This window comes from Corynebacterium sp. LK2510 (assembly GCF_040946405.1).
Classification (GTDB): domain Bacteria; phylum Actinomycetota; class Actinomycetes; order Mycobacteriales; family Mycobacteriaceae; genus Corynebacterium.
Map to the genome: position 1 here is coordinate 1 of NZ_JAYWLR010000003.1, position 115,343 is coordinate 115,343.

The 115,343-nt window shown below is 65.7% G+C and carries 98 protein-coding genes, 1 tRNA gene, 2 pseudogenes and 1 riboswitch (1 of these 102 running past the window's edge); of the genes and pseudogenes, 52 read left to right on the plus strand and 49 right to left on the minus strand.

Annotation, left to right across the window (positions count from 1 at the left end):
- Positions 1-99 precede the first annotated feature (99 nt).
- Complete coding sequence (locus VVR41_RS02885) at positions 100-1,074, minus strand: pseudouridine synthase (protein WP_368523518.1); 975 nt, start codon at positions 1,072-1,074, stop codon at positions 100-102.
- Between the two features lie 20 nt (positions 1,075-1,094).
- On the opposite strand from VVR41_RS02885, the gene VVR41_RS02890 reads away from it, so the two are divergent.
- From VVR41_RS02890 to VVR41_RS02905, 4 genes are all read left to right on the plus strand, one after another.
- Positions 1,095-1,241, plus strand: a complete 147-nt coding sequence (locus VVR41_RS02890) for a hypothetical protein (protein ID WP_321101540.1) — start codon at positions 1,095-1,097, stop codon at positions 1,239-1,241.
- 119 nt (positions 1,242-1,360) lie between these two features.
- Positions 1,361-2,254, plus strand: a complete 894-nt coding sequence (locus VVR41_RS02895) for a universal stress protein (RefSeq protein ID WP_368523519.1) — start codon at positions 1,361-1,363, stop codon at positions 2,252-2,254.
- 115 nt (positions 2,255-2,369) lie between these two features.
- Complete coding sequence (locus tag VVR41_RS02900; protein WP_321101544.1) at positions 2,370-2,639, plus strand: GlsB/YeaQ/YmgE family stress response membrane protein; 270 nt, start codon at positions 2,370-2,372, stop codon at positions 2,637-2,639.
- Positions 2,640-2,805: 166 nt separating this feature from the next.
- Positions 2,806-3,444 (plus strand): TetR/AcrR family transcriptional regulator, encoded by a 639-nt coding sequence (locus VVR41_RS02905; RefSeq protein WP_368523520.1) that lies wholly within the window; start codon positions 2,806-2,808, stop codon positions 3,442-3,444.
- Here VVR41_RS02905 and yidC read toward each other — a convergent pair.
- Positions 3,441-4,586, minus strand: coding sequence for a membrane protein insertase YidC (yidC, locus tag VVR41_RS02910; RefSeq protein ID WP_368523521.1), 1,146 nt, complete (start codon positions 4,584-4,586; stop codon positions 3,441-3,443). The genes VVR41_RS02905 and yidC overlap by 4 nt on opposite strands.
- A 63-nt stretch (positions 4,587-4,649) precedes the next feature.
- Here yidC and VVR41_RS02915 point away from each other — a divergent pair, with 63 nt between their 5' ends.
- Positions 4,650-5,453: a class E sortase gene (locus tag VVR41_RS02915; RefSeq protein WP_368523522.1), complete on the plus strand. Its 804-nt coding sequence runs from the start codon at positions 4,650-4,652 to the stop codon at positions 5,451-5,453.
- Positions 5,454-5,606, plus strand: a complete 153-nt coding sequence (locus tag VVR41_RS02920) for a hypothetical protein (RefSeq protein WP_321101550.1) — start codon at positions 5,454-5,456, stop codon at positions 5,604-5,606.
- Positions 5,607-5,625: 19 nt separating this feature from the next.
- On the opposite strand, the gene VVR41_RS02925 is transcribed toward VVR41_RS02920, so the two are convergent.
- Both VVR41_RS02925 and VVR41_RS02930 read right to left on the minus strand, forming a co-directional pair.
- Positions 5,626-6,612, minus strand: coding sequence for a TIGR00730 family Rossman fold protein (locus VVR41_RS02925; protein WP_368523523.1), 987 nt, complete (start codon positions 6,610-6,612; stop codon positions 5,626-5,628).
- Positions 6,609-7,193, minus strand: coding sequence for a DUF2020 domain-containing protein (locus VVR41_RS02930; protein ID WP_368523524.1), 585 nt, complete (start codon positions 7,191-7,193; stop codon positions 6,609-6,611). The genes VVR41_RS02925 and VVR41_RS02930 overlap by 4 nt, the downstream gene beginning before the upstream one ends.
- On the opposite strand from VVR41_RS02930, the gene VVR41_RS02935 reads away from it, so the two are divergent.
- Entirely contained in the window at positions 7,192-8,430 is a 1,239-nt protein-coding gene (locus VVR41_RS02935; RefSeq protein WP_368523525.1) for a sensor histidine kinase, read from the plus strand. The two genes, VVR41_RS02930 and VVR41_RS02935, sit on opposite strands and share 2 nt — an antisense overlap.
- Positions 8,427-9,065 (plus strand): response regulator transcription factor, encoded by a 639-nt coding sequence (locus VVR41_RS02940; RefSeq protein WP_321101558.1) that lies wholly within the window; start codon positions 8,427-8,429, stop codon positions 9,063-9,065. The genes VVR41_RS02935 and VVR41_RS02940 overlap by 4 nt, the downstream gene beginning before the upstream one ends.
- 9 nt (positions 9,066-9,074) lie before the next feature.
- On the opposite strand, the gene VVR41_RS02945 is transcribed toward VVR41_RS02940, so the two are convergent.
- Positions 9,075-9,707, minus strand: coding sequence for a DUF6474 family protein (locus tag VVR41_RS02945; RefSeq protein WP_368523526.1), 633 nt, complete (start codon positions 9,705-9,707; stop codon positions 9,075-9,077).
- A gap of 123 nt (positions 9,708-9,830) precedes the next feature.
- On the opposite strand from VVR41_RS02945, the gene VVR41_RS02950 reads away from it, so the two are divergent.
- On the plus strand, positions 9,831-11,327 hold the full coding sequence (locus VVR41_RS02950) for a TM0106 family RecB-like putative nuclease (protein WP_368523527.1): 1,497 nt from the start codon (positions 9,831-9,833) through the stop codon (positions 11,325-11,327).
- A gap of 24 nt (positions 11,328-11,351) precedes the next feature.
- On the opposite strand, the gene VVR41_RS02955 is transcribed toward VVR41_RS02950, so the two are convergent.
- Together VVR41_RS02955 and VVR41_RS02960 are read right to left on the minus strand one after the other, a co-directional pair.
- The gene (locus tag VVR41_RS02955; protein ID WP_409338264.1) at positions 11,352-12,491 is read right to left on the minus strand and encodes an MFS transporter; all 1,140 of its coding nucleotides are present in this window, start codon (positions 12,489-12,491) and stop codon (positions 11,352-11,354) included.
- A 239-nt stretch (positions 12,492-12,730) separates the two neighbouring features.
- Positions 12,731-13,333 (minus strand): superoxide dismutase, encoded by a 603-nt coding sequence (locus tag VVR41_RS02960; protein WP_368523529.1) that lies wholly within the window; start codon positions 13,331-13,333, stop codon positions 12,731-12,733.
- 103 nt (positions 13,334-13,436) lie between these two features.
- Here VVR41_RS02960 and msrA point away from each other — a divergent pair, with 103 nt between their 5' ends.
- Positions 13,437-14,078, plus strand: coding sequence for a peptide-methionine (S)-S-oxide reductase MsrA (gene msrA, locus VVR41_RS02965; RefSeq protein WP_321101566.1), 642 nt, complete (start codon positions 13,437-13,439; stop codon positions 14,076-14,078).
- Here msrA and VVR41_RS02970 read toward each other — a convergent pair.
- Positions 14,075-16,045, minus strand: coding sequence for an alpha/beta-hydrolase family protein (locus tag VVR41_RS02970; RefSeq protein ID WP_368523530.1), 1,971 nt, complete (start codon positions 16,043-16,045; stop codon positions 14,075-14,077). The genes msrA and VVR41_RS02970 overlap by 4 nt on opposite strands.
- A 110-nt stretch (positions 16,046-16,155) precedes the next feature.
- On the opposite strand from VVR41_RS02970, the gene VVR41_RS02975 reads away from it, so the two are divergent.
- The 4 genes from VVR41_RS02975 to VVR41_RS02990 all read left to right on the plus strand — a co-directional run bounded on the left by VVR41_RS02975 (position 16,156) and on the right by VVR41_RS02990 (position 21,359).
- Entirely contained in the window at positions 16,156-16,962 is an 807-nt protein-coding gene (locus VVR41_RS02975) for a glycerophosphodiester phosphodiesterase family protein (protein WP_368523531.1), read from the plus strand.
- A 50-nt stretch (positions 16,963-17,012) separates the two neighbouring features.
- On the plus strand, positions 17,013-17,927 hold the full coding sequence (locus tag VVR41_RS02980) for a DUF5926 family protein (RefSeq protein WP_368523532.1): 915 nt from the start codon (positions 17,013-17,015) through the stop codon (positions 17,925-17,927).
- Positions 17,928-18,129: 202 nt separating this feature from the next.
- Positions 18,130-19,587: an amino acid permease gene (locus VVR41_RS02985; protein WP_368523533.1), complete on the plus strand. Its 1,458-nt coding sequence runs from the start codon at positions 18,130-18,132 to the stop codon at positions 19,585-19,587.
- Between the two features lie 170 nt (positions 19,588-19,757).
- Entirely contained in the window at positions 19,758-21,359 is a 1,602-nt protein-coding gene (locus VVR41_RS02990) for an alanine/glycine:cation symporter family protein (RefSeq protein ID WP_368523534.1), read from the plus strand.
- Positions 21,360-21,447: 88 nt separating this feature from the next.
- On the opposite strand, the gene VVR41_RS02995 is transcribed toward VVR41_RS02990, so the two are convergent.
- The gene (locus VVR41_RS02995) at positions 21,448-22,863 is read right to left on the minus strand and encodes an LCP family protein (RefSeq protein WP_368523535.1); all 1,416 of its coding nucleotides are present in this window, start codon (positions 22,861-22,863) and stop codon (positions 21,448-21,450) included.
- Positions 22,864-22,913: 50 nt separating this feature from the next.
- Positions 22,914-23,630: a CPBP family intramembrane glutamic endopeptidase gene (locus VVR41_RS03000; protein ID WP_368523536.1), complete on the minus strand. Its 717-nt coding sequence runs from the start codon at positions 23,628-23,630 to the stop codon at positions 22,914-22,916.
- Positions 23,631-23,646: 16 nt separating this feature from the next.
- Between VVR41_RS03000 and pheA the strand changes: the two genes are divergently transcribed.
- On the plus strand, positions 23,647-24,561 hold the full coding sequence (gene pheA, locus VVR41_RS03005; RefSeq protein WP_321101580.1) for a prephenate dehydratase: 915 nt from the start codon (positions 23,647-23,649) through the stop codon (positions 24,559-24,561).
- 3 nt (positions 24,562-24,564) lie between these two features.
- Positions 24,565-25,167, plus strand: a complete 603-nt coding sequence (locus tag VVR41_RS03010; protein WP_368523537.1) for a histidine phosphatase family protein — start codon at positions 24,565-24,567, stop codon at positions 25,165-25,167.
- Positions 25,168-25,293: 126 nt separating this feature from the next.
- Here the strand turns inward: VVR41_RS03010 and VVR41_RS03015 are convergent, their stop codons facing one another.
- From VVR41_RS03015 to VVR41_RS03030, 4 genes are all read right to left on the minus strand, one after another.
- Entirely contained in the window at positions 25,294-26,733 is a 1,440-nt protein-coding gene (locus VVR41_RS03015; protein WP_368523538.1) for a DUF222 domain-containing protein, read from the minus strand.
- An 85-nt stretch (positions 26,734-26,818) separates the two neighbouring features.
- Entirely contained in the window at positions 26,819-27,166 is a 348-nt protein-coding gene (locus VVR41_RS03020; RefSeq protein WP_321101587.1) for a metallopeptidase family protein, read from the minus strand.
- Positions 27,167-27,184: 18 nt separating this feature from the next.
- Complete coding sequence (locus VVR41_RS03025) at positions 27,185-28,207, minus strand: septum formation family protein (protein ID WP_368523539.1); 1,023 nt, start codon at positions 28,205-28,207, stop codon at positions 27,185-27,187.
- A gap of 40 nt (positions 28,208-28,247) precedes the next feature.
- Complete coding sequence (locus VVR41_RS03030) at positions 28,248-28,970, minus strand: GntR family transcriptional regulator (RefSeq protein ID WP_321101590.1); 723 nt, start codon at positions 28,968-28,970, stop codon at positions 28,248-28,250.
- Between the two features lie 104 nt (positions 28,971-29,074).
- On the opposite strand from VVR41_RS03030, the gene serS reads away from it, so the two are divergent.
- The 3 genes from serS to VVR41_RS03045 are packed head-to-tail and all read left to right on the plus strand — an operon-like array spanning position 29,075 to position 31,996.
- Entirely contained in the window at positions 29,075-30,328 is a 1,254-nt protein-coding gene (gene serS / locus VVR41_RS03035; RefSeq protein WP_368523540.1) for a serine--tRNA ligase, read from the plus strand.
- Positions 30,328-31,161: a lysophospholipid acyltransferase family protein gene (locus tag VVR41_RS03040; protein WP_368523541.1), complete on the plus strand. Its 834-nt coding sequence runs from the start codon at positions 30,328-30,330 to the stop codon at positions 31,159-31,161. Before serS ends, VVR41_RS03040 begins: the two co-directional genes overlap by 1 nt.
- Positions 31,162-31,171: 10 nt before the next feature.
- Positions 31,172-31,996 (plus strand): HAD family hydrolase, encoded by an 825-nt coding sequence (locus VVR41_RS03045; RefSeq protein WP_368523542.1) that lies wholly within the window; start codon positions 31,172-31,174, stop codon positions 31,994-31,996.
- A gap of 603 nt (positions 31,997-32,599) precedes the next feature.
- On the opposite strand, the gene VVR41_RS03050 is transcribed toward VVR41_RS03045, so the two are convergent.
- Positions 32,600-33,124 (minus strand): hypothetical protein, encoded by a 525-nt coding sequence (locus VVR41_RS03050; RefSeq protein WP_368523543.1) that lies wholly within the window; start codon positions 33,122-33,124, stop codon positions 32,600-32,602.
- Positions 33,125-33,253: 129 nt separating this feature from the next.
- Positions 33,254-35,119 (minus strand): hypothetical protein, encoded by a 1,866-nt coding sequence (locus VVR41_RS03055; RefSeq protein ID WP_368523544.1) that lies wholly within the window; start codon positions 35,117-35,119, stop codon positions 33,254-33,256.
- Positions 35,120-35,264: 145 nt separating this feature from the next.
- On the opposite strand from VVR41_RS03055, the gene VVR41_RS03060 reads away from it, so the two are divergent.
- Together VVR41_RS03060 and glpK are read left to right on the plus strand one after the other, a co-directional pair.
- On the plus strand, positions 35,265-36,152 hold the full coding sequence (locus VVR41_RS03060) for a trypsin-like serine protease (protein ID WP_368523545.1): 888 nt from the start codon (positions 35,265-35,267) through the stop codon (positions 36,150-36,152).
- A 437-nt stretch (positions 36,153-36,589) separates the two neighbouring features.
- Positions 36,590-38,062, plus strand: coding sequence for a glycerol kinase GlpK (gene glpK, locus VVR41_RS03065; protein ID WP_368523546.1), 1,473 nt, complete (start codon positions 36,590-36,592; stop codon positions 38,060-38,062).
- A 21-nt stretch (positions 38,063-38,083) separates the two neighbouring features.
- Here glpK and VVR41_RS03070 read toward each other — a convergent pair whose 3' ends face one another.
- Positions 38,084-39,910: a peptidoglycan recognition protein gene (locus VVR41_RS03070; protein WP_368523547.1), complete on the minus strand. Its 1,827-nt coding sequence runs from the start codon at positions 39,908-39,910 to the stop codon at positions 38,084-38,086.
- 186 nt (positions 39,911-40,096) lie between these two features.
- Here VVR41_RS03070 and glf point away from each other — a divergent pair, with 186 nt between their 5' ends.
- Complete coding sequence (gene glf, locus VVR41_RS03075) at positions 40,097-41,275, plus strand: UDP-galactopyranose mutase (protein WP_368523548.1); 1,179 nt, start codon at positions 40,097-40,099, stop codon at positions 41,273-41,275.
- A 121-nt stretch (positions 41,276-41,396) separates the two neighbouring features.
- On the opposite strand, the gene VVR41_RS03080 is transcribed toward glf, so the two are convergent.
- The 3 genes from VVR41_RS03080 to VVR41_RS03090 form a co-directional block, all read right to left on the minus strand.
- Positions 41,397-42,152, minus strand: coding sequence for a type IV toxin-antitoxin system AbiEi family antitoxin domain-containing protein (locus tag VVR41_RS03080; RefSeq protein ID WP_368523549.1), 756 nt, complete (start codon positions 42,150-42,152; stop codon positions 41,397-41,399).
- Between the two features lie 120 nt (positions 42,153-42,272).
- Positions 42,273-43,328, minus strand: coding sequence for a biotin/lipoate A/B protein ligase family protein (locus VVR41_RS03085; RefSeq protein WP_368523624.1), 1,056 nt, complete (start codon positions 43,326-43,328; stop codon positions 42,273-42,275).
- An 80-nt stretch (positions 43,329-43,408) separates the two neighbouring features.
- The gene (locus VVR41_RS03090; RefSeq protein ID WP_368523550.1) at positions 43,409-44,029 is read right to left on the minus strand and encodes a TetR/AcrR family transcriptional regulator; all 621 of its coding nucleotides are present in this window, start codon (positions 44,027-44,029) and stop codon (positions 43,409-43,411) included.
- A 63-nt stretch (positions 44,030-44,092) separates the two neighbouring features.
- Here VVR41_RS03090 and VVR41_RS03095 point away from each other — a divergent pair, with 63 nt between their 5' ends.
- Positions 44,093-44,854, plus strand: coding sequence for an ABC transporter ATP-binding protein (locus VVR41_RS03095; RefSeq protein ID WP_368523551.1), 762 nt, complete (start codon positions 44,093-44,095; stop codon positions 44,852-44,854).
- Complete coding sequence (locus VVR41_RS03100; RefSeq protein WP_368523552.1) at positions 44,854-45,966, plus strand: ABC transporter permease; 1,113 nt, start codon at positions 44,854-44,856, stop codon at positions 45,964-45,966. The genes VVR41_RS03095 and VVR41_RS03100 overlap by 1 nt, the downstream gene beginning before the upstream one ends.
- Before the next feature lie 72 nt (positions 45,967-46,038).
- On the opposite strand, the gene VVR41_RS03105 is transcribed toward VVR41_RS03100, so the two are convergent.
- Complete coding sequence (locus tag VVR41_RS03105) at positions 46,039-46,452, minus strand: hypothetical protein (RefSeq protein ID WP_368523553.1); 414 nt, start codon at positions 46,450-46,452, stop codon at positions 46,039-46,041.
- Positions 46,453-46,604: 152 nt separating this feature from the next.
- Here VVR41_RS03105 and VVR41_RS03110 point away from each other — a divergent pair, with 152 nt between their 5' ends.
- The 12 genes from VVR41_RS03110 (at position 46,605) to VVR41_RS03165 (ending at position 65,677) form a co-directional block, all read left to right on the plus strand.
- A complete protein-coding gene (locus VVR41_RS03110) occupies positions 46,605-48,557 on the plus strand; it encodes a glycosyltransferase (protein WP_368523554.1) in 1,953 nt (650 codons plus the stop codon).
- Entirely contained in the window at positions 48,544-49,047 is a 504-nt protein-coding gene (locus tag VVR41_RS03115) for a phosphatase PAP2 family protein (RefSeq protein ID WP_368523625.1), read from the plus strand. Before VVR41_RS03110 ends, VVR41_RS03115 begins: the two co-directional genes overlap by 14 nt.
- The gene (locus VVR41_RS03120; RefSeq protein WP_321101614.1) at positions 49,044-50,027 is read left to right on the plus strand and encodes a decaprenyl-phosphate phosphoribosyltransferase; all 984 of its coding nucleotides are present in this window, start codon (positions 49,044-49,046) and stop codon (positions 50,025-50,027) included. The genes VVR41_RS03115 and VVR41_RS03120 overlap by 4 nt, the downstream gene beginning before the upstream one ends.
- Positions 50,028-50,037: 10 nt before the next feature.
- Positions 50,038-51,861, plus strand: coding sequence for a hypothetical protein (locus tag VVR41_RS03125; protein ID WP_368523555.1), 1,824 nt, complete (start codon positions 50,038-50,040; stop codon positions 51,859-51,861).
- A gap of 67 nt (positions 51,862-51,928) precedes the next feature.
- Positions 51,929-52,942 (plus strand): alpha/beta hydrolase, encoded by a 1,014-nt coding sequence (locus VVR41_RS03130; RefSeq protein WP_368523556.1) that lies wholly within the window; start codon positions 51,929-51,931, stop codon positions 52,940-52,942.
- 8 nt (positions 52,943-52,950) lie between these two features.
- On the plus strand, positions 52,951-53,751 hold the full coding sequence (locus VVR41_RS03135) for an SDR family oxidoreductase (protein ID WP_368523557.1): 801 nt from the start codon (positions 52,951-52,953) through the stop codon (positions 53,749-53,751).
- A gap of 181 nt (positions 53,752-53,932) precedes the next feature.
- Positions 53,933-55,864 carry an alpha/beta hydrolase-fold protein gene (locus VVR41_RS03140; protein WP_368523558.1) on the plus strand — a complete coding sequence of 644 codons (1,932 nt, stop codon included), beginning with the start codon at positions 53,933-53,935 and terminating at the stop codon, positions 55,862-55,864.
- On the plus strand, positions 55,864-56,361 hold the full coding sequence (locus tag VVR41_RS03145) for a hypothetical protein (RefSeq protein WP_368523559.1): 498 nt from the start codon (positions 55,864-55,866) through the stop codon (positions 56,359-56,361). The genes VVR41_RS03140 and VVR41_RS03145 overlap by 1 nt, the downstream gene beginning before the upstream one ends.
- 8 nt (positions 56,362-56,369) lie before the next feature.
- On the plus strand, positions 56,370-57,305 hold the full coding sequence (locus VVR41_RS03150) for a cutinase family protein (RefSeq protein WP_368523560.1): 936 nt from the start codon (positions 56,370-56,372) through the stop codon (positions 57,303-57,305).
- A gap of 133 nt (positions 57,306-57,438) precedes the next feature.
- On the plus strand, positions 57,439-59,256 hold the full coding sequence (locus tag VVR41_RS03155) for a FadD32-like long-chain-fatty-acid--AMP ligase (RefSeq protein ID WP_368523561.1): 1,818 nt from the start codon (positions 57,439-57,441) through the stop codon (positions 59,254-59,256).
- Between the two features lie 114 nt (positions 59,257-59,370).
- Positions 59,371-64,152 carry a polyketide synthase Pks13 gene (gene pks13 / locus VVR41_RS03160; protein WP_368523562.1) on the plus strand — a complete coding sequence of 1,594 codons (4,782 nt, stop codon included), beginning with the start codon at positions 59,371-59,373 and terminating at the stop codon, positions 64,150-64,152.
- Positions 64,136-65,677: an acyl-CoA carboxylase subunit beta gene (locus VVR41_RS03165; RefSeq protein ID WP_321101629.1), complete on the plus strand. Its 1,542-nt coding sequence runs from the start codon at positions 64,136-64,138 to the stop codon at positions 65,675-65,677. Before pks13 ends, VVR41_RS03165 begins: the two co-directional genes overlap by 17 nt.
- Before the next feature lie 317 nt (positions 65,678-65,994).
- On the opposite strand, the gene VVR41_RS03170 is transcribed toward VVR41_RS03165, so the two are convergent.
- The 5 genes from VVR41_RS03170 to trmB are packed head-to-tail and all read right to left on the minus strand — an operon-like array spanning position 65,995 to position 71,138.
- Complete coding sequence (locus VVR41_RS03170) at positions 65,995-66,333, minus strand: DUF3054 domain-containing protein (RefSeq protein WP_368523563.1); 339 nt, start codon at positions 66,331-66,333, stop codon at positions 65,995-65,997.
- A 10-nt stretch (positions 66,334-66,343) separates the two neighbouring features.
- Positions 66,344-67,318, minus strand: a complete 975-nt coding sequence (locus tag VVR41_RS03175) for a YbhN family protein (protein WP_368523564.1) — start codon at positions 67,316-67,318, stop codon at positions 66,344-66,346.
- Positions 67,318-69,648 carry an MMPL family transporter gene (locus VVR41_RS03180; protein ID WP_368523565.1) on the minus strand — a complete coding sequence of 777 codons (2,331 nt, stop codon included), beginning with the start codon at positions 69,646-69,648 and terminating at the stop codon, positions 67,318-67,320. The genes VVR41_RS03175 and VVR41_RS03180 overlap by 1 nt, the downstream gene beginning before the upstream one ends.
- Before the next feature lie 10 nt (positions 69,649-69,658).
- Positions 69,659-70,348: an NYN domain-containing protein gene (locus VVR41_RS03185; RefSeq protein WP_321101637.1), complete on the minus strand. Its 690-nt coding sequence runs from the start codon at positions 70,346-70,348 to the stop codon at positions 69,659-69,661.
- A gap of 1 nt (position 70,349) precedes the next feature.
- Positions 70,350-71,138 carry a tRNA (guanosine(46)-N7)-methyltransferase TrmB gene (trmB, locus tag VVR41_RS03190; protein WP_368523566.1) on the minus strand — a complete coding sequence of 263 codons (789 nt, stop codon included), beginning with the start codon at positions 71,136-71,138 and terminating at the stop codon, positions 70,350-70,352.
- 396 nt (positions 71,139-71,534) lie between these two features.
- On the opposite strand from trmB, the gene VVR41_RS03195 reads away from it, so the two are divergent.
- On the plus strand, positions 71,535-73,361 hold the full coding sequence (locus VVR41_RS03195) for a phosphoenolpyruvate carboxykinase (GTP) (protein ID WP_368523567.1): 1,827 nt from the start codon (positions 71,535-71,537) through the stop codon (positions 73,359-73,361).
- On the opposite strand, the pseudogene VVR41_RS03200 reads toward VVR41_RS03195, so the two are convergent.
- Together VVR41_RS03200 and VVR41_RS03205 are read right to left on the minus strand one after the other, a co-directional pair.
- Positions 73,358-74,360: pseudogene (locus VVR41_RS03200) on the minus strand (IS481 family transposase). The gene VVR41_RS03195 and the pseudogene VVR41_RS03200 sit on opposite strands and share 4 nt — an antisense overlap.
- Positions 74,361-74,461: 101 nt before the next feature.
- On the minus strand, positions 74,462-75,220 hold the full coding sequence (locus tag VVR41_RS03205) for a class I SAM-dependent methyltransferase (protein ID WP_368523568.1): 759 nt from the start codon (positions 75,218-75,220) through the stop codon (positions 74,462-74,464).
- A gap of 4 nt (positions 75,221-75,224) precedes the next feature.
- Between VVR41_RS03205 and VVR41_RS03210 the strand changes: the two genes are divergently transcribed.
- Complete coding sequence (locus tag VVR41_RS03210) at positions 75,225-76,289, plus strand: glycosyltransferase family 4 protein (protein ID WP_368523569.1); 1,065 nt, start codon at positions 75,225-75,227, stop codon at positions 76,287-76,289.
- Positions 76,290-76,351: 62 nt separating this feature from the next.
- Here VVR41_RS03210 and VVR41_RS03215 read toward each other — a convergent pair whose 3' ends face one another.
- The 4 genes from VVR41_RS03215 to VVR41_RS03230 form a co-directional block, all read right to left on the minus strand.
- Positions 76,352-76,579 carry a three-helix bundle dimerization domain-containing protein gene (locus tag VVR41_RS03215; protein WP_321102625.1) on the minus strand — a complete coding sequence of 76 codons (228 nt, stop codon included), beginning with the start codon at positions 76,577-76,579 and terminating at the stop codon, positions 76,352-76,354.
- 2 nt (positions 76,580-76,581) lie between these two features.
- Complete coding sequence (locus tag VVR41_RS03220) at positions 76,582-76,851, minus strand: three-helix bundle dimerization domain-containing protein (RefSeq protein WP_321102626.1); 270 nt, start codon at positions 76,849-76,851, stop codon at positions 76,582-76,584.
- 226 nt (positions 76,852-77,077) lie between these two features.
- A complete protein-coding gene (locus tag VVR41_RS03225; RefSeq protein ID WP_368523570.1) occupies positions 77,078-78,496 on the minus strand; it encodes a hypothetical protein in 1,419 nt (472 codons plus the stop codon).
- Positions 78,483-79,178 carry a porin PorA family protein gene (locus VVR41_RS03230; protein ID WP_368523571.1) on the minus strand — a complete coding sequence of 232 codons (696 nt, stop codon included), beginning with the start codon at positions 79,176-79,178 and terminating at the stop codon, positions 78,483-78,485. Before VVR41_RS03230 ends, VVR41_RS03225 begins: the two co-directional genes overlap by 14 nt.
- Positions 79,179-79,196: 18 nt before the next feature.
- On the opposite strand from VVR41_RS03230, the gene VVR41_RS03235 reads away from it, so the two are divergent.
- Entirely contained in the window at positions 79,197-80,210 is a 1,014-nt protein-coding gene (locus tag VVR41_RS03235; RefSeq protein ID WP_368523626.1) for an acyltransferase family protein, read from the plus strand.
- Positions 80,211-80,220: 10 nt separating this feature from the next.
- Here the strand turns inward: VVR41_RS03235 and ptsP are convergent, their stop codons facing one another.
- From ptsP to VVR41_RS03265, 6 genes and pseudogenes are all read right to left on the minus strand, one after another.
- The gene (gene ptsP, locus VVR41_RS03240) at positions 80,221-81,912 is read right to left on the minus strand and encodes a phosphoenolpyruvate--protein phosphotransferase (protein WP_368523572.1); all 1,692 of its coding nucleotides are present in this window, start codon (positions 81,910-81,912) and stop codon (positions 80,221-80,223) included.
- A gap of 55 nt (positions 81,913-81,967) precedes the next feature.
- Complete coding sequence (locus VVR41_RS03245; protein WP_321102600.1) at positions 81,968-82,234, minus strand: HPr family phosphocarrier protein; 267 nt, start codon at positions 82,232-82,234, stop codon at positions 81,968-81,970.
- Between the two features lie 147 nt (positions 82,235-82,381).
- Positions 82,382-83,197, minus strand: a pseudogene (locus VVR41_RS03250) (PRD domain-containing protein); the annotation flags it as partial.
- A 57-nt stretch (positions 83,198-83,254) separates the two neighbouring features.
- Positions 83,255-85,393, minus strand: coding sequence for a glucose PTS transporter subunit IIA (locus VVR41_RS03255; protein ID WP_368523573.1), 2,139 nt, complete (start codon positions 85,391-85,393; stop codon positions 83,255-83,257).
- Positions 85,394-85,482: 89 nt separating this feature from the next.
- Positions 85,483-88,587, minus strand: coding sequence for an alpha-(1->3)-arabinofuranosyltransferase family protein (locus VVR41_RS03260; RefSeq protein WP_368523574.1), 3,105 nt, complete (start codon positions 88,585-88,587; stop codon positions 85,483-85,485).
- Positions 88,588-88,797: a DUF2613 domain-containing protein gene (locus VVR41_RS03265; RefSeq protein ID WP_368523575.1), complete on the minus strand. Its 210-nt coding sequence runs from the start codon at positions 88,795-88,797 to the stop codon at positions 88,588-88,590.
- A 138-nt stretch (positions 88,798-88,935) separates the two neighbouring features.
- On the opposite strand from VVR41_RS03265, the gene VVR41_RS03270 reads away from it, so the two are divergent.
- The 4 genes from VVR41_RS03270 (at position 88,936) to VVR41_RS03285 (ending at position 94,101) form a co-directional block, all read left to right on the plus strand.
- On the plus strand, positions 88,936-90,099 hold the full coding sequence (locus VVR41_RS03270; RefSeq protein WP_368523576.1) for a glycoside hydrolase family 3 N-terminal domain-containing protein: 1,164 nt from the start codon (positions 88,936-88,938) through the stop codon (positions 90,097-90,099).
- A gap of 135 nt (positions 90,100-90,234) precedes the next feature.
- Positions 90,235-91,860, plus strand: a complete 1,626-nt coding sequence (locus tag VVR41_RS03275; RefSeq protein WP_368523627.1) for a VanW family protein — start codon at positions 90,235-90,237, stop codon at positions 91,858-91,860.
- A 34-nt stretch (positions 91,861-91,894) separates the two neighbouring features.
- Positions 91,895-93,283, plus strand: coding sequence for a GntP family permease (locus VVR41_RS03280; RefSeq protein WP_368523577.1), 1,389 nt, complete (start codon positions 91,895-91,897; stop codon positions 93,281-93,283).
- A 117-nt stretch (positions 93,284-93,400) separates the two neighbouring features.
- A riboswitch (SAM riboswitch) is annotated at positions 93,401-93,519 on the plus strand.
- Between the two features lie 15 nt (positions 93,520-93,534).
- Entirely contained in the window at positions 93,535-94,101 is a 567-nt protein-coding gene (locus VVR41_RS03285; RefSeq protein ID WP_368523578.1) for a hypothetical protein, read from the plus strand.
- Here the strand turns inward: VVR41_RS03285 and VVR41_RS03290 are convergent.
- The 3 genes from VVR41_RS03290 to VVR41_RS03300 form a co-directional block, all read right to left on the minus strand.
- Complete coding sequence (locus VVR41_RS03290; RefSeq protein ID WP_368523579.1) at positions 94,098-94,817, minus strand: lysostaphin resistance A-like protein; 720 nt, start codon at positions 94,815-94,817, stop codon at positions 94,098-94,100. The two genes, VVR41_RS03285 and VVR41_RS03290, sit on opposite strands and share 4 nt — an antisense overlap.
- A gap of 181 nt (positions 94,818-94,998) precedes the next feature.
- Positions 94,999-95,514 carry a ClbS/DfsB family four-helix bundle protein gene (locus VVR41_RS03295; RefSeq protein WP_368523580.1) on the minus strand — a complete coding sequence of 172 codons (516 nt, stop codon included), beginning with the start codon at positions 95,512-95,514 and terminating at the stop codon, positions 94,999-95,001.
- 124 nt (positions 95,515-95,638) lie between these two features.
- Positions 95,639-95,712: transfer RNA gene (locus tag VVR41_RS03300), tRNA-Gly, on the minus strand.
- 66 nt (positions 95,713-95,778) lie between these two features.
- On the opposite strand from VVR41_RS03300, the gene dcd reads away from it, so the two are divergent.
- From dcd to VVR41_RS03315, 3 genes are all read left to right on the plus strand, one after another.
- Positions 95,779-96,342 (plus strand): dCTP deaminase, encoded by a 564-nt coding sequence (gene dcd / locus VVR41_RS03305; RefSeq protein WP_321102472.1) that lies wholly within the window; start codon positions 95,779-95,781, stop codon positions 96,340-96,342.
- A gap of 55 nt (positions 96,343-96,397) precedes the next feature.
- The gene (locus tag VVR41_RS03310) at positions 96,398-97,717 is read left to right on the plus strand and encodes a UDP-glucose/GDP-mannose dehydrogenase family protein (RefSeq protein ID WP_368523581.1); all 1,320 of its coding nucleotides are present in this window, start codon (positions 96,398-96,400) and stop codon (positions 97,715-97,717) included.
- A gap of 202 nt (positions 97,718-97,919) precedes the next feature.
- Positions 97,920-98,423, plus strand: coding sequence for a hypothetical protein (locus VVR41_RS03315; protein WP_368523582.1), 504 nt, complete (start codon positions 97,920-97,922; stop codon positions 98,421-98,423).
- Between the two features lie 157 nt (positions 98,424-98,580).
- On the opposite strand, the gene VVR41_RS03320 is transcribed toward VVR41_RS03315, so the two are convergent.
- The 8 genes from VVR41_RS03320 to VVR41_RS03355 all read right to left on the minus strand — a co-directional run bounded on the left by VVR41_RS03320 (position 98,581) and on the right by VVR41_RS03355 (position 108,509).
- The gene (locus VVR41_RS03320; protein WP_368523583.1) at positions 98,581-99,891 is read right to left on the minus strand and encodes a pyridoxal phosphate-dependent aminotransferase; all 1,311 of its coding nucleotides are present in this window, start codon (positions 99,889-99,891) and stop codon (positions 98,581-98,583) included.
- Positions 99,892-99,975: 84 nt separating this feature from the next.
- Complete coding sequence (locus VVR41_RS03325) at positions 99,976-100,632, minus strand: DUF1707 domain-containing protein (RefSeq protein WP_368523584.1); 657 nt, start codon at positions 100,630-100,632, stop codon at positions 99,976-99,978.
- A 39-nt stretch (positions 100,633-100,671) separates the two neighbouring features.
- Positions 100,672-101,619, minus strand: coding sequence for a substrate-binding domain-containing protein (locus tag VVR41_RS03330; RefSeq protein ID WP_368523585.1), 948 nt, complete (start codon positions 101,617-101,619; stop codon positions 100,672-100,674).
- The gene (locus tag VVR41_RS03335; RefSeq protein WP_368523586.1) at positions 101,620-101,919 is read right to left on the minus strand and encodes a hypothetical protein; all 300 of its coding nucleotides are present in this window, start codon (positions 101,917-101,919) and stop codon (positions 101,620-101,622) included.
- Between the two features lie 12 nt (positions 101,920-101,931).
- Positions 101,932-103,266, minus strand: coding sequence for a Na/Pi symporter (locus VVR41_RS03340; protein ID WP_368523587.1), 1,335 nt, complete (start codon positions 103,264-103,266; stop codon positions 101,932-101,934).
- Positions 103,267-103,394: 128 nt separating this feature from the next.
- On the minus strand, positions 103,395-105,356 hold the full coding sequence (locus VVR41_RS03345) for an ABC transporter ATP-binding protein (protein ID WP_368523588.1): 1,962 nt from the start codon (positions 105,354-105,356) through the stop codon (positions 103,395-103,397).
- Complete coding sequence (locus VVR41_RS03350; RefSeq protein WP_368523589.1) at positions 105,353-107,068, minus strand: ABC transporter ATP-binding protein; 1,716 nt, start codon at positions 107,066-107,068, stop codon at positions 105,353-105,355. The genes VVR41_RS03345 and VVR41_RS03350 overlap by 4 nt, the downstream gene beginning before the upstream one ends.
- A gap of 91 nt (positions 107,069-107,159) precedes the next feature.
- On the minus strand, positions 107,160-108,509 hold the full coding sequence (locus tag VVR41_RS03355) for an FAD-dependent oxidoreductase (RefSeq protein ID WP_368523590.1): 1,350 nt from the start codon (positions 108,507-108,509) through the stop codon (positions 107,160-107,162).
- A gap of 296 nt (positions 108,510-108,805) precedes the next feature.
- Here VVR41_RS03355 and VVR41_RS03360 point away from each other — a divergent pair, with 296 nt between their 5' ends.
- The 6 genes from VVR41_RS03360 to VVR41_RS03385 form a co-directional block, all read left to right on the plus strand.
- Entirely contained in the window at positions 108,806-110,470 is a 1,665-nt protein-coding gene (locus tag VVR41_RS03360; protein WP_368523591.1) for a nitrite/sulfite reductase, read from the plus strand.
- A 283-nt stretch (positions 110,471-110,753) separates the two neighbouring features.
- Positions 110,754-111,530 carry a phosphoadenylyl-sulfate reductase gene (locus VVR41_RS03365; protein ID WP_321102638.1) on the plus strand — a complete coding sequence of 259 codons (777 nt, stop codon included), beginning with the start codon at positions 110,754-110,756 and terminating at the stop codon, positions 111,528-111,530.
- Between the two features lie 60 nt (positions 111,531-111,590).
- A complete protein-coding gene (gene cysD / locus VVR41_RS03370; RefSeq protein WP_409338263.1) occupies positions 111,591-112,520 on the plus strand; it encodes a sulfate adenylyltransferase subunit CysD in 930 nt (309 codons plus the stop codon).
- The gene (locus tag VVR41_RS03375; protein WP_368523592.1) at positions 112,520-113,788 is read left to right on the plus strand and encodes a sulfate adenylyltransferase subunit 1; all 1,269 of its coding nucleotides are present in this window, start codon (positions 112,520-112,522) and stop codon (positions 113,786-113,788) included. Before cysD ends, VVR41_RS03375 begins: the two co-directional genes overlap by 1 nt.
- 27 nt (positions 113,789-113,815) lie before the next feature.
- On the plus strand, positions 113,816-114,529 hold the full coding sequence (locus VVR41_RS03380) for a sirohydrochlorin chelatase (RefSeq protein WP_368523593.1): 714 nt from the start codon (positions 113,816-113,818) through the stop codon (positions 114,527-114,529).
- Positions 114,526-115,343: the 5' portion of a sulfite exporter TauE/SafE family protein gene (locus VVR41_RS03385; RefSeq protein ID WP_368523628.1), read on the plus strand. It continues 118 nt past the right edge of the window; the window shows 818 of its 936 coding nt (coding positions 1-818); the start codon lies at positions 114,526-114,528; its stop codon lies off the right edge, out of view. Before VVR41_RS03380 ends, VVR41_RS03385 begins: the two co-directional genes overlap by 4 nt.

The following is a 115,343-nucleotide window of genomic DNA, read 5'->3' on the forward strand; positions in this document are numbered from 1 at the left end:
GGACGAAGGCCTTAGTTCACGAAAATCGCGTGAACTAGGGCCTTTTCCTCATACCCAGCCCAAATATTCGCCGGCTATCCATGCAGGACAGACGGCTTCCTACTTCGACGGCCACTCGTAGTCGAGCCCGGAGATCCCCGGCGTGGTGAAGCATCGCTGGACGCCACTGATCGGGTCGGTGAACTCCAGCCCCACTGAGGCCAAAAGTAGTGGACGGTCGAAATCTTCTTCGCCGAACGGGTGGATGACCGGATAGATGTTGTCGCCAATAATGGGTGCGCCGGCGGCCATCATCTGAACTCGAAGCTGGTGTGTACGACCCGTATGTGGCTCAAGGAGATAACGCGAAACCGGCCCATCAGCGCCATCAAGCGTCTCGAGACGCTGCACATCGCGCAACAGTGTCTCGGCGTTTGGCTCTGCACGCTCAACAATGCGCGATGCGATCTCGCCGTGTTCTTTGAGAATATGGTGGCGCCACACAGTGGGCGCTTTAATCCCGATGTCCGGGGCGATCGCTTCGTAGAGTTTCCGTACCTCCCGGCGAGCAAAGAGCTCTTGGTAGGCCCCGCGGAGCTCCTGTCGCTTGGTCAGGAGCAATAGTCCCGATGTGAGGCGATCGAGGCGGTGGGCCGGAGTGAGTTCCTCGTTGCCGGTGGCCCGGCGCAACCGTACTGTCGCGGTCTCAGTGATGTGGGCAGCGCGAGGCATGGTGGCCAGGAACGGCGGCTTGCGCACCACCAGGATGGCGTCATCCTCGTAGACGGTTTCGATCTCGAAAGGCACGGGTGCCTCGGGCGCGGGACGGCGGTAGAAGTAGACATCAGTCCCGGGCTCGATGACGGAGTCGGGGGCGAGAGGTGTGGCGTCGCGAAGCACGACCTCGCCGCGGGTGAAGCGCTCGTGGAGCGCGGCGGCGTCGTCAAGCGGATCGCGGTAGCGCTGCTCCGCGATGACTCGAGAGACGAATTCCCACGCCGTGACCGGCTCTGATCCGGGGAGTCGTACCCGGCTAGCACCGAGTCCGCCCCGCGGTGGAAGGGGAGAAGCTTTTCTCGTTTTCTTGCGCGCCATGACGTGTAGAGTCTATGCCCATGGACCTTGCAGCAATTCTTGAACCCATGATCACGTTCTTCTCCGAGGGCATCGGCGCCATCATCGCGGACATCGCGCGCGCAATCTACGCGGTGCTTTACCCGGCTAATGCGGACGCAGCCCGACCGATTGAGATCCCGAATTAAGAATCCTCACTAGTCCGTACCGGACAACCCCCGACGAGGCTCACCGCGCTACAGTGGAACTGTACACAGTGAGCCTCGTTTTGTGATTGGAGAAACACTCCAGTCGGGAAGGTGCAACAATGACTCGCGAAGATATTGTCGTCGTCGCCGTTGACGGCAGCGCAGCCTCGGACAACGCCGTGCGTTGGGCGGCCAACACCGCGATGAAACGAGGCATCCCGCTGCGGCTGGCCTCGAGCTACACAATGCCGCAGTTCCTCTACGCCGAGGGAATGGTTCCCCCGCAAGAGCTTTTCGACGACCTCCAGCGCGAAAGCATCGCCACCATCGATGACGCCCGCGAGATCGCCCTGAGCGTCGCGCCGGACTTGATGATCGGCCACGCCGTCGCCGAGGGCTCTCCCATCGACATGCTGCTGGAGATGTCCAAGGACGCCACCATGATCGTCATGGGCTCCCGCGGCCTGGGTGGCCTCTCAGGCATGGTGCTCGGCTCGGTCTCCGGCGCGGTGGTATCTCACGCCGAGTGCCCTGTCGTCGTCGTGCGCGAGGACAACCTGGTCAACGAAGCCAACAAGTACGGCCCCGTTGTCGTCGGTGTGGACGGTTCCGAAGTGTCGGACCGCGCTACCGCAATCGCCTTTGATGAGGCAGCTGCTCGCGGCGCGGAGCTGATCGCCGTCCACACTTGGATCGACACGCAGGTGCAGGGCCCGGGCGCAGGCTACGCCATCACTGAGGACTACTGGCACGAGGTGCAACGCGAGAAGGCCACCAAGTTGGCCGAGGTGCTGCGCCCCCACCAGGAGGCCCACCCGGACGTCAAGGTCACGACCATCATCGCGCGCGATCGCCCGGTGAACTCGTTGATCGAGGCCGCCGAGGGAGCCCAGCTGCTGGTCACGGGCTCGCATGGCCGCGGCGGATTCAAGGGAATGCTCCTCGGTTCCACCTCTCGCGCTCTGCTGCAGGCGGCACCATGCCCCATGATGGTGGTTCGCCCCGAACACTAAGAAGCAACTGTTAGCCACCTGTTACACAAATGAGGTGTGGCTGTAGTCGACAGATACTTAGGACTGCGGAACAATGGTCCTGTCCGCAAAAAATATTCGTGAAGGGAATTACATCATGACCCCCACCCTCGGTTTCCTCGGTTGGATCATCATCGGCGGCATCGCCGGCTGGATCGCATCCATGGTTATGAACCGCGATGCCTCCATGGGCATCATCGCCAACATCATCGTTGGTATCATCGGCGGCCTCCTCGGCGGCTTCCTGCTTAGCCTCTTCGGTGTTGACGTCGCCGGCGGCGGCATGATCTTCAGCTTCCTGACCTGCCTCCTGGGTGCGGTTATCCTGCTGTGGATCGTCAACGCAGTCACCTCTCGTCGCCGCTAGGCCAGAGAACAGAATTATCCCCGGTGCTCGCACCGGGGATTTTTTGTGCCCTGAACTCGGCAAACCAACCGAAACTGGTACATACGAACCGGTTTGTCTAAGTTGTTTACTAGCCGGTTTCATATCCGGTCCGTCCCCGTGTCTGCATCGAAGGAGATGATCCTGGGTGGCTAACTCCAGCGCCAGCGCGTCGAAAAAAGCTGCACCCGCGCGTCGTCGCAACCGGCCGAGCCCACGGCAGAGGCTTCTCGACGCCGCCACGAAGCTGTTCACCGAAGAAGGCATCCGCGTCATCGGTATCGACCGCATCCTGCGCGAAGCCGATGTGGCGAAGGCCTCGCTGTACTCCCTGCTGGGATCCAAGGACAACCTCGTCATCGCCTACCTTGAGCGCCTGGACGAGGAATACCGGCAGCGCTGGGAGGAGCGGGTCTCCGAAACCGATGAGGTGGACGCACAGATCCTCGCGTTCTTCGACATGGCTATCGATGAGGAGCCGGCCAAGGATTTCCGCGGTAGCCCCTTCTTCAACGCCGCCAGCGAGTACCCGCGCCCCGAGACCGAGTCGGAAGAGCGCATCGTGGCCACCTGCCGCAAGCATCGCGAATGGATGCACTCCACGCTGGCCGAGCTGCTGCGCCGCAAAAACGGCTACGACTCCTCCAGCGAGGCGAGCCAGCTGCTGATCTTCCTCGATGGCGGCCTCGCCGGCGCGCGCTTCGAACGCTCCGCGACGCCGTTGATCACCGCGCGTGAGCTCGCCGCGCAGCTCCTCGGCGAGCCACCGGCCGACTACTCCATCTAGGAGTTTGCGTCCTTTTCCTGAGCCTGCTTTTCCGCACGCCGCCGCTTGGCCGCTTCGCGTTGGAGGCGCGAGGCCTCCTTCTTCGCCTTCCCGCGCTGGCGGGCAAGCTCCTTCTTCTCTGCCTTGGCTTCGCGACGCTGCCGCTTGGCATCGGCCTTCTCGGCGGCAAGCTCGCGGTTGACGGCAAGCAGCGTGGACGGGTGGGCGAGTGACCCCAGGCGGCGCCGGCGCCGGGAGCGCTTGGCGGCGCGTCGCTCGGATTTCTCCGTCCGGTTCGTCTCCCTGGAGGTGGTGATGTGGGCGCGGGTGTCGTCGTCAAGCGGCAGCCTTTTGACCACCAGCCACCACAAAAAGATGGTCAGGCCGAGGGTCCAGAGGTTGCCCATGAACCAGTAGAGCAGCAGCGCAACGGGCACCAGGCCCGTCAGCCCCGCCATGCCGATCATGAGGGGAACGAACGGGACGATAATCCAGATTATGCGGTAGACCCGCCGGGCGCCGGGGTTGTCCCACTCCAAGGTGGAACGGGTGCGCAACTGGGAGAGGACCAGGTTGAACGTGGTGAAGACGACGGCGCTGAGGATCATGGGGATGGCGAGCGAGCGGACGTCGTCAAGCGTGGTGCCCAAGTGGTCGAACTGCTCTGGCGTCATCGATACGTAGGCGGGCAGCGGAACCCCAAGGAAGGACGCTTCCTGGAACGAGGCGACATCGGCGGGCGTGAGCACGCCGGTGGTGTGGCCCTGGGCGCGTTCAGGCACGGCCATCCAGAGCAACAGGCGGTAGAGACCGAGGAAGAACGGCACCTGCAACAAGGCGGGGCCACAACCGGCAAATGGGTTATAGCGGTGCTCCTTGTGAATCCGGCGTGTTTCCTGTTCATGCATGCGCACGCCCTCGGGGGTGGTGTCGCTGCCGTAGCGCTCCTGGACCGCGGCGAGCTTGGGGCGCATGACCACGGTCAACCGGCTCGTCTTGTAGCTCATCCACGTCAGCGGTGAGATCAACGCGCGCACGGTGACCACCAGCAGGATCACGGAGGCAACCCACGCAGTGGAGCTGGAGACGTCGAGGACCGAAGCCAGCAGCCAGTGCCACAGCTTCAATACTGCGGACACGGGGTAGACGAAGGCCTCTATCATGCGCGGACCACCACTTTTCACCTCGGGAGTTGATATGGCCAGATGCTGGGTTAATGTTAGGCCATGAGTTCGACCTCGCCCGAAACCGTCCCGGCACGCACGCCCCGACGCATCACCGCTGGTGAAGTGTTCGGCGAGATCCTTCTGACCGTCGGCGTCCTTTTACTGCTGTTTGCCTACTACGAGTCGTTTTGGACCAACGTGAAGTCGCAAAAGCTGCAGGAGACGGCGCAGACCCAGCTGGAGCAACAGTGGGTCAACCCCCGCGTGGCATCGACGCCCGAGCTTGGCGACGCCTTCGCGCGCATGTACATCCCCGCCTTTGGCTCCGACTACCAATTCGCCATCATCGAGGGCGTGGACGAACAGGCGTTGCTCGCCGGCCCGGGCCGCTACCCCGACACCCAACTACCGGGCGAGCCGGGCAACTTCGCCGTCGCCGGCCACCGCGTGGGCAAGGGCGCGCCGTTCAACGACCTCGGCCGCCTCGCCGCGTGTGACGCAATCGTGGTGGAGACCCAACGCCAGTGGGTGACCTACCGGGTGCTGCCGATGACGACGGATCCCGCCCAGCGCGCGCAGGAGATCGCGCCGTGCATCGGCGGCGAGGCGGCGCAGCGCGTGACGGGCGGCGACTACGCGCACGTGCTCGGCCGGCACATCACCACGCCGAACGATGTGAGCGTGATCAACCCGGTGCCGGAGACGGACATGGTTGAGGTCGCCGAGGGGCTCGAGGGCATGATCACCCTGACCACGTGCCACCCGCAGTTCTCCAACGCGGAGCGCATGATCGTCCACGCCGTGCAGACCGAGGCCGTGGACAAACCGGCTGGCATTCCAGCCGCAATGACGGAGGTGAGCTAAATGTATTCGCTTTTCTGGCGCTCGTTGCCGGGCGGCACGGCGGTCAAGACTCTGATCACCCTTGCCCTCCTGGTGGGGATCTTCTTCCTACTCATGGAGGTTGTCTTCCCGTGGGTGGCGACGTTCATGCCGTACAACGACGTCGCCGTGTAGGCAAGGCGCAAGGAAGGCGCTAACCCCAGCGCGGAGGCGGCGGCGTCCAGCTTGCGAGGGCGTCGATAAGCGCGTCGGGGTCGTCGGAGCACACGAGTGCGTCGCGGTCCGCTGGGCGGATAAAACCCTCCGCCACCATGTGCTCGACCATCGTCATGAACGGTGCCCAGAAGGACGTGCCGAGCAGCCCGATGGGTTTGCGATGCAAGCCGAGCTGCTGGCTCGTCCACTCCTCGAGCAACTCGTCGAGGGTGCCTGCACCGCCGGGCAGGGCGACGATTGCGTCGCTCAGCGCGCTCATCCTGGTCTTGCGCTCAGCCATGGTCTCGACGACCTCGAGTGCGGTGAGGTGCTCGAACTTGAGCTCGTAGTTGGCCAGGTGCGTGGTGAGCACGCCGGTGGCCTGCCCGCCGGCGCTGACGGTCGCCTGCGCGACCCGGCCCATGACGCCGAGGCGGCTGCCTCCGTAGACGAGCCCGATTCCGCGCGTGGCAAGGGCTGCGCCGAACGCGTCGGCGAGGGAGAGGTTGGCCGGGTTCGTGCCGGGGTTGGCGCCGGCGTAGACGGCGATGGCGCGCACCCGCCGGGGCAGCAGCGCGGGGAAGACGGCCTCGCGAAGCAGCGGGGCGAGCGCGACGCCCGCGGGATCCGCCGGATCGACCCAGGCCAGCTCCGCGATCTCGGCGCAGGCGCGCGGGGCGCCGCTGGGGCTGTCGGGGCCGTCGGGGCCGCGGTGGGTGAACACCGTCGCCGTCACGAGGTGACCCGGCTCGTTGGAGGCATCGGCGGTGAAAGTGCCAACGGCTTCGAGGTCGCCGGGGTTGATCTGCACCCCGATTTCCTCGCGGACTTCGCGCACTGCGGCATCGAGGGGTGTCTCCCCGGGGTCGAGTTTCCCGCCGGGCAGCTGGAACCGCGGGCTGGATGCCTTGCGCACGCATAGGACACCGCCGTCGCGGTCACGCAGGACGACGGCGGCGACGTGGATGACCACTGGCCCGGTCACAGTCCCAGGTTGGCGATCGCCATCTCGGCCACGGCTTGGGCCTTGATCGATTCTTGCTGGTTGCTCCACACGGTGACCACTACCGGGCCCTTGGCCACCGAGTACACCGCGCCCGTGGTCCCGTTCGGGCCGGGCACCGTCCCGCCGCCGGCGCGCCCGCCGTTCCATCCGGCGGGCTCGTCGGCAGGCTCGGTGTCGTTGATGGGCGCGGCCCAGTCCACCACCGCCATCGCCTCATCGGCACTGGACATGTGGCGCACCACCACGGTCAGCTGCGGTTCCTCCGGGTAGGACCAGAACTGGCAGGCCGGGGTGTCGAAGCGCGCATCGGTGCCCACGCCGGTGACGCGTTGGCCGTTGGTCTCGGCCACCCACTGCGTGTCCAGGTAGGGGCACTCCTCGAAGGAGGCGCGGTCGGTCGCCGGGACCGCGTCGAGGGGCAGGCCCCCGTCCAGGGCGGCAGGTGCCGCAGCGGGCGTTGCGGGTTCGGTGGGCACCTGGCCGGCCGGGTCCGAGGAGCAGCCGGCCAGCAGGGCAGACGCGGCAAGGGCGGCCAGAGCGGTCGGTAGGGTAAGACGCATGAGCACAAGACTAGCGGTGTTGCGTGAACCGTCGACGGACGTGCCGGACAACAAGGCGCTCGACACCGGCATCACTGTGCTGAGCGTGTCGCTGCTGGTCATCTCGCTGGTGGCGATGCTGCGCCTGCCGCTGGACTACGCGCTGCTGCACCTGACGCTCGTCTCTGTGTTCTCGTTTCTGCTGTTCTACGGGATCGTGGAGATGCACCGCTGGGGCCGGGTCGGGCGTTCGACGTGGCTGATGGTGCTCACCGGCGTGTGGATCGCGGATTCTCTGGTCACCGCCATTGCGCTGTACTGGGTGTTTATCCTCTTCTTCGTCTACCTGCGCGCGTTCAACGACTGGATCGGCTACACCTGGGTCGCGCTCGGCCTGGGTATTTCCGTCGGCATCCAGTGGCCCGGGGGCTTAAGCATCGGCGGCGTGGTCGGTCCGGTGCTCTCCGCGCTGGTGGTGGTGGCCACGAACTACGCCTTCACCACGATCGCGCGCGTGAGCAAGGACAGGGAGAGGCTTATCGACGAGCTCATGGCCACCCGCGTCCAGCTACTCGAGACCGAGCGCGAGGCGGGCGTGGCCCAGGAACGCGAGCGCCTCGCCCACGAGATCCACGACACGGTGGCGCAGGGCTTGTCCAGCATCCAAATGCTGCTGCACGCCGCGGAGCGCGATCTGGCCGCCACGGGGCTGAGCGAGGCGCAGCTCGCGGCACCGACGCGGCGGATGGAGACGGCGCGCCGGGCGGCGTCGAACAGCCTGGCGGAGACCAGGGCGATCATTGCGGCGTTGACCCCGGCGGCGTTGAAGGAGACGTCGCTAAGCGAGGCCCTCGGCCGCATCGCGTCGGACTTTGCGACGGCCGGCGAGATGGACATCGAGGTCGCCACCGACGGCGAGGCCGCGCAACTGCCCATGCGCACCGAGGCTGGGCTGCTGCGCATCGCGCAGGGGGCGGTGTCGAACGCGGTGAAGCACGCGCAGGCCACCAAGGTGCGGGTGACGCTGACCTACGGTGCGGGCGAGGTGCGCCTCGATGTCGTGGACAACGGCGTCGGTTTCGATGTTGCGGCGCAGCGCGACACACCCACGGGGATGGGCCACCTCGGGCTGGACGCGATGCGCACGCGTGCTCGGGAGCTCGGCGGGGAGCTCGTCGTGGAATCCGCCCCCGGCGGGCCGACGGCGGTGTCCGTAGCGGTGCCCGGTACTATCAACCAAAAGGAGGACATCGCATGATTCGGGTTTTGCTTGCAGACGACCACGAGATTGTCCGCCTCGGCTTGCGCGCCGTGTTGGAGGAGGCCGAGGACATCATCGTCGTCGGCGAAGTCGCAACTGCGGAAGGCGCGATCTCGACGGCGCAGGCCGGCGGCATCGACGTCATCCTCATGGATCTGCGCTTCGGCGCGGGGCCGCAGGGTGCTCGCGTGACCACGGGCGCCGAGGCGACGGCGGAGATCCGCCGCACCATGGACCACCCGCCGCGCGTTTTGGTGGTGACCAACTACGACACCGACGCCGACATTCTCGGCGCGATTGAGTCGGGCGCGGTCGGCTACCTGCTCAAGGACGCCCCGCCAGAGGAGCTGCTGGAGGCGGTGCGCTCGTGCGCGAAGGGCGACACCGCGATGAGCCCGGTGGTTAAGGACCGGCTGGACAACCGCGACCGCGCACCACGGTCCTCACTCACCCCGCGTGAGTTGGAGGTGCTGCAGCTGGTGGCGCAGGGCTCGTCCAACCGGGAGATCGGTCAGGAGCTCATGCTGTCCGAGGCGACGGTGAAGTCGCACCTCGTGCACATCTACGACAAGCTCGGCGTGCGCTCCCGCACCTCAGCGGTGGCCTCGGCGCGGGAGCAGGGAGTTCTCTAACGAGTCGCGCTAGCGGGACTTTTCCTGGATCTCGATGGTGAGCTGGTCAGCCTCGCGGTCGAGCGAGTTGTGGGCCAGGCGCTGCTGCTCCGGGTTCATGTGCTCGGCGTTGCTCACGGTCAGTTCGAGCTCGTCGAGGCGGACGTCGAGGTCCTTGCGGTAGCTGTCGCTGAGCTCGTCGTTGTGGGCCGCGTTGTCGCGGATCGCGTCGATGCGGGCCTTGAGTTCCGCTCCGCGGCCGGAGTAACGGGCGAGGTCCTGGGTGGTCAGACCCAAGGAGTTTGCGCGGTTCTGGATCCGCTGCTGCTGGTACGAGGTCAGTGCGCGGTACGCCAGCGGAGCCAGCACGGGAATGAGGATGCGGGCGCCGCCGAGAAGGTTCTTCGCCTTCTTCTTGGTCAGGCCGGACTCCTCGATGCGCTTCAGATGTGCCTCGGCGAGCTTGCGCTCGTGCTTGCGCTTGCGCTTGAGGCCCTTCTTCTCGGCGTTGAGCAGGCGCTTCTCCGCCTTGTCGAGGAGCTCGGCGGTGCGGCGGTCGTTCTTCGCCTGCGCCTTCGCCGCCTGGCGGGCGCGGGCTTGCGCGGCCTTAATCTCTGCCTTCGTCGCGGCGCGGTACTTGCGGATGGTGTTGAAGATTCCCATTGCTGTCCTCTCCTCGAGGTGTGAGTTTTGTTGTGTCCCGAAGGCGGTGCCCGAAAGCTGTGCCCGGAACTACTACCAGGGGCTCCACTTTACCTGGATGGAGGCGATAGGCTTGGGGGCGCTGTGAGCTGGAGTGAGAATAAATCGTGTGCGGTGCGCGCGTCCGACCTCGTCGGGTGCCGTTACCGGCTTCGGCAGCGCCGCACCCACCCTGAGGTGCCGGAGCCGCCCGAGGCGCTGCTGCGCCAACCCCAGGTGGACGCGGCCCGGGCGGCTGTCTTTGACAACCTGCCCGTTAAGCGCGCGCTTGGCGACGGCTCCGCGCGCCGCTTCACCCGCGTCGACCTCGACCCCGCCCGCCCCGCGGAATCCGTTACCGCCACCCGCGCGGCGATGGCGCGCGGCGCGGACCTGATCACCAACGCCGTGCTCACCGGCACCGTCGACGGTGTGGAGGTGGTCGCGGAGGTCGACGTCCTCGCCCGCCGTGGTGCGACGTCGACGTACATGCCGGTGATGATCTCCAACCACCGTGTCGCGCGCGCCCACGACGGCGAGCCGCGCATGCGGTTCATCCCCACCGGCAGGCTGAGCCTCGGCGCCCCGATCGCTGTGGCGGCACGGGCGCGGCACCATACCGTCGACGGCTACCGGCTCGCGCTGGCGCATTTGTTGCTCGGCGCGGCGTCCGATGGGTGGGGAGCGCTCATCGGCCAGGACCGCACCCGCGCCTACCTCGTCGAATCCACGCGCTACGTCGCCCCGCTGCGCGACGCTCTCGCCCAGCCGATCCCGGAGGCGCCGCGCCGCCTGAAGCAGTGCGCCTCCTGCCGGTTCTGGCCGCTGTGCGAGTCGCAGCTGACCGCGGCGGACGACATTTCGCTGGTTTTCCCCGGCGGGCGCGCCGACTCCTTTAGGGAGCGCGGCATTGACACGGTCGCAGGGCTTATCGACGCCAACCTGGGCGAGCCCTCCCGCATCGCCGAAGCCTGGCGCGAGGGCGTCCCGGTGCTGCGCCGGCGCGGGGCGGCGCCCGTGCCGCGGGCGGACGTGGAGGTCGACGTGGACATGGAGGCCTATCTCGACCAGGGCGCCTACCTTTGGGGCGCGTTCGATGGCGAGGCCTACCACGCCTTTGTCACCTGGGAGGAGGTCGGCGCGGCCGCGGAGGAGGCGAACTTCGCCGCGTTCTGGTCCTGGCTGATGGGTATGCGCGACCAGGCGCACGCCGAGGGCAAGACGTTTGCCGCCTACTGCTACGCGGCGGGCGGGGAGAACCACTGGCTGACGTCTTCGGCGAAGCGTTTCGGCGCGGTGGAGCTCGCTGAGGTCCAGCGCTTCATCGTTTCCGATGAGTGGATTGACGTCTTCGCCTACGCGCGGCGCCACCTCGTTGGCACCGACGGGCTGGGGCTCAAGGTGCTCGGGCCGGTGGCGGGTTTCACCTGGGAGGACGAGGACGTCGACGGGGAGCGCTCCGTCGCCCTGCGCCTTGCGGCGCGGCGTGGCGACGCCCAGGCGCGCGAGATGCTGCTGCGCTACAACGAGGACGATTGCCGGGGCACGCGTGCTGTGCGCGAGTTCCTCGCCGCCGGCGCGCCGGGCGTGCCCGACCTGTGACCGGGCGCGGTTGCATGAGTTGCTCTAGCTGCGGCGCCGCTCGGCGGCGGCAAGCGCTGCGGCGATACCGACCAGCAGGGCTAACAGCCCGGCGAGGACGGCGATGAAGCCGGCCCACGGCAGCGACCCGAAGGCCGCGCCGGTTGCCGCGCCGAGCACGGACGAGCCCATGTAGTAGCAGAACACATACAGCGACGACGCCTCGGCGCGGTCGCGATCGGCGATGCGCCCGACCCACCCGGACGCGGCGGAGTGCAGGGCGAAGAAGCTGGCGGTAAACAGCAGCATGCCGGCTAGGGCGAGCCAGAGCGCGGGGCTGATCGCCACGAGCACGCCGAGAAGCATGAGTGCTGCGGCGGCCACGACGACCGGCCCGCGACCGAAGCGCGTGACGTAGACGCCCGCCCGCGCCGAGGAGAAGGTGCCGGAGAGGTACATGACGAACACGAGCCCGGCCAGAGCGGGCGGCAGTCCGAAGTGCTCGATGGCGCGGTAGCCGAAGTAGTTGTACAGCGAGACAAACACGCCCATGGAGACGAACGCGGCCGCGTACAGCGCAATCAATCGGGGGTTGCGCAGGTGGCGCACCACGGCGTGGATTTCGCTGCCCGGCCGGATGCTGTCCTTGGGGGTGAAGTTGCGTTGCTGGGGCAGCAGCACCGCCACGGCCAGGGAGAGTGCGAGGGCGAAGGCGGAGGTGGCCAGAAGCGCCCAGCGCCACGATGCGAACTCGAGCACGGCGGCGGGGATGAGGCGGCCGGTGAGACCGCCGATCGAAGTTCCGGCGATGTAGAGACCCATCGCCCCCGGCAGGTCAGACTCGTCGAGTTCCTCCGACAGCCACGCCATGGCTACGGCGGGGGTGCCCGCGATGAGCGCGCCTTGGACCGCACGCAGGGCGATGAGCTGGCCCGCGGTCTGGCACAGCGGCAGGCATAGTCCCACCGCTGAGGCGGCGAGGGCGGAGATCAGAATGATCCGGCCTCGGCCGTACTTCTCCGAGAGGATGGAAAAGGGGATGACGAACAAGGCCAGCGCTCCGGTGGCCGCCGACACCGTCAGCGCGGAGGTCACCGGCGGGATGCCGAGCTCGGAGGTGAGTGTGGGCAGAAGTGCCTGGGTGGAGTACAGCGAGTTGAAGATGGCCAAGCCCACGGCGAGCATGGCGAGCTGCGCCCGCTTGAACTCCGCTGTTCCCGACCGGATTTTCACTGCCTAACGCTCCTTCGTACGACGTCGTTTGCGTTGTGCTTTGCTCCCCGAGACCCCCGAGACACCCGAGGCGTCCTCAAAGTCCCAGAGTGTAGTCGGCGGCGTGGCGTCGAAAAGCTTGTTCTGGGACGAAAAATGGGTGGGGACCCCGGCAACCGGGAGCCCCACCCATTGACGCTGCGCGCGAGGTGTTACTTAGACGCTGCTGCGAGGCGCTCGTTGACGTCCTCCCAGTTCACAACGTTCCAGAAGGCCTTGGCGTAGTCAGCCTTCACGTTCTTGTACTGCAGGTAGTACGCGTGCTCCCACATGTCGAGCATGAGCAGCGGGGTGAAGTCGACGGAGATGTTGCCCTGCTGGTCGGTCATCTGCTGGATGATGAGGCGGCCGGCGATGTGGTCGTAACCGAGGACTGCCCAGCCGGAGCCCTGCAGGGAGGTTGCCACGCCCTCGAACTGGGCCTGGAGCTTCTCAAAGGAGTCGAAGTCGCGCTCGATCGCGGCGGCAATCTCACCGGTCGGGGTGCCGCCAGCGTTCGGTGCCATGTTCTTCCAGAAGATGGAGTGGTTGGTGTGGCCACCGAGGTTGAACGCGAGGTTCTTGGACAGTGCGCGAAGCTTGTCCGGGTTGGCCTCGCCGTTGCGCTCCGCCTCGAGTGCCTCGAGGGCGGCGTTTGCGCCCTTGACGTAGGTGGCGTGGTGCTTGCTGTGGTGCAGCTCCATGATCTCGGCCGAGATGTGCGGCTCGAGGGCGTCGTAAGCGTAATCGAGTTCGGGAAGCTCGTAAACAGCCATGATGGGTCGTCCTTTCGTGGAAATTGTTGTTACGGCCCCCATAGTAGACACTTTCGAATCCCTTTCAAGGGAATCTTTTCTCGGCTCGGGCCGTTTAAGGGGCATGGGTTTTCTCTTTGGACGCACGCCAGAGCTTATCGACGCCCCCTCGGCCCTCCCGGGCCGCGACCAGCCCGTTCTCACCCGGCCGGAGCCGCACGCGGTGCTGGGCACCCCGATCACCGGGCCGTGGCGCGCCGGGCAGAAGCGCCTGCTGGTTGGCCTGGGCTGTTTCTGGGGAGTGGAGAAGCTGTACTGGCAGATGGACGGTGTTGAATCAACCTCGGTCGGCTACGGCGGCGGGATCACGCCCAACCCGACCTACCGGGAAGTCTGCTCCGGCATGACCAACCACGTCGAGCTCGTCGAGGTGGTGTACGACCCGGAGCGGATCAGCCTGAAGGAACTGGTACGCGCCGGCCTCGAGGCGCACGACCCGACCCAGGGGTTCCGCCAGGGCAATGACGTGGGCACCCAGTACCGCTCCGCCTTCTACGTGGATACGGAAGATGAGGCCGAGCAGATCAGCGGCTGGATCGCCGAGTACGGCCGCCAGCTTGAGCAGGCCGGCTACGGGCCGATCACCACCGAGGTCGCCTCCGGCGCGTCGTACTACCTGGCCGAGGAGGAGCACCAGCAGTACCTGCACAAGGTGCCCAACGGCTACTGCCCGCACCATTCCACGGGCATCGCCTGCGGCATCTAGTAGTTGAACCGTCGCTGGGTCATCACCGCGGGCCGGCGCAGCTTCGTGGCGTCGCGGTGGATCCACAGGCTAATGCGGTGCAGGGTGGCCGCATCCAAGTCTGAGCGCATCACCGCCGCCCAGTAGGACACCGTCTCGTCGTGATAGTTGTGCCCGTGGGGCGACGGGCAGTCTTGCGAGGACAACTGGTCAATCGCGACCTGCCAGAAGGTGATGAAAGGCGTCCAGCGCATGGTGTCGGGAACGTCGAGGCGCTGCGCTGCGGGGGCCGGAACGCCGCGCGAGCCGGGCTCTTTCAGCCAGTCGGGGGCGCGCCACGCCAGGGACCAGTCCCACCACACGACCGGGTCGGAGGCGTGCTGGGCGAACACCACGCGGGGTGAGGCCCACTCAGCGGTGTACGGCCGGCCCGCGTAGTCGTGGCCGAGGTGGTCCGGGTGGGCGCAGAAACGGGCGTGGCGGCCGCCGTCGACAATCGGCAGGCGGTGCGGGCTGCCCGTGTCGCGGCCGCGGGTGAGTTCGTCGTGGATGCGGGCGAAGCCGGGCGTGCCGGTCAACACGGCGCCGGAGACGGTGCCGAGGAGATCATCGACGCTGTCGAAGGCGTCGGAAACGCCGTAGGCGCCCAGGGACTCGCCGCCGATGTAGAGCTTGGGCCGTCGGGTGGCGGGGAGGGCGTCGAGGCGGTCGCGGATGGCGTCGATAAGCATGCGCGCCGAGCGCACCGGCGACTCGTGGTCGGCGAGGTAGGAATACGCCGACGGGAGGTAGGAGTACTGCAGCGCCACGATGGCCGTGTCGCCGCGGCCGATGAACTCGAAGCCCGAGGTGTGGAAGTCGTTGATCCAGCCCGTGCCCGCGGCGGACATGACGGCGAGGTGGGAACGCGACCACGCGTCGGTGCGGTCGAGCTCCGCCATTGCCTGGCGCACCGTCTCCTCCGGGCCGCGCTGCCTGCCCAGCCCGATGAAGATGCGGATCGGCTCTGCGCCCTGGCCGGGGATGCCGAGCACCTGCTCGATGTCGCGGGTGCGCGGCCCGCCCGCGACCACCGCGCGGCCCTGGCGGCCGATGCTTTGCCACGACTCGTAAGACGCGGGCGATCCCGAGCGCTCCGGCTCGCGGGGGCGCGGCGCGCCGGGCAGGAACTCTCGGTCGAGCTCTTGGGCGTTGCGGTAGACGCGCGAGAGTATGTTGCGCAGCACCACCCGGTCGGTGAATAGCAGCGTTGCCCCGGCCCCGCCGATCACAGCCAGCGGCCACGAGGTGACGCTGGGCAGCCGTTTTCCCAGCAGCAGGTTGAGTAGGTCGATAATCACTTGGAGTGCTTCGCCGATGGCCAGCAGCGCGCCGTAACCGAAGGTGCCCACGGCGATGCCGAACAGTGAGCCACGCAGCCGGTACTCACCCACGCCGACCAGCTCGACCTGACGTTTGCCGCGGCGCCGCGACAGCACGAAGGCGCTCACGGTCACCGCACTCATGCCGAGGTGAAGAAGGGTGCTTGCGGTGCGTGCAGCGCGTCCGGTTCCACGCGGGGAAACCGCCAGCCCAACACCTCCAAGGGCAATGCGGCGCACCCTGGACACGGCCACGCCGGCGGCGTGGCCCACACCCTGGCAGATCGCCACGTTGGCGGCCACAACCCACCAGCGATGCGGCAGCAGCGATGGGGAGACCGCACCCCAGGTCGCCGCCTCGGCGCCGAGCACGCCCGCCCCGAAGTTCGCCGGCAGGCGGCGCAGGCCGCGCATGCGCACCAGGGGAGTGAGGTCGGCCCACACCTCCACCACGGTCAGCGGGATGGTGAGCAGGCCGTGGCTGGAGAAGTTGTAGCGCTTGCGCGCGGTGTCGACGGCGGCCTCGACGGCGGCGGGGCCGCCGGTGTGGGCCCGGGTGGCGTCGAGAAGCGAGACGGTGCTACGGGCGCGGGCGATGAAACGGGCAAGCCCGCCAAGCGACAACATGCGGCCTATTGTGGCAAAACCCGCGCTGGTGCGCAGGGCATGCGGCCGCACCACAGCGCGCGGACGCTAGCGGTCGCGCAACCCCGCGAACGGTTGTAGGTTTGGCAACCGTGACGACTCTGCTTGGCAGCAACGCAACCAACAGCAATGGCGGGCAGGCACCCCGGGCGCCCAAGATCGTCGCCCACCGCGGCGCCTCGGGCCTCTACCCCGAGCTGACGCGCGCGGCGTTCGATGCGGCGCTCGAGATGGACATCCACGGCATCGAGTGCGACGTGCGCCTCACCCGCGACGGCCGCCTGATTGTCTTCCACGATCCGGTCCTCGGACGCACCTGCAACGGTCGCGGGCGCGTCTCTGCGCTGGACTTCGCCGACATGCGCGCGCTCAACGTCGGCACAAAAGACAACCCGCAGCAGGTCATGCTGCTTGAGGAGCTGCTCGAGCTCATGCAGGACCACCCGGACAAACACATCTACATCGAGACGAAGCACCCCTCGCGCTACGGCCCCGAGGTCGACGAGCAGACCCTGCGCACCTTGGCGTACGCCGGTATGCGCGACTCCGAGCGCGTGCACCTTATTTCGTTTTCTCACCGGGCGATGCGCTACTTCACCGAGTTTGCCCCGGAGCTGGAGACCTTTTACCTGTTCCGCCTGCGCGAGCGGAAGTGGAACAAGAACAACTGCATGCTCTCGCGCCCGCACGGGGTGGGCCCGGCGCTGAGTCACCTGCGGGCGCGCCGGGAGCTGATCGGCTTCAAGGGGCTCAAGACGTACACCTGGACGGTCAATGGGCCCAAGGACATGTTGTGGTGCCGCGACCACGGCGTGGACGTGATGGCCACCGACCTGCCGCACCTGGCGGTGGAGACCTTTGCAAGTGCTGGCGGCGCTGGCAAGAAGGCCGCTGAGTAGGAGGCTACAGCGCCTGGGGGTCGCAACCGCGTCCGGTAGCATGTGGTGCCATGGCCAAGAAGAACCGCACCACGCAGGAGAACCTGCCCGAGGGCATGAGCCGCCGCCAGGCCAAGCTCGCCGCCCGCGCCGCTGAGCGCGAAGCTCTGCAAAAAGACCCCCGCCCGTTTGGCGGCCTCGCCGCCGAGGCCGACCTCATCGCCCTGCAGGAGTTCGTGCCCTCGGCGGTTGCCGAGCTCGACGTTGCAGGCGAGAAGGTCAACATCGTGACCGTTCTGCCGGGCGCCGGTGCGGCGCTCGTGCGCGGTGAGGCCGAGGGCGGCGAGCGCTTCGTCGCGCTCCAGGTCGCCTCCCACTCCCAGAACCCGGGTCGTGACTTGGCCTACGCCCTGAACTGGGTGGTCAACGCGAAGCCGGGCGAGACGCTGCAGTCCACCGTCGCCGACGGCAACCAGCCGGAGCTGGCCTCGCTTATCAGCGCCACCGCGACCCCCACCATCACCGAGTACAACGACTTCTCCTGGTGGTTCCCCGCCGGCGCACAGATCCCGGCCGACATTCAGCAGGCCCTCGCCCGCGCCAACGACGCTGTGATCCCCTCCACCCGCGTCGACGCCGACGTCCCCGGCTCCATCTGGTGGGTCAACCCGGGCGGCGGCAAGGCCCACATCCGCTGGGTCCGCCCGGAGGAGAACGAGAACCAAGTGCTGTCCGCGCTGGCGCGCATCGCGGCCCGCGGCAACCTGCACCTCGGCGAGGGCACCAAGCTCGCCGGTGCGTTCCGCACCCACGGCGTGGTCGTGCCGGTGTGGGACCTCGACCCGGAGGTCGAGCCTGCGTCCTACGCCGAGGCGGTTGTGGCGCTGAACAAGGAGATCGAGCAGGAGTACTCCAACGACGCGCAACTCACCGCCGACGAGCGCAAGCAGTTGGACAACATCAAGTCGCGCCAGGTGACCATCTAGGCGGCAAATGCTCTAAGAGCGCTCTACAGCGCCCCAGCGCCCGTGGCGAAGGAAGTTCTGTTTTTCTTCGCCCGGGCGCTTCTTCATTCTCCGGCCGGGCGTTGCGAGCTCGTCTTCCCCCGCCCCGAAAGTGGGGAGCCTGGGCTGCGTCGGCAACGACGGGTCACAGCATTCTTTACGCGTGTCCTAGACTCCGAAGGACATGACGACAATTCAATCTGCGGGGGCGGGTTCGCCCTCGACGCCTCCCTCGTCCGGTGCCCCGGGCTACGTAGGTAAGCGCAACGGTTTTTCCGCCCGCCACCTGCACTTCATCGCACTCGGATCCGCTATCGGAACCGGTCTGTTCTACGGCTCGGCCGGCGCCATCCAGGCAGCTGGCCCGTCGGTGCTGTTGGTCTACCTGTTCGGCGGCGCGGTGGTCTACTTCATGCTGCGCGGCCTGGGTGAGATGGCGGTGCGCCACCCCGTGAGCGGGTCCTTCGCCGAGTACGCGCGCGCCCACCTTGGCGGTGCCGCCGGTTACCTGACCGGGTGGATGTTCGCGTTCGAGATGGTGATCGTGGCGTTGGCGGACCTGACCGCTATCGGCATCTACATGGGCTTTTGGTTCCCGGATGTCTCGCGGTGGGTGTGGATCGTCGCCGCGCTGCTGATCGTGGGCGCCGCCAACGTCGCCTCCACCAAGGTCTTCGGCGAGCTGGAGTTCTGGTTCACCATCATCAAGGTCGGCGCGGTGATCGCGATGATCGTCGCGGGTGCTGCGGTGCTCGCCTTCGGGCTTTCCGACGCCGCCACGACCGGCCCGCAGAACCTCATCAACGACGGCGGCTTCTTCCCTAATGGCATTGGCGGCATGGTGTCCTCGTTCATCCTCGTGCTCTTCGCCTTCGGTGGAACCGAGATCATCGGTGTGGCCGGCGCTGAGGCGAAGGACCCGGCCCGCTCGATCCCGAAGGCGGTCAACACCGTCCCGGTGCGCATCCTTTTGTTCTACGTGCTCGCCATCCTGGTGATCTTGATGATCAACCCGTGGTCGACGGTGACCGGCGAGGAATCCCCGTTCGTGCAAATTTTCTCCGCGCTCGGCGTGCACTGGGCGGCGGGCCTGCTCAACCTCGTGGTGACCACCGCGGCGCTGTCCGCCATCAACGCCGACATCTTCGGCACCGGCCGCGTGCTCACGGGCCTGGCGTCGCAGCGGCTCGCGCCGGCGATCATGGCCCGGACCGTGCGCGGGGTGCCCGTGATTGCGACGGTCATCCTCATCGGTGTGCTGGTCGTTGGCGTGGTGCTCAACACGCTCATCCCGGAGTCCGTCTTCGAGCTCGTGGCCTCCCTGGCCACCTTCGCCACCATCTTCGTGTGGCTGATGATCCTGCTCGCGCACCTCGCGTCCCGGCGCCACATGACCCGGGAGGAGGCGGAGGCGTTGGAGTACCGCGTCCCGTTGTGGCCCTACGGTCAGTACTTCGCGGTGGCATTCATCCTGTTCACGTTCGGGATCATGGCGTGGCAGCCGGCCTTCCGCCCGGCGCTCGCGGTCGGCGTGATTTTCAGTGTGGCGTGCGTGGCGGCCTACTACGCCACGGGCCGGCACAAGCTCGAGGGCATCAACGATCACGTGCCTGGTGGGCATGCGGGAGATGGGCGTCGATAAGCGAGTTGCCCAGGTCACACTAAGGGGCAACCTTCCGGGGTGATCGAGCGCGGAAATGGTGACATGTACCGCGTTTTTCGCGGAGAGTTCACGCATTACGCGCTCGACTGCATATATTTAGTGGGTCCGAAAACGGCTGCTCAGGCTGCCCCGCTCCTAAAGGAGGACCCTTGGAAGGGATCATCTCTACGCTTAACGACCTAATTTGGTCGAATTGGCTCGTGTACCTGTGCCTCGGTGCGGGCGCATACTTCACCGTAGTCACGCTGTTCTTGCAGGTCCGCTGCATTCCCGACATGCTCAAGCAGATCACCCAGGGTGAGAAGTCGGAAGCGGGCATCTCCTCGTTCCAGTCCCTGATGATCTCGCTCGCCGGCCGCGTCGGCGTGGGTAACATCGCCGGTGTGGCAACCGCCATCGCCTTCGGCGGCCCCGGTGCCGTCTTCTGGATGTGGGCGATGGCCCTCCTCGGCTCCGCCACCTCGTACGTGGAGTGCACCCTCGCCCAGGTGTACAAGGAGCGCGACCGCGACACTGGTGAGTACCGCGGTGGCCCGGCGTACTTCATCGAGAAGGCCTACCGCCACACGCCGGCACGCAAGTTCATGCTGGCCTACGCCGTGGTGTTCGCGGTCGCGATGATTCTGGCGATGGCCTACTTCATGCCCGGTGTTCAGGCCAACGGTGTCGCCGCCGCCATCGAGAACGCATGGAGCGTCCCGACGTGGGTCTCCGCCCTCGGCATGGCGCTTCTGCTGGCGATCATCATCATCGGTGGTGTCAAGCGCATCGCCATGTTCGCCTCCCTGGTTGTTCCGCTGATGGCCGTGATCTACATCCTTTTCGCCGTCGCGATCCTGCTGACCAACGCTTCCCAGATCCCCGAGGTGTTCGGCCTCATCTTCCGCTCGGCATTCGACCAGGAGGCGGCGTTCTCCGGCATGCTCGGTGCGGCGATCATGTGGGGCGTCAAGCGCGGCATCTACTCCAACGAGGCAGGCCAGGGCACCGGCCCGCAGTCGGCCGCAGCAGCTGAGGTGTCCCACCCGGCGAAGCAGGGCTTCGTCCAGGCCTTCGCCGTCTACGTCGACACGCTGTTCGTCTGCTCCGCGACCGCGTTCATCATCATCTCCACCGACATGTACAAGGTGTTCGAGGGCGAGACCGAGGAGGGTGCGGTGCGCTACGCGGGCTCGCTTGCCGACGGCATCGCGGTCGGCCCCGGCTTCGTCCAGGCAGGCCTCGACTCCTTCGCACCGGGCATCGGCCCGTCGTTCGTGGCGCTGGCGATCCTGTTCTTCGCCTTCACCACGGTGCTGGCGTACTACTACATCGCCGAGGTGAACTTCACCTACCTCAACCGCTGGATTCCGAACTCGACGGCACGCAAGACGCTGATCTGGCTGCTGCGCATCGTCATCATCGTCTCCGTGTGGATCGGTGCTGTCTCCACGCCGGGTGCGGCGTGGGCGCTCGGCGACATCGGCGTGGGCACCACCGCGTGGCTCAACATCATCGCGATCCTGTTCCTGCAGGGCCCCGCGCTGAAGTGCCTGTGGGACTACCGCCGCCAGAAGAAGGCCGGCTTCGACCCGCAGTTCGATCCGGAGGCCATTGGCATCCCGAACGCCGACTTCTGGGTTGAGCGAAAGGCCGAGATGATCGCCGCCGGCACCTGGCAGCACCCGGATGCCCCTGGCACCGCCGCTGCTCCGGCCGACACCTCGGCTGCTGGACGCCCCGATGGCGGCTCCACGATCGTGGAGAAGTAACTTCAGGCTCTGAATAGAGGGAAAAGAAAACCGCCCCCGAGGGGGCGGTTTTTTCGTGGCCGGGTGGTGGCTTGCTAAAAGACGCCAGCTAGCGCAGCGACGCAAACAGGGCCTCGGCGGCGGCGTCGTCCCAGAGGACAACGCTGCCGACCTCGGTGTCCAGGAAGCCGCCGAGCGGGACCGTCTCGGTGTTCAGCCCGCCGCGCAGGGCCAGCGGGATGCGCGCCAGGTTCCAAACGTGGTCGCCGGTGTTGACGGTGAACATGGCCGGCAGGGTCCACGCGAGTGCGGTGAGGCGGAACGGGTTGAGCAGCACGCCGGGGGAGGTCGCTTTGTCCATCAGGGCGGTGAGGAACTCGCGCTGGCGCTGGACGCGGTCGAGGTCGCCCATCGCGGTGGCGCGGGTGCGCACGTAGCCGAGCGCGGACGGGCCGTCGAACACCTGGCAGCCGGGCTGGAGGCTGATGTTGGCGAGGGGGTCGTCGATAGGCTCGGCGACGCACAGCTCCACGCCACCGACGGCGTCGACGACGCCGGCGAGCCCGCCCATGCCGATCTCGGCGTAGCGGTCGATGCGTAGGCCAGTGTTCTGCTCGACGGTCTCGGTCAGAAGCTTCGGCCCGCCGTAGGAGAAGGCGGCGTTGATCTTGTCCGCGCCGTAGCCGGGGATCTGCACGTAGGAGTCGCGGGGGATGGACAGCAGGGTGGGCTGGCCGCTCAGCGGCAGGTGCAGCAGCATGATCGTGTCGGTGCGGGTGCTGCCGATGTCGCCGCCGGTGCCGAGGCGGTCCACGTCAGCCTGGCTCAGGCCCTGGCGCGAGTCGGAGCCGACCAGCAGCCAGTTGGTGCCGGCGGTGTTGCGGACCTGGTCCTCCGGCAGCGCGTCGGCGCGGGTGAGGCGCGCGTCCACGGCCAGCGTCAGGGCAATCACCACTGCGAGCAGCAGCGCGAGCAGCGCTCCGCAGCCGGGAGCTTTACGACGCCTCCGCGGCGCGGCCGCAGGCGCCGGACCCGCCTGGCGCTGCCGGGAGACCCGCATCGGCACCGGCTGCTCGGCGGGCAGGGGCTGGCCTGCGGGGCGGCGCGGCGGGCGCTGCGGGGGCCGTTGGTGCGACGGACGTTGCTGCATCATCCGTTGCTGCGTCGGCCGTTGCTGGGCAGGGCGCTGCAGCTGGGGCGCCTGGCGCGGGGTGTAGCCCCGGCTGGCGTCGGGGGCGGGGCGGGGCTCGTAGCGCGTGTCGAAGCGGGTCTGCTCCGGTCGCGCTGTGCGCGGGGGGCGCTGTGGCCGGTCAGTGCGTTCAATCCGGTCAGCGCGTTCAATCCGGTCAGCGCGTTCAATCCGGTTGGCGCGCTCGACGCGCTCGGGCCGTTGGGGGCGCGCCGTGGACGCACCGCGGCGACGCACGGGCCGGCCGTAGCGGTCGACGATGGGCGTGCCGTCCTTGCCCAATACGTAGTCCCCGAGGTTGTCTCTGGGGTCGTTCGAGTGGGGGGTGCTTGGCATGTGACTAGCCTAAACCACCGCCACCCAACCGCCGCGCTGGTTGATGCCGTCTAGATGCCGAAGATGGCGAGGATGCTGGGGTCGAGGAACCGGTAGCCGAGGAAAGCGGTGGCGTCGATAAGAAAGTGGCCGAGGATGAGTGGCCAGATGCGGCCGGTGCGGTGGTAGTACCAGGCGTAGACGACGCCCATGACGATGTTGCCGAAGCCGGCCGAGACCCCCTGATAGAGGTGGTAGGCGCCGCGCAGGATGGCGGAGGCCGCGATGAATCGGGCGGGTGACCAGCCGAGCTGCTTCAGGCGGGTGCACAGCCAGGCGACCACAACGAGTTCCTCGCCGAAGGCGTTGGCCGCCGACCACAGCAGCAACGTGGGCAGCCGCGCAGCATCGGTTGCGACGACGACTTCCTTGCTCCAGCCGAGGTGCACAGCGGTGACGTAGAGGGCGAGGCCGGGGATGCCGATCAGGGCGGCGAGCCCGGCGCCGTGGAGCCAGTCGCGGCCGCGGGGCAGCGGCAGGCGTGCGCCCAGGAGGAACAGGGCGAGCGCGCCCCACGCAAACAGCGTGAGCGCGGAGGCGGCCTGGAGGGCGAGGTCGAGCCAGGAGAGGTCTGAGTGGGCGTCGTTAAGCGTGACGGCCTGCTCGTTGAGCGCGGCGGGGGCGAGAAGCGAGTCGATGAGCCGCAGGATGGCGCGCAGCGCGCTGGTGCCGAAGGTGACCGCGAGGACGATGAGGATTTCGGCGCGCAAGCGATCGCGGGTGGGCATGCGATAACTTTAAGCCATGACGCGCATTGCCTACCTGGGTCCGGCCGGAACATTCACCGAGCAAGCGCTGTGGGAGTTCGGCATCGAGGGCGCCGACCCCGTGGCGGTGGAGTCTCCGGCGGCCGCGCTGAACGCGGTGCGCCGCGGCGAGGCCGAGTTCGCGGTGGCGGCGATCGAGAGCTCGGTCGACGGCTCAGTCACTTCCACCTCGGACGCGCTCATCGAGGCCCCGGGGGTGCAGATTTACGGCGAGACCGAGCTCGACATCGCCTTCGCCATCATGACGCGGCCGGGCATGGCGCTTGCCGACGCCACCACGATCGCAACCCACCCCGTCGCCCACCAACAGGTCAAGCAGTGGTTGGCGGCCAACGCCCCTCAGGTGGCGTTCATCCCGGCGGCCTCCAACGGGGCGGGCGCGAAGATGGTCGCCGACGGCGAGGCCGACGCGGCGGCCGCCCCGCTTCGGGCCGCGGAGCTGTTCGGGCTCGAGGTCCACGCCGAGGGGGTCGCAGACCTGGAGACGGCGCGCACGCGCTTCCTGCTGATCGGCCCGCCGGGTGCGCCGCCGGAGCGCACCGGAGCCGACCGCACCTCGATCGCGTTCGAGACGCCGAACGAGCCGGGGACCCTGGTTGCCGTGCTGCTGGAGTTCGCCTACCGCGGCGTGGACTTAAGCCGGATCGAGTCCCGGCCGACGCGCAAGCAGCGCAACACCTACACGTTCCACGTCGACCTGGTCGGCCACATCGACGACGTGCCGGTTGCCGAGGCGCTGCGCTCGGTGTACCTGCGCGCCTCGGCGATCACGTACCTCGGCTCCTGGCCCCGTGCGCACCGCGGCGGCGGCGTGGAAGGCAAGGGCGAGACGAGCGACAGCCGGATCCAGGAGGCCCAGCGGTGGGTGCAGAGTCTGCGGGAAGGGAAGTAAGACATGTTGATTCTGTTGCGGCACGGACAAACCACGTCGAACATCGGGCGCTACCTTGACACTCTCGTGCCGGGCGCGGAGCTGACGGAGAGGGGCCGGAAGCAGGCGCGCGCCGCCGGCGAGGAAATCCTGGGGGAGTTCGACGTCGACCGCGTCATCACGTCCGAAGCGCTGCGGGCGCGGCAGACGGGGGCGGAGGCCTTCGGCACCGCCTTCGACGACATTCCCGCGGTGCCTGGGTTGCAGGAGGTGCACGCCGGGCGCTGGGAGATGGAGAACAGCATCGAGGCACACACGGCCTACTACACCGCTTTCAGCGGGTTCTACCGCCGACAGCTCGAGGTGGGCATCGACGGAGGCGACTCGCTCGAGACGTTCTTGGCGCGTTACCGGGCGGGCTTGGATCCTTGGGTGGACCCGGAGAAGACCACGGTGGTGGTCAGTCACGGCGGAGCGATCCGGGCGTTTGCCGCCAACGCCGCGGAGGTCGACCCGGCGTTCGCCGAGGCGGCCCGGCTGCCGAACTGCCGCTACGTTGTCCTCAACCCGGTGGGTGAGTTCGGGTCGTGGCGCGTGGAGCGGTGGGGAGACTACGAGCTGCCGTAGACGCGGCCGGCACGAAACGCGGCCAGCACGAAACGCGCACACCCGCAGACACACCGCTGGCCCGCGCCGGGCATGACTGAGCCGGCGCGGGCTAGGCAGGGAAGGGCGAGAGAAGCAACAGGGGGGCTAACCGGGCGGGGCAAATAGCGGCGGGTCGTTGGCAGGGGAGTGCTGCCGGGATCGCCGGTGGGCGAGCCGGTACCCGGGGGCATTGTGGGCGTCGCTTGTGGAGTTGTAGTGGACCGTTCCGTCCGGGTGGGCGACGCCGACCCTGTGCGTCCCGGGATCTCTGACGGTGTGGTTGAGCCCGCCGGAGAAGTCGTGGTTGTCGTTGTTGCACCTGTGGTGCTGCCGGCATAGACCGGCGAGGTTCTCGATGTTGGTCCTGCCGCCCGCCGCATACGGGATGAGGTGGTGGATCTCGAGCTCCGAGAACGGTGTGGTGCACCCTTCCCACGCGCAGACGCCCTGGGCGGCGAAAAGCGCGAGGCGCTGGGCGAGGTTTGCCAGCCGGGTCGCGCCGATGGACAGCGGCATTCCCGTGACTCGGTCGATCTGGACCACGAAGTCCTTGCCGGCGAGGCCGAGGCGGAGGATGTCGTAGCAGGTGATGTCGATCCCGGTGGTGGTGCTAAACGTCGTGGTGTGGTCGGCGCCTTCGAGGTCGTCGAGGGTCATGGACAGCACGACGGAGGCTGCGCCCGTGCCCTGCGGCGTGTGGGTGCAGTCGTTGACGTGGTGCAGCGCCGCCATGAGCTGGTCGAAGCGCCGTTGGCCTGGAGTGCGCGAGTCGCTGTCCGCGGCGTCCTCTGGCAGGTTGCTTCCCGGGTGCAGGCCAGCGTCGAGGATGGCTTTGAGCAGTGCCGCCTCGCCGGCGGGTGCGGTGATGGTGATGTCGCAGGTGCCGTCGGTGCGCTGCAGGCCGAAGCGGACGCTGCGGTTGCGGTACGGCCCGAACGGGTCTTTCGGCTTCGGCGGGGTCGGCGCGCACGCGTTGGCCTGCTCGACCCGCCGGCGGACCCAGCGGCGCAGGTCCTCGGGGCTGCGTGTGGCGGCTTCGCGGAGGGCGTCGGCAAGCAAGCTCGCCCGTCCCGGCACAGCGTTGGGCAGGAGGGTGCGCAGCTCGTGGTTGATGATGCGCTGCTTCTCCGCGGAGACCTTCGCTGAGTCGCTGCGCGCCTTGCGCTGCGACTCCCGCTCGCTCTGCCGCGCTTTCTCCCTCTCATCAGCGCCCGCATCAGAACCCGAACCCGCATCACCTGCAGGCTCCGCGAACAGCTCTCGCCCGCGGGAGAGGCGGTTGAAGGCCTCGCCGCGCGAGAGGCCGAGCTTGTCGGTGAGGTAGCTCGAGGCGTAGCGGGCGCCGACGGTGCGGCCGGCGTCGTCACGCTCGCAGACGAAGGCGAAGGCGGCGTCGATGAACGCCTTCATGTGGGTGATCTCCTCCAGCCGCTCGATCTCGGAGTGGACGTCGGCGAAGGTCACGTTGCCGGGATCGGAAAAGAGGTCGCGGATCTCGCTGAATGCGTTTTCGATAGCGTCGTTAAGCGCTGCTAGCTTTTCCATGTCACCCCCTCATAATGTCCCGGCGATGCCCCCAAGTATAGCAAACACGTTCGAGACGTCAAGGGGTATTGGAAACTCGCGCCAACTATCCCCACCCAAGCTCGTGGAGCGCGTCCTCCTCGAGCCCGAAATAGTGACCGACCTCGTGGAACACCGTCACCTTCACCTCGGCGCGCAGCTGCTCGCGATCGTGGCAGATTGCCTCGAGGGCGTCCTTGTAAACGAACACCGCGTCGGGCAGAAAGCCGGCGTGGTTCGAATACTGTTCCGTCAGGGGCACGCCCTCAAACAGTCCGAGTAGCTCAGGCTGGTCCTCGTTGTAGTCCCGGGCCAGCACGACCAGGTTGGTCATGGCACGCGCGAAGTCCTCCGGGATCTCGTCGAGGGCGTCGTTGATCATCTCCTCGAACTCGGCGTCGCTGACTGGCTCCACGGTCCGGCCTTTACATCCCTACGGCGCGGGCTGCTCGTCGCGCAGCGGGCGGCGGTCGGGGCGCTCGGGTGGCGGGTTGCCGTCGATAAGCAAGCCCCCGCGCCCGGCTGTGGCGGAACCGGTGAGTGTGGCGAAGTTGCCCTCGTTGGAGAACACCAGCGCGCAGTTCACGCTGCGCGAGCCGCCATCCCAGCTTGCCGCGGGAATGGTGGTCCAAAACGGCTGCAGCGCGACCTGGTAGAGGTTCTCCTCCCCGCCGAGGTAGTCGTGCGCGGCCGCGGTGCAGGCATCACCGAGGTATCCGTCCTGTTCCTCCACCGTCGGGGTGTGGTCCGGGAACACCTCGGCGAGGCTGACCACCCGGGTGATCTCCATCTGGTGCGGCTCGGCGCAGTCGACCACGGTGATCGAGTTCGCGGCGTCGACGGCGGCGCACTGGCCGGTGTCGAGCGTGCGGGCCTGGTCCTGGGTCGCCGCCGCGCCCGTCGTGAGCACCGGGGTGCCGGTCGAGTCGGTGACCTGCAGCCCGCACAGCATGGTGCGGTCGCCGCGCGCCCAGGCGTCGGCAGGCGGGAGGATCGAGGCGACGGAGTAGCGCCCGTTCGGGTCGTACACGCCGTTGAGGTAGCGCAGCGTCGCGGCCCCGCACAGCTCCTCGCGCAGCTGGGCCTGGCGCGTCTGGTTCGGCGGCTCGGCGTCGGGGCCGAACTCGGAGGCGGGGAAGGTGGCCAGGTCCTCGCGGGTGGACACCTCGAAGCGGTGCTCGGAGTCGCACGGGGTCTGCTCGAAGCCGGTGATCGCGCCGTCCTGCCCAACCTGCCAGGTCAGGCACGATCCCGAGTCGGCCGTGGTGAAGGGGGCCGCAGGTTGAACGCCAGTCCAGGCCGCAGTGCTTCCCGGGGAGGCACTGCTTATCGACGCCCCCCCACCCCCAGATGCCGCCGGAGACGCATCGGACGCGGCGACGTACGAGGCGGCGCCGACCGCGCCTGCGAGCAGTGCAAGGAGCGCGGCGCGCGCGCCGGTAGTCGTAGAAGCCATGGAAACCATCATGCCACGGCCGCGCGCCCACTCCCCACGCCTATTCCGCGGAGCGCCCCACCCGGGTGGTCAGGCGGTAGCGGTCCGTGCGGTAGACGGAGGAGCACAGCTCTACGGCGTGCTCGCTGCTGCGGGCGTAGCGCTGGATGTGGAGCAGGGCGGTGCCCGGGGAGACGTCGAGAAGCGCGGCGTTGGACTCGCTCGCACCGACTGCGGTGACGATCTGGTCGGCCTCGGTGATCCCGAGCGCGTAGTCCTCCTCGAGCAGGGTGTACACCGAGTTGTAGACGTCATTTTCGAGCAGGTCGGGGACGAGCTCGCAGTTATACCAGGCGTCGTCAATCGCGTATGGCTCCCCGTCGCCGAGGCGCAGGCGCCGCAGGTGGATGTGCGTCATGTGCGGATCGGTGCCGAAGAACGCGGCGACGTCGACGGGCGGGGCGGCGCGCTCAGAGAGCAGGATTTTCGACGACGCCGCGACCTTCTGAGCCTTCATCTCGTCGGAGAAGCTGGCCAGGTGCAGCTGGCTGACCAGCGGATTGGGGGCGACGAAGGTGCCTTTGCCGCGGACGCGGCGCAGCTTGCCCACCGCGACGAGGTCCCCGATGGCGCGGCGCACCGTGATCCGGCTGACGCCGTACGCCTCCTCGAGCGCGCGTTCGCCGGGAATGGGGTCGCCGGGACGGAGCTCGTCCGCGCACATCTGCTCCAAGATGAGACGCAGCTGAGCATGCTTCGGAACAGGCCCATCAGAAATCTCCATGCGATACATTCTACTCCAACTGGTTATGACCAGATAGCGCACCAGCGCACACACCTGGCCCCGCCACCAGTGCGCCCTCACGCCGACACGCTAGAGTAGGGGCCGTGATTGATCTCAAGTACCTGCGCGAAAACCCAGACGTCGTCCGCGAGTCCCAGCGGGCACGAGGTGAGGATCCGGAGCTCGTTGACAAGCTCATCGCTGCCGACGAACAGCGCCGCTCCGCAATCCAGGCGGCCGACGAGCTGCGCGCGGAGCAGAAGGCATTCGGCAAGAAGATCGGCCAGGCCGCGCCCGAAGACCGCCCGGCGCTCCTCGAGGGCTCCAACGAGCTGAAGGACCGCGTCAAGGCCGCCGAAGCCACCCAGGCTGAGGCGGAGGAGCAGGTCCGCGCGCTGCAGTACGCCATCCCGAACATCATCCAGGGCGCGCCCGCTGGCGGCGAAGAGGACTTCGTCGTCCTCGAACACGTCGGCGAGGTTCCGGAGTTCGACTTCGAGGTCAAGGACCACCTCGACCTGGGTGAGTCGCTCGGGCTGATCGACATGAAGCGCGGCACCAAGGTCGGCGGCGCCCGCTTCTACTACCTCACCGGCGACGGCGCGTGGCTGCAGCTGGGCATGATGATGCTCGCCGCAGAGAAGGCCCGCGAGGCAGGGTTCACACTCATGGTCCCGCCGGTGCTGGTGCGCCCGGAGATCATGCGCGGCACGGGCTTCCTCGACGCCCACGACGAGGAGGTCTACTTTCTCGAGCGCGACGACATGTACCTGGTCGGCACCTCCGAGGTCGCCCTGGCCGGCTACCACCGCGACGAGATCATCGACCTCAGCGACGGCCCGGTGCTGTACGCGGGTTGGTCGTCCTGTTTCCGTCGTGAAGCGGGCTCCTACGGCAAGGACACGCGCGGCATCGTGCGCGTCCACCAGTTCGACAAGCTGGAGATGTTTGTCTACTGCAAGCCGGAGGACGCCGAGGAGATGCACCAGAAGCTGCTCGGGCTCGAGCGCGAAATGCTCTCCGCCGTCGAGGTGCCCTACCGCATCATCGACATCGCGGCCGGCGACCTGGGTTCGTCCGCGGCCCGCAAGTTCGACACCGAGGCTTGGGTTCCGTCGCAGAACACCTACCGCGAGCTCACCTCCACCTCGAACTGCACCACGTTCCAGGGCCGCCGCCTGTCCACCCGCTACCGCGACGCCGAGGGTAAGACCCAGATCGCCGCGACGCTCAACGGCACCCTGGCCACTACCCGCTGGCTCGTGGCAATCCTGGAGAACAACCAGCAGGCTGACGGCTCCGTCAAGGTGCCGGAGGCGCTGCGCCGCTTCGTGGGTAAGGATGTGCTGAACCCGTAATGAGCGTTGATAAGGCCCTGTTTGTAGTCGAACCCGGCTACGCGCCGCCGTCGCACCACGCGACGGAGTCAGGTGAGCGCTTCTACCAGCGCGTCATCCGCGTGGCCAAGGGCCTGTTCCGTGCGCAGGGAACGCGCACCACCATCTACGGCTTGGAGCACCTGCCCCGCGAGGGCGGCGCGCTCATTGCCGCGAACCACACCGGGTGGTTCGACTTCATCTTCGCCGGCATGGGACCGCACATCAATGGGCGGCGCCTCGTGCGTTTCATGGCCAAAAAAGAGGTCTTTGAGCTGCCCGTGATCGGCTGGCTCATGCGCAGCATGCACCACGTGCCGGTGGACCGCTCCGCGGGCGCGGCGAGCATCGACGACGCAGTGGCGTTTCTGCAAGCCGGCGAGCTGGTGGGCATCTTCCCGGAGGGCACGATCTCGCGCTCCTTCGAGCTCGCCGACTTCAAAACCGGCGGCGCCCGCATCGCGCAGCGCGCCGGGGTTCCGCTCATCCCCTGCGCCATCTGGGGCTCGCAGCGCCTGTGGACCAAAGACCTGCCGCGTCGCATGGGCCGCTCGAAGACCCCGGTCATCGTGCGCTACGGCGCCCCCGTGCCCACCGAGGGCACGCCCGAGGAAGTCACGGCCCGTCTCAAAGAGGCTATTGCAGAGCTTCTCGACGCCTCCCGGGCCGAGTACTCCGACACCTTCGGCCCCTTCGAACCGGGGGAGAAGTGGATGCCGCAGTCCCTCGGCGGCGGTGCCCCGACGCTGGAGGAGGCAGAGGCCATCTACCAGCGCGAAAAGCAGGCCCGGGCCGAGAAAAAGAAGAACAGGTAGCGCACTGCCCATGGCCCCGCGTCTGATTGTCAGCGACATCGACGGAACGTTCATCACCAGCGCAGGTCGGGTGACACCTCGTCTGCGCGATGTGGTCGTGCGCGCCGTTCGCGCTGGTACAGGCTTCGGGCTAGCTACGGGTCGTCCCCACCGTTGGCTCCTCCCAGTTCTTGAGCAGCTCCCGATCGCGCCCGTCTGTGTTTGCGCTAACGGTGCGGTCGTCTACGACCCCGCTGCAGACCGCATCGTGCGCGCATTCGAGCTGGAAGCGACCGTGATGGCCGGCCTCGTCGAGACGATCGAGTCCGTCATGGCGCCGTTGGGCCTGCCCTTCGGCTACGGGGTGGAGCGCGTCGGCGAGTCCGCGCTCGACCCGGAGGACGAGGTCTTCCTCATCACCCCCGCCTACAACCCGGACGGCTGGGACTCCCGCTTCGGCATCGTGCCGATCGATGAACTGGTTAGCGTCCCGGCCGCCAAACTGCTGGTGCGCTGCACGGAGATGCACAGCGCCGAGATGTTCGACCTCATCGCGCCGCTTATCGACGAAACCTCGGCCCATGTCACCTACTCCATGGACGAAGGCCTGATCGAGATGTCCAGCCCGGGAGTGAACAAGGCCATGGGCGTGTCCATCCTCGCCGCCCACCACGGGGTGGAGCCGGCCGAGGTTGTTGCCTTCGGCGATATGCCGAACGACTGCGAAATGCTCTCCTGGGTCGGCACCGGCGTGGCGATGGGCAACGCCCACCCGCTCGTGCAGCAGACCGCCGACCAGGTCACGCTGACCAACGACGAGGACGGCGTGGCCGAGGTGCTCGAGCACTGGTTTTAGGGCGCCCCAAAAGTGGTAGTTTTCTCGTCAACGACGTGGGGTGTTGTCGAAAGCGAGGTCTGCCTGTGCATAACTACTGAGTGGCTACGTCGAGGATGCCAGAGTTTTCATCCGAATTATGGAAAACTGAGGTGCCCAGGTGAGCGAGCGCCGTCAAGGCTGAACAAAATGGACAGCACCACATGACGAAGTGAGAGAGTGACGACGTAGCATCATTAACCGCGACAGATCCTGCGGCAGGTTTGTGAAAATGTAGGATCGCGATTTCCGGATGGAGAAATTGGGGCTAACGCGCCTGCGCACTTCGGCCTTGCGGCTCCAACAGTACGACTGGCTGGCCAAGCCGAGGGGCCGGGGCCACCAAGTCCTTGGCCCGTTTAGCCTAACCCCGACACTCGCCGAGGCGATCCAAGCGGACGATTCGGGTCGATCACAAGAGATGCTGCCTCTCACCAGTACTCGGGCGTGAACTTCTTTCGCGATCGATTCAAAATAAACATCCATCCCATCGTTACGACATTTGCAAGAACCGAGCGACCGCCAAGTGTGGGCGACCTCAATGATATGTCTCGTCCCCCGTGGCTGCGACCGTGGTGCGTCCCTTCAACTCAGAGCGCCCCACTTGTACGTTTCCTCCAGCACCTGGCCGTATCTAATGTTATCTATCTGTTTCAGTCGGGTCATGCGCCAAACGTGGTAGTGACCTTCGTCGAAATGGCCCGCGTACAGGACAACAACAGAAAAACTCTTATCGATGACCATCTCATGCCATCGTCCAATACGGACGAAATCGTCATCGCTGTAACTGATGATGCGAAGGTAACGATCCTGCGCCAACGTGAACGAACGGGGATAGAAGTATGATCGTTGGTCGTTCCAGCTTTCTCCCCAGAATTCCGGGAAGGAACCCGGAAGTAGAAGCGAGTGGGGATCTCCCGGTCCGGGAGTAAGTGCTCGTACAGGAACGATTTTGCCGTCCTCAACCGTGGGGCCGAGATGGCGTATGAATATGCCATTGAGGTAGATCGAGTAGTCCGATTGTCCCGGGTGCGCCTCGACGTGGATGTGTTCTGCGGGGTGATCTGGTGGATCTGTGTATACGCAGTCGTAGGAGACGGTCGAACTCATGTTTCTCGTAAGCAGAGTACGCAGGACTCCCTCTCTGAGAGGGTCGGTGTATTCGTGGAAAGATGAGATCTCTTGGCTGGTGCAAAAATCATCCCAAAACGGGCTATGGAACATGGATCCTGCCGTTCATCAAGGTCGATCGATTGTGGTTTGGTCCTTTACTAATTCGGGGAAAGAGCACAGGTCCGAATAGTACGTGTACTGGGGGCAATCATAGCGCCCCAAGGCAAATCTCAATCCACTATACTGCCCCTCGTATCCCCAAGAAGGAACGGATAGTTTCAACTCAGTCACCTCAACGAAGAAAGTACCCGGCGAAGTAGGGGTTAGATAATTAGCAGTCGACGCATATCGGGGACCCGCTTGAGTAATTTTATTTGTCATCGTCTGCAAGGTTGGATCAAGCTGGAACCTCTTGTCTTCCTGCAACCTGCTCTCGACGGTAAACGTGAAGCTTGGCATATCAAGTGTGTTAACTTGCGCGCGCACTTGGGCGGATTGCCTTTGGATAAGGACATTGTCGATCCGCCAGTCAAAGTCCTTAGACCATTTCACTGCGCCACTACCTGTCATTTCCCCGACACAAAACCTGATTGTTTTAGAGATATGATAGTCACTTCTTCTCAGTGGAGCGCTTATGGAACTTGGCTCATACACGTCGCATTCGGCAGCAGATGGGGGATTAGATGCTTGAAGGCTAAGACGCGTAAAATTCGCTGCGACATCAGCCACCGTGGGCAGATCGAAATAAACACTGTCACCTGACATAATCGAGATGCCTCTGTTGGAACACATAAAGTCGAACTCGCCCGTAACAAGATTCGCCATAGCTATGCGATTTGCAGCAGTTTCGCACGAAAACGGTTGCCAGAAGGTAGTTGCATCCGCATAGATGGTCCCGCTTTCGAAAGGTTGTTCTTGCACGCCTTCATCATTAATAAAGGAGTCGTCAACCGGGTAGCCATAAGAACTCCGTTCATAACCTTGAGTAGCCCAGGAGAATAAGACTCCTTGACTAACTGCGTGTGCTCCGTGTTGTGGTGTCCAGTAGATCATTCCTCCTTCGAAGACGTTGTAGCGTCCGATTCCGTCTGGGGTGGTCAGCTCATCACTGATGGGAAAACCAAGATCACTGTTGTGCCCGCCCATGGACTGCCACTTGTCGTAGATAGCTCCCTGGATACTGGCCTGCGTAGCGGGTAGTGCATTGTGGGTGTAGACGTGGCCACCTTCAAAGTGTTGGACGTACCACTGGTTGCCTAGCGAGATGTCGCTGGTGGTGGGGTAGCCAAGGAACCCGTTTTCCCATCCGTGCCGATGCCAAACTCTTGACACAGGGATGCTGACGGTGTGTGCACTTGTACGCGGATGCCAGTAAATGAAACCGTTGACAAACTCAGAGCGTTTGCCCACACCGTCCGGGTTTGTCAGCTCATTAGACTTCGGAAGAAGGAGGAAACTGGTAGGTCCGCCTAGGGAGTCATAAAGGTTCTTAATTGCACCGCACACTTCGAAAGGTGCCGGCCAGTACACACCGCATCCCGGGCGGGCATTCAGCGTAGGGGTATCTGGGTTGGTGAGCTTTGCTTCTTTGATCTCTGCTTGATCTGCGTCAGCTTTGATGGTTCCTGCCGGGACCTCTTCTTTGTCCGAGCGCATCTGTCCTGGGACAATCTCGCTTTGTGGATCGTTAGTGGGGTGCCACTCGTCAAGCCCTTGGGGATTAAGCTCGTCCTGCGTGACCTGGTTAACCTCGTACCCTTCGGCTCCGGGAGGGGTGGGGATACCCCACTCGGCGAAAGGGCCTTCGATGTTGACTGCAGGTCCTTCGAGCGTATCCGGTATGGAGTGTGTCTCATTCGTCTCTGGTGGGGAGACACCGTCACGTAAGGATGAGCCTGATGAGGCGGTCTGGGCTGTGGCGACAGTGGGATGCGCAGCCATGAGGACAATGATCGACAAAGCTGCTAGACACTTCTTTACCTGCGGTTTCATTGAATTCCCCTGAATCCCTGGTGTTGTGATGTTCTCCGACTGTCCTTAGGCTACAAGTTACCTGCCGTAGTCGCAGTGCAATCTGCAAAAAGGTTAGTTAAGTGAAAATAGTGTCTATTTCTCAGCAAGGAAGAGGGTCGGGGACATGAGGGTCGGGAAGAAATGTGGCGGGTCTCTGCTGACTGTCGCGACTTTTGCGAGCGTTGTAACTGGGTTGCCTCACGCTGTGGCGGATGATCGGCCGTCGCTGCAGGCGACGAGTACTACTCCCGTGGAGGACAATCGAATTGCTGCCTTGTGGCACGTTGTAACCCCTGCCAGTGCAGATGCTGCGCCTCAGGTTCGCAGAGAGTGCACCGTGAGTTATGTGGGGGATGGGTTTTGGCTTACTGCGCACCATTGCGTCTCTCAAAGCCCGTCGATGGATGGTTATTTAGAGCAGTTTGATGGGCAGCGGGCTGGGATCGCCGGAATCTACACACTGTCAGATACGGATGATGTTGCTCTGATTGAGGCGGGGTCGGGAATTGATGCGGATACTTTTGACGTGGCGCAGGATCCGCTCGAGATAGGTCAACAGGCAACGATGACCGGATACGGAGAAACTCACGAGTACGCGTCATCGGCCACGACGACGATTATCAATCATCGTAACAAGATCGATTTCGGGTCCGCAGTCTATACCGACCTGTTCGAAGCACAGTCTGTAACCGCATCGCGATCGTGCGGCGGTGATTCGGGAGCTCCCGTTTATATCGGGTCAACCATATATGCAATCCACACGGGAGGAGGTTATAACCCTTCCTGTCTAGACGGAAAAGGCATGTTGATGTGGCATACCAATATCGCATCTAGGGCTGAGTGGATCAGTAACAGCATAAGGATGAACGCTGGGTTAACTAAATCGCAGAGGCAAAAGGCTGCTGCCGGTCTCAGCGCCGCTCCACGGAGTGAGCTGGAGTTGAGCAATGTTGAGCAGGGAAATAGTAGCCCTTTTCAAGGGCCATTAGGCAGTAGTCACTCCAGTTCGTAGAAACTTTAGCTAAATAATGAAACCGTGAAAGAGGACTGGTTCGTTTTTGGGGAAAGTGATTTTAGGCGGTACGTTTGACGGGATAGTGGTTTTGTGAACTACCATGCTCCACCGCTTGTCTGTGACAGCTGTCCAGGGTCGAAGCGAATCCCGTCCTTGCCGCCTTCAATGGATGAAGTAATGACTTCTTTGCAGTTCTTTCCTTGAAGCCACTCACGTTTCGGGATTTCCCGATTCTGCAGATGGTGTGACGAAGGGGTGGATCTTTATTGTCAATTGATCGTGGAAGGAGTTCGGGCTCAAGTACTTGCGGGGGGAGGAGCGCATCTGGTGATCGACCGCCGAATCGTTCGCTACGCGGATCACCTACTCACGTGCCAGGTAGACGCGATACGCCTTTCGCCGGCGTCCCGCAGTCATTTCCTAAACTAGCCGCTATGCCGTACATTGCCGCCATAGATCAAGGGACGACATCGACGCGGGTGGTCATCACCACTACGGACGGCCGGGTCGTGTCCCAGGCCCAGTTCGAGCACGAGCAGATCATGCCCCGCCAGGGGTGGGTCGAGCACGACCCGGTGGAGATCTGGCGCAACACTCGCCGGGCGGTCGCCGCGGCCGTCGCGGAGAAGGACATCTCGGAAAGCGACGTCGCCGCCCTCGGCATTACCAACCAGCGCGAAACCGCTGTGGTGTGGGAGAAGGACACAGGCACGCCGATCTACAACGCGATTGTCTGGCAGGACACCCGCACGAACCACGACGGTGATCCGGCGCGCTACCTGGACAAGACTGGGCTGCTGCACAATTCCTATCCGGCCGGGCCCAAGTGGGCGTGGATCCTGGACAATGTCGAGGGCGCCCGCGAGCGCGCCGAGCGCGGCGAGCTGCTCGCCGGGACGATGGACACCTGGCTGATGTGGAACCTCACCGGGGGAGCGAAGGATCCCGGCAACGCGGTCCACCTCACAGACGTGACGAACGCGAGCCGGACGCTGCTGATGGACCTCGACACCCTCGACTGGGACGACGAGCTCTGCGCAGAGATTGGTGTGCCGAGGGTGATGCTGCCGGAGATTCGGGCGTCGATAGGCGAGTTCGCGCGGGGGAGGCAGCGCGGTCCTTTCGCGGGCACCCCGATCACGGGAGTGCTGGGCGACCAGCAGGCGGCGCTGTTCGGGCAGGGGTGTCTCAGCGAGGGCGACGCCAAGATGACGTACGGCACCGGGTTGTTCATGCTGCTCAACACAGGGCAACGCCGCCAATCCAGCGAGCACGGGATGCTGACCACGGTGGCCTACCAGTGCGAGGGCGAGCGCCCCGTCTACGCGCTGGAGGGATCGGTGGCCGTGGGGGGATCGCTGATCCAGTGGCTGCGCGATCAAATGGGAATCCTGCGCACCGCGGCGCAGTCCGAGGAGCTCGCGGTCCAGGTCCCGGACAGTGCGGGCGTGGTGATCGTCCCAGCATTTTCCGGTTTGTTCGCCCCGCGCTGGCGCCCCGACGCCCGCGGCGTGATCACCGGTCTGACGCGCTTCGTGGACAAGCGCCACATCGCACGCGCCGCGCTCGAGGCGACCTGCCTGCAGACGCGCGAGGTCGTGCGCGCAATGGAGCAGGACGCGCGCACCGAGATCGCCGAGCTGCGGGTCGACGGCGGGATGACCAGCAACGCCCTGCTCATGCAAATGCAGGCCGACATTCTCGGCGCGCGCGTGGTGCGACCCGCCTTCATTGAGACGACGGTGATGGGCGCGGCGTCCGCGGCCGGGATCGGGGCGAAGCTTATCGACGCCCCCTTGACCAGCGGCGAGCCCACCACCTGGGACAGCAAAATAGCCGGTCCCGAACGGGACCGGCTTGTCGCCGCGTGGGAGGACGCTGTCGCGCGCTCCTACGACTTGGGCTAACTAGCGGGTTAGCTTTCTGGCTTAATTATCGACGTCGATGTTGACCGTGAGAGTCGTCGGGTCGAAGCTGATGTGGCCGCCTTGGAAGTCGACGCGCACCAGGTCCTCGATCGGGGAGTACTGCTCCGAGGTCGGAAGGCCGAGTGGGCCGCCGTCGAGGCCTTGCTGCAGCCAGGCGTCGGCAAGCTTGCCCACGAGGGTGAAGATGTCGCCGTTGGCGTTTTGGATGGCGATGCCGTCTGTGAAGAAGGCGTAGTTGTTGCCGCCGACGCCGGCCGCGGTGCCCGTGAGCTGGCCCAGGGTGGGTTCTAAGCGCTCCCAGTTCTCGGCGGCCTCGTCACCGCCGGCGAACTTCAGGATCGGACCGATGTAGGGCGTGAGCGCGTCTAGCGTCAGGCCGGGCAGCAGCTCGATGCCGCCGACGGTCTGGGCACCGCCCGGGAGCAGGTCGTACTGCGCGGCGAAGAGGACCAGCACACCGGCGATCGTTCCAGCGGCCGCGGCGACTGCCAGCGGATCGCCCTCGGCCAGGCCGGTCAGGTCCAGTCCAGCCTCGCTGGACGCGACCGGGGAGGTAACGACGGTCTGGGTTCCGTCGTTGTTCGTGACGGTTCCGGTGTTGACCTCGCGCGGCCGCGTCGTCTCGGCCGGCTGCGGGGCACTCTGGACCGGGTTCGGGTTCACCACTGCGCCGGCCTTGACAGCGACGGCCTTTGCGGCGGCGATGGTGCGGATCGCACCCAGCTGGTTGTATAGGAAGTCGCCCGGGCAGGTGTTGTAGTGGAAGTCGCGGTGGGCGTTGATGTTCGGGAACATCGCGCCCTGGCCGGCCGCGTACTTGCTGCCGTTGAAGCTGAAGTCAGCCGAGTGGTAAGCCTGGCCAAGCGGATCGAATCCGGCCACGGCGGCCTTCCAACCGATGATGTCACCCATGGCCTGGATGGCCTGCGGAGTCGGCGCTGCTTCCTGGTAGTTGCCCAGCATGGACACGCCCCAGGTGTTCTGGTTGAAGCCGCCGACGTGGGCGCCTTGGACGGCCTTGTCCAGGCCGCCGGCGCGGCCCTCGTAGATGTTGCCGTACTTGTCCACCATGGCGTTGTAGCCTACGTCGCCCCAGCCGAGCGTGTTGGCGTGGTAGTTCCAGATGCCGCGGACGATGCCGGGTGCCTGGGCGGCGGTGTAGTTGTTGGAGCCCGCGGTGTGGTGCACCGTGGCGGCGGTGACGGGATTGGTGTACGTCGGGGTGCGCGACGGGCCCGCTCCCCACTGGGCGCGGGAGACGACCTTCGGCATTCCCTGCGCGTACGTCTCGGCGACCGGGGCAATGTCGCCCTGAGTGGTACCCTCGCCGCCGTCGATGAAGACTGCGTCGATGTCGTTGGCGGTGGTGGGTGCCTCGGATTCGGTGCGGCCGTCCTCGAGGAGGTCGACGTTGCCGGTGGAGACCTGGATGCGCGTGGTCGGCTCGACGTAGATCGGGTCGGTGCCGAACTTGACGGCGTCGGGCACTGCGTCGGCGGGCTCCATCTGGAACCACTCCGACCAGGAGCCGTCGGCGCGCTCGGAACGAACGAAAGCGACGATGTCGCGCTCGCCGGACCACGTCAGGGCGAAGATGGAGAAGGCCTCGTCGCGGGTGAACTCCTTGACCACGCGGTCGACCTCGTCCGTGCCACCCTGGGTCTGGACCGCGGCGTCGGGGACGACGACGTCTGCACCGGCGGACAGGGAGGTCGAGTCGGAGGAAACCTCGATCGAGCCCTGCCCGATGGACTGGACCTGGAGGATGTGGTTTCCACCCACGGCGGTCACGGCAACGAGTGCTGCCGAGACAATTGCGGCTGCCACGGGGGTGACCCGCGAGCGGGACCTGGTGAGTCGTCGTCGTTGTTGCACTGTAGGGCTCCTGTTGCAAGTGTGAAAACAGTCAATCAATGAGCAGTGTAGGGGAGTTTTAACCTTAAAGGAAGCATTGAGACTTTAGGGTGTGTCGCGCGAGGGGGCGTCGACAAGCGAATATGCGAAGATGACCCCATGACTTATGACCTCATCGTTGTTGGATCCGGGTTCTTCGGTCTCACCGTCGCCGAGCAGGCCGCGAGCGAGCTGGGCAAACGGGTGCTCGTGGTGGAAAAGCGCAGCCACATCGGCGGCAACGCGTACTCCGAAAAGGACCCCGAGACCGGCATTGAGGTGCACAAGTACGGCGCGCACCTGTTCCACACCTCCAACGAGCGCGTGTGGGAGTACGTCAACCGGTTCACCGAGTTCACCGACTACCAGCACCGCGTCTTCGCGATGCACGACGGCACCGCGTACCAGTTCCCGATGGGTCTGGGCCTAATCAACCAGTTCTTCGGCCGCTACTACTCGCCCGACGAGGCCAAGGCACTCATCGAGGAGCAGCGCGAGGGCCGCGACCCGGCCGAGGCGACGAACCTGGAGGAGCGCGGCATCGCGCTGATTGGCAAGCCCCTCTACGAGGCCTTTGTCAAGCACTACACCGCCAAGCAGTGGCAGACCGACCCCACCGACCTGCCGCCGGAGATCATTTCCCGCCTGCCGGTGCGCTACACCTTCAACAACCGCTACTTCAACGACACCTACGAGGGCCTGCCCGTCGACGGCTACGCCGCCTGGCTGGAGAAGATGGCGGAGCACGAGCTTATCGACGTCCGCCTCGACACCGACTGGTTCGACATCCGCGACGAGTTCACGGGCATCCCCGTGGTCTACACCGGCCCGGTCGACCGCTACTTCGACTACGCCGAGGGCCGCCTCGGCTGGCGCACCCTCGACTTCGAGCAGGAAGTTCTCGAGACCGGCGACTTCCAGGGCACCCCGGTAATGAACTACAACGACGCAGACGTGCCGTACACCCGCATCCACGAGTTCCGCCACTTCCACCCGGAGCGCGGCGACTACCCGGATGACAAGACCGTCATTGTCAAGGAGTACTCCCGCTTCGCCGAGGACGACGACGAGGTCTACTACCCGATCAACACCCCCGAGGACCGCGAGAAGCTTCTTGCTTATCGACGCCTCGCTGCCGCCGAATCCCGCGACAACGGCGTCCTGTTCGGCGGACGCCTAGGCACCTACCAGTACCTCGACATGCACATGGCGATCGGCGCCGCGCTGTCCCTGTTCGACAACCACCTGCGCCCGCACTTCGAAAACGGCGAGCCGCTGGAGCAGTCGCGCGGGCACTAGGCGTACTGATCAGCGGATCGCCTAAATCCTTGGAGGATGTCAGCCATTTGCTTGCCTAATGTGGCCAGAGCAATCTGTGCTCCAGCTAGGCGAAACAGGCCGGCGTTTCCCATGACCTCCTCTAGTGCTGTGGGAACTGCCATGTTTCGCCCCAAGCCCGGTTGTTAAGAGGGACTAGGCCGGTATTTGAGATGAAGTCGTTGGCAACGCGTTCGTAGCGCTCTTGTCTATCATCGTCCGATTCGGCCTCGTCCTGACATGCGCGCAGCAGTTGTCGTCCAGATTGAAACCCGTACGCCGGAGCTGATTCATCGAGGCGAGTGGCCAAACTATTGAGGCGGACGCCCTCTTTGCGCAAAGCGTCTGTGACGAGGGTGGCCAGGTAACTGAACTCGATCTTGGTTGAGGCTAGGTCTGCAACTGTTCTCTCCACCGACGTAACGGGTAGACCGTCGGCATTGTTTATGTCACCTGGTTCAACGTCACGGTAGTTGTAAATGTGAATGTCTCTCTGGCCTGTTTGCTTTCGCGACGAGGTGGAGAAAAACAACTTGTTCGGGATCAGCTCCCCGATCTGATGGATGAGCGCCGCAGACTCGTGGGAGACATAAACGTCGTCCGTGGAATCTAAACGCTCGAACGGGAACCGGTCCGGCCCAAGGGATACCCACGCAGTGCGAATATCGGTGAGGGGGCCGTATTGCGCTGAGGGGAGGAGATAGACCCCTCGGCGTGCGCGCGTGAGGACACCACTATCAGCCAGCCGACTGATCTGGAGCCGGGAAATTCCCTCTCGGTGAGCCTGGGCGGTAGTGATGATCCCCCACTGGTCCGAGGCTAATGATTCCAGTAGCTTCAACACCTTTATGGCCTTCACCGGTATCACCTCCTTGCTTCGTTTGTATCGATCTGAAGGATACAAACGAAGTGATCTCGGCGGTGAGGGTGGAACCACGCTGCTGAGCAAACTGCGAAAGGGGATGTTGTCCGGCAGGTGTTACGGCACGCGGTGCGTCCAGGCCTCGGTGCCGTACTTCGTGTCGATGAGGTGCTGGGCGGCGGCGAAGTCGTCGTCGGAAAGTTGCGCCTCGGTCGCGCCGTAGCGGTTGATGAAGGTCTGCTTCATCGAGTCGATAACCTCCTGACGGCTGGCTCCGGTCTGGCGGCGCAGCGGGTCGACGCGCTTCTTCGCGCTGCGCAGACCCTTGTCCGCGATCTTCGCCTTGCCGATGCGCAGGACCTCCATCATCTTGTCGGCGTCGATGTCGTAGCTCATGGTGACGTGGTGCAACACAGTGGAGCCGCGGCGCTTCTGCGCGGCGCCGCCGATCTTGCCGCCGTCGGATGTGATGTCGTTGACGGGCACGTACCAGGAGTTGACGCCGAGCTCCTTCAGTGCGGCGATGACCCAGCGGTCGAGGAACTCGTAGGACTCGACGTAGCTCAGGCCCGCGACCAGCTTCTCTGGGACGTAGAGGGAGTAAGTAACACAGTTTCCGCCCTCCATAAACATGGCACCGCCGCCCGAGATGCGCCTCACTACCTGCACATCGTGCTTCTCGACGCCCTCCGGCTCCAGCTCGTTGACGTAGGACTGGTAGGAGCCGATGACCGTTGCGCGGTCCTCCCAATCCCAAAAGCGCAGCGTCGGCCCGCGCTGTCCGGAGTCAACCTGGTCCACCAGGACCTCGTCGAGGGCGACGTTCATCACCGTCGGCAGAACGCCAGGCTGGAGGATCTCCCACTCCAGGTCGGTGAAGTCCACCGCCTGCGTCAGCGCACGGCGCACGACCTGCGCGATGACGCGGGTGTCGAAGCCGTGAAGCTGAACGCTCCGGCCGTCGGTGCGCTCGAAGTCCTTGAGCGCTGCGTCGAGACGCGCACGCAGGTGCTCGGCGTCCTCGGAAGCAGAAGCACCCAGCAGGGAGGCGTTGATGACGTCGTAGGCCTCGTCCGGCTCGAGGAAGAAATCCCCCGAGATACTAAGCGACGAAATCGTGCCCTCCGTCGTTGCCACATCGGCTACGACGAGCTTGCCGCCGGGGACTTTCATCTCCGAGTGGAAGGTGGAGGGCTCGCTGTTCGCGGCGTTGTGATCGGGCTGGTTGCGTGTGCTGGTGGCGTCGTTCGCAGTCATGGTGGCGACGATACGCCCGTCACGCCTGCCTGGGTAGGGTCCTCGGAGGACGTCGCGCCAGGCTCTTCCAGTCGCAACTGTCTGACCAATCCCGCAACGGCCGCCACGAACTCCGGCTGCGCGAGGGTTTCCAGGGGAAGCGGGGGATCTTGCCGGGCTCTCCATGCCCACATGGACAGGATTCCACCGAGGGTGAACTCCATCACCGCTCGCTGCGGTCCTGCCTGGCTCGGGTTGATCCCGAGCTTGCGGTGCCAGTTAAGCGCAATGGTCTCCGAAATACGCGGCCTGAAGTGACCGCTGACCGAGGAATTGAGCAGTGTGCCAATCTGCGTCACCGCGGGCTCCAGGTCGACGATGCGCGTCATGGCAGTCTCTACGGTGAGCGTGCCGGAGATGAAACCCACCATCGTGGCCGACGTTGTCTCATCAATGACCTCGGTTAGGACGTCGTCGTAAAAATCCTCCAGATCCTGGAAGTGGTAGTAGAAGGTGCCCCGGTTGCACCCAGCCTCAGCGGTGAGGGCTGCCACCGAGATGCGTATGTCCGGGTGCTGCGTAAGGAGCCGCCAGAAGGCTTCGTGCAGTTCGCCGCGATTGACTTCTCGTCGTCCCATACTCAACACTTTGCCGAAATTTGGTCATTTTTCCCAACACAGTGTTGGAATAGCATCGAGAGCATGGACGCAGTAGCACTCACCAACGTCTCCTTTAGGTACGGGAGAAGGGGCGACCTCATCCTCCGCGATCTCACCTTTCGGGTGGGTTCAGGTGAGATGTGGTGCCTCCTCGGGCCCTCGGGCTCGGGAAAATCAACGTTGATCCGCCTGCTCATGGGCCTGGAGGTGCCCACGGAGGGGACCGTGGAAGTGCTCGGCGAGCGCGCGCCCTACCGCCGCGTGCGATCCTGCATCGGCTACATGCCGCAAGACTCGGCTCTGTACAACGACCTCACCGGCGCGGAGAACCTCCACTTCTTCGGCCGTCTCGCAGGGATGAAGCGCCGCGAACTGGTTCACCGCGCAGACGAGCTGCTCGACTTCTTCGATCTTGCCGGTGCGTCCGACCGCCTCGCCGGCGAATACTCCGGTGGAATGCAGCGCAGGCTGTCACTCGCGATCGCATTGATGGCCCGGCCAGACCTGTTGATCCTCGACGAACCTACCGTCGGCTTAGATCCGCGCCAGCGCATCCGTATCTGGCAGCAGCTCTCGCAGCTCAGCGCGGACGGCGTCACCGTGCTGATTACCACTCACGTCATGGACGAAGCAGAGCGCTGCCCCAACGTGGCTCTGCTTTCCGATGGCCACATCATCGGCATCGGCAGTCCGCAAGACCTGTGCCGGACAACCGGCAAAGCAAACCTTGAGGAGGCGTTCCTGCACTTCCTCGAAACCGGCTCGCTCGCGGGCACCACCACCAACACCGGGGAGGGGCAGTAATGGGCAACCTCGTGGCCGTCGTCAAGCGAATCTTTCTGCAGTTCCGGCACGACCCGCGCACCGCGACGATTCTGTTCGTGGCACCGGTGATCGTGATGTGGCTGCTGTCGCTGGTTCTCACCTCGGACGAGTACCGGCCTACCGTGGCGACGCAGCAACTACCCGCGCAGATTGAGAGGCTCTACCAGGACGAAGCGACTGTCGTCGCGTTCCCCGGCGCCGCTGCGGACGCCTACCTGCGGGATGGGCGCGCGGACGCCGTCGTCACGGTTAACGGCGACAAATTGCACGTTGAACTCGACGGCTCCGACCCTGCCCGGATACAGGCGGTGATGGAGGCGACGCAGAAGGTGCTCAGCAACTATCGTGATGCGTCGGTCGCTGAGCAGAACGCGCGGATTGCCCAGATGCCGGAATCCGTACGGGATCAGGCGCGGCAGATGGGCCTCAGCGTGGGTGGTGCTGGCACGATTACGGGCGTGTCTACGGACACTGTCTACGGCGGCACCGATTGGAAGTCATATGACTACCTGGGGCCCGCGCTGCTGGGCATCTTCCTGCTGGTGTTCACGTTCATTACCAGCCAGATGGCGCTGGTGACCGAACGTGCACAGGGAACGCTGGAGCGCTTTGTCGCCACACCGATCACACCCTGGCAGATTGTGGGCGGTTACGCGATCGCCTTCGGATTGATCGGACTGGTGCAAACGCTGATCATCTCCGGTATGGGAGTGTGGTTGGTCGGGCTGCGCATGGAGGGCAACTTCGGGCTCGTCGTTGTCACGGGCATGACCCTGACCATCGCGTCCGTAGTGATGGGGCTGGCGGTGTCCTCGTTTGTGAGAACACCCATTCAGGTGGCGCAGGTGATGCTCGCCGTGGTGACACCGCAGATCCTGCTCAGCGGTGTGTTCAACCTGGCTGCCGCGCCGCGTGTCTTGCAAGACATCAGCGTGCTGCTGCCGCTGCGCCACGGAGTGGACGCACTGAAAACCGTGATGATTCGGGGCGAGGGCTGGTCCGCTGTGTCGTTCGATATCGGCGTGATGTGGCTGATGATCGTCGCGTTCTTCGTGATCGCCGCATGGGGGTTGCGCAAGAAGAAGGCCTAGCTGGAGTGCGGTTTGCTCGGTCACGGAGCTGCGCGATACCGGCTGGTGCCTGCCCCGGAACCGGCGGCCGTCCTAGCGTTTCGTTGATCCACCGGGGTTGTCGCCACCGAACTCGCGCCGGAACTGACTGTCCCAGTCGATCTCACCGCCAGGCAGATCCCCCGCGTCCATCCGGGTGTCCCGGCCTGAACCGAACCCAGAGCCCAACCCAGAGCCCAACCCAGAGCCCAACCCAGAGCCCAACCCAGCGGGCGGGCCAGCGACGGGACCGGGCGCGACATCGGTGCCGAACCCGCGATTGATGTCGTAGCCCTCATCCATCGATCCCGACATCTGCACCCCGCGGATGATCAGCACAGCTGCGGCGACGGCAGCCGCGACACCGACGAATACGGCGGTGGAGTCGGTGAGGAACGTAAACGAGAAGGCGGCGACGAGCACGAGCGCCCCGCCGAGCGCGTAGTTGGCAGCAGGGGAGGAAAGCATGGCCCCAGTATCCGGGGCCGCCAACTACTTGGCAATGTCGGCTTGTCGGGTGCTAACCCGCGTCACGTCGCGGTGGGCAGGAGCTGACGCACTACTGTCGATGACAGAAATTACTCTGAACTAGCCTGTCCGCGAACCCGAAAGCGAGATCTGTGAACGCCGAACCAGCAGTCGACGTCCTCCAGCGCATTCTCATGCCCCGCAAGGGCGAACCGCACGACGTCCGCATGCTCTACCTGATCGAGGCGGAGCAAAACAAGCAGCGCCTGTCCTGGGCGGACCGCCAGAACCTCACTATTCCGGCGGGTGCCGAAGTGTCCTTCCAGACCTACTTCAACGCCTTCCCGGCCAGCTACTGGCGCCGCTGGTCCCAGCTTGACCGCGTCATCCTCGCGCTCGACGTCGAGGGTGCAGCTACCGTGTCTGTCTACCGTTCCAAGCACGACGGGGTGCGGATTTCCGTGCTCAACGTCGAGGCGCGCGACGAGCACGTGGAGATCCCCCTCGAGCTGCGCAACTTCGAGGACGGCGGCTGGTTGTGGTTCGACGTGACCGCCGAAACCGACGCGACCGTCTCCAACGCGGGATGGTGCGCCGGCCAGCACCCGCAGGCGCAGGTCATGCCCGACGGCACCGAGGTCGGCCCCTTCCCCAAGGAAGTGGCGGTGGGCATCCCCACCTTCAACCGCCCCCGCGACGCCGTTAACGCACTGCACGCCCTGTCCGAGGACCCGGTGGTGCTCGAGGCGATCAGCCACGTGCTCATGCCGGACCAGGGCAACCAGCACCCGGCCGGCGAGTCCGATTTCGCTGAAGCGGAGTCCAAGCTCGGCGGGAAACTGCAGATGTTCTCCCAGGGCAACCTCGGCGGATCCGGTGGATACTCCCGCATCATGTACGAGGCGCTGGGCAGCACCGACGCGCCCTACATCCTCTACATGGATGACGATATCGCGATCGAGCCGGATTCGATCCTGCGCGCTGTCCAGGCGGCCCGCTACGCCGCCAGCCCGGTGCTCGTGGGCGGACAGATGCTTAACCTGCAGGACCGCTCTCAGCTGCGCACCACCGGCGAGGCCGTCGACCCGCACACCTTCATGTGGGGCGCGGCGCCGCACGCCGTCTACGACCACGACTTCGCCCGGTATCCGCTCGGTTACACCGGCACGCGAGAGGAACAGATGAATCCGCGCGCAACCACGTCGCGCGCCCTGCACCGCCGCGTCGACGTCGACTACAACGGCTGGTGGATGAACCTATTCCCCCGCGTCGTCGCGGAGAAGCTCGGCCTGCCGCTGCCGCTGTTTATCAAGTGGGACGACACCGAGTACGCCCTGCGCGCCAAGGCCGCAGGCTTTCCGACGGTCACCTGGCCCGGCATCGCCATCTGGCACATGGCCTGGGCCGACAAGGACGACGCCATCGACTGGCAGGCCTACTTCCACCTGCGCAACCGCCTCATTGTCGCAGCTCTCTACCACGAGGGCGAGGACCCGAGCGGAATCCTGAAGAACATGTTGAAGTCCACCTACAAGCACATCATGTGCATGGAGTACTCCACCATGGCGATCCAGGTGGAGGCCATGAAGGACTTCCTCAAGGGCCCGGACCAGCTCTTCGACATCCTCGAGACGAGCCTGCCGCGCATCCAGAACATCCGCAAGGACTACTCGGACGCGCAGGTGATTAGCTCCGCGGCTGATCTGCCGGCGCCGACGGGCGCGCCGGGCGTGCCCACCGCGAACATCGGCGGGCGCCTGGCGAAGGTGAAGAAGCTGCCGTGGGCGTTCAAGGCGCTGCGCCACCAGCTGCGCGGCGAGGACCGCGCGCACTGGGATGCACCCCAGCTCAACCTCACCGCCGAGGAGGCACGCTGGTTCACGCTCGCGCGCCTCGACTCCGCCACCGTGTCGACGGCCGGCGGCACCGGTGTGGCTTTCCGTAAGCGGGACAAGGAGCTTAGCGACGCCCTGTTGAAGCAGACCAAGCAGCTGCAGAAGGACATCACCGAGCGGTGGGACGAGCTCAAGCGCGCCTACCGCGGCGCCCTGCCCGAGTTGACCAGCCATGAGAACTGGGGGCGTGTCTTCGATGAGCAAGCGTGAAGCTGACATTCTTGTCGCTCTCCAATCCATGGCGTACAACCCCGCTGTGGTGAAGACTGCGCGCTCGTTGAGCCACTTCGGCGAGCACGACCTCGGCTGGTTGGCTGTGGCGGGAGTGGGGATGATCGTGGATAAGCCGCGGCGCCGCCAGTGGGCGGCCCTAGGTGCGGGCACGTTCACCGCGCACGCGGCGAGCGTGGTGATCAAACGCTTTGTGCGTCGCCCGCGACCACACGACGAGCGCGTCAACATCGGCGTGAAAACCCCGTCCAAGCTGAGCTTTCCCTCGTCCCACGCGACGAACACAGGTGCGGCGGCGGTGCACCTGGCGCAGATCACCGGGTCCAAGGTGCCGTATGTCGGGGTTCCGATCATGATGCTTTCCCGTATGGTGCTTGGCGTGCATTACCCGACAGACACCCTGGCGGGAGCCCTCCTGGGTGCGGGTGTCGCCACAGCCACCATCAAGGTGGAGAAGGAGACGCGGTGAGCGAGACCCACGAGCCACTACTAAAGTCGGAGCCCCATACCGAGGGCGTCGAGGTGGTGCGGAAAAAGACCCCGCCAAAGAACCTCCCCGACGCGATGATCAAGGGCCTGCGCCCGAAGCAATGGGTGAAGAATGTCCTCGTCCTGGCCGCCCCGCTGGCGGCCGGCCTCGACGCATTTACCTCCCGCACCGTGTGGGACGTGGCGCTGGCGTTCATCGTGTTCTGCCTGGGCGCGTCGTCGATCTACCTGGTCAACGACGCTCGCGACGTCGAGTCCGACCGCGCCCACCCGACGAAACGGTTCCGCCCGATCGCCTCCGGCATGCTGCCGATCAGCCTGGCCTACGCCATGGCGGTGCTGCTTATCGTGGCCGCGCTTGGCCTGTCCTTGCTTGCCAGCGACGGCATCGCGCTGGCCATCGTCATCGGGATCTACATCGCCCTGCAGCTGGGGTACTGCTTCGGCTGGAAGCACATTCCCGTGATCGATATCGCGCTCGTGTCCTCCGGCTTCATGCTGCGCACCATGGCCGGCGGCGTGGCCGCCGACATCGCGTTGTCGCAGTGGTTCCTGCTCGTCGCCGCGTTCGGTTCCCTGTTCATGGCGTCCGGCAAGCGCTACGCAGAGCTGCTCCTGGCCCGGGAAACCGGTGCCAAGATCCGCAAGGCGCTCGAGGGATACACCTCGACCTACCTGCGTTTCGTGTGGACACTGTCTGCCACTGCCGTCGTCATGTCGTACGCGCTGTGGGGCTTCCAGCTCTCCAGTGCGGTCGAGGGTCCGGCCGCCATCTGGTACCAGGTGTCCATGGTCCCGTTTGTCATCGCTATTTTGCGCTACGCGGCGAAGGTCGACGGCGGGCATGGTGGCGCCCCGGACGAGATCGCGCTCGAGGACCGCGTACTGCAGATGCTCGCTTTGTTGTGGATTTTCTGCATTGTCATGGCGGTCTACGTCATTCCGCTTATGACCCAGTAACATCTTCTGAGTGACGAACAACGCCCGCCTTTCATTGCTGCTGTCTGCAGTGGTGGCGGGCGTTTTCGCGTTCGTGGGCGGGTGGCAGCGCCGCTGGATGAGCGACGACGGCCTGATCGTCCTGCGCACGGTGCGCAACCTGGTGGCGGGCAACGGGCCCGTGTTCAACGTCGGCGAGCGCGTCGAGGCGAACACCTCCACCTTGTGGCAGTACCTCATCACCGCCGTCGCTTTTGTGTCCGATGCGCGGCTGGAAAACATAGCGATGTGGCTAGCACTGTTGCTCACCACCGTCGCCGCGGTGACGGCGACGTGGGCCAGCGGACGGTTCTGGAACCGGCGCGCGGGCGCGGTGGCCGTGCTTCCGCTCGGTGTGATCGTCTACTTCGCGCTCCCGCCGGCGCGCGACTTCGCCACCTCTGGGCTGGAGTGGGGCTTGAGCATCTGCTGGCTCGCCGTGTGGTGGGCGCTGCTCGTCGTGTGGGCCCAGCCCTCAGGGCGGCGCGCGCTGCCCGCGGCCGGATACTGGCTCGCGTTCTGGTGCGGACTGTCGTGGCTTGTGCGCCCCGAGTTCGCCCTCTACGGCGGGGTGACGGGCATAGTGCTCTTGGCGTACAGCCCGCGCAAGACTCTGGGAATCCTCGCCGCGGCGTTGCCGGTGCCCGCGGCGTACCAAATTTTCCGCATGGGGTACTACGGCCTGATCACCCCGCACACAGCGGTGGCCAAGTCGGCTGCCGACTCGGAGTGGGCACAGGGCGCAGGCTACCTGTGGGACTTCCTCGGGCCGTATGCCCTGTGGGCGCCGCTTGCCGTCGCCATCGCTGTCGGGGTGTGGCTCCTGGCTGACGCGCGGGGCCGCGAGCTCGCGATCGTGCTCATTGTTGTCGGCTGTGCTGCGTTCCATGTGCTCTACATCCTCCGCGTCGGCGGCGACTTCATGCACGGCCGGATGCTGCTGCTCCCCCTGTTCGCAATGTTGCTTCCGCTCATGGCTGTTCCGGCGCGACCGGTGACCATCGGGGTGCTCGTCGCCGCGGTGGTGTGGGCCGGCGTCATTATCGTGCGCGCCCACCCGCTGCCGGACGACCTTGAGCAACGCAACGCCAACAACCTCGGAATTGTCGACGAGCGCGAGTTCTGGACGATGGCTCTCGGCCGTCAGCCTGGCGATCCGCCCCGTTATGCCGAGCATTTCCTCACTTCGAAGCTCATGGGGGAGTGGGGTATTGCCGTCGAGGAGGGCCGTGCCGCGGACGCCGGGCAGCTGAGCCTTGCGCGGCTGCAGCGCAACCCGGAGAAGTACGCGTGGTACTACCGCGTCCGATTCAACACGGCATCCGACCTGCAGAACCAGCCGCTGACGAATTACCTGATCAACCTGGGCATGACCGGCATGAATTCGGAGCTGGACATGCGGGTGCTCGACACCGTTGGCTTGGCCACGCCGCTGGCCGCGCGGATGCCGCGCGATCCCGACGGTCGCATCGGCCACGACAAGTACCTGGAGCCGGAGTGGCAGGCGGCGGACACCGCGGTTGACTTGGACACGTTGCCGGAGTGGGTCGATATCGAAAAGGCGAAGCAGGCCAGGGCGGCGCTGCGCACACCGGAGATTGCTGAACTCCTGGCGTCGTCACGCGCGCCTTTGACCCGCGAGCGCTTCATCGCGAACCTGCGTTTCGCCCTCGGTCCCGGCCGCACTCTCGAGCTCGACCGCGACCCCTCGGTCTATCTTGACCAGGCCACGCTGCGCCGGATCGAAAGCGGCGAGGACGTCGGTAGGGCCGGGAAACAGGTCGCCTGGCCGCGCCCGAGCGGCCGCAACGGGTAGCCAAAAGTACAACGAATTGATAACGTGAACGGTGTTTTTGACTTAGAAATTGCCCTGAGGGGGATCTGTGTACTCGATTAGCTCTGTGAAGCGCGCCGCGATTGCGCTGCTCGTGACGCTCGGCACCGCGTTGGGCCTCATCGCCGGTGCGCCGAACGCCGCAGCCGCGAACCGCGACTGGCTGCGCGCCGATGCGACCGGCACCTGTGACTGGGACGCTGTCGGTTACTGGGTGCAGCGTTGCGACGTCTGGTCGCCCGCGATGAACCGCACCATCCCCGTTCAGATCCAGCCCGCCATCCGCGGCGGCAATGCTGGCCTGTACATGCTCGACGGTCTGCGCGCCACGGACCGCACCAGCGCCTGGGTCAACGACGTCAACGCGGCTGAGACCTACGTCGACTCGAACATCACCCTCGTTATGCCCGTCGGCGGAGCGGCCTCGTTCTACGCTGACTGGCAGGCACCGGCGACGTACGACTTCAACAACCCGGTCATCTACCAATGGGAGACCTTCCTGTCTCAGGAGCTGCCGGCGTACCTGCAGAACAACTTCGGCGTCGCCTGGAACAACAACTCCATCCTGGGCCTGTCTATGGGCGGCACCGCCGCGATGAACCTCGCCGCGAAGTACCCGGGTCAGTTCCGCCAGGTGCTGTCGTTCTCCGGCTACCTCGCCACCACGTTCCCGGGTTCGCAGACCGCGATGCGCGCCGCGCTTCTCGACGGCGGCCTATACAACATCAACGCCATGTACGGCAGCGTGATCAACCCGCGCCGTTTCGAGAACGATCCCTTCCTCAACATGGACGGTCTGCGCAACACTGACGTCTACATCTCCGCTGGTTCCGCGATTCCGGGCCCGCAGGATTCCGGCTACCGCCCGGAGCACGTCGCGTCCGGTGTCGCACTGGAGGCGTACTCCAACCTCACCACCCGCCTGTGGGCCCTGAAGGCGCGTGCCACGGGACTCCAGTTCACCGAGGTCTACACGCCGAATGGCATCCACAACTGGCAGCAGTTCGGCGGCCAGATGCAGGCCACTAAGGGCCGCGTCCTCGACGTGATGAACGCCTGGTAAATCGCGCTATGAACGCACTCGCCGTCGTCACCGGTGCCACCTCAGGGATTGGCCGGGCGACGGCGTTTCGTTTGTCCGCCGAGGGGTACCGCGTCATTGGCACGACCCGCGATCCCTCTCGTGTGACGAACTTGCTGCCGGGTGTGGAGTACATCGCGCTCGACCTGGGCAAACCTGAATCAATCGCGCTCGCGGCGCAGGAGATCCTCGCGCGCGGCGTTCCGGAAGTACTGGTCAACAACGCTGGGGAATCGCAGTCCGGCCCGCTGGAGGAGCTGCCCCGCGACGCGCTCGAGCGCCTGTTCCAGGTCAACGTGATTGGCCACATCGACCTCACACAGCGGCTTCTCCCCGCTATGCGCGCCGCCGGCCGCGGCCGGATCATTATGGTCGGCTCGATGCTGGGCAGTTTCCCGCTGGCGTTTCGCTCTAGCTACGTTGCATCCAAAGCTGCGATCAAGGGTTTCGCGCTGGCGGCGCGCCGCGAGCTGCGTCCGTTCAACGTCGGCATCTGCGTGGTAGAGCCGGGGGCGATTGCGACGGGCCTGTCGCAGCGGCGGACGAAATACGTCGACCGCCAAGGCCCCTACGCGGCTGAGTTTGGGCGGATGCTAGCCAAGCTGGATACCAACGAGCGCGCGGGGATCTCTGCGGAGCGGGTCGCCGAGGAGATCATGAAGCCGATTGTGGCCGATTGGCCCAAGCCGCACTACGCGTGCGGATCGATGTCGCGCGTGGCTTTTCCGCTCTCGCGGCTGCTGACTATTCAGATGATGTTGCGGATCGTGGAGCGTAAGCACGGATTGTAGATTTCTCGCGTGTCGTCCCCTAAAGTCTCAAGTGAAACTTAAAGTTTCGTGTAAGGTAACGGCACGACAGGCACAACCGATACTTTCGTTGTACACGCATGCCGGGGGAGGGGAACCCTCGGGAGGCTTCCGACGAATGCGACTTTCACGCGACTCCACTCATTGGTAAGGCAGGATTTTCATGCGAGATCACCGTTCCCCGCGTCTGCGACGCACGTGGCTTCTAGCGGCAACTATTCCCACCGTGGTAGCGGTTGGCGCGGGCGCAGCCCCGGCCATGGGGCAGAGCAGCCTGATTGGGTCCTCCTCCAGCGGATTCTCCGACAACATTCGCCCCTCCGACCCGCCGCAGCGCACCCCGATCGAGGTTGACCGCAACCCGCAGATCGCCGGCCTGCCCACAGGCGTATCGGTCGACCGCATCGAGTGGCTGACCAACCGCCGTGTCGCCGTGTTCATCCGCTCCGCAGCCATGCCGGAGCAGCTCATGCAGGTGCAGATCCTGCTTGCCCGCGACTGGCACTCCAACCCGACCGCGAAGTTCCCGGAGGTGTGGGCGCTCGACGGCCTGCGCGCGCGTGACGACGAGAACGGTTGGACCATCGAGACCAACATCGAGCAGTTCTACGCCGACAAGAACGTCAACGTCATCCTGCCCGTCGGCGGCGAATCCTCCTTCTACTCCGATTGGCAGCGCCCAGACAACGGCAAGAACTACAAGTGGGAGACCTTCCTGACCAAGGAGCTCGTCCCCGTCCTCGACAATGAGTTCCGCTCCAACGGCAAGCGCGCCGTCGTGGGTATCTCCATGGGTGGTACCGCCGCGATGAACCTCGCACAGCGCAACCCGCACCTGTTCGACTTCGTCGGCTCCTTCTCCGGTTACCTCGACACCACCACCATGGGCATGCCGACGGCAATCATGGCGGCTCAGCAGGATGCAGGCGGCTACAACTCCGAGGCCATGTGGGGCCCGGCCGGCACCCAGGACTGGATCGACCACGACCCGAAGTTCGGCATTGAGAACCTCGCGGGCAAGACCGTCTACGTCTCCTCCGGTTCCGGCCGCGACGACTTCGGCTCCCCGGACTCCGTGGCCAAGGGCGCTGCCAACCCGGCGGGTGTGGGTCTGGAGGTTATCTCGCGGATGTCCACCCAGACCTTCGTCGACTACGCCAGCCGCACCTCGGTCAAGCCGATCGTGATGTTCCGTCCGTCCGGCGTGCACTCCTGGGAGTACTGGCAGTTCGAGATGACTCAGGCGTGGCCGTACATCGCCAACGCCCTCGGCGTCTCTGAGGCCGACCGCGGCGCGAACTGCGCCCCGATCGGCGCGATCGCCGAGGCGACCAAGTCCGGCATCATCAGCACCTGCGTCAACAACGAGTACGACGTCGCCGGCGGCAAGGCCCAGGACTTCCGTGGTGGCCAGGCGTTCTGGTCCCCGGAGACCGGCGCTCACGCTTTGTTCGGTGCGATCCTGGCCAAGTACAACGGGCTCGGCGGTGCGGCCGGCTGGCTCGGCTTCCCGACGACCGGCGAGACCGCAACCCCGGACGGCCGCGGACGCTTCGTTCACTTCCAGCACGGTTCCATCTACTGGACCCCGCAGACCGGCGCCTACGCCATCCCGGGCGACATGTTTGCAGCCTGGGGCGCCAACGGCTACGAGAACGGCGACCTGAAGTACCCGGTCGCCGAGGCCCAGGCCATCGGCGGCGGCTTCGTGCAGAAGTTTGAGGGTGGCTACCTGACCCGCAACCCGGACGGCACGAGCCACTACATCGTCCACGGCGCGATCGGCGAGAAGTACGGCCAGCTCAACACCGCGGCCTCGGATCTTGGCTACCCCACCAGCAATGAAATCGCCATCCGTGGTGGCTTCTTCCAGCGGTTTGAGAAGGGCAACATCTACTGGTCGGCCGCGACCGGCGCCCACGTGATCTACTACGGCGAGATCTTCGACGCGTGGGGCAAGGAAGGCTGGGAACAGGGTCGCCTCGGCTGGCCTACCTCCGACATGACCAACATCCCGGCCGGTGGCCTGACCATCGACTTCCAGAACGGGACGCTGCAGCAAGTCAACGGCACCGTGACCGAGAGGACGCGCTAGTGCGCCGCGCTCACAAGGCAGGCACGCTGGCTGCACTCGGCGCGGCGTCGCTCGTGCTCGCCGCGTGCGGAGGGGCGACCGTCGATAGTTCGGATGTGACCGCCTCGGCAACGCAGACGGCGACGTCGGCTGCGACCACGGGGGCGTCGACAAGCACTGCGACGAGCACCGCAACGAGCACGGCAACGACCACCGCGGCGAGTGCCGCCGAAGCTCCGGCCAACGAGCAGCCCGCCCGCGAGGTCTCCTCCATTCCCGAGATGAGCGCGCACTACTCGCCCGAAGAAGAGGTGTTTCTGGGCGAGCTCAGAAACAAGGGAATCAACATCAACGGAGTTGAAGACCAACTCACAGCCACCGGCTTTAGCCTCTGTGACGGAACCACGTTCACCCGTGACGCGGTTGCCGGCCAGCTCGTGGAGCAGCGGCGCACCAACCTGGACCCCGCCGCTGCCGCGAAGCTTATCGACGACACCGCTCACGCCAACCTTTGCTAAGGACACCCATGCGTAAGCCCCTCCTCGTCGGCGCCGTCATCGTCGTACTCGCACTCATCGGCCTCGGCTACTTCCAGTGGCGCGGCGGTGAGGGCCCACTCGGCGATTCGACGAGCCCGACGGCGGAGCAGCCTGGCGCGCTGCCGTGGAGCAGTGAGCCCGACTGGTGCCCCGCCGTGCAGGTGGTGTCCATCCCGGGCACCTGGGAGTCCGCACAGACGGACGACCCGTTCAACCCGCAGGCAAACCCGTACTCCTTCATGCTCTCGATCACGAGGCCGTTGCAGGAGGCGTACCCCATCGACCACGTCCGCGTGTGGACAACGCCATACACGGCGCAGTTCCGCAACATCCAGACGGAGCGCGGCCGCGCCGAGATGACGTATAACGACTCGCGCGCCGAGGGCACCGCACGGACCAACGGTGAGCTCGCGTTCATCGCGGATACCTGCCCGAGCACGAAGTTCATCATTGCGGGCTTTTCGCAGGGCGCCGTCATTGCCGGCGACATCGCCAACCAGATCGGTACCCGCAACCACGCGGTGGCCCCGGAGCGCCTCCTGGGCGCTGTGATGATCGCCGACGGGCGCCGCGAGAACGGCGTGGGCATCAACCCCGGTGTGGAGCTGCCCGGCGTCGGCGCGGAAATCGCGCTGCAGCCGTTCAACCAGATTGTTCAGGCCGTCACGCCTGGCGCGACCATGACGGGCCCGCGACCGGGTGGATTCGGCGAGGTTGCGGATCGAGCCTTCCAAATCTGCGCGCCAAACGACTCCGTGTGCGACGCGCCCCAGGACGCCGGCACGCTCGTCGCGCGGGCGGGTGACCTGCTGCTTGCCAACGGAAACCACGCGCAGTACGCGTCCAACCCGGCGGTCATTCCTGGCACCACCACCCCGGAGTGGGTCGTGCAGTGGGCCCGCGGTGTCATCGACGCCCAGTAACGCATTACCGGCGCGAACCATATACTTATCGACACAATCTCGCAGTACCCGACTGGGTGCTACACGATGACAGGAGCGTCCCCGCACCGTGAGCAGGCGGGGGCCGAGCAATCTGTTACTTAGAAGGAGTCCCATGGACCTGAGCGTTATTATCCAGCGCTTTATTGACGAGGACGGCCGCATCGTCCTGCCGCAGAACTTCACCATCCCGGCCCTGGCCGAGATGCTGCACTTCATGGGCGCCCAGATGGGCCAGCTGGATGACACCAACATCCGCTACTGGGACTTCTCCTCAAGCGCCGAGGGCGAGCTTCGCACCTACTCGCGCCGCGAGGTCAACACCCGCATCAAGGCCGTTGCGGCGCGCCTCATGCAGGTCGGCCAGCCCGGCGACCGCGTGGCCATCTTGGCCTCTAACTCGCCGGAGTACCTCTTCGGATTCATGGGCGCGATGTACGCCGGCCAGGTACCCATCCCGCTCTACGACCCGAACGAGCCGGGCCACGGCGAGCACCTGCGCGCCGTTCTGGCGGACTCCGGTGCGAAGACCATCATGACCAACAAGGCTGGCGCCCCGGCCGTGCGCCAGTTCTTCGCCGAGCTCCCGGCGGCGCAGCGCCCGCGCATCCTTTCTGTCGACTCCCTGCCGGACTCCCTGGCCGAGTCCTGGACCCCGCTCGAGATCGCTGAGGGAACCGACACCGCTAACGACACGGCGTTTCTGCAGTACACCTCCGGCTCCACCCGCATGCCGGCGGGTGTGACCCTGACCAACGAGTCCGTTGTCACCAACGTCATCCAGATCTACACCGCGGTCGACCTGCAGCAGCCGCTGCGCGCCCCGATCTGGCTGCCGATGCACCACGACATGGGCATCATCGTGTCCATGCTGCTCGTCGTGCTGGGCAACGAGATCGAGCTGATGTCCCCACGCGACTTCATGCAACAGCCGAAGCGCTACCTGAAGCAGCTCTCGCGCCGCGAGGACGACCCGGAGGACATGCACATCTACTCCGTCATCCCGAACTTCGCCCTCGATGTTGCCGCGCGCTACGCCAACATCACCGACGAGGACAACCTCGACCTGTCTGCCGTCGACGGCCTCATTATCGGCTCCGAGCCGGTGACGAAGGCGGGCGTGGACACCTTCGCCGAGGCGTTCGCCCCGTACAACTTCAACCGCAACGCCATCCGCCCGGGCTACGGCCTGGCGGAGGCGACGCTGATTGTCACCATCGCCCAGCGTCCGGAGCGCCCGGTCTTCCGCGCCTTTGACCGCGACAAGCTCGCCGAGGGCAGCGCCGTCGAGGTCGCCGAGGGCAGCGACGGCCTCGTGCTCGCCTCCAACGGCGCGCCGGTGCGCTGGATGGACTTCGCCATCGTCGACCCGGAGACGAAGAACGAGGTCGCCGAGGGCACCATCGGCGAGATCTGGGTCCACGGAGCTAACGTCGCCGCCGGCTACCTCGACCGCCCCGATGAGACTGAAGTGACCTTTGCCAACACCATCGGCGAGACGTCCCAGGACAACCTGCCTACCGACAGCTGGCTCGCCACCGGCGACCTGGGTACGCTAATCGACGGCGAGCTCTACATCACCGGCCGCCTCAAGGACCTCATCGTCGTCGCCGGGCGCAACCACTACCCGCAGGACATCGAGATCACGGTGCAGGAGGCGACCGACCACGTCCGCACCGACTCCGTCGCCGCCTTCGCCGTTCCGGGCGAGGACGTCGAGCGCCTGATCATCTTCGTCGAGCGCGCCGAGGCCGCAACCGCCGAGGGCGACTCCGCTGCTGAGGACGCGATCCGTTCCGCGGTCACCTCGCTGCACGGCGTGTCCCCGGAGGTCATCGAGTTCTACGCCCCGAACGAGATCGCGCGGTCCTCCTCCGGCAAGATCGCCCGTCGCGTGAACATGAAGCGGTTCCTCGACCGCCAGAACGGATAGGCACTCCGTCGCCCGCAGCCATGCCCCGGCTCAGCGGGCGGGCCCTGAAAGTGGGCCGGTCCGAGCGGGGCTTTGATAACGAAATGGTGACAGGGAGCGATAGGGTGAAGTGCTATGAGTGAGAATGAGCTGATTATCTGGCTGCAGAAGTGGGTCGCGCAGGCCGTCGGTAGCGACGTTGCCGAGGTCGAGCCCACCAAGCCCTTGGAGACCTTCGGCTTGTCCTCCCGCGATGCCGTCATCATGACCGGGGAGCTTGAGAATCTCCTCGGCAAGCGCGTCGACCCGACCATCGCCTACCAGTACCCGACGATCGCCGCTCTCGCCTCTGCGCTGACAGCTCCGGAGGAAGAGGCGCGGCCCATTGAGCGTCGAGAAGCGAGCTCCACCCCGGGCGCGCGCGACATCGCAATCATCGGCTCTGCCGGCCGCTACCCGGGCGCGGACAACAACGACGAGTTTTGGCAGTTGCTTATCGACGGCCGCACGACCACAGGCCCCCTCCCCGAGGGACGCTGGTCCGAGTACGCCGGCGACCCGGTGGTGCGCTCGAAGATGGCGGAGGAGAACACCGCCGGCGGCTACCTCGAGGACATCGAAAGCTTCGACAACGAGTTCTTCGGGCTCAGCCCGCTCGAAGCGACGAACATGGACCCGCAGCAGCGCATCATGCTCGAGCTCGCCTGGGAAGCGCTCGAGAACGCGAACCTGCCCGCAAACTCCCTGCGCGGTGAGTCCGTGGGCGTGTTCGTCGGTTCCTCCAACAACGACTACGGCATGCTCATTGCCGCCGATCCCTCGCAGGCGCACCCCTACGCGCTGACCGGGTCGTCGAGCGCGGTGATCCCGAACCGCATCTCCTACACCTTTGACTTCCGCGGCCCCTCGGTCAGTGTGGATACCGCCTGTTCCTCCTCACTGGTCTCTGTGCACCAGGCCGTGCGCGCGCTGCGCGACGGTGAGGCCGACGTCGCGCTGGCCGGCGGCGTGAACATCATGGCGAACCCGTTCGCCTCGCTCATGTTCGCCGAGCTCGGCGTCATCTCCCCGACGAGCAGCATCCACGCGTTTTCCTCCGACGCCGACGGCATCGTCCGCTCCGAGGCCGCGGGCCTGATCGTGCTCAAGCGCGTCGAGGACGCGATGCGCGACGGCAACGAAATCCTCGCGGTGATCAAGGGCTGCGCCACCAACTCGGACGGCCACTCCAACGGGCTGACCGCGCCGAACCCGGACGCCCAGGTGGATGTGCTGCGCCGCGCCTACGCGGACGCCGGCATCGACCCGGCCCAGGTGGACCTCGTGGAGGCCCACGGCACCGGCACGATCCTCGGTGACCCGATTGAGGCCACCGCACTCGGAGCTGTTCTGGGCGCCGGCCGCGGCAACGCGAACCCGCTGCTACTCGGCTCGGCGAAGTCCAACATCGGCCACTCCGAGTCCGCCGCCGGCGCCGTCGGCCTAATCAAGGTGCTCGAGGCGCTGCGCAACGACACCATCCCGGCCACGGTCAACTACGCGGGGCCGAACGAATACGTCGACTTCGACGCCCAGCACATCGAAATCGTGGAAGACCCGCGCGAGTGGCCGCGCTACTCCGGCCGTCGCATCGCCGGCGTGTCCGGCTTCGGGTTCGGCGGCACCAACGCGCACGTCGTGGTCGCCGACTTCGACCCTGCCGACTACGACGCCGAGCAGGCCCCCGTCCCGGCGGAGCTCGTGGGCGGCGAGACCGTCGCGCTTCCGGTATCCGGCCTTCTGCCCTCGCGGCGCAAGGACGCCGCCGCTGCCCTGGCCGACTTCCTCGAGGACCGCGCCGACGCCGACCTCGTCCCCGTCGCGCGCTCGCTGTCCTCGCGCAACCACGGCCGCTCCGCCGCGGTGGTCCAGGCCGCAACGACAGCCGAGGCCGTGAAGAAGCTGCGCCAGGTCGCCGAGGGCAAGGTCGCCCCGGGCATCGCGGTTGCGGATTCGCCGAGCGCGCTCGGCCCCGTCTTCGTCTACTCCGGGTTCGGCTCGCAGCACCGCAAGATGGCCAAGCAGCTGATGGAGACCTCCCCGCTGTTCCGCGCCCGCATGGAGGAGCTCGACGCGTACGTCGAGTTCGAGGCCGGCTGGTCGATGCTGGAGCTGATCCACGACGACGAGCAGACCTATGACACCCAGACCGGACAGGTCACCATCACCGCGATCCAGATCGCGCAGACGGACCTGTTGGCGTCGTTCGGCATCACCCCGGCCGCCGTCATGGGCATGTCCATGGGTGAGATCGGCGCGGCCTACGCCGCGGGCGGCATCACTGCTCGCGACGCCATCCTCATCGCATGCCACCGCGCCCGTCTGATGAGCGAGGGCGAGGCAATGATCGCCGGCACCCCGCAGGAGGGTGCGATGGCTGTTGTGGAGCTCAGCCGCGACGACCTCGAGGCATTCATCGCCGAGCACCCGGAGGCGCAGGGCGCCGAGCCCGCCGTCTACGCCGGGCCGGGCATGCTCACAATCGGTGGGCCGTCCACCGCCGTTGACTTCATTGTCGAGGCGTTGGAGAAGGAGGAGAAGTTCTCCCGCAAGCTGCAGGTGCGCGGCGCTGGCCACACCAGCATGCTCGACTCGATCATGGGCGACCTCGCCGCCGAGCTCGCCGGGCTCGAGCCGACGCCGCTGGCCATCCCGCTGTTCAGCTCCGTGGACCGCGGCACCATCTACCGCGCCGGCGAGACCGTCCACACCGACGAGTACTTCCTGCGCATGACGCGCCAGCCGGTGTACTTCCAGGACGCCGTCGAGGCTGCTTTCAATGCGGGCCACACCACGCTCGTGGAGATCGCGCCGAACCCGGTCGCGCTCATGGGAATGATGAACACGGCGTTTTCGGTGGGCAAGCCGGATGCGCAGCTGCTGTTTTCCACCAAGCGCAAGGAGGACGAGGTCGGCACCTTGCTGGACCTCGCCGCCAAGCTCTACGTCCAGGGCGTCGACGTGGACTTCACGGGCTTCTACGGCCCAGGCACTGTCATCCCCGCGCCGCCGACGCCGTTTAGGCGCAACCGCCTGTGGACGAAAGCGCGACCCTCCTCAGCCGCCACCTCGCTGCTGGGCGCGAAGGTGACGCTGCCAGACAACACGGTGGCCTTCGCCACCCAGGCCGACCAGGTTTTCAGCCCGCACCAGCTGGTGGAGGCCGTGGCCGAGGAGGTTTCTCCGGGCGCGCGCGTCGTCGCGACCGAGGAGCACCGCTACCTGCCTGCCGACGGCGAGCTGACCACCATCGTCTCCACCTCGCTGGGCGGGACCAGCATCAAGATCTACGAGGGTGCTGAACTTGTGGTGGAGGGCTTCGCCACCGCTCTCGAGCTCGGTGAGGCGCGCTCGCTGCAGGGTGTGACCCCAGTGGCCCCGACTCCGGGACCGGGCATGGGCTTCACCGGTGCTGAGGACGACGGTGTTGAGGCGGTGCGCTGGGACCCGGACTCCGGCGAGACCGTGCGCGATCGCCTCCGCGCGATCGTCTCCGAATCCATGGGCTACGACGCCGACGACCTGCCGGACGAGCTGCCGCTGATCGATCTCGGCCTCGACTCGCTGATGGGCATGCGCATCAAGAACCGGGTGGAGAACGACTTCCAGATCCCGCCGCTGCAGGTGCAGGCGCTTCGCGACGCCTCCGTGGCCGACGTCATCGCCATCGTCGAGGACGCCGTTGCCGGTCGCCCCGACGCGGCCCAGCCGCTGCCGGAGAACTCCGAGACCCGCGACCCCGCAGCCGCCGCGCAGCTCAGCGAGGGTACGGAGGCCAACGCGCCGAAGCAGGGCGTGGGCGTTGCCCCGCGCGATGCTGCCGAGCGCATGGTCTTTGGCACCTGGGCTAAGCACACCGGTGCTGCCGCCGCGGGTGTCACCTCAACCCTTCCCGAGATCACCGCGGAGCAGGCAGTCGAGATCGCCGCGCACCTCGCCGAGCGCTCCGGCATCGAGGTCACCGCAGAGGACGTCACTTCCGCTGAGACGCTCGAGCCGCTGGCCAACCTGGTCCGCGCAGGACTGGAGACCCCGGTGGATGGCAACGTCCGCGTCTTCAACGAGCGCACCGAGGAGATGACCGCCGCGGGCGTGCCGAGCGTGTTCGCCTTCCACCCGGCCGGCGGATCGAGCAGCGTCTACCAGCCGCTCGCGCGACGTCTTGGCGACGGCATCCCCTTCTACGGCATCGAGCGCCTCGAAGGATCCCTGGAGGAGCGCGCCGCGGCTTACGTCGCGGACATCGAGCGCCTCTCCGCAGGTATGCCCGTGGTGCTTGCTGGCTGGTCCTTCGGAGGTGCGCTCGCTTACGAGGTCGCCCACCAGCTCGGCAACGACAAGGTGGCCTTCGTCGCGCTGCTGGACACCACCCAGCCGTCGCAACCGACGCCGAACACCCCTGAGGAGACGAAGAAGCGCTGGGAGCGCTACGCCGCCTTTGCCAAGGACACCTACGGTCTGGACTTCCCGGTGCCCTACGAGCTTTTGGAAAGCCACGGCGAGGACGCCGTTTTGGCCATGCTCGGAGAGTTCCTGGCCACCACCGACGCGTCCGAGCACGGCCTTGCGGCCGGTGTGCTGGAGCACCAGCGCGCCTCCTTCGTGGACAACCAGATCCTGGCCAACCTGGACTTCTCTCGCTGGGCCAGCGTGGATGTGCCTGTCATCCTTTTCCGCGCGGAGCGCATGCACGACGGTGCGATCCTGCTTGAGCCGGCGTACGCGCACATTGACGAGGACGGGGGCTGGGGCGCTATTGTGGACGATTTGAAGATTGTCCACCTGCCCGGCGACCACCTCGCCGTGGTGGATGAGCCGGCGGTGGGGACCGTCGGCAAGCATATGAAGGAATGGATTGACAATGTCGACAGCCTCTAAGCTCGCGGAACTGCGCGCGCGGCTGGAAACGGCCCAGGACCCGGGCTCGGAGCGCGCGCGCAAGCGGCGTGACGACGCGGGCCAGACCACGCCGCGCGACCGCATCCACGCCCTGCTTGACGAGGGCTCTTTCGTCGAGATCGGCGCGCTCGCCCGCACGCCCGGTGACCCGGACGCGGTCTACTCTGACGGCGTGGTGACCGGCTACGGTCGTGTCGACGGCCGGCCCATCGCAATCTACGCCCACGACAAGACCGTCTACGGCGGCTCCGTGGGTGTTACCTTCGGCCGCAAGGTCACCGAAGTGATGGAGATGGCCATCAAAATTGGCTGCCCCGTCGTGGGTATCCAAGACTCCGGCGGCGCCCGCATCCAGGACGCTGTGACGTCGCTGGCCATGTACTCCGAGATCGCGCGCCGGCAGTTGCCGATTTCGGGCCGCTCCCCGCAGATCTCGATCATGCTGGGCAAGTCCGCTGGCGGCGCCGTCTACGCGCCCGTGACCACGGACTTCGTCGTGGCGGTCGACGGGCAGTCCGAAATGTACGTCACCGGCCCCAACGTCATCCGCGAGGTCACCGGCGAGGACATTTCCTCGGCAGAGCTCGGCGGTGCGCGCATCCAGGAGCGCTCCGGCAACATCCAGGCCGTCGTTTCCTCGGAAGAAGAGGCGTTCGACTACGTCCGCGACCTGCTCGCGCACCTGCCTACCTCGGCTTTCGACGAAGCTCCCGTCGCGTGGGCGCCCGCCGACGAGGACCTGGATGATTCCGCGCTCGACACGTTCATGCCCGACGACACCAACGCGGGCTACGACATGCGCGAGCTGCTCGCTCAGCTTGGCGACGACGACGACCTGCTCGAAATCCAAGCCAACTACGCCGAGAACATGATCTGCGCCTTCGGCCGCATCGACGGCAGGACAGTGGGCTTTGTGGCCAACAACCCGATGCACTACGCAGGCTGCATCGACGCCGACGCCGCCGACAAGGGCGCGCGCTTCGTGCGCACCTGCGACGCCTACAACATCCCGATCGTCTTCGTCGTGGACACCCCCGGATACCTGCCGGGTGTGGACCAGGAGCGTCAGGGCCTGATCCACCGTGGCGCGAAGTTCGCCTTCGCGGGCGCGGAGTCCACGGTGCCGAAGGTGGCGCTCATCGTGCGCAAGGCCTACGGCGGCGCGTACGCCGTGATGGGGTCGAAGAACCTCTCCGGTGACATCAATCTCGCGTGGCCGACCGCGCAGATCGCGGTGATGGGTTCGGCGGCGGCCGTGGTGATGATCCAGGGCAAGCAGCTCGCGGCCATCGAGGATCCGGCGCAGCGCGAGGCGATGAAGAAGATGTTCATGGACTTCTACGACGAGAACATGACCTCTCCCTACGTCGCCGCGGAGCGCGGATTCATCGACGCGATGATCCAGCCGTCGGAAACTCGCCTCGCTTTGCGACGCGCCCTGCGCCAACTGGCCACCAAGCACCAAGCGGACCTGCCCAAGAAGCACACGATCAGCCCGCTGTAACGTAATTTGCGTTCATTGCGTTCAAACAATCAGTGACTCTGTAACTAAGAAAGGCTCTAGCCCATGCTCTCCAGCATCCTCGATATCGCCGGCGACCTGATCAACTACCTGTTCTGGACCGTCTCCGCGCTTGCCAGCGGCGACCCGCTGTACAACCTGGGCTCCAGCTTCCCGCGCCCGTAGTTTCTGCGCGTCTAGCGGCACCTGCTCCCCGGTGGGGGTGGGTGCCGCTTTGTCGTTCGTTTGCGGGGTCCGGAGCGAGTGACAAATGTGCCACGTTTAGCGTCGAATTTGTCCCTGGCCCGCCGGCCGGGCCGTTACTTCAGGATGAGTCGGGCGGCGCCGCGCCAGCCGAGCATGAGCAGAGCCGACATCGAACCGGCCACCACCACAAACGACCAGTGGGGCAGCTTGTCGCGGTAGAAGCCCCAAATCACCAAGCCGACGACCAGAGTGATGAGCCAGATGAGCCAGCCCCTGTCGCGGTGCACCGCGAGCCAGGCAAGGGCGAGACCGGCGGCGAAGGGGGCGAATGTCTCGAACCAGCCGAACAGGTTGAACGGCATGTCCGGGGTGCGGTGCGCCGCGCGGGCGAGAAGAGCGAACGCGGCGATGGCGACGTAGTCGGCGGCGATGGCGTAAGGCTTTTTCAACATGTGTGCGAGCCTAGCGCGCGGGGGCGCCGAGCATGAAGCCCCGCCCGGCATAGCGGGTGACGTAGACGATCCAGCCCAGGGCCGTGATGAAGGCGAAGGAAATGAGGCGGTAGAGGACGGTGGCGGCGGTGGCGTCGGCAAGCGAAAGCCCGGAGGCGACCATGACGCCGGCGGTGACTGCCTCGACCGTGCCGACGCCGCCGGGGGTGACTTGGGCGGCGCCGGCGAGCTTGGTCATCACGAAGGCTAAGGCGACGGTGCGCAGCGACGGCTCGCCGGTGACGGCCCAGGTGGCGAAGAAGAGGGTGGCGGCGTCGAGAAGCCTGTTCGCCAGGGAGAACATTGCGGTCAGCGCAAACGCGCCGCCGGACATGCGGATCGCGGAGATCTGGCCGACGACATCCTCCAGTCGGCCCTGCACGCGCTGCGGGGTCAGGCGCACCCCGCGGCGCAGCACGCCCGGGTTGCGCGTTGCCCAGAACAGAGCGGCCGCCACTGTGACCGCGACGGCGAGCGAGGCCGCCAGGGCACCCACTGACAGCGACGCGCCGAGAAAGATGACGCTGATGGCGCCGATGACCACGAGCCAGACGGTGGACAGGGCGCCGGAGATGACGAAGAACCAGCCGCACAGACCTGGCGACGCCCCCCACGCGCGGTGCACCCGGTACGTCAGCCACGCCGACAGTGCCGGCCCGCCGGGGATGGTGGTCGACCAGGCGTTGGAGGCCAACGTGATCGCGGTGCAGCGGCGTAGGCCGGTGATGCGGCCCTGGATGTTAATCAGCAACTGCATCGCCGCGGACATGGCGACGATGGAGGCGACGGCGCTAAGCACAGCCAGCGCCACGGCACGCGGGGAGGCGTGGCGCAGTGCCGACCACGCCTCGCCGAGGAAGGGCAGCTCGTCGCGGAACACGACGAGTCCGACGACGAGCAGCGCGACCGGGAAGAGCCAGCGCAGCCAGCGGACTGCGTCGGACACTAGCGCTCGAGCTCGCGTCCGTTGCGCGCGTCGATGCGCCGCATCAGCTCGTCGAAGGGGACGAGGTCGTCGTTTTCCGCAACGGAGACCCCGCCGCGGACTGGCACGGTGTCGACGACCATGTCGCTGATCGGCATCTCACCGGTGGGCGGGTGGGACTCGGCGAACTCGCCGGTGCCCGCGCCAGCCGTAGCTGCGGCAGGCAGAGGCGTGGAGTGCTCACCGAGCGAGGCGTAGGCGCGCTTGATCCAGCGCGGCGCCCACCAGTTGTCCTCGCGCAGCAGGTGCATGACGGCGGGCACGAGCAGCAGGCGGATGATCGTTGCATCGAGAGCGAGCGAGAAGATCATGCCGAAGGCGATGTACTTCATCATGACGATGTCGCTCATCGCGAACGCGGCGGCGACGACGATCATGATCGCGGCCGCGGCGGTGATGATGCCGCCGGTGTGCGCGGTGCCGTAACTGATCGCGTCGTCGGTGGATTCGCCGTTGTCGCGCGCCTCCACCATGCGCGAGACCAGGAAGACCTCGTAGTCGGTGGACAGGCCGTAGAGGATGGCGACGATGAGCACGAGCACCGGGCTCATCAGCGGGCCCGGGGTGAAGTTCAGAGGACCGGAGCCGACGCCGTTGACGAAGACGGCGGTGAGGAAGCCCAGCGTGGCGCCGATGCCGAGCACGTTCATGATCACGGCCTTCGCCGGCAGGAACACCGAGCCGAACAGCAGGGCCATCAGCAGGAAGGTGGCCACCACCATGTACAGCGCCATCCACGGCAGCTTCTCCAGCAGCGCCTCGATGGATTCGACCTCCATCGCCGGGGTGCCGGAGACGTACACGTCCACGCCCTCGGGGGCATCGATGGCGCGCAATTGCTTCACGACGTCCGCCCCACCGTTGCGGTCTGCGAGAGGCGCGGACAGGACCGTGGTGCCATCGGTCGTCGGGCGCGACGGCGCGAGCGGGGTGGCCAGGCCGGTGACCTGGCGCGTTTGCATGACGACGTCGACAAGCTGCTGGTTGTTAGCCCCGGTAACGACGAGCTTGACGGGGTCGGTGCGGAAGGCGGGGAACGTCTCGTTGAAGGCGTCCTGTGCCTGGCGGGTCTCCTGGCTCGGCGGCAGGTAGGACTCGTTGATGCCGCCGAAGGTGATGCCCACCATCGGGATTGTCAGCGCGATGAGCAGCAGCGAGACGCCGGTGGCGACGACCTTGGCGCGGCGCATCGCCCAGCGCGGCACCTTGTACCAGACGGTGTCCTCGATGCGGCGGCCGCGGCGCGAGGTGCGGCGTACTGACCAGCGGTCGATGTTGTGGCCGAGCATGCCGAACAGGGCGGGCAGAACGGTCACCGAGATAACTGCGGCGAGCACGACCGCGCTGATCGCGCCGTAGGCCACGGATTTGAGGAAGGCCTGCGGGAACATGATCAGGCCTGAAATAGCGACACCGACCATGAGCGCGGAGAAGAACACCGTCTTGCCGGCCGTGGTGGTGGTCACCGCCACGGCTTCCTCAACCTCGAGGCCGCGGTCGAGCTCCTCACGGAAGCGCGAGACCATGAACAGGCCGTAGTCGATGGCCAGGCCCAGGCCCAGCAGGGTGATGACCGACTGGGAGAAGATGTTGACCTGCTGGAACATCGCCAGGATGGACAGCAGCGACAGCGAACCCAGGATGGAGAGCACGCCGACGATCAGCGGCATGGCGGCGGCGATCACGCCGCCGAAGACGAACAGGAGGATCAACGCCACGAAGATCAGGCCGATTTTCTCGGCGCGGGCGATGTCGTTGGCCATGCCGTCGTCAAGCGCATCGGCGACAGCGGTGGCTCCGGCGACCTGGACGGTGGCGCCCTCGGGCAACTGCATGCGCTTGAGGTCGGCCTCGATGGTGCGGAAGTCCTTCAGCGTCTGCTCGCCGTCGCCGGCGAGCGCGATGGCGGCGAAAGCCCGGTTGCCCTCCGCGTTGACCTGCTGGGGGTTCGGGGAGGAGAAGTAGCTGGTCACCCCTTCGATCTGCTCCGGGTACTTCTCTTTCAGTGCGGTGATCTGCTGGTTCGCCGCGTCGAAGACGGGGCCCTGAGTGAGGCCACCGGGGGCGTCGACAAGCACGATGACGTCGCCCGAGTTGTCGCGGCCGAAGGTCTCCTCCTCAATGCGCGCGGCGGTGGTGGAGTCGGCGTGCGGATCTTCCCAGCCCTCCTGCGACATGCGCTCACCGAGCTTGGAGCCGAACAACACCTGGAGAAGCAGGATGACGGCGATGACGGCCACCGGGATGATCCGGCGGAACCTGTAGGCGAAATGGCCCCACTTGTAGAACACGTGCGTCCTCCTAGTTGTGGTCGCGCTCGCGCGTGTTGTGCAGCAGCGAGGTAAGCGGGCGGAACGGCTGCAGCCAGGCGCCTTCCTCCGGCAGTTGGTCCAAGTTGATGCGCGGCAGGGGCTCGCGGAACACCCCCGGGATGTCTTCGAGATCGACGAAGGTGATGTCCGGGTTGGACACCGCCCACGACGCGTGCTCGTGGAAGCCGATGACGGTCACCGGGATGCCGTCGGCGACCAAATCTTCGATGTCGGAGAGGAAGTTCTGCCCGTCCGCGGACGCGATGACCACGCCCTGCAGCACGCCCTCGTCGCGGCGGCGCTCGATGTGCGCGAGCATGTCCTTGTCCACGTCCGAGTCGTCGTCGCTCTTCGGCTTGGCAAACACGGCGAAACCGACGTTGCGTAGCGCCTCGACCCAGGGGCGGATCACGTCGGCGCCCTGTGGGGCGACGTTGGTGAACACGGTCGCCTCAGGCTCGACGCGCACGCCGAGCTCGTCCGAGCGCTCCGCCGCGCGCGCGATGAGCCAGCGGCCGATCGCGTCGAAGCGGGGGCGGTAGGCGGCGGTGGGCCGCCCGCCGAGGATGGCGCCGAGGCCCATGTCCAGGTTCGGGGCGTCCCAGACGAGCAGGACGCTCTCAGGGCCGGGGTTCGCGCCGGGCGAATACGGGTGGGTCATCGCGTGGAGGTCGCTCATGTCAGATCTTCTCCCAGAGGTATTCGCGGATCACGTGGTCTTTGTCCAGGCCCTTGCCTTCGAATTTGGTGATTACCTGGCGGTCGGTCAGCTGCGGCGCATCCGCCCACGGCCAGCCGCGGTAGGCCAGGGTCGGCTCGACCTCGACGAGCTCGTCGATCCACTCGGCGTAGCCGGCGTGGTCGGTGGCGACGTGCAGGACGCCGCCCTTCTTCAACCGCGAGGCGATGAGGTTGAGCGTGCCCGACTGCACGATGCGGCGCTTGTGGTGGCGCGCCTTCGGCCACGGGTCGGGGAAGTAGATGCGCACGCCGTCGAGCGACTCCTCCGGGAACATGCGGGCCAGCACTTCAACGCCGTCGCCACGGACCATGCGGATGTTGTTTATGTTGCCGCGCACCACGGCACCGAGCAGTTTGGCCAGGCCGGGCTTGTACAGCTCGACCGCGATGATGTTGGTGTCCGCTTCGAGGGGGGCCATGGCCGCGGTGGAGGTGCCGGTGCCGGAGCCGATCTCCACGATCGTGGGGTGGCCGCTGCGGCCGAACCATTCGTCGATGTCGATTTGTTCGTCGGCAAGCACGCGGCCGAGTCGGGGCCAGTGCTCGTCGAAGAGAGACTCCTGGTTGTCGGTGAGCGTTCCGCGCCTAAACGTCACGGAGCCGAGGCGTGGGTAATCAAGGCCGGTGTCGAACTCGGTCTGCAGTGGCCTGCCGGACGGGAGTTCGCCTACCCCGGGTCGATCATTATGGGAAATATCAGATCTATTCACTGTGTTAATTGTCCACATGACGTGGGCAGACGCAAGTTTCTGCGGTGTGTGGGAGCCGCTGGGTGACCCCCGGGGGCGAGTACCCCCATGAGGGGGTGTCAATCGGGTGTTGGAGCGGGCTGGGGTAGTTGACCTCGTGGGTAGAGGGACTAACCGCTGCTCACAGTATGAAAAGCCCCGCTGGACAGTGAGGGGCTCACCCATGTTCGGGGGTATGTGAAGGCGATCGGACGGCAGTTTTTCGGTGCAATAGATCACTGGTTATAACCGGATTTCAAGGATTGATGCCCGTGTTTATCCGGAATGACCGGCGTTTTCGATAACCTGGGTGCCTACCGATAATCTGCCTCGGCCACCCGCTGGGAATAACCAGTTGGGGCAACGGCCCGGACACGAGAGCAAACAGGAGAGCACATGGCCACTGCAGTCAAGGGCATGGCGCAGCCCGCGCCCACCGACAACGAGGAGCTTATTGCTTGGGTGAACGAAGCAGTTGAGCTGTTCCAGCCCGACAAGGTGGTGTTCGCCGACGGTTCCCAGGAGGAATGGGACCGCATGGCGCAGTACCTCGTGGAGAAGGGCACGCTGACCAAGCTCAACGAGGAGAAGCGTCCCAACTCCTACCTCGCGCGGTCGAACCCCTCCGACGTCGCACGCGTTGAGTCGCGCACCTTCATCGCCACCGAGAAGCAGGAAGACGCCGGCCCGACCAACAACTGGATGAAGCCGGAGGCTCTCAAAGAAGAGATGCTGGGCCACTTCCGCGGCGCGATGAAGGGCCGCACCATGTACGTGGTGCCGTTCTGCATGGGCCCGATCTCCGACCCGGACCCGAAGCTCGGCGTGCAGCTGACCGATTCCGAGTACGTTGTCATGTCGATGCGCATCATGACCCGCATGGGCCAGGAAGCGCTGGACAAGATCGACGGTGCCAACTTCGTCCACTGCCTCCACTCCGTTGGCGCACCCCTCGCCGAGGGTGAGCAGGATGTCGATTGGCCGTGCAACGAGACCAAGTACATCTCCCAGTTCCCGGAGACCAAGGAGATCTGGTCCTACGGCTCCGGCTACGGCGGCAACGCGATTCTGGCCAAGAAGTGCTACGCCCTGCGCATCGCCTCTGTCATGGCCCAGGAAGAGGGTTGGATGGCGGAGCACATGCTCATCCTCAAACTCACCTCCCCGGAGGGCAAGAACTACCACATCGCCGGCGCTTTCCCGTCCGCCTGTGGCAAGACCAACCTGGCGATGATCACTCCGACGCTGGAGGGCTGGACCGCCGAGGTCGTCGGTGACGACATCGCGTGGATGCACCTCAAGGAGGACGGTCTCTACGCCGTCAACCCGGAGAACGGCTTCTTCGGCGTGGCGCCGGGCACCAACTACGCCTCCAACCCCATCGCAATGCGCACCATGGAGCCGGGCAATACCTTGTTCACCAACGTGGCGCTTACCGACGACGGCGATATCTGGTGGGAGGGCATGGACGGCGAGGCGCCCGAGCACCTCATCGACTGGCGCGGTAGCGACTGGACCCCCGAGTCCGGCCGCGACGCCGCACACCCGAACTCCCGCTACTGCGTGGCCATCGAGCAAAGCCCCGCAGCGGCACCGGAGTTCGACAACCCGGAGGGCGTCAAGATCGACGCGATCCTCTTCGGCGGCCGCCGCGCGGATACCGTCCCGCTGGTGACCCAGGCATTCGACTGGACCCACGGCACGATGATCGGCGCGCTGCTCTCCTCCGGCCAGACCGCCGCCGCCTCCGAAGCACAGGTGGGCACGCTGCGCCACGACCCGATGGCGATGCTGCCTTTCATAGGCTACGCCGTGGGTGACTACTTCCAGCACTGGCTGAACATGGGTGCCAAGGGCGGCGACCGCATGCCGGCGATCTTCCTGGTCAACTGGTTCCGCCGCGGCGATGACAAGCGCTTCCTGTGGCCGGGCTTCGGCGAGAACTCCCGCGTTCTGAAGTGGATCGTCGACCGCATTGAGGGCCGCGTCGAGGCCGAAGAGACTCTCGTGGGCTACACCGCCCGCGCCGAGGACCTCGACCTGGACGGGCTGGACACCCCGATCGAAGACGTGCGCGAGGCGCTCTACCCGGACCCGGAGCTGTGGGCCGTCGACATCGAAGACTCCCGCAACTACCTCGAGGGCCTCGGCACCCGCGTGCCGCAGGAGATCTTCGACGAGCTGGACAAGCTTGAAAAGCGCGCTGAGGCGGCACGCGCCTAGCTGTACTTCCTCGTGACGTTGTGAATGCGTTGTGCGGGGGTTAGGCCGCCGATGGCGGTGTGGGCTCGATGGTTGTTGTAGTCGTGGAGGAAATCCGCGTACGTCTGCTGTCGGGCCTTTTCACTGCTGTAAGCACGTACGTAGGCCCACTCCTGCATCAACGTGCGGTTGAACCGTTCTACTTTCCCGTTGGTCTGCGGGCGATACGCCCTGGTGTAGACGTGCGTGATCTTTTCACCTAATGCGGCGTTGAACGCTTTTGACCGGTAGCAGGGCCAGTTGTCGGTCATCACCCGGGTCACCTCGATGCCATGTTCGGTGAAGAGCTGGCAGGCACGACGCATAAACCCGGTCGCAGTGTCCTTCTTCTCATCAGGCAAAATCTCCGAGTACACCATCCGGGAGTAATCATCGACGCCCGTGGTGCAGGTAGGAGTATCCCCGCCCTGAGGGCGCACCGCAACGGTGTGCTTTGCTGCGCTGGCGGCCTGCCCGGCGGTCCTGGGCAGAGCCGCGCCCATGGGCACGCCAGCCGCCGCCGTCGGGGATGCGGCCGAGCTTTTTGATGTCGACATGAACCAACTCACCTGGTTGGCTGTGCTCGTAGCGCACAGGTGGGGCTTTGCGCACCGGCAGGCCGGTGGCCTGGTCGATTAAGGCTAGTTTCGCCGTGTTGTAGCGGTAAAGGACGCGGCCCACGCTTGAGCGGGCAATTCCTAGGTGGTAGCCGATGCGGTGTGGGCCCCACTGGCGGGTGAACCGCAGTGTGATGATGCGGCGTTGGGTACGCATCGGCAGCTGGTGCGGGCAGGTGTGGGGCCGGCTTGAGCGGTCGGTGAGGGACTCGTCGCGGCGTGCGCGGCTTACCCACCGGTGGACGGTAGCTGGGGAGACGTGGAAGCGTTCGGCGACTCGGCGTTGTGCCGATCCGTGGGTGATGACCAGGTCGACCATTTTTGCTCTGCCGGTTGGGGTCAAAGGTGCGTTACGGTGTGTCATGGAAGCCTTTGGGGTTGGTGTTCGTGTCGTTACCTACACCTTTACCGGAGGCTTCCCCCGATTCTTGTTCACACCGTTCACAACCTCCCGGGGAAGTACACCTAGCGCTTGCGCAGCACCAGCACCAGGTTGGACACTCCGAACTCCCGCAGCAGCGGGACGTGGGTGATCCACCACGCCCACCGCGGGTGGTAGCGGGGGAAGGCGAGGACGAACTCGCCTTCCCCCGCTTTGTGTATCTCGCGGGCCCAGGCCAGCCCGTCGGCGGCGGAGACGCAGAAAAGCGAGGTGCCCCAGACGTTCTTCGGCTCGTGGCCGTGCTTTTTTGCGTAGCGACGCCGCGCGAACTCCCCGCCGACGTAGTGCTCCCACAGCCCCGTCTCATGCCCGCCGAACGGCCCGAGCCACACGGTGTAGGACACCACCACCAGCCCTCCGGGGCGGCAGACGCGCAGCATCTCCTCGCCCATGGCGCGCCAGTCGGGGATGTGCTCGGCGACGTTGGAGGAATACACCACGTCGAAGGAATCGCTGGCAAACGGCAGGGCGGCGCCGTCGCCGCGCACAGCGCCGTAACCGGTCACGCCCGCGGCACTCATCTCGGACACGCTCGGCTCCAGGCCCACATAGAACGCGTCCGAGAACGCGTCAGCGAAGTAGCCGGGCCCGCCGCCGACGTCGAGGATGCGGGTGCCGCGGAGTTTGTCTCCGGTGATGTCGGACGAAAGGGCGTCGAGAAGCGAGCGGGTGTCCCTGGCCAGGCCGGAGTAGAAAATGGCGGGGCGGAACTGCTCGTAGGCGAAGGACCGCAGCAGCCGCATGGAGCGACGGAGCGTGGCGAGGCGGCGGGTACGGTACATGGCTATGAAGATACTTCTCCTCTGCTGGCGCGACACGACCCACCCGCAGGGCGGCGGGTCCGAGCGCTACCTCGAGCGCGTGGGGGAGTACCTAGCGCAGCAGGGCCACGAGGTCATCTACCGCACCGCGAAGCACACGGACGCGCCGCGGCGCTCTCGCCGCGGCGGGGTGCGCTTTGAGCGCGCCGGCGGGAAGTACGGCGTGTACCTGCTCGCCCCGCTGTCGGTGTGGCGCCACCACCCGGATGTCATCGTGGACACACAAAACGGCATTCCGTTCTTCGCGCGCGCCTACTCCGGCGCTGAAACCGTGCTGCTCACCCACCATTGCCACAAGGAGCAGTGGCCGGTCGCCGGGCCCGTCATCGGGCGCCTCGGGTGGTTCTTGGAATCGAAGGTCGCCCCGCGCGTCTACCGCGGCGCAAGGTACGTGACCGTCTCGGAGGCCTCGCGCGCGGACCTGATCGCCCTCGGGGTCGCCGAGCGTGACGTCGCGATTGTGGAAAACGGCGTCGACCCGGTGCCGGATGAGGTGCCGGTGCTGCCTGACGACGGCCTGACCCACGTGGTGACCCTGTCGCGGCTGGTGCCGCACAAGCGTCTTGAGCACGCCATCGACGCGATTGCCGAGGTCGACGGCGCGGTGCTCGACATCATCGGTTCCGGCTGGTGGGAGGACACGCTGCGCGAGTACGCCGAGCCCTACGGCGGCAAGGTGGTCTTCCACGGCCACGTCAACGAGGCGCACAAGCACGCCCTGTTGGCTCGCGCTGCGCTGCACCTCATGCCGAGTGCCAAGGAGGGCTGGGGCATCGCGGTCACGGAGGCCGCGCAGCACGGCGTGCCCACCATCGGCTATCGGGAGGCCGGCGGCCTGCGCGACTCGGTGCGAGACGGCGTTACCGGGCGCCTCGTGGACAGCAAGGGTGACTTTGTCGCGCTGACCAGGCAGTTGCTTGACGACGCCCCATCGCGCACCGCCCTCGGCGCCGCCGCGCAACAGTGGGCCGAGGGGTTCTCCTGGGAGGAGACCGGGCGCAGGTTCGCGCGTCTGCTGCGCCCGGCTTAGATAGCACTGTGCCCCGGAACCGCGTGGGTTCCGGGGCACAGGATGCTTAACGTGCGGAGCTCTTAAGAGGTGAGCTCGCCGTCGCGGAGGCGATCGCGCATCTCCGCCTCAACGAGGACGGGGACGAAGTCTTCGATAACGGCGCCCTCACGGTGAGCGGCGACGACACCATCGAAGGTGTTGGCGATCTGGTTTGCGTCGTACTTGTCGGACCAGTCGTTCATGAGGTCCTCGCGAATGTTGCGCAGGGCGCGCTCGCGGATGATGCTGAAGTCAATGTTGTTGGTCATAGCTAGCTGCCTTTCTTGTCGTTCTTGTGCGCCAAAAGTTCGTTTGTCTCTGCTTCTGCAAGGACGGGGATGAAGTCGGTGATCGTTGCCTCGGCCTGGTGGTGTGCCAGGACGTTGTCGAACGTCTCCTTCACTTCTGCGTCGCTGTAGCGTCCGCTCCACTTCTTCACAAGGCCGCGGCGTACCCGCTTGATCACCCTGTCAGTTATGGCGTTGGTCATTTTCAGATCACCCTTTCGGTCCATCTCGTTGGCGGTAAAGATGCGGTGCATCTCCGGTCACGCCCTTGCGTAACCTTTTGTTTAACTGATGTTTACTTTAGGGCGGCACACCGACACTGGCAAGGTCAAGGAACGTGGGAAGGCTCCATTTATTGAAAAGTTCCCACTAAATTGCTCAAATGTGCTGGTCGCGGCGTTAATTACAATTAAATAACAGTGGTGGGTGACGTGGCACTAACGTGAATATAAATCGTGTCCGGTATCGGTTAAGGGGCGGTTAACGGCGGCGGCGCTTCGTTAACTTTGCCGTAAACGTGAGTACGGGAACCGCCAGCCACACCCCAAATGGCACCAACGCCAGCGGGCCGATACCCCGCGCTGGGGCCCCGGTTTCCACGGCGCGACCGTCGGGGTACACCACCACGCCGATTCCCAGATCGCGCAGAGCGCCTAGATTGCCCCGATTTCGCAGTGCCGCGGCATCGGCGGGGTCGTCCACCAGCGCGTTCGCCGCAACCCAGCGCGGCGACGCCTGGTCCACCACCACTCCGTCAACCACCAGCTCTAAGGGCTCGATGGTGTTCATCAACTTGGTCACCGGATCGACTACGGGTGCGCCATCGGCGCGCAGCTGGAGCATGGGACGGTCGACGAAGAAGACGTCGCGTCCGCGGTGGTCCACCTCCGGGAATGCGGGTGCCTCCACTGGCCGCAGAACATGGATGGCAGCAGGAGCGTCCGGCACCTGGAGCAGCGCGAGCGCGAGAGCTGCGGCCGCACCTCGTGCGGGCAGGGCGCCCGCCGCCGCGACGAAAGCCGGGATGCACAGGATGAGCCACTTCTGGCCGTCGCGAAGCAGGCCACCGCCGGGAATAGAGGTCACTGCCCAGGTCAGCGCGCCGCACGAGGAGAGCACTGCAACGGCGAAACCTAGAGCAGCGAGCAGAAGCAGGCGGCGCGGCACACCGCGCCACCCCAGCGCGAGGACTGCCGCCAAGGCGACGCCGAACACCGCGAACCCCAGCGAGCGCGAGGGCGGCACGGCAGCGCCGTTCCAGATCCCGCCGAGGCCCGCCAGTGCGCCGAGGGTGCCCACCCACGCCTCCGCGCGGGGCGCGAACGCGCCAGCCGACGCCGCGGACGCCGTCCCCGCGCCGCCACCGGAGACGACCCCAGCAACAACCCAGGGCAGGCACAGCGCCGCGGAGACCCCGGCCGCCATTCGCGACGGCGCGGCGAGCAGACCCGCGATTGCGCCCGTCGGGGTCAGCGACATCAGCCAGCGGGCGCCGACAGCTGTGGAGGCGGCCGCCAGCGGGATCAGCCACGCCGCGGCCGCGAGCGACCATTGCCCTTGGAGGAGGCGCTCCACCACGAACGGGTTCCACACCGCAACCGTCATCGCGGCCGCGCGCCCACACGCGGTGCGCGATGACCGCCAGCCCGCCCACGCGGCGCCGCAGGCGGATAGAACCATGATCACCCGCACGGCGAGTACGGGAAACGGAACGATTCCGAGCAGCGCGTCCTGGGGGACGTTGCGGGCTGCGGCGTCACCGAAGCCGAGCGAGGCGCGGGTTAACTCCATGCCGGGAAGCACCATCATGTCGCGCAGCGCGAACGCCTCGCCCGGAAGGAAGAACGGCCATGTCAGGGAAAGGACCAGGACAAGGCCCCAGGCCTTAGCGGCGGACAATGCAGATCGCCAGCCAGGCCAAGGTCAGCACTGCGACGAGCCTGGTCACGAACGCGAGGACCTGCAGGGCGCGCAGGACTGCAATCTCACGCTGCGCCTCAGCGAGCGCCTCGGCGCGCGAGGCCTCGGACAGGCGGAAGTAGCCGTCGACCGGGCCGCCGGAGGTCGCCCACGTCTCGTCGAGCACGTGGCCCGTGCTCCTTTCCAAATCGATGACGCGCTCGGCGCGGTAGTCGCCGTCAGCAATGGAGGCGCGGTACTTGTTCGTTTGCACCCCGCCGACGTTTCCCGGCCCCACGTAGTCGAGGGGTACTGCCTCGCCCGCGAAAGGATCGACGTAAGGGTAGGTGCGCCGCTCCGGCTGGTAGGGGAAAAAATACGTCAACCCGTCCCGGTCGCGCACCGGGAAGGTGGAGGCGACATTGGCGGTGTAGGAATCGCGGTACTCGGTGGCGTCGATAAGCACACGCGCGGCGATGTCCACCTCGTCGTCCTCGGCCCCGGGGCTCAAGGTGGTTTCGACAGTCACCGGCACGGGCCCGTCGTACGTGGAGACGAAGAAACCCTCGTGCGGCAACGCGCGCTGGCTCGAGATGACAACCGGCGCGATGAGATTGAGCGCGAAGCATACGAGGAGCACGGCCCCGGCAATCCAGGCACGTCGGACTCCTAGAATGAACACATCAGAAACAATAACCTACTGCCGGAACTCGAGGGCCTGCGCGCCGTGGCCGCCCTCGGGATCCTGGTCACGCACGTGGCGTTTCAGACGGCGACGGACTCGCCGGTGCTCGCGCGCTTCGACTACTTCGTCGCGGTCTTCTTCGCGCTCTCCGCGTTCCTCCTCACGCGCGGAACTCCGCGGCCGGGCTATTACTCGCGACGCCTCGCGCGCATCGCCCCCGCATACGTCGTGTGCGTCATCATCGTGGCACTCGTGCTGCCCGAGCTTTCGCTTCTCGACGCCCCCACCTTCCTCGCCAACCTCTTCCTCGCGCAGATTTATGTCCCCGACGCCCTCGTCGCGGGCCTGACCCAGATGTGGTCACTGTGCGTGGAGGTGGCGTTCTACCTCGCGCTGCCGCTCTACCTGGCGCTGCGCCCACGGGCACGCGTGGTGTTCTTAGCCGCGGCGGTGCCGTTGTCCCTGCTGTGGCCCTGGTGCGTCGAGTCCGTGGACTGGGTCAACATGCAGATCTGGCCGCCGTCCTATGTGCCGTGGTTTGCCGTCGGTCTGGCAGCAGCCGAGTTGGAGCGCCGAGGCGTGCGCTGGCGGTGGCCGCGCTGGCCGATCGTGCTGCTCTTCCTCCCGCTGGCCTGGCTCGGCGGGGTGCTGGGCCCGCAAGGATTGGAGCACCCGAGCCCGCTAGAGTTCAACGTTCGCGTGCTCATCGGTGCGGCGTTCGCCGCGGTCGTGGTCGTTCCGTTCGCGCTGGGCCCGCGTGACGACGGGCTGCTCGCCTCACCGGTGATGACCAGGCTCGGTCGCTGGTCCTACTCGATCTTCCTGTGGCACGTCGCGGTGCTGTCGTTCGCGTTCCCAGTGCTCGGGGTCGACGTGTTCGGCGGGCGTTTCCTCCCCGTGCTGCTGTTCACCGCGCTGGCCAGCACCGCCGTGGCGTACGTGTCCTACGAACTCGTGGAAGTGCCCGGCGCACGAGTGGTGCGCCGGGCATGTGACCGGGTCGGACGGAAAGGCCGCGTGGACGCCTAAAACAGACCGGCTACAGCAGATCGGTGAGCTTCGGGTCCACAAGCTGGAGCACGGCTGCCCTGGCATCGGCCGCGGTGTCGGCGTCGACAGCGTAGGCCGCCATCTGCTGGCAGGTGCCCCGGTCGTGCAACTTCAGCGCCGCACGCACCATGGGAACCTTCTTCGGGGCCATAGACAGCGAAGTCACGCCCAGGCCAGTGAGCACGAGCGCCATGAGCGGGTCGCCACCGGCCTCGCCGCAGACGCCCACGTGCTTGCCGGTGGCCTCACCGGCCTGGCAGGTCGACTTGATCAGCTGCAGCACCGCGGGCTGCCACGGTGAGAGCAGCTCCGACAGCGCGCCCTGCATGCGGTCGGCGGCCATCGTGTACTGGGACAGGTCGTTGGTGCCGATCGAGGCGAAATCAACGATGGAGAGGATCTTTCTCGCCGCAATGGCGGCGGCTGGCACCTCGACCATCACGCCGACCTTGGGCAGGCCGCGGGAGCGGACTTTCTCCGCAAACCACGACGCCTCTTCGGTGGTGGACACCATGGGTGCCATGACGCGTAGGTCGGCTACGCGGCCGGTCGCCTCAAAGGCGGCGGCCAGGGCGTCGAGCTGGGTGTCCAGCAGGTCCTCGCGGGCCTGGGACAGACGCAGGCCGCGCCGGCCCAGCGCGGGGTTTTCCTCCTCGCCGAGGTCGGCGAAGCTCAGCGGCTTGTCCGCACCAGCGTCCAGGGTGCGCACGACCACGCGGCGGGGGCCGAAGGCCTCCAGCACCTGGGTGTAGGTGTCCTGCTGTTCCTCAAGGCTCGGGGCGCTCTCGCGCTCGAGGAAGAGGAACTCAGTGCGGAACAGGCCGGTGCCCTCGACGTCTCCCGCAGCCGCGGCCACTCCGTCCTTGGCGGTGCCGATGTTGGCCAAGAGATTGACGGGGAAGCCGTCGGCGGTCGCGCCGGCGCCGACCGACTGCGCGAGGATAGCGCTGCGGTACTGCGCGCGCTGGCGCATGCCCGCGATTTCCTCGGTGGTGGGGTGGACGATGACCTCGCCCGCGCCGCCGTCGATGGCGAGGTCGGTTCCCTCCTCGATGTCCATTGCGCCCTCGGCCTTCACCACGGCCGGGATGCCGAGCTGGGCGGCGAGGATCGCCGTGTGGCTGGTCGGGCCGCCGGCGGCGGTGACGATGCCCACCACCAGGTTCGGGTCCAGCCCGACAGTCTCGGCGGGGGCGAGGTCGTTAGCGAGCAGGATCGCTGGGGTGTCCAGGAAGGGCACACCCGGAGTCGGCAGGCCGCGCAACACACAGATGGTGCGGTCGCGCACATCGTAAAGGTCAGTGACACGCTCGGCCATGTACCCGCCGAGGCTAGCCAGCATGGTGGCGTAATCCTCCACGGCGTCGTGGACGGCCTGGGTCACACCCGAGCCCTTCTTCAGCTTCTTGTCCACGGCCTTGGCCAGCGCGCGGTCGCTGGCCAGCTGGGCTGTGGCCTCGAGGATGTCGCGGCCCTTTTCACCGGAGCGCTCCGCCTGCTCGCGCAGCGACGCAGCGACCGACGCCATGGCGGCGCGGACGCGCTCGCCGTCGGCAGCCGGGTCGGTCGACGCCGGCTCGTGGGAGTCAACCCCCGGAGCGGGGAGGACCTTGACGGCGGCGGCGCTGGCGGTGCCGGAAGAGACGCCGATGCCACTGATGACGGTTCGCTGCTCAAACATGGTGTGTCCGATCTTTCGTCGTGAAGTAAAGCCCGGTGGTGTGACCTTTTTAGTCCTACTCTGCGTCGAGGTCGCGCTCGAGCATCGCGGCGAGCTCGTCGAGCGCGTCCGCGGCGGCGTCGTCCTCGCAGCTCAGGGTAACTACGTCGCCGTGCTTGGCGCCGAGGGTCATGACCTCGAGAATGGAGGCTGCGTCGGCTTCTTCGTCGTCGAGGGAGAGGACGATGTCGTAATCAAACTCGCCTGCGGCCTGGGTAAACAAGGAAGCCGGGCGGGCGTGGAGGCCGACGGAGGAGCCAATGGTTGCGGTGCGGGAAATCATGGTGGAGTCCTTTCGTTGGGAATGCATCTCAGGCTTATAAGCCATTGTGCCTTTATCGCTATGAGAACTGTGCGACTGCCCCTCACCTGCGGGGGTAACCGGGGCGGGCATGTCTGTGGCCGTGGCGTGCACGATCCGGGAGATGTGGAGGGTGAGGTAGGCAACCTCGTCCTCGGTCAGTCCGGCACCTAAGCGCAGCTCGATGACAGAGGCGATGCGCTGGGCACACTGGTAGGCCGCTGGGGAGGCCGTGCGGATCGCATCGCTGACGGGTGAGGCCTGCTCATCGAGCTGCTCGTGGTTAGCGATGCGCACGAACAGGTAGCGCAGGTGGGTGATGAAGCGCCCGACGTTGACTACGTCGGTTCCCAGGGCGATGGAAAAGTCGCTCTCGATGATGTCGATGAGTTGCTGGAGCACACCCGTCATCGTGTAGGTGAAGCTTAAATCGCCGGTGGAGAAACCGGCGTTGACCAAATGGAGCGTGAACGCGATCGCTTCGGTGCGCGGCAGCGGGTCGATGCCGCGTGCGCGAAGCGCATCGTTGATGTGGCCGAGCATGGCCTCCGCGTGGCGGAACTCGGTGCTGTAGAGCTGGCTGACCTCGGCCAGCAGCGGGTAGTCCACGCTGTGGCCGCGCGCTTCGCGGTTGATGGCGAAGCCGATGTGGTCGGCCAGCGCGATCGTCAGCGAGGTGTTGTGGGCCAGTGCGGCGGGCAGGTCCGTCGCGGCCAACGCGTCCGTGACAAGCGTGAGGTGAGCGAGCGGGATTTCAGAGAGCAACGTGGCGACATGGTCGGGGTCGCGGCCGTCAGCGGGGACGAAGACGCGCACGACCGAATCGGGGTCGATGCTTTGCCCCGGGCGGGCCTGAAAACCAATGCCGCGGCCGGTGACGATCTTCTCACCCGCAGCATCCTTGGCCAGGACCACGTTGTTGTTGAATACCCTCAGAATCTCCATAGCGGTAGCAACGCTCTCCTCGGTGGAAGGCCCGTTGGGGCCCTCCACGGGGAATGGTTAGGGCGTGACCTCAATGACGGTCTCGCCGGCGCCAACAACGCCCTGGGTGCGTGGCTCCACGTGTGCGAGCTTCGCGGTGTTGGTCACCGTCATCAGTGTCGTAGTGGGGTGGCCGGCGGCCCTGACTGCGTCGAAGTCGACCGTGGTGAGGGGATCGCCAGCGTTGACGCGCTGCTTCTTCTCCACATGGACGTCGAAGCCGTTGCCGTCCATCGTGACGGTGTCGATGCCGACGTGCACGAGCACCTCGACGCCGTCATCGGTCTTGATGCCGAAGGCGTGGCCGGTCTTGGCTACCGTCAGCAGCTTTCCGGAAACCGGGGCGACGATCGTGGACTCGGTCGGGATAATGCCCACGCCGGAACCAAGGGCGCCGGAGGCGAACACCTTGTCACCGGAGTTGTCCAGGCTGACCAGCTCGCCGGCGACCGGTGCCTGAACGAACACCGTTCCGGCAGGGGAGGTCGTCGGAGCAGTAGCGACGGGTGCGGCGGCAGGGGCGGCAGCAGGCGCAACGCGCGTGGCCGTGGCGACCGAGCTGGCAGGTGCACTGGCCGGGGCGGTGGCGGGGGCGTCGTCAAGCGTGGCGGCCTCTCGCGGCTCATCAGATTCAGCAGCCTCGGCGGCCTCAGCGGCCTCGCGCTCGGCGGCGGCCTCGGCCTTCTCCTCTGGCGTGCGGTAGTCGGTGAGAATGATCGCGAACATCGCGACGAAGAAGGCCACGGCGATGGAGATGATGTAGACCCACATCGGGTTAAACACAAATACGGTGAGCAGCGAGGTGAAGACGAATGCCTGGGTCTGCACGCCCTCGAACGGGGCAGAAAGGATGGCGATGGTCACGCCGCCGGCGAGACAGCCAGCCAGCAGACGCGGGTAAATCCGCTTGAAGCGCAGGTGGATACCGTAGAGCGAGGGCTCGGAAATACCACCGAACAGACCCGCGGCGAGAGCACCGGTCGCGGTCTGGCGCATCTGGTTGTCGCGGTCGCGGATGGACAGGGCGAGCACACCGGCGGTGGCGCCGAAGCAGGCGAAGTTCCACACACCCATTGGGCCCTGAATGAAGTCGTAGCCGAGGGTCTGGATGTTGACCAGCATGAGCGCGTTGAGCGGCCAGTGCAGGCCAAGCGGGACCAGGAATGGGTAAAGAAGCGGGATAGCGATGGCGAAAACGAACGGGGCGTTCGAGTTCATCCACGCCAGGCCGTCGCCGATTCCGTTACCGAGCCAGATGCCCAGCGGACCAATGAGGAACGCGGTCAGCGGGATCATGATCAGCATGGAGATGAACGGCACGAAGACCATCTGCACGTTCTGCGGGAAGATCTTCTTCAACCCGTGGTAGACCACCGCGAGCAGCGCAACCATGATCAGCGGGACGAAGACCTGCCCGCCGTAGTTGTTGAGCTGCATCGGCAGGCCGAAAATGGTGGTGCTGAAGAGTTCCTCGCCGAGCGTTTCATTGGTGCGGGAGACGGTCTCAGCGAAGCGCTCGGTGTCGGACAGGCTCATGAACTCGGGTGTCATCAGCGCGCCCATGACCGCCGCACCCAGCCACGGGTCAACGCGTAGCTTCTTCGCGGCGTTGTAAGCGACCATGATCGGCAGGAAGTAGAACACGCTGCGCCACATGGCGTCGACGAAGACCCAGGTGGCGGACTTGTCGTCGGCGCGGAAGTCAACGATGCCGAGTGCGTCGAGCACCGCGGCGATCGCGATGATCAGCGAGGCACCGAGCAGCACACCCAGGATGGGGCGGAAGGAGTCGGAGAGGTACTCGAAGAAGTTATCCAGCCAGGAGTAGCGGCCACGAGCGCGGGCGCGTGCCTCAGCCTTCACGTCGTCGTTGGAGCGAGCCGCAGAGCCCGACTTCTGCATCTCCGGCAGGTGGTTGATCGCGGTGTACATCGACTCCACGCCGCCGCCGCAGATCACCTGGTAGCGGTTGTCTCCCTGGTGTAGCGCGCCGAGGACACCGGGCACCTTCTCTAGCGCGGCCGTGTTGACCTTGGACGGATCGCGCAACTCGAGGCGCAGGCGGGTCGCACAGTGCGTGAGGGCGGAGATATTCTCCGCGCCGCCGAGATTCTCGACGATCGCCCTCGCGCTCGAGGCTTGTTTATCAGAACCCATCGTGGCTTTCCTTCAGACAGGCAGGGTTGCACACGCAAAAAGACCCGAGGCACCACAAATCGGCGTCCTCAGGCCTTGCCTCCGCGGAGTTACAACCCTGGGTGGATATCTACGCGTGTGACTGTACCCCGCTCCGGGCACGACCGGCAAGGATCATGTGGGCTTTCGGGGGTGGGGGTGCCTGCCCCCGTATCCGGTGAATCGGAACCGTCCGGAAACGCCAGGGCCGCGATGGCGGCGCACCCGGCGATGAGCACGAGTACCGAGGAACCTGCGTAGTTCTCCTGCGGCCACGGCGCGCGCGCCAGCCACAGGCCCATGGCGGTGATGGAGCCGCTGGCCAGTACCCACGAAGGGATCAAGGTGAGGCGGCGGATCGCCCACACAGCCAGGGCGGACGCGGCACCCGGTGCCAGCCCCACGGCAGCCGCGGTAAACAGGGGCGGGACCCAGGTAGCAGCGGCAGTGGTGGCAGCGGGGTGTGGGGCGCTGGCGAGACGGTGCCGGGAGACCCGCGGCCGGGGTCTAGACATGCGGGCCGCAGCAAGGCACGCGACGAGGCACGCGACGAGGGTGAGCAAGGACACCGCCGCGCCGACGGCCAGGCTCGCGCGGTAGGGCCGCTCACCGGCAAACGTCATGGTGAACTCGCCGCTGACTCCGGGTGGGACGCGGAAGGCTTGCATGCCGGCGTCGATAAGCTCGGGCTCGAGCTCGATCCCGCCGACGCTCGCGCGCAGGCCGTCGTTGAAGGCGCGGGTGGTGAGGATGAGCCGCTCGCTTGTCGACGCCACAACCTCTCCTTCCAAGGCCTCCCAGCGCGCAGCGGGCGCTATGGGTGCCACGGCGCGGGTGATCGTGAGCGTCTCGGCATCGGTGACAACTTCGTGCGCGCCGGCCTGTAGCTCCACGGTGTCCTCGACGTGCTGCCCGTCGACGGTGGCGGGGGCGCTGAGCCGCCACAGACCGGGGGAGTCGGTGGTGAAGCGGCGCTGTAGTACGTCCGTGGCGGGGAAGATGCGCTGGAAGAAGTAGGTATCGGCGCTGCCCGGGACGTCGACGATGCGCCGCGCCCCCGTCTCGAGCGCGGTAATGCCCACGCGTTCGGACAATGTGATGCGGACGGAATCGCCGGGCACGGTGAGGGTACGTGGTTCGCCCGCGACGAGGGTGAGCTCCCGGCTCGTGTCCCCGGAGGTGACGGTGACCGTGGTGTCGTCGGTCGCGGTGATGGCCACCTCGCCGCCGGTGACGCTGGCCTCGAGCCAGGCCTCGTCATCGCCTGGCGCGGGCCACCACGCGGTGGAGTCGAGGCCGTCGAAGGCGGCGGTAAGCGACTCGGACGCGCGTGCGCCCCCGAAGGAGGTCGCATCGGCGGCGGAGCTGGACGCGCGCGTGGTACCAACCTCGCGCACACCCACCGGTGTGCCGGCGGAGGGGTAGTCCTTGACACGGTTGCGCACGTCGGCACCCTCGCTGGCGTCGCGCAGGTGCGCGGAGACGGGCGAGGTCAGCGTGCCGTAGTTGCGCGCGGCCAGCGCCGGGGTGTCGGTGATGATCTCGGGGTCCTCGCTGGTCAGCCGCGCCGGGACGTAGCCCAGCTCGCGGTGCAGCAGCGCGAGCACCTCGCCGCCGCCGTCGACACGCAGCGGCTCGCCGGAGGTGATCATCATGTCGCGCGTCGACTCGAGCATGTGGATGTCTACCTCGCCGAAGCTCACCGTCGGCTCGCCCAGCTCCGGGGTATCAGGCTGGTCTTCGAGGTCGTGGCGCACGATGACCGCGCCCACGCCGATGGAGCGCAGCGCCTCGGTATCGACCACGCCGACCTGGCCGTCGAGGCCACGGATCGCCTCGGGGTTGACCAGGGGGATCGCGTCGCGCACCGCGAACCGCGCGCCCGTCACAGCCTGGATCGGCTCGTCGCGCGTCCAACCCCACGTCTGGCGCGCAAAGCTTGTCGACGGCACCACCAGCGTGCGCGTCCCCGCCGCGTTCTCGTCGAGCCAGGCCCCGGCTGCAACCCAGTCGGGCGACACGGACGTCCAGGTGCCCTCGGGCAGCAGGCGCAACGACCACGCCGGGGCGACGGCGATGACGGAGACGAGCACGACCCCCACCGCCGCGGGCGGGCGCACGCGGGCGAGTGCCCAGCCCACCCCCAGAACTACCGGCAGGCGCACGAGCGGGTCGAGTTTGTGGAGGTTGCGGAAGGGGGCGAGGGGGCCGTCGTAAAGCGAAAGTGCGAAGTGGGCGGTGCCGAGGACGGCGACACCGACGCACAACAGCGCCACGAGGTAGCCGCGCCACGGCATGTCGCGCCGGGCAAGACCCGCGAAACCGGCTGCCGCGACGGCCGTGGTGGCGAGGATGAACACGGGCTCGGCGACGAGCAGGAAGCCGGCGGCGCGCTCGGTGTCCACAAACGGCGACCAGCTGGTGGTGCCTCGCAGGATCTCTGCCGGGTTGAGCCAGAAGGTGGTGACGTAGGCCGATTCGATGAACTCGGTAAAAGGTGGGGAGTAGCGCCCGAGCACGAGCAGCGGGCCAATCCACCACGCGCTGAGCAGCACCGCGCCGAGAGACCACAGAGCTGCGCGCACGAACTCGCGGCGCCACAGGAGCAGCACTAACGCCGGCACGCAGGCGAGGATGGTAGCGGTGGCGTTGACCGCGCCCATCAGCGCGACGGACACGAGCGAGGCGGCGACGTTGGGCCTGTGCCGCAGCAGCGGGAGAAGCGTCCACGGCACGAGCGCGACCGGCCACGCCTCCGAGGAAATCGCGGTGAGGGTGGTGAGGATGCGCGGGCTGAGCGCGTAGAGGGCGGCGGCGGTGATGGCGGGTATACCCGCGGGGATGCCGCAGCGCCGCGCCAGCAGCAGCGTGCCGGAGAAGGCCAGGCCCATAAGCAACGTCCACCACAGGCGCTGGAGCACCCAGTCCGGCGCCGGCAGCAGGAAGAACGGGCCCTGAGGGAACAGGTAGCCGTAGGCCTGGTTCTGCAGCTGGCCCAGGGTGAACTGGTCGGTGTAGGCGTGTGTGGCCTGGCGCAGGAACTGCGCCGGAGCCTGGGTGAGATCGAACTTGGTGTCAGCGGCGACGCGGCCCGGTGGCTGCAGGAAAGCGAGCAGCGCCAGGATGGCCCACCCAACGACGTGGGCAGCGCGCCCGCCGGTTCGCGTCGCGGGCACTTACTGGCGTGAGCCGTACTCCGGGCCGCCGAGGACAGCCTGGTCCGCGGGCACGGCGTTGCCGGTGGGGACGGTGCTCTGGCCGGAGAACGACGCGATGCCGATCACCCCGGCCGCACCGAGCACGATGCCGACGACGATGCTGGCCAGCAGCGGCGAGTAAGCGCGCTGGGCAGGGGGCTGGGCGGCGTGCGGCGAAACGTGGGACATGGCCACGAGCTTAGCAGCGCCAATGGGCTGCGAGGCAGTACAGTGGTAGCGTTTTTCGGACGAGTTTTTCCGCAATTGCTGCTGCATCGGCGGCAGGGCCGACCACAAGGCCGACAACAAAAGGGGGAGGTGGCTGCCATGACCGTGGCAGTGGTCTCCCGTGTCGCCCTGGCCGTGGTGTGCGCCGGTGCGCTTGTGGCCGGCTGCGCGCAGGGCGGGGCCGAGAACGCGGCCGAGAACGCGGCCACCCCGGCTTCGCAGGCAGAGTCTGTGGCGGAGCCCGCGCCCGCTCCCAGCGAGGCCGAGCTGCGCGTCCCGGCAGACCTGCGCGCCCGGGTTGCCTCGCTCATGGTTGTCGGGGTGGCCAACTACGACCAGGCGCGCGCGGCCCTTGACCAGGGCGTTGGCGGGCTGATCATTCCAAGCTGGGCGGATCCGAACTTGTTGACGGAGCAGGGGCGCAACATCAATGCCTTGCGCGCCGAGTACCAGCACCCGTTTTCCGTGGCGGTCGACTTTGAGGGCGGCCGCGTGCAGCGCCACACGCAGGTGTTCGGCGCGTGGATGACGCCGCGCGCTCTCGCGGGCCAGCCGCCCGAGGTCATCCAGGGCGCCGGGTACGACATCGGCCGCTCCTTGCGCGCCCACGGCGTCAACGTTGACTACGCGCCGCTGCTCGACCTCAACCTCGCCAACCTGCCGATCGTCGGCGACCGCTCGTTCGGCACCGACCCCGCCGAGGTGCAGCGAGTCGCGGGCCTGTTCGCGCAGGGGCTTATCGACGCCGGCGTGACCCCCACCTTCAAACACTTCCCCGGCCACGGCCGGGCCTCGGGTGACACCCACCACGTGCTGGCCGTGACCCCTCCGTTGGCGGAGCTCGAGGCGGTAGACCTAGTGCCGTTTGCCGGGACCCTGCGCCAGTTCCCGCGCGCGAGCGTGATGATGGGCCACGTCATCGTGCCAGGCCTCGGCGTCGAAGGCGTGCCGAGTTCACTCAACCCGGCGGCCTACAGTCTGCTGCGCGGCGGCGACTACCCCGGTGGGGCGCCCTTTGACGGAGTTGTCGTCACCGACGACTTGTCCGGCATGCGCGGCATCCTGGACTATCAACCCACCCCGGAGGCGGTCAAGAGTGCGATCGCCGCCGGTGCTGACCAGGCGCTTTGGTCCTCCGGTACCGACGTGGCCTACATCATCGACCTCGTCACCGCAGCCGTGGAGAGCGGGGAGATCCCCGCCGAGCGCATCGACGCCGCCGCGGTGCGCACGCAGCAGCAGCTTCTCGACGTCAACCTGTAGAAACCGCCCGCGTCTATCCCAGCACTTTTGTGGGTTGTGTGCGCGTCATCTACTACCCTGAAGCGCGTGACTACGGTAAAAGCAACCTCGCGCCACGGCCGCGGCGGCAGCCGGGCTGGCAAGATCATCCTCGGGATGGTCGTCGGTATCTTCGCCGTCCTTCTTGCCATCTACGTGGCTGATCTCGCCATGAACCGCGGCAACGTGCCCCGCGGCACCACCGTCGGCGGCGTAGCGATCGGCGGCATGGCCCCGCAGGAGGCCACGGCGAAGCTGCGCAACGAGCTTGGCGGCACCGCAGCAAAGCCGGTGACGGTGCACGCGGCGCAGGAAACGGCACGTCTTATCCCCGCCGAGGCGGGGCTGGGCATTGACTGGGAGGCGACCGTCGAGGCGGCAGGCGTCGAGTCCGCGAACCCGATCACTCGTCTGGGCAACCTCTTCACCAGCCGCGAAGTTGACGCCGTGCCCACCGTGGACGACGCGCAGCTGAGCCCGCAGCTCGACCGGCTGCGCGCCGAGCTGCACCGCGACCCCCTTGACGGCGCGATCGCCATCGAGGGCGCGGAGCCTGTCGTGACCGATCCGGTCCCGGGCCAGGAGGTGGAGCGGGCAACGCTCAAGGATGCGCTCACCCGCGGCTGGCTGAACCCCGATGGGGTGGAGGTCGAGCCGACGCCGGTGGAGCCGGCCGTCAATGACGCCGCGATCAAGGCCGCGCTCGACGGGCCGGTGCGCTCAGCGCTTGCCGGGCCGCTCACCGTGCACGGCCGTGACGGCGTGGATGGTGTCATTGCCAAGGATCAAATCGGCGAGATCGTCCAGTTCCCCACGGTTGACGGCGCCATCGTGCCCGAGATTAACCGCGACCGCGTCGGCGAGATCGTCGGCGAGCAGCTCGCGCCCACCGTGACCGAGATGCGCAACGCCCGGGTCCTGCCCGGCGGCGGTGTCGAACCCAGCGTCGACGGCACCGTGGTGGATTGGGACGTCACCCTGGAGGGCTTTGACCAGCGCCTCCTCGGCGATGGGGAGCGCGAGTGGGAGGCCGCCTACAAGGCGGTTCCGGCCGACTTCACTACGGAGCAAGCTCAGAACGCCACCTTCGACGAGGTCGTTGGCAGCTTCACCACCGGCGGATTCAGCTCCGCGTCGGGCACCAACATCCGGCTGGTGGCCAGTGAGGTAAACGGAGCGATCGTCAACCCCGGTGAGACATTCTCCCTCAACGGCTACACCGGCCCCCGCGGTACGGCGCAGGGCTACGTCGAGTCCGGCATCATCCTCGAGGGCCGCGCGGATAGGGCCGTCGGTGGCGGCATCTCCCAGTTCGCCACCACGCTCTACAATGCCGCGTACTTCGCGGGTATGACCGATGTCGCGCACACCCCGCACTCCTACTACATCTCCCGTTACCCGGCCGGCCGCGAGGCAACCGTCTACGAAGGTGCGATCGACCTGCAGTTCCGCAACGATTCGCCCTACCCGGTCAAAATTGTCACCAACGCCGGCTCCGACAGTGTCAGTGTCAGCCTCATGGGCGTCAAGACCGTCAACGTCGAGTCCATCAACGGCGGTCGTTGGGCCGCGACCCAGCCGCAGCCGCGCACCGTTTCCGGCGCGAGCTGTGCGCCGTCGGGAGGTGCCCCGGGATTCACCACGTCGGACACCCGAGTCATCACGGATCTGGCCGGCAATGTGCTCTCCCGCGAGACCCAGACCACGGTGTATGACCCGCAGCCGATCATTCGCTGCAGTTAGTTGAGTGGAGTTTCCCAATAGTAGGCTTTGACCTATGGAAAATTGGGAACCGGTCCTCGGCGCGGGACCTCTGCTCGGCATCGCGGCCGGCGCAATCGCGCTTATTTTGCTCATGGTCATCGCGTTTCGGGTACACGCTTTCGTCGCGCTGATCGTGGTTTCCATCCTCACGGCACTGGCCGCGGGCATCCCCGTCTCCGGAGTCGTGCCGACCCTGCTGGAGGGCTTCTCCGGAACGCTCGGTTCCGTGGCTCTTCTCGTGGGACTCGGCGCCATGATCGGCCGGCTCGTCGAGGCGTCCGGCGGGGCGCAGACGCTTGCCGACGCCCTCGTGCGCCGCTTCGGCGAAAAGAACGCGCCCTTCGCGCTCGGACTCGCCTCCCTGATCATGGGCTTCCCCATCTTCTTCGACGCCGGCCTGATCGTCATGTTGCCGGTCATCTTCGCCGTTGCGCGCCGCCTCGACGGGCCCCTTCTGGCTTACGGCATCCCCGCCGCCGGCGCGTTTTCCGTCATGCACGTCTTCGTGCCCCCGCACCCGGGACCGGTTGCCGCGTCCGAGTTCTTCGGCGCCGACTTGGGCCTCGTCCTCCTGCTTGGACTCGTTGTCGCCCTGCCCACCTGGTACATCTCCGGCTACCGCTGGGGGCTGTTCTTGGGTAAGAAGTACGACTTCCGCGTCACGGACATCCTCCTTGGCACGCACGAGGACGGCCACATCACCACCAAGCCGGCGAGCCCGGCGACCGTGCTCGGAGTCCTGCTCATCCCGATGCTGCTCATCTTTGGCAACACCGGGATGAACGCGCTGGCAAGCGCTGGTGTCGTCGATAAGGAATCCTTCGGCGTGCAGCTGCTCACCTTCCTCGGCCAGACCCCCATCGCCCTGTTGATCACCACCCTCATCGCCGCCGTCGCGGTCGGCGTCAACTTGGGCGTGCCCCGCTCCGAAGTGGAGCGCCGCATGGAGTCCGCCCTCGGCCCCGTCGCCTCCGTCATCCTTATCACCGGCGCCGGCGGCATGTTCGGCGGTGTGCTGCGCACCTCCGGTATCGGTGACGCTCTAGCCGATTCCATGTCGGATCTTGGTGTGCCCGTCATCCTTGCCTGCTACCTCGTCGCCGCCGTGCTGCGCGTGGCCCAGGGGTCCGCCACCGTGGCGTTGACCACCGCTGCAGCGCTTATGGTGCCCGCCGTCGAGGCCAGCGGCTTCAGCGAGCTGCAGCTCGCGCTGGTCGTGCTCGCCACCGCTGCCGGCTCCGTCTTCGGCTCGCTCGTCAACGACTCCGGCTTCTGGCTCGTCGGCCGTCTCATGGGTATGGACGTGGCTACGACGCTGAAGACGTGGACGATCAACCAGCTGCTCATCTCGCTCATCGGCTTTGCGGTGGTGTTGGTCATCTACGGGGTCACCATCCTCTAGCCACGCTCGTTACGCGTTACCTATTCCGTGGACCGCACCCCTCGTGGGGTGCGGTTTTCTCGTGTCCCACCCCACAATACTGACCTAGACCAAGCTGTCTAGTATAGTCGTCTTCGGGATCACGAAGTCCGACGATTACAGCCTCCCGGCTTGTCGGCTGGCAACCGCGCTCATCGCGCACGGTGCCCCCGGGAGAAGATCCGCCGGCGAGCGACCGCGCGCCGGAAGTGCGATTCATTTAAGGAGCAGCCATGTCCCTCGACATGTCGTCTTTTCTGTCCGCTGACCACCCCAACGACTGGACTCCCGCCACATTCAACAACCTCGACGTGGTGACCCTGACTTTCTCCGCTGGAGGAGAATCCATCGTGCGGGAGTTCGCTTCCCCGCTGGCCGCGATCTCGCTCGCGCGCGAGATTGGCTTCAGTTTCGAATTCTCCCCGTCACGCAACGCGGTGCGCACCGAGGCCGGTGACGTCATCCTCTTACCGACGCTGGACAAGCCCCGTGTCCGTGTGGAGCCGAGCGAATGCACCCTCGTGGCCCCGGGACACAAGCCACACTGGGGCCCGGCGTTGCGGGCGGCGAACGGCCCGGACCCCTGGGTGCCCGTCGTCCTGCTCAACGTCGAGGGAACCAAGGTGACTCTCGGCACCCCTGACGGGGAGTTAGTTGTCTACAACCACGGGGGGCAGTGGATGGAGGAGCGGCTCGAATACAACGCGACGTGGGGCATGCTGCGTGGGCCGTGGGACGGCTCGGGTCGAAGCACCGCCTTCTGGGTCTCCCGCACCCCCATCACGCCCTGCACTGCCTAGCCCGAGGAAAGGGCCATGAGCGCCAACCCGGCCACGACCGCATTGTTGGCCGCGTGGATGGCCAGCGTCGCCCACAAGCTGGAGAACCACAGCCTGGCGTACGTCAGCGAGATGCTCAGGAAGATGATGTAGAGCATCGTTTCTGGAACGACGTGGACGGCGGTGAACGCCAGGGTGAGTACTACGGCGGCCAGCCACAGCGGCATCCGGGTCGCAAGCCAGTCGAGGAGCACGCGCCGGAACACGATCTCCTCGAACAGCGGCACGAGCACGACTATGCACAGCGCTACTGCGATGCCCGCCGGAACGCCGAGTGCGAAGGCGCCCGGGATGCTCGGCTCGGTCGCCTCCATTCCCAGCCGCGGCCCGAGGATGGACGCGCAGACGGCCCCGCTGATAATCGTGAGCGGGATCCACCACACCAGGTGCCAGAGGGAATGAGCCGGACGGACGAACCCGAGTTCGCGCCAGCCCCACTGGCCGCGGTGCATCAGGCCGGCCCGCAGCACTGCGGCGCTGGCCACAGCACCCCCGAGCAAAACACCGAAGGGCACTAGGGCGCTTCTGCTCACCCCGATCTGGTCGGCGAGGTAGACCATTGCTACGCCAGTGATGGCAGCACCGACGAGGCTGAGGACGAACAGTGCAATCGCCCAGATCAGGTGACGCGTGCTGGGGGCGGGGTGCAGGCCCGGGTATGTACGGGTCGTGGACACGGGGGGCTCCTTTAGGAAAGCATTGGCAAGCAGGGTCGTAAGGCGCGCTTGGATCTTAAACGTGTGTACTAGACAAAACTCGAAGCTTGACTTTAGCGGCCGTTGTGCTGCTGGGAAGTAGGCCCTATACCTGGCAGTTGGTGCAATCAACTTACGGTGAGGAATGCTGGCTAATCGGCATCTAGCAGCCGCTGAGTTTCTTCCATTTCCGGATCTTGGTACGAAACGTGGTGAAGGGTGCGACGGTGTTGATGTGCACCCACTTCCACACCGGCCATGCGGAAGGGGTCGACGACGCCCACGCGCGTTGGCCTTGCTCGAAGAGTTCAACCTCCGTCAGCCCATTGACCCACTGGACTACGTCCGCGAGAAGGGTGTTGAATTGCGTGCACAACTCGTTGGCAGAAGCCTGATCACAGTGTTGGTAGAACTGCTCGTACAAGTCACCAAGCTGATTCCACTTAAAACCAGCAGCCGGGGTCTGTACTTCTTTTCCTGCTTGTTCGTCCCGCTCCCACCCCAGAAGAAGCTTCATCCAGCCAAGTTGGTAGGCGATCATTTGGCGGGGCGTTCGGTCGACCCCATCAACTATCTGATCCCACGTATCGTGGGGGATGTCATCGAACTCGCCGATAAAGAGTGAGCCTCGTTTGGTGATCTCCGCAGCTAGTTGAGCTCCAGACTCATACGATCGCATTGCGCACTCCCTTCCTTTGGTAGCTAGCCAAGCTGCGGACCGTGCCTCCAATCGCGGTGTGGGTACAGCGCTCAAACGCTACCCGCCAGCGGGGGAGGTGTGCTCGCCAACGCGAAGCAACAAGTGGAGCCGGCGACGAGAATCGAACTCGCACTCTCAGCTTGGGAAGCTGATGTTCTACCACTAAACTACGCCGGCAATGCACGCGAGCTTATCACCCCGGCCCGGCTGAGCGGAAAAGGCCCTCCCGCTAGACTTGGCACCGTGCTTCTTTCAGATCATGACATCCGCGACGCGCTCGCTTCTCGACGCCTCACGATCGACCCGTTCGATCCGAACCTGATCCAGCCCTCGTCTGTGGACGTGCGCATGGACCGCTACTTTCGGGTCTTCAACAACTCGAAGTACACCCACATCGACCCGAAGGAAGAGATGCCGGACCTGACCACCTTGGTCGAGGTCCCAGAGGGCGAGGCCTTCGTGCTGCACCCAGGCGAGTTCGTCCTCGGCTCGACGCTGGAGAAGTTCTCCCTGCCCGCTGATCTCGCCGGGCGCCTCGAGGGCAAGAGCTCGCTCGGCCGCTTGGGCCTTTTGACCCACTCGACCGCGGGTTTTATCGACCCGGGTTTCTCCGGCCACATCACCCTCGAGTTGTCGAACGTGGCGAACCTGCCCATCACCCTGTGGCCGGGCATGAAGGTCGGCCAGCTAGCGCTGTTCACCATGTCCTCGCCGGCGGAGGTGCCGTACGGTTCGGGCGCGCTCGGCTCGAAATACCAGGACCAGCGCGGACCCACCGCGTCGAAGGCATACCTGAACTTCCAGTAGCAGCGGGGTTCCGCTTCCCGCGCAAACGTGCGCGCTCCGTGCCATGATGGGGCGCATGCGAATGACGGTTATCGGCACGGGGTATCTCGGCGCGACGCACGCTGCGTGCATGGCCGAGCTCGGCCACGAGGTCCTCGGTGTAGACGTGGACGACAACAAGATTTCCCGGCTGACCAATGGCGAGGTTCCCTTCTACGAGCCGGGCCTGCCGGAGGTCCTCGACCGCAACATCGACGCTGGCCGGCTGGACTTCACCACCGATTACGCCCGGGCCGCGGAGTTCGCCACCGTGCACTTCATCGGGGTGGGTACCCCGCAGCAGCGCGGTTCTTACGCTGCGGACACCCGCTTTGTGGAGGCCGTCATTGATGATTTGGTCCCGCTTCTCGAAGGCGATCACCTAATCCTGGGCAAGTCGACGGTGCCGGTGGGCACTGCGGCTGCGCTGCAGGAGCGGGCGGACAAACTAGCGCGTCTCGGAGCATCGGTGGAGATTGCGTGGAACCCGGAGTTTCTCCGCGAAGGCTACGCCGTCAAAGACACGATCGAACCGGACCGCATTGTCCTGGGCACACGCGCTGGCGAGTCGCGCGCGGAGGCCATCGCGCGCGAGGTGTACGCGACGCCGCTGTCGTCCGGCACGCCGTTTGTGGTGACGGATCTGCAGACCGCCGAGCTGGTGAAGGTTTCGGCGAACGCGTTTCTGGCCACGAAGATCTCGTTCATCAACGCTGTCAGCGAGGTCTGCGAGCTCGTCGGCGCCGACGTGACCCAGCTGGCGGACGCGATTGGTTACGACGACCGCATCGGGCGGAAGTTTCTGGGAGCGGGCCTCGGTTTCGGCGGCGGGTGCCTGCCCAAGGATATTCGGGCGTTCATGGCGCGCGCAGGTGAGCTGGGTGCTGACCAGGCGCTGACGTTTTTGCGCGAGGTCGATGCGATCAACATGCGTCGGCGCCAGCGGGTGATTGACCTGGCGCGCGAGGAGCTCGGTTCGCTCATCGGGCGGCGTGTGACGGTGCTGGGTGCGGCGTTCAAGCCGAACTCCGACGACGTGCGCGATTCGCCGGCGCTGGCGGTGGCGGGGCAGCTGTCGCTGGCGGGCGCGGATGTGCGCGTGTTCGACCCGGAGGCAATGGAGAATGCTCGCCGGGTGTTCCCGACGCTTGATTACGCGGAGTCGCTGGATGACGCACTAGCGGATGCGGAGCTGGTCATCTTGGCCACCGAGTGGCAGGAGTTCTGGGACATGGATCCGGTCGCGGTGGCGCAGCTCGTTTCGGGGCAATTGCTTATCGACGGCCGCAACGTCCTCGACCACAGCGCCTGGCGCGCTGCGGGGTGGACGGTCCGCGCGCTCGGGCGGGGCGTGTAGGGCGCCGTTCCGGTTCTCCGCTTCGGGGCCTCCCCGTTCCGGTTAAGAACAGAAGGCTGAAGTACGCAGAAGTGCCTATACTGACGAGTGCGAGTGCCGACCTGCTCACACCTCTTTCGTGAGCAGGCACTTTAACACTGTCGAAGCGATGTAGCTGCGGCACTGTGCCGGATTCAAGGGCCGGATTCAGAGGAGGATTGTGATGAAGAACGTACTCGTTTGTTTCCTCTTGGGAGGTGCATCCTTCTCACTCACAGCATGCGGAAACGCTGTTTACACAGATATTTCGGGGCAGGTTGGATTCTCGCTTAGCGATTCCGGTGGCGTCGTCATTGAAGTGGAATCGTGTGGTGTCGAACTCGACGGAGTGCAATTGGCCGGCCCGAACATCGATGGTGAGAACCATAAGTACGCAGTCTTTACAGCCCAAGACCCTGTGTCCGGGTACTTTAGCGTCGATATCTCTCGTCCAGATTCGAACTGGCAAGCAGAGGCGCCGGTTGAAGTGCCAGAGAACGTTGATGAACTTCTGATTGCGAATGCTTCCACTTCGCGTAGGGATGCTCAGCCGTATCAAGTAGATGCGACGCTAGCGGACATCCGAGAGCTCAAGCCCGGTGAGATCATTACGGGTTCTTCGGACAGCTCTTCAGGCAAGAAGTCAGGAAAGATTGTGTCGCAGGAAGAATTCTCCCGTTGCGATTGACCCTGTTGTAACTGACACGGTTTCGAAACGGACCGGTAGATGCCAACCCGTTGTGAGTCGCCAGTCGTGGCTTTCGCCACTAACGGCTCATAACGGGTTGGCAGAAGTCCCTCTGTTCTTGGACTCAAGGGGCGCACGGCCCCTGGGCAGACGCGACCTAGTTCTGGTGGTAGTCGCTGAGGAAGTTGCCCAGGCGCTCGATGGCGTTCTCCAACTGGGACGCCCACGGCAGGGTGACCACGCGGAAGTGGTCCGGGGTGGGGTAGTTGAAGCCGGTGCCCTGAACCATGAGGATCTTCTCGGCCTTGAGCAGGTCGAGCATGAACCGCTCATCGTCGTGGATGTTGTACATCTCCGTGTCGATCTTCGGGAAGCAGTACAGCGCACCCTTCGGCTCCACCACAGAGACGCCGGGGATCTCGCGCAGCTTCTTCACCGCGATGTCGCGCTGCTTGGTCAGGCGCCCGTTTGCCGAGGTCAGCTCGTAGATGGACTGGCGGCCACCGAGAGCGACCTGGATCGCGTGCTGGCCCGGGACGTTGGAACACAGGCGGGTGCCTGCGAGCAGGTCGAGGCCCTCGATGAAGCCCTTAGCCAGGCGACGCGGACCGGTGATGACCATCCAGCCGGAGCGGTAACCGGCGACGCGGTACGCCTTGGACAGACCGTTGAAGGTCACGGTGACCAGGTCGGGGCCGACCTCCGCCATGGAGATGTGCTGCGCGTCGTCGTAAAGCACGCGGTCGTAGATCTCGTCGGAGAAAACGATCAGCTCGTTCTCGCGGGCGATCGCCGCGATGCCCTCGAGAGTCTCGCGGGAGTAGACGGCACCGGTCGGGTTGTTCGGGTTGATCACCACGATGGCTTTGGTCTTCGGGGTGACCTTGGAACGGATGTCCTCAAGCGAGGGGTTCCAACCGTCCTCCTCGTCGCAAAGGTAGTGCACCGGGGTACCGCCGGCCAGCGTGGAGGCCGCGGTCCAGAGCGGGTAGTCGGGGGAGGGCACGAGGATCTCGTCGCCGTCGTTAAGCAATGCCTGGGTGCACATGCTGATGAGCTCCGAGACACCGTTGCCCAAGTACACATCTTCGATGTCGAAGTGGGGGAAGTCCTCAATCATTTCGTAGCGCGTCACGATCGCGCGGCGCGCCGAGATGATGCCTTTCGACGTCGAGTAACCCTGCGAGGTGGGCAGGGCAGCGATCATGTCGCGCATGATCACGTCGGGTGCGTCGAAGCCGAAGATGGCGGGGTTGCCCGTGTTGAGCTTGAGGATGGTGTGGCCATCGCGCTCCATCTCCTCGGCGGTGGTGCTCACCGGCCCGCGAATGTCGTAGAAGACGTTTTTTAGCTTGTCGGCTTGGTCGAAGTAGCGGCGCTTGCGCGACGACTTCTTCGGCTTTGCTGTGGTCTCGGCGGAGTTCTTCGTGGCGGTATCCGCGGAGGCTGCATCCTTCTTTTTGCTCATAGGGCAATACTAGCCACAGTGGATTGCCGCGGGCAGGGGTTTAAGGGGATGGATACTGCAACCGGACGCTACCGAAGCTTCGGCTTATTTCTTGCGGAAGCGGCGCACGGTTTGGTGGGCGACGCCGATGACGTCGTCAGTGAGTTGGGTGACCTGCTGGCGGCGCTGGGCGCGCTGCTCGGCGATCTCGCGGGCGTGGGCAGCTTCGATCTCGAGCTGCTGAATGCGCACGAGCTGGCGGCGCTTCTTCTCCAGCTGGCGGATACTGGGGGTGTACCAACTGTCGGGTCCCACCTTCATCACGTAGAGCAGAATGAACAGAGTGGGAATGATAAACAGCGGCAGGAGCGTAAACGTCCCGCTGAATGCGGCCGCCGCTACCGAGACGCCCATCGCGCCAATGGTGCCCAGCCAGAACGCGCCCGCACGCATCTTCTGCCCGTCGCGCCGAGCAGCCACGATTTCATGGCTGCTGTAGAGCTGCACGTCCTCGCCGGTGGCGGATACAGGGACAGGGACCGGGCCGACCAGTCCCACCGCGGTGGTGGGGGTGGGGCACTGCGGGATGTCGCTGAACACGGGTTCCAAATCTGACTGGAACGTCGCCTGCGCGATCGCGGTGCAGCGTTGATCGAACTCCTCCATGGTGATGCGGCCCTCACCGAGGGCGTTGCTAAGCGCACTCATGGCATGGTTGCGCTCGGTGTCGCTGAGGCGGTATCGGCCGTACGGGGTGCTCACCCGACCTATTCTAACGCGGCCGGGTGAGCCGCCACTTTCTCAAGCACGCCAGCGCTCTTCGGGTCCCGTCACCCTGTCCTCGAACCGCTGGCGGGCGGCGTCGTACTCCTGCTCCGGGAGCGTGTAGAAGTACTCGCGCGGCACCACCGATTCGACCCGATTGAGGTACTCGGTGACGAAGCCTTCGACGTTGGCGCCGCTGCCATTGAGTGAGTTCACGTTGACGTAGATAAACAAAGGACGCGATATCGGGTAAGCACCGGATTGGGTCTGCTCGGCCGTAGGCGCGATGCTGTCGATGAGCACGTTGTCGATGCGGTCGCGGATAGGTCCTGCGGTGGCCAAATAATTGCCAACACCCATGAACCCAATCGCGTTGACGTCCTCGGCAATCCACTCCGAGAGCTCGTTGATGTCGTCGGTCGCGGCGTAGTCGTCACGCATTGTCTGACCGCCGAGGGCGATCTCATCGAACACCCCTAGTGTGCCTGAGCCCTCCGGGCGACCGACAAGCGTGATGTTCTCGGCGGGCCACGCCGGGTTGATGTCCGCCCACTGCGTCACGCTCGAGTCCGCCGACCAGATCTCGCGCAGTTGCTCCATGCTGAGATCTGTCGCCCAGTCGTTCGCATCGTTTTTCACGATGGTGATCGCGTCGAGGGCAATCGGCAATTCGATGTACTCGACGCCGTTGTCGGCGCACATCGCCTGGAAATCCGTGTCCTCACCGGCTCCGGGGATGGCAACGGAGGAGTTGTTGATGTCGGAGTCGCCAGTGCAGAAGGCATCAAAGCCATCCGTCGAACCGTCTGCGGTGATGTCCACCGTGTAACCGGTGCGTTGGGCAATGTGGCGGGTGATCGGTTCAACCGTGGCGGAGCCGGAAACCACTATTGTCTCACCATCGGCGGCGGCTGAGCTTGATTCAGCAGCACAGCCAGCGACAAAGAGGGCACCTGCGACGGGAAGTGCGATGAGCTTGTTCATCTACTTCGGTCCTTTTCGCAGCTCGGAGGTGAACGTGCGGAAGAAGTCCAGCAAGGTGGTCCACCTCGCGTTAGTCATGTTGAGGTATTCGGGGAGTCGATCAATTTCTGCGTGCTGGTCCGGGGTGAGACCGCGAGCCCTGTTGCGCCCGCGGGCAGCGAGTTCGCCGCGTAGCAGCTCTGCGGTTTCTTCCACCTCATACAAAAGCGCCTCAAGTTCGCGATCCGGTGCCTCGCTGAGCACGAGCTCCTGGGCGAAAGTGCTGAGGTCGGTGTTGTTGTCGGATGGAGATCCGTTCATGGTTGCCCCTTGTTAGAAGAACGAGTTGGTGATGAACACGGTCAGAAGCGGGATGGCGAAGAACACGCCGCCGACCCAGGCGAAGACGTAGATCTTGTTCTTGTCCGCCAGACCTGCGAGCCACTCGGCGCCCTTCGGGGGCAGGTGGCGCAAGAACGGCAGCGACAGGATGAGGACCGCCGAAAACACGTTGTACATGGTGTGCACCAACGCACCGGTCATTGCTGCTTCCGCTTCGACCCCGGAGGCGGAGAATGCGGCGATCAACCCGGTCACGGTGGTACCGATGTTCGCGCCGACGACGAAGGGAAACAGCTCGCGCATGTTGAACTTGCCGGACGCAGCAAGCGGAACGGTGAGCGAGGTGGTCGTCGACGAAGACTGCACCGCTGTGGTGATGGCCGCTCCCGAGAGCACGCCGGTGACGGTGCCCTCCCCGAGCGCGGTATGCAGCATCTTCTGTGCCTTGCCGACGAGCAGCGTGGAGAGCATTTTGCCAATGAACCCGATCACGGCCAGAATCAGCGCCACGCCGGCGATGGAGAGAATGACTCCACCCCACACGCCGCCGATCATCTCCGCTAAGTTCTCAGCAACTCCGACCAACGGTTCGGTGATCGCGTCAACGAATCCTCCGATGGCGTCGAAAGCAGACGAGATCACTCCGTCGCCCTGGCCCGCCAGCGGTTCGGCTAGCGCGCTGGATACTCTCGTGAGTAGCCCGGTGACAAGCTCGAGCGGGAAGAAGATCACCAGCGCGAGCAGGTTGTAGAAGTCGTGCACCGTCGCCATGGAGAAGGCGCGCTTGAACTGTTCACGGTTGCCGGAAAGCCCAAGGGCAACCAGTGTCGACGTCACGGTGGTGCCGATGTTCGCGCCGAAGAGCATCGGAACGGCCACCTCCAGCGGCAGGCCGCCGGCAACCATTCCCACCACGATGGAGGTTGTGGTCGACGATGACTGCAAAATCGCGGTGGCGAGGATTCCGATTGCTAGGCCGACGAAGGGATTCTCGGCAAAGGCGAAGAGTTCCTCGGCACGGTCGCCAGCTGCCATTTGGAAGCCAGAGCCGATCATGCCCACGGCGTTGAGCAGCAACCAGATGGCGAGGACGACGGAAAGCCACTCCGCGATCTTTTTCGCGCGGCCCTCGAGTGGCAAAGACCCGAGGGGATCCGATTTCTTCTCGCCAGATTCACCACCCGGGTCCTCATCGCTGTCCTGGGGCGAAGGCTCTTCGTTCCAACTGTTGTTGTGGTCGTAACCATCCGCTTCTTCAAGGGTGCGGATGCTGCCGGAATCGTGTGTGTCTCGGTGGGTGGGTGTACTGGAATCGCCTCTGCTCATCTCACTGCTCTCACTTGTTGAATCAGCGTGGTGGTGCTCCCTTACCACCGGCCAGGGTAGGGAGAGCGTGAGAAGACCCGGTTAAGGGTGGGTGAACAGCGCTAGAACCTCCGAGAGGCGGAGCCTGGCTAGTCCTCCTCCCAGAATTGGGACTGGTTCATCCGCCAATACGCGCCGCGGCGTTCGAGCAGTTCGGCGTGGGAACCCTGCTCGACGATGCGGCCGTCCTCCATAACGATGATCGTGTCTGCGTCGCGGATGGTGGAGAGGCGGTGGGCGATGACGAAAGAGGTGCGCTCGGAGCGCAGCGCGTTCATCGCCTTTTGCACCAGGACTTCGGTGCGGGTGTCCACCGAGGAGGTCGCCTCATCAAGGATGAGCACCGACGGTCGGGATAGGAACGCACGGGCGATGGTGATCAGCTGGCGCTCACCGGCGGAGATGGATCCGCCGTCTTGGTCGATCACGGTGTTGTAGCCCTCGGGTAGTGAGTGCACGAAGCGGTCTACGAAGGTCGCGGTGGCGGCCTCGATGACCTCGGCGTCTGTGGCGTCGAGGCGACCGTAGCGAATGTTCTCCATAATCGTGCCTTTGAACAGCACCGCGTCTTGGAGCACCATGCCGATGTTGCCGCGCAGCTGCGGGCGTGAGAGATCCCGGATGTCTACCCCGTCGAGGGTGATCGCGCCGGCGTCGACGTCGTAGAAGCGCATGATCAGGTTGACCAGGGTTGTCTTGCCCGCGCCGGTGGGGCCGACGATCGCGGCGGTCTGGCCTGGCTTGACGTGCAGCGTGAGGTCCTGAATCAGGGGCTCATCGGTGTAGGAGAAGGACACGTCGCGGAACTCGACCTCGCCACGTGCGCGGCCGCTCAACGACGTGCCGGTGCGCTCCTCTGACTCTTCGTCGGCGTCGAGGAACTCGAAGATGCGCTCCGCAGACGCCACCCCAGACTGCAGCATTTGGGCCATGCCGGCGATCTCACCGAGAGGTTGGTTGAACTGGCGTGAGTATTGGATGAACGCGGTGGCATCGCCCAGCGTCAGAGAACCCGAGGCGACCTTCAGGCCACCGAGGACGGCGATGACCACGTACGACAGGTACGAGATGAACTGCATGATCGGGTGCATGGAGTTCGCGAGGAACTGGGCTTTCGAGGAGGCGTCGAAAAGCGCGGAGTTCTTCTTAGCAAAGTCCGTGCGCAACGACTCGGTGCGGCCGAAGATGAGCGCGACCTCGTGCCCGGTGAAGGACTCTTCGACGTGCCCGTTGAGCTCACCGGTGAACTTCCACTGAGTGGTGAACTGTTTCTGGCTGCGTGTGCCCACCACGCCCATGACCAGACCGGTCAGCGGGATAGCCAGCAGGGCGACGATGGCGAGCTGCCAGGAGATCCAGAACATCATGATGATGATTCCGGCCACCATCAGTGCCGCATTGAACAGCTGCGCGAGCGCTTGCTGGAGCGCCTGCTGAACGTTGTCGACATCGTTGGTGGTGCGCGACATGATGTCGCCGCGCTGGCGGGAGTCGAAGTAGTTCAGCGGCAAGCGGTTGAGCTTGCGTTCCACGTCTTGGCGCAGCCGGTAGACGGCGGCCATGGAGATGCGGTTGAGGATCGCGCCCTGGGCCCACATCAGCACGCTGGAGACGAGGTACAGCGCGATGACCGTGATAATCAGCGCACGCAGGCGCTCGAAGTCGATGCCTTGCCCGGGGCGCAGGTCCATTGCCTCCGCCATCGCGGCGAGGCGGTCCTGGCCGGAGGCGCGCAGGCCTTCGACGGCTTGGTCCTTAGTGACTCCGGCGGGGATCTGCCGGGAGAACACGCCGGAGAAGATGACGTCCATGGCGTGGCCCATCACGCGCGGGGCGTAGACGGCCAAGACGACGGAGGCCGTGTTCATGATCAAGACGGCGGCCAGCCCCAGCTTGTAGGGCGTGAGCAGGGAGAAGAGTCGCTTGGCCGAGGGCCAGAACTGCTTGGCCTTGCGCGGGGCTTTGTTCGCCCAGTCGTCGCCGGCCATCTTCTCTTCGAACTCGGCGAGCTGCTCGTCCGTCATGTCGGGGGCAGTTGTGTGCTCGCTCATGCGTCCACCTCCTGCTGGGAATCGACGATCTCTTGGTAGGTGGTGCTGGTTGCGAGCAGCTCCTCGTGGGTGCCGCGGGCGACGATTTCGTCGGCTTCCATTACGAGGATCTGGTCGGCGCCGCTAATCGACGCCACACGCTGCGCGACGACGATCACCGTCGCGTCGCGGGTTGCAGCCTTCATTGCCTCGCGCACCCGCTCGTCCGTGATTGCGTCGAGGGCGGAGAAGGAGTCGTCGAATAGGTACACCTTGGGCTGTGCGACGAGCATGCGGGCGATGCAGAGGCGCTGGCGCTGACCGCCGGAGACGTTGGTTCCGCCCTGGGAAATCGGCATGTCGAGCGAGTCGACGAACGTGGCCTGGGCGATCCGTAGCGCCTCCCAGAGTTGCTCGTCTGTCGCACCCGGGTTGCCCATGCGCAGGTTGGTCGCCACCGTGCCGGAGAACAGGTATGCCTTCTGCGGGACCATGGAAACGCGGTCGACGATGTCGGCGCGGCTCATCGCGGTGACATCGGTGCCGTCAACACACACCTGCCCACTCGTCGCCGCGTGCAAGCGGGGAATCAGTGAGACCAACGTGGTCTTGCCGGCTCCGGTAGAGCCGATAATGGCGGTGGTGGTGCCGGGGTGCGCGGTAAAGGTGATGTTGCGCAGGACCGGCTCGTCCGCACCGGGGTAGGTGTAGGAGACATCGCGGAACTCGACGACGCCTTCTCGTGCCGCAGGCCGCAGCTCCTGCTCGGGGGCGCGGATCGCCGGGGCGTGGGAGAGCAGCTCGGCGATGCGGCGCGCACACACGATTGCACGCGGCAGCATCATTGCCATGAAGGTTCCCATCATGACGGCCATGAGGATCTGCATGAGGTATTGCATAAACGCGGTGAGTGAGCCGACCTGCACTAGGCCCTGGTCGACGCGGTGCCCGCCGAACCACAGCACGGCCGCGGTGGCCAGGTTGAGGATCAGCATGATGACGGGGAAGAGCATGACAAAAATGCGGCCGATGTTGAGAGAAACGCGCGTGATGTCCTCGTTAGCCTCCGTGAACCGGGACAGTTCGTGGTCTTCGCGGCCGAAAGCGCGCACGACGCGGATGCCGGCGATCTGCTCCCGCAGCACGCCGTTGATGGCGTCGAGTTTGCCCTGCATCGACTTGAACAACGGCATGAGTACCGCGATGAGAACACCGACGACCACGGCTAACACAGCGACGGCAAGGGCGACCAGCCACGACATGCCCGGGTCCTGGCGCACCGCCATGATGATGCCCCCGATGGCCATGATGGGGGCCGCGACCATGAAATTGAGGAAGAGCAGGTACGCCATCTGCACCTGTTGGACGTCGTTCGTGCCGCGGGTGACCAGGGTGGGGGTGCCGAAGTAAGAGAGGTCCTCGGCGGAAAAGCTGCTGACACGAGAGTACACGTCGCTGCGGATGTCGCGGCCGACGCCCATCGCGGTGCGCGACGCGAACCACACTGCGGCCACCGCGGCGATGACCTGGACGAAGGCAACGGCGAGCATGACCGCGCCGACGCGCCAGATGTAGGGCACGTCGGCGTTGGCTACGCCTTCATCGATGATCTGCGCGTTCAGATCAGGCAAGTACAACGTTGCGAGTGTGGTGATGAGCTGGAGCACCATCACCACGGTGATATAGCCCGCGTATGGGCGCGATGCGCGGGCGACGATTCTGACAAGGTCCAACGGGTGGCCCTTTCCGTATTCCGAATGTGAGACTCACACATCCTATACAGGGGTTCGGGCGTCCCGCCGACCGTCGTTAAGCGGCGTGCGCTTAGCTGCGCGAGTGGCGCACCATGTCCTCCCACTCGACGACCTTCTTGCGCTCGCGCTGGTTGAGGCCACAATCTTCGCCGAGGGAGCGCTCAACAGCATCGAGCTTGTACCAGCCGTCCCAGGTGGTGTACTCGATCCCGCGGGACTCAAGAAGCGCCAGGATCGCATCCGGGTCGGAGTGCGTCGGAGCGGACAACGCACCGGCCTGCGCATCGGCGATGAGCATGTCCGTGGTCTCTTTGGCATCGGACTTCGTGTTGCCGATCAGGCCGACGGGGCCGCGCTTGATCCAGCCGGTGACGTAGAGGGAATCGGCGAAGGAGGAGCCGTCCATGACGTGGCCACCGTCGTTCGGGATCACGTTGCGCTCCAGGTCGAAGGGCACGCCCTCAACGGGCTCGGAGCGGTAGCCGATGGCGTGGTAGACCTGCTGGACCGGCCAGTCGGTGAACTTTCCGGTGCCGCGCACGCCGCCTTCGCCGTCGTACTCCTGGCGCTCGGTGCGCACGCCCACAATGGCGTCGCCGTCGCGCAGGACCTCCACCGGCTCCTCGAAGAAGTGGATGTGGATCTTGTGCGGGGCCTCGTCCGGCTCGCGCATGGCGTATTGCTCCAGCACCTGGCAGTTCAGGTCGATGGACTTGTCAGCGCGGCGCAGTTCCTCGGACTGCTGGTCGTAGTCGATGTCCTCCGGGTCGACGAGGACCTGGATGGTGGCGGACTCGTCGAGTTCGCGCAGCTCCTTCGGGGTGAACTTCGCCTGCGCGGGTCCGCGGCGGCCGAACATGTGGACAACCTCGGCCTTGTTGTTCTTCAGGGACTCGTAGACGTTGTCTGGGATCTCGGTGACGAGCAGCTCGTCGCCAGTCTTGGCCAGGATGCGGGAGACGTCGAGGGCGACGTTGCCGACACCGATGACGGCGACCTCGCGTGCGGAGAGGTTCCAGTCGCGCTCAAAGCGCGGGTTTCCGTCGTAGAAGCCGACGAACTCTCCGGCGCCGATGGAAGCGTCGCCGCCCGGGATGAGCAGCTCGCGGTCGCGCACCGCGCCGGTGGACAAGATGATGGCGTCGTAGTACTCGCGCAGTTCATCGATGGTGATGTCTGTGCCTACCTCGATGTTGCCCAGGAGGCGCAGCTCCGGCTTATCCATCACGCGGTGCAGGGAGGTGACAATTCCCTTGATGCGCGGGTGGTCGGGGGCCACACCGTAGCGGATCAGCCCGAAGGGAGCGGGCATCTGCTCGAACAGGTCAACGTGGACGTCAATGGCCTCGTTGCGGATCAGCAGGTCGGATGCGTAGATGCCGGCGGGGCCAGCGCCGATGACGGCGACGCGCAAGCTCATCTGGAGGGGATCCTTTCCATGGGGAAGATTTTTATTCGCCTATCGTACCTCATAGACCAAGTGGTCTAAAGGGTTGTCCCATAATCTGCCAGTGTTAAGTTGGGCGGGGCAATTCCATTCACTAGACCGCGCTAAAGCTTTTCATTCACCTGCGTCGTTGCACCTAATGTGGCTTAAAGGTGGTCCCAACATTGTGGCAGACTGACTGGTATGACAAACTGAGCCTACTTTCTCAAAAACGCCAAAAAACTAGACAGAACAGTCTACGAGTGCCTACGGACAGGAGGGACCCCACCGTGGCGGACACCACCACCCGCGCCCCGCGCGCGCGAAAGCCCGAGGGGCAGTGGCTTATCGACGGCACCGCACCCCTCAACCACGACGAGGAGCTCAAACAGCTCGAGCCGGTGATGCAGGTTAAGCAACGCGTTATCGACATCTACTCCAAGGAGGGTTTCGACTCCATCCCTCCGGAGGACATCGCCCCGCGGTTTAAGTGGCTTGGGATTTACACCCAGCGCAAGCAGAACCTCGGCGGTGAGTTCACCGGCCAGGACAACTCGGTGCTCCAAGATGAGTACTTCATGATGCGCATCCGTTTCGACGGCGGCCAGTGCACCACCGAGCAGGCCCGCGTGGTCGGAGAGATCTCCCGCGACTATGCACGCTCCACGATTGACCTCACGGATCGGCAGAACATTCAGCTGCACTGGGTGCGCATCGAGGATGTTCCCGCGATCTGGGACAAGCTCGAGTCCGTAGGGCTTAACACCTGGGATGCCTGCGGTGACGTGCCGCGCGTCGTACTCGGCTCACCGGTGGCGGGTATCGCGAAAGACGAAATTATCGACGCAACCCCGGCTATTCGCGAGATTCAGAAGATAGTGACCAACGAGGAGTTCCAAAACCTGCCGCGCAAGTTCAAGTCGGCAATCTCCGGTAACTCCCGCCAAGACGTCGTGCACGAGATCAACGATCTCGCCTTCATCGGTGTTGTCCACCCCGAGCTCGGCCCCGGTTTCGAGTGCTTCGTTGGCGGCGGCCTGTCGACCAACCCGATGCTCGCACAGTCCCTCGGCGCATTCGTCACCCTCGAGCAGGTGCCCGAGGTGTGGGCGAATGTGGTGCGCATCTTCCGCGACTACGGCTACCGCCGCCTGCGCAACCGCGCGCGCCTCAAGTTCCTCGTCTCGCAGTGGGGTGTGGAGAAGTTCCGCCGCATCCTCGAGGAGGATTACTTGGGCTATGCGCTTCCCGACGGCCCCCGTGCCCCGCACAACCTCGTCGACCGCGATCACATTGGTGTTCACGAGCAAAAGGACGGCAATGTCTACCTCGGCGTCAAGCCCACGCTGGGGCACATGTCGGGCGAGCAGCTCATCGCCGTGGCGCAGTTGGCGGAATCCTACGGCCTGAGCCAGTTGCGTTTCACCCCGTTTAAGGAGCTGTTGTTCCTAGACGTGGACCCGGGAGACGTCGATAAGCTTGCGTCCGATCTCGAGGAGATGGGGCTCTACGCTGCGCCGTCGGAGTTCCGCCGCGGCCTTTTGTCGTGCACCGGCCTGGAGTACTGCAAGCTCGCGCACGTGACCACAAAATCGCGTGCCATTGAGCTTGCCGACGAGCTCGAGGAGCGCTTCGGCGACCTCGACAGCCCAATCACGATCTCACTCAACGGCTGCCCCAACGCCTGCGCACGCCACTACGTCTCGGACATCGGGCTCAAAGGCCAGATGGTCCCCGGACCCGACGGCGAAAAAGTGGAGGGTTTCCAGGTCCACCTCGGTGGAACCATTGGAGAGGGTGCGAACTTCGGCCGCAAGATCCGCGGACACAAAGTCCGCTCCAGCGAGCTGGCCGAGTACGTCACGCGCGTGGTGGGCAACTACGTCACAGACCGTGCTGATGGTGAGACCTTCCGGGCGTGGTTGCAGCGCGCCGACGAGGAGAAACTGAAGTGAGCCTGCGTCGTGCGCCGAATCCGAACCGGAACTTTCCCACGTTCTGCCCGTATTGCGCGGGCGAAGAGCTCTACCCGGACGTGGAGACGGACTTTGCCTGGAACTGCGGGGAATGCCTGCGCGTATTCGAGGTGAAGTTCTACGGTCAAGACGACCCGGCCGTAGCGCACGCTCCGGCGAAATCAACGGAGAAAGCACTACAGGAATCGCTCACGCGGCGTGGACACACTGCAGCACTGAAGGTAATCGGGAACACTGGTAGGGACCTAGAAAGGGACTGACAATGCACAACTTGCTCGGCGGTCATGCCAGCTATCGGGATCCCGGAATCTCACCCGAAGGACCCACCTCCACGGATCCGCTGCCACCTGAGGTGGCGCGTCGCAACGCGGAGCTCGTCGAGGAACACGCAGACGCGCTGTACAACGCCAGCGCCGACGAGATTCTCGCCTGGGCGCACCAGCACGCGCCGGGCCCGCTCACGGTAACGCTGTCGATGGAAAACACCGTCCTTGCAGAGCTGGCCAAGGATCACCTGCCTGGCGCTGACTTTTTGTTCCTCGACACCGAATACCACTTTCAGGAGACCCTCGAGGTCGCGGACGCGGTGGAGCGGCGCTACCCGGGCCACCGGCTTGTGCGCGCCACAGCGCAGCTCACACGCGCCGAGCAAGATGAGGTCTACGGGCCGAACCTGTACCTTGCCAACCCGTCCGCCTGCTGCCGGATGCGCAAGGTCGAGCCGCTCGCGGTGTCGCTGTCGCCGTACGTGGGCTGGGTGACCGGCCTGCGCCGCGCTGACGGTCCGACCCGCGCAAACGCCCCGGCACTGTCGCTCGACGCCACCGGCCGGTTGAAGATCTCCCCGCTGGTGACGTGGTCGCTGGAAGAAACGGACGACTACATCGAGCGCAACGACCTGATCGTTCACCCGTTGACTACGCAGGGCTACCCCTCGATCGGATGCGCGACGTGCACCCTGCCTGTCGCCGAGGGAGAAGACCCGCGCGCGGGACGGTGGGCGTTTTCCGCGAAGACCGAGTGCGGGTTGCACGAGTAAACCGGCACACATTCCGGCCCACGTTCCGGCGAATAGAACTACCAATTAAAGGACGACACAGTGACTGAAGTATCCATCGCGGCCAGCACGGCCCAGGCGCTCTCACCGCACTTAAAGGACTTAGAGGACGAGTCCATCCACATCCTGCGGGAGGTGGCGGGGCAGTTCGACAAGATCGGCCTGCTGTTTTCCGGCGGCAAGGACTCCTGCGTTGTGCTTGAGCTCGCGCGACGCGCCTTCGCGCCGGCAGCGATGCCGCTAGAGCTGCTCCACGTTGACACGGGGCACAACTTCCCGGAGGTCATCGAGTTCCGTGACCGCGTCGTGGAGAAGTACGGGGTGCGCCTGCGCGTCGCCGCGGTGCAGGACTGGATCGACCGTGGTGACCTGGTCGAGCGCCCCGATGGAACCCGCAACCCGCTGCAGACGGTTCCGCTGGTGGAGACCATCGCCGAGGTCGGTTACGACGCCGTTCTCGGCGGTGCCCGCCGCGACGAGGAGCGGGCCCGTGCAAAGGAGCGCGTGTTTTCCGTGCGCGATTCCTTCGGTGGCTGGGACCCGCGCCGCCAGCGCCCCGAGCTGTGGGACCTTTATAACGGTGCGAAGCTGCCCGGTGAAAACATTCGCGTGTTCCCCATCTCCAACTGGACTGAGGCGGATATCTGGGAGTACATCGGTGCGCGCGCCATCGAACTTCCGGACATTTATTTCGCGCACGAGCGCGAGGTGTTTAACCGCGACGGCATGTGGTTGACCGCCGGCGACTGGGGTGGGCCCCGCGACGGCGAGCAGCTGGAGGTCCGCCAGGTGCGCTACCGCACCGTGGGTGATATGTCCTGCACCGGTGCTGTCGATTCCGATGCGACCACGATCGACGCGGTGCTCGCCGAGATCGCCAACTCCACCCTGACCGAGCGCGGCGCGACCCGCGCGGACGATCGCCTCAGCGAATCCTCGATGGAGGACCGCAAGAAGGAGGGCTACTTCTGATGTCAGCCACCACTATCCTCGCCGAGCGCCAGACGCTGCGGCTGTGCACCGCCGGCTCCGTCGATGACGGCAAGTCCACTTTCGTGGGCCGCCTGCTCCACGACACCAAGTCGGTGCTCGCTGACCAGCTCGCCAGCGTCGAGCGCACCTCGGCCGATCGCGGCTTCGAGGGCCTTGATCTGAGCTTGCTTGTCGACGGCCTCCGGGCCGAGCGCGAGCAAGGCATCACCATCGACGTCGCCTACCGCTACTTCGCCACCGACAAACGCACCTTTATCCTCGCCGACACCCCGGGGCACGTGCAGTACACGCGCAACACCGTCACCGGTGTGTCCACCTCCCAGGTCGTGGTCCTGCTCGTCGACGCCCGCCACGGCGTCGTGGAACAAACGGTGCGCCACCTCAACGTCGCGGCCCTGCTCGGGGTCGCCACCGTGATCTTGGCGGTAAACAAGATCGATTTGGTCGACTATTCCGAGGACACGTTCACCTCGATCCGCGCGGAATTTGAGCGCAAGGCCGCTGAGCTGGGTATCACGGATTCCCACGTTGTGCCGATCTCCGCGCTCAAGGGCGACAACGTCGCCGAGCGCTCTACGAACACCCCCTGGTATTCCGGCCCGACCGTGCTCGAGCTGCTTGAGGAGATCCCGGTGAACTCCGGGCGCGCCCTCGACCTCGATTTCCGGTTCCCCATCCAGTACGTGCTGCGCGAGCACGCCTCGGACTACCGCGCCTACGCCGGGCGCGTCGCCGCCGGCACGATCCGCGTCGGCGACACCGTGTCTGCGGGCGGGCGCACCACGACCGTCACCCACATCGACACCGCCGACGGTGGGCGCGATGAGGCAGTAGCGGGCGAATCGATCGCGCTGCGCCTTGCTGATGAGATTGACCTTGTCCGTGGCGACCTCATCGCCGCGGGCGTAGCTCCCGAGCCGGTTCGCGAGTTCGCAGCGACCGTGGTCGGACTGACAGAGAAAGAACTCTCCGCCGGCCGTCCCGTCAAGCTGCGCATCGGCACGGCGCTGGTCCGCGCCCGCATCGCCACCGTCGACCGTTTGGTGGATATTGACTCGCCGAACGGTGACGTTGACAGCCCCGAGTCTTTCGGGCTCAACGACATCGCCCACGTGACAATCCAGACCGCCCAGGACGTCGTGGCGGAGGACTACGCCGCCCGCGGCGCCGTGGGCAGCTTCCTGCTCATCGACCAGGTCTCCGGCAACACGCTGGCGGCAGGTCTCGTCGGAACCCGCCTGCGCTAGCACCCACCGAAATCAAGGAAGGCAATCATGACCGCGTTGATCACCCTGTCACACGGCTCCCGCCATGCTGACGCACAGCGCGGTATCGAGAGCCTCACCGCCGCGGCGGCCCGCCTGGCCGGGGTGCAGGGCTTTTGCGCCCACCTCGACTTCACCGCGCCCGACCTGACCCAGGCTGTCGCGGACGCGCGCGGGGCGGGCCACACGCGGGCCGTGGTTGTGCCGTTGTTGTTCACGCGTGCCTTCCACGCCACCCACGACGTCCCCGCCGCGCTTGCCAGCGCCTCCGGAAACGGTGTCGAGCTCACCCTCGCTGACGGACTCGGCCAGGGTGGGGACATCGCCCGGGTGCTCGCCGCCCGTTTGCGCGCCGACGGCCCCGGCTGCGACCAGGCGATCCTCTATCCCGTCGGCACCTCCCATGCGGCGGCCGCGCACGCAACCCGCGAGCTGGGCCAGCACGTTGCTGAGCTGACCGGGGTACCGGTCACGGTTGTGCCTGCCACTGGCCGCGGACCACTTATCGGCACCAGCGGCATCACTGAGGTGGCGCGAATGTGTTGTCGGACGCACCTGCTTCCGCTGTTCGTCACCACCGGCTTGCTCCTCGAGCGGGCCCTAGCCGCCCTCCCAGAGGGCTGTACCACCTCAGCACCACTGGAAACAGACCTCGCGGCAATCGTCGCCGCACGTTTCCGCTCAGCCGCATTAATAAAGGAGACCGATCCATGCTTCGCATGAACACACTAATTCTCATCGCGCTCGCGGGCCTTGCCGCGCAGCTTGTCGACGGCGGCCTAGGCATGGGCTTCGGCGTCACATCTACCACCATTCTGGTTATGCTCGCCGGTCTCGGACCGGCCCAAGCCTCGGCCGTGGTCCACACCGCGGAGCTCGGCACGACGCTAGCTTCCGGCCTATCCCACTGGCGCTTCGGCAACGTGGACTGGAAGGTCGTCGCCACCATCGGCGTACCCGGTGCCGTGGGTGCCTTTGCCGGCGCGACCGTTTTGAGCAACCTGTCCACCGCGTGGGCCAAGCCGATCATGGCGACCATCCTCGCCGTCATTGGCCTTAACCTCATGTTCCGCTTCTCCCGCGGTCTGACACGCCGCAAGAACGTGAATCGGCCCCACTCCCGCGGATTCCTCGGCGGGTTGGGTCTTTTCGGCGGCTTCGTTGACGCGACCGGCGGCGGCGGATGGGGCCCCGTGACCACCTCGACCCTGCTGTCCGCGGGCCGTTCTGAGCCGCGCCGCGTCGTCGGCACCGTCAACACCGCGGAGTTCCTCGTCACAGCCGCTGCCACCCTCGGCTTCGTTATCGGCATGTGGACCGACCTCGTGGAGAACGTCGCGGCCGTGACGGCGCTGCTAATCGGTGGCGTGATCGCCGCGCCGATCGGCGCGTGGTTGGTCTCGCGGCTCAACCCGATCCTGCTCGGCAGCTTCGTCGGAACGCTCATCGCCGTGCTCAACCTGCCCACCGTGCTCAAGGAGATCGGCATCACCGACCACCTGGTCTGGGTGCGCCTCGCCATCATCCTCCTCGGCAT

What these genes read in the sequence shown, in the direction of transcription:
- VVR41_RS02885 (WP_368523518.1), bottom strand. Translation starts at nt 1,074, where the DNA reads ATGGCGCGCAAGAAAACGAGAAAAGCTTCTCCCCTTCCACCGCGGGGC.
- VVR41_RS02890 (WP_321101540.1), top strand. Translation starts at nt 1,095, where the DNA reads ATGGACCTTGCAGCAATTCTTGAACCCATGATCACGTTCTTCTCCGAG.
- VVR41_RS02895 (WP_368523519.1), top strand. Translation starts at nt 1,361, where the DNA reads ATGACTCGCGAAGATATTGTCGTCGTCGCCGTTGACGGCAGCGCAGCC.
- VVR41_RS02900 (WP_321101544.1), top strand. Translation starts at nt 2,370, where the DNA reads ATGACCCCCACCCTCGGTTTCCTCGGTTGGATCATCATCGGCGGCATC.
- yidC (WP_368523521.1), bottom strand. Translation starts at nt 4,586, where the DNA reads ATGATAGAGGCCTTCGTCTACCCCGTGTCCGCAGTATTGAAGCTGTGG.
- VVR41_RS02915 (WP_368523522.1), top strand. Translation starts at nt 4,650, where the DNA reads ATGAGTTCGACCTCGCCCGAAACCGTCCCGGCACGCACGCCCCGACGC.
- VVR41_RS02920 (WP_321101550.1), top strand. Translation starts at nt 5,454, where the DNA reads ATGTATTCGCTTTTCTGGCGCTCGTTGCCGGGCGGCACGGCGGTCAAG.
- VVR41_RS02935 (WP_368523525.1), top strand. Translation starts at nt 7,192, where the DNA reads ATGAGCACAAGACTAGCGGTGTTGCGTGAACCGTCGACGGACGTGCCG.
- VVR41_RS02930 (WP_368523524.1), bottom strand. Translation starts at nt 7,193, where the DNA reads ATGCGTCTTACCCTACCGACCGCTCTGGCCGCCCTTGCCGCGTCTGCC.
- VVR41_RS02940 (WP_321101558.1), top strand. Translation starts at nt 8,427, where the DNA reads ATGATTCGGGTTTTGCTTGCAGACGACCACGAGATTGTCCGCCTCGGC.
- VVR41_RS02945 (WP_368523526.1), bottom strand. Translation starts at nt 9,707, where the DNA reads ATGGGAATCTTCAACACCATCCGCAAGTACCGCGCCGCGACGAAGGCA.
- VVR41_RS02955 (WP_409338264.1), bottom strand. Translation starts at nt 12,491, where the DNA reads ATGCTCGCCGTGGGCTTGGCCATCTTCAACTCGCTGTACTCCACCCAG.
- VVR41_RS02960 (WP_368523529.1), bottom strand. Translation starts at nt 13,333, where the DNA reads ATGGCTGTTTACGAGCTTCCCGAACTCGATTACGCTTACGACGCCCTC.
- msrA (WP_321101566.1), top strand. Translation starts at nt 13,437, where the DNA reads ATGGGTTTTCTCTTTGGACGCACGCCAGAGCTTATCGACGCCCCCTCG.
- VVR41_RS02970 (WP_368523530.1), bottom strand. Translation starts at nt 16,045, where the DNA reads ATGTTGTCGCTTGGCGGGCTTGCCCGTTTCATCGCCCGCGCCCGTAGC.
- VVR41_RS02980 (WP_368523532.1), top strand. Translation starts at nt 17,013, where the DNA reads ATGGCCAAGAAGAACCGCACCACGCAGGAGAACCTGCCCGAGGGCATG.
- VVR41_RS02985 (WP_368523533.1), top strand. Translation starts at nt 18,130, where the DNA reads ATGACGACAATTCAATCTGCGGGGGCGGGTTCGCCCTCGACGCCTCCC.
- VVR41_RS02995 (WP_368523535.1), bottom strand. Translation starts at nt 22,863, where the DNA reads ATGCCAAGCACCCCCCACTCGAACGACCCCAGAGACAACCTCGGGGAC.
- VVR41_RS03000 (WP_368523536.1), bottom strand. Translation starts at nt 23,630, where the DNA reads ATGCCCACCCGCGATCGCTTGCGCGCCGAAATCCTCATCGTCCTCGCG.
- pheA (WP_321101580.1), top strand. Translation starts at nt 23,647, where the DNA reads ATGACGCGCATTGCCTACCTGGGTCCGGCCGGAACATTCACCGAGCAA.
- VVR41_RS03010 (WP_368523537.1), top strand. Translation starts at nt 24,565, where the DNA reads ATGTTGATTCTGTTGCGGCACGGACAAACCACGTCGAACATCGGGCGC.
- VVR41_RS03015 (WP_368523538.1), bottom strand. Translation starts at nt 26,733, where the DNA reads ATGGAAAAGCTAGCAGCGCTTAACGACGCTATCGAAAACGCATTCAGC.
- VVR41_RS03025 (WP_368523539.1), bottom strand. Translation starts at nt 28,207, where the DNA reads ATGGCTTCTACGACTACCGGCGCGCGCGCCGCGCTCCTTGCACTGCTC.
- VVR41_RS03030 (WP_321101590.1), bottom strand. Translation starts at nt 28,970, where the DNA reads ATGGAGATTTCTGATGGGCCTGTTCCGAAGCATGCTCAGCTGCGTCTC.
- VVR41_RS03040 (WP_368523541.1), top strand. Translation starts at nt 30,328, where the DNA reads ATGAGCGTTGATAAGGCCCTGTTTGTAGTCGAACCCGGCTACGCGCCG.
- VVR41_RS03045 (WP_368523542.1), top strand. Translation starts at nt 31,172, where the DNA reads ATGGCCCCGCGTCTGATTGTCAGCGACATCGACGGAACGTTCATCACC.
- VVR41_RS03050 (WP_368523543.1), bottom strand. Translation starts at nt 33,124, where the DNA reads ATGAGTTCGACCGTCTCCTACGACTGCGTATACACAGATCCACCAGAT.
- VVR41_RS03055 (WP_368523544.1), bottom strand. Translation starts at nt 35,119, where the DNA reads ATGAAACCGCAGGTAAAGAAGTGTCTAGCAGCTTTGTCGATCATTGTC.
- VVR41_RS03060 (WP_368523545.1), top strand. Translation starts at nt 35,265, where the DNA reads ATGAGGGTCGGGAAGAAATGTGGCGGGTCTCTGCTGACTGTCGCGACT.
- glpK (WP_368523546.1), top strand. Translation starts at nt 36,590, where the DNA reads ATGCCGTACATTGCCGCCATAGATCAAGGGACGACATCGACGCGGGTG.
- glf (WP_368523548.1), top strand. Translation starts at nt 40,097, where the DNA reads ATGACTTATGACCTCATCGTTGTTGGATCCGGGTTCTTCGGTCTCACC.
- VVR41_RS03085 (WP_368523624.1), bottom strand. Translation starts at nt 43,328, where the DNA reads ATGAAAGTCCCCGGCGGCAAGCTCGTCGTAGCCGATGTGGCAACGACG.
- VVR41_RS03090 (WP_368523550.1), bottom strand. Translation starts at nt 44,029, where the DNA reads ATGGGACGACGAGAAGTCAATCGCGGCGAACTGCACGAAGCCTTCTGG.
- VVR41_RS03095 (WP_368523551.1), top strand. Translation starts at nt 44,093, where the DNA reads ATGGACGCAGTAGCACTCACCAACGTCTCCTTTAGGTACGGGAGAAGG.
- VVR41_RS03100 (WP_368523552.1), top strand. Translation starts at nt 44,854, where the DNA reads ATGGGCAACCTCGTGGCCGTCGTCAAGCGAATCTTTCTGCAGTTCCGG.
- VVR41_RS03105 (WP_368523553.1), bottom strand. Translation starts at nt 46,452, where the DNA reads ATGCTTTCCTCCCCTGCTGCCAACTACGCGCTCGGCGGGGCGCTCGTG.
- VVR41_RS03115 (WP_368523625.1), top strand. Translation starts at nt 48,544, where the DNA reads ATGAGCAAGCGTGAAGCTGACATTCTTGTCGCTCTCCAATCCATGGCG.
- VVR41_RS03135 (WP_368523557.1), top strand. Translation starts at nt 52,951, where the DNA reads ATGAACGCACTCGCCGTCGTCACCGGTGCCACCTCAGGGATTGGCCGG.
- VVR41_RS03140 (WP_368523558.1), top strand. Translation starts at nt 53,933, where the DNA reads ATGCGAGATCACCGTTCCCCGCGTCTGCGACGCACGTGGCTTCTAGCG.
- VVR41_RS03150 (WP_368523560.1), top strand. Translation starts at nt 56,370, where the DNA reads ATGCGTAAGCCCCTCCTCGTCGGCGCCGTCATCGTCGTACTCGCACTC.
- VVR41_RS03155 (WP_368523561.1), top strand. Translation starts at nt 57,439, where the DNA reads ATGGACCTGAGCGTTATTATCCAGCGCTTTATTGACGAGGACGGCCGC.
- pks13 (WP_368523562.1), top strand. Translation starts at nt 59,371, where the DNA reads ATGAGTGAGAATGAGCTGATTATCTGGCTGCAGAAGTGGGTCGCGCAG.
- VVR41_RS03165 (WP_321101629.1), top strand. Translation starts at nt 64,136, where the DNA reads ATGTCGACAGCCTCTAAGCTCGCGGAACTGCGCGCGCGGCTGGAAACG.
- VVR41_RS03170 (WP_368523563.1), bottom strand. Translation starts at nt 66,333, where the DNA reads ATGTTGAAAAAGCCTTACGCCATCGCCGCCGACTACGTCGCCATCGCC.
- VVR41_RS03185 (WP_321101637.1), bottom strand. Translation starts at nt 70,348, where the DNA reads ATGAGCGACCTCCACGCGATGACCCACCCGTATTCGCCCGGCGCGAAC.
- trmB (WP_368523566.1), bottom strand. Translation starts at nt 71,138, where the DNA reads ATGTGGACAATTAACACAGTGAATAGATCTGATATTTCCCATAATGAT.
- VVR41_RS03195 (WP_368523567.1), top strand. Translation starts at nt 71,535, where the DNA reads ATGGCCACTGCAGTCAAGGGCATGGCGCAGCCCGCGCCCACCGACAAC.
- VVR41_RS03205 (WP_368523568.1), bottom strand. Translation starts at nt 75,220, where the DNA reads ATGTACCGTACCCGCCGCCTCGCCACGCTCCGTCGCTCCATGCGGCTG.
- VVR41_RS03210 (WP_368523569.1), top strand. Translation starts at nt 75,225, where the DNA reads ATGAAGATACTTCTCCTCTGCTGGCGCGACACGACCCACCCGCAGGGC.
- VVR41_RS03215 (WP_321102625.1), bottom strand. Translation starts at nt 76,579, where the DNA reads ATGACCAACAACATTGACTTCAGCATCATCCGCGAGCGCGCCCTGCGC.
- VVR41_RS03220 (WP_321102626.1), bottom strand. Translation starts at nt 76,851, where the DNA reads ATGCACCGCATCTTTACCGCCAACGAGATGGACCGAAAGGGTGATCTG.
- ptsP (WP_368523572.1), bottom strand. Translation starts at nt 81,912, where the DNA reads ATGTTTGAGCAGCGAACCGTCATCAGTGGCATCGGCGTCTCTTCCGGC.
- VVR41_RS03245 (WP_321102600.1), bottom strand. Translation starts at nt 82,234, where the DNA reads ATGATTTCCCGCACCGCAACCATTGGCTCCTCCGTCGGCCTCCACGCC.
- VVR41_RS03255 (WP_368523573.1), bottom strand. Translation starts at nt 85,393, where the DNA reads ATGGGTTCTGATAAACAAGCCTCGAGCGCGAGGGCGATCGTCGAGAAT.
- VVR41_RS03265 (WP_368523575.1), bottom strand. Translation starts at nt 88,797, where the DNA reads ATGTCCCACGTTTCGCCGCACGCCGCCCAGCCCCCTGCCCAGCGCGCT.
- VVR41_RS03270 (WP_368523576.1), top strand. Translation starts at nt 88,936, where the DNA reads ATGACCGTGGCAGTGGTCTCCCGTGTCGCCCTGGCCGTGGTGTGCGCC.
- VVR41_RS03275 (WP_368523627.1), top strand. Translation starts at nt 90,235, where the DNA reads ATGGTCGTCGGTATCTTCGCCGTCCTTCTTGCCATCTACGTGGCTGAT.
- VVR41_RS03280 (WP_368523577.1), top strand. Translation starts at nt 91,895, where the DNA reads ATGGAAAATTGGGAACCGGTCCTCGGCGCGGGACCTCTGCTCGGCATC.
- VVR41_RS03285 (WP_368523578.1), top strand. Translation starts at nt 93,535, where the DNA reads ATGTCCCTCGACATGTCGTCTTTTCTGTCCGCTGACCACCCCAACGAC.
- VVR41_RS03295 (WP_368523580.1), bottom strand. Translation starts at nt 95,514, where the DNA reads ATGCGATCGTATGAGTCTGGAGCTCAACTAGCTGCGGAGATCACCAAA.
- VVR41_RS03310 (WP_368523581.1), top strand. Translation starts at nt 96,398, where the DNA reads ATGCGAATGACGGTTATCGGCACGGGGTATCTCGGCGCGACGCACGCT.
- VVR41_RS03315 (WP_368523582.1), top strand. Translation starts at nt 97,920, where the DNA reads ATGAAGAACGTACTCGTTTGTTTCCTCTTGGGAGGTGCATCCTTCTCA.
- VVR41_RS03320 (WP_368523583.1), bottom strand. Translation starts at nt 99,891, where the DNA reads ATGAGCAAAAAGAAGGATGCAGCCTCCGCGGATACCGCCACGAAGAAC.
- VVR41_RS03330 (WP_368523585.1), bottom strand. Translation starts at nt 101,619, where the DNA reads ATGAACAAGCTCATCGCACTTCCCGTCGCAGGTGCCCTCTTTGTCGCT.
- VVR41_RS03335 (WP_368523586.1), bottom strand. Translation starts at nt 101,919, where the DNA reads ATGAACGGATCTCCATCCGACAACAACACCGACCTCAGCACTTTCGCC.
- VVR41_RS03340 (WP_368523587.1), bottom strand. Translation starts at nt 103,266, where the DNA reads ATGAGCAGAGGCGATTCCAGTACACCCACCCACCGAGACACACACGAT.
- VVR41_RS03345 (WP_368523588.1), bottom strand. Translation starts at nt 105,356, where the DNA reads ATGAGCGAGCACACAACTGCCCCCGACATGACGGACGAGCAGCTCGCC.
- VVR41_RS03355 (WP_368523590.1), bottom strand. Translation starts at nt 108,509, where the DNA reads ATGAGCTTGCGCGTCGCCGTCATCGGCGCTGGCCCCGCCGGCATCTAC.
- VVR41_RS03365 (WP_321102638.1), top strand. Translation starts at nt 110,754, where the DNA reads ATGCACAACTTGCTCGGCGGTCATGCCAGCTATCGGGATCCCGGAATC.
- VVR41_RS03375 (WP_368523592.1), top strand. Translation starts at nt 112,520, where the DNA reads ATGTCAGCCACCACTATCCTCGCCGAGCGCCAGACGCTGCGGCTGTGC.
- VVR41_RS03380 (WP_368523593.1), top strand. Translation starts at nt 113,816, where the DNA reads ATGACCGCGTTGATCACCCTGTCACACGGCTCCCGCCATGCTGACGCA.